General features: G+C 54.1%; 81 protein-coding genes and 1 rRNA gene (1 of these 82 running past the window's edge). 32 read left to right on the top strand and 50 right to left on the bottom strand.

The window, feature by feature from the left end:
* Window positions 1-163: the beginning of an AI-2E family transporter gene (locus JMJ04_RS05680; protein ID WP_201369570.1), read on the bottom strand. It extends 1,151 nt beyond the left edge of the window; the window shows 163 of its 1,314 coding nt (coding positions 1-163); the start codon lies at window positions 161-163; the stop codon falls past the left edge of the window.
* Window positions 164-685: 522 nt separating this feature from the next.
* Between JMJ04_RS05680 and JMJ04_RS05685 the strand changes: the two genes are divergently transcribed.
* On the top strand, window positions 686-997 hold the full coding sequence (locus JMJ04_RS05685; protein ID WP_201369571.1) for a hypothetical protein: 312 nt from the start codon (window positions 686-688) through the stop codon (window positions 995-997).
* A gap of 80 nt (window positions 998-1,077) precedes the next feature.
* On the opposite strand, the gene JMJ04_RS05690 is transcribed toward JMJ04_RS05685, so the two are convergent.
* The 3 genes from JMJ04_RS05690 to JMJ04_RS05700 all read right to left on the bottom strand — a co-directional run bounded on the left by JMJ04_RS05690 (window position 1,078) and on the right by JMJ04_RS05700 (window position 6,622).
* The gene (locus tag JMJ04_RS05690) at window positions 1,078-1,899 is read right to left on the bottom strand and encodes a hypothetical protein (protein ID WP_201369572.1); all 822 of its coding nucleotides are present in this window, start codon (window positions 1,897-1,899) and stop codon (window positions 1,078-1,080) included.
* 279 nt (window positions 1,900-2,178) lie between these two features.
* Window positions 2,179-4,200, bottom strand: coding sequence for an ATP-binding protein (locus JMJ04_RS05695; protein WP_201369573.1), 2,022 nt, complete (start codon window positions 4,198-4,200; stop codon window positions 2,179-2,181).
* A gap of 361 nt (window positions 4,201-4,561) precedes the next feature.
* Complete coding sequence (locus JMJ04_RS05700) at window positions 4,562-6,622, bottom strand: DUF790 family protein (protein WP_201369574.1); 2,061 nt, start codon at window positions 6,620-6,622, stop codon at window positions 4,562-4,564.
* A 269-nt stretch (window positions 6,623-6,891) separates the two neighbouring features.
* Here JMJ04_RS05700 and JMJ04_RS05705 point away from each other — a divergent pair, with 269 nt between their 5' ends.
* Complete coding sequence (locus tag JMJ04_RS05705; protein WP_201369575.1) at window positions 6,892-9,375, top strand: serine/threonine protein kinase; 2,484 nt, start codon at window positions 6,892-6,894, stop codon at window positions 9,373-9,375.
* Window positions 9,376-9,433: 58 nt separating this feature from the next.
* On the opposite strand, the gene JMJ04_RS05710 is transcribed toward JMJ04_RS05705, so the two are convergent.
* From JMJ04_RS05710 to rnc, 5 genes are all read right to left on the bottom strand, one after another.
* Window positions 9,434-10,861 (bottom strand): DEAD/DEAH box helicase, encoded by a 1,428-nt coding sequence (locus tag JMJ04_RS05710; RefSeq protein ID WP_236037928.1) that lies wholly within the window; start codon window positions 10,859-10,861, stop codon window positions 9,434-9,436.
* Between the two features lie 202 nt (window positions 10,862-11,063).
* A complete protein-coding gene (gene meaB / locus JMJ04_RS05715; RefSeq protein ID WP_201369576.1) occupies window positions 11,064-12,017 on the bottom strand; it encodes a methylmalonyl Co-A mutase-associated GTPase MeaB in 954 nt (317 codons plus the stop codon).
* 3 nt (window positions 12,018-12,020) lie between these two features.
* Window positions 12,021-12,443 carry a cobalamin B12-binding domain-containing protein gene (locus JMJ04_RS05720; RefSeq protein ID WP_201369577.1) on the bottom strand — a complete coding sequence of 141 codons (423 nt, stop codon included), beginning with the start codon at window positions 12,441-12,443 and terminating at the stop codon, window positions 12,021-12,023.
* A complete protein-coding gene (locus JMJ04_RS05725; protein WP_201369578.1) occupies window positions 12,436-14,175 on the bottom strand; it encodes an N-6 DNA methylase in 1,740 nt (579 codons plus the stop codon). Before JMJ04_RS05725 ends, JMJ04_RS05720 begins: the two co-directional genes overlap by 8 nt.
* A 69-nt stretch (window positions 14,176-14,244) precedes the next feature.
* Window positions 14,245-15,000, bottom strand: coding sequence for a ribonuclease III (rnc, locus tag JMJ04_RS05730; protein ID WP_201369579.1), 756 nt, complete (start codon window positions 14,998-15,000; stop codon window positions 14,245-14,247).
* A 177-nt stretch (window positions 15,001-15,177) separates the two neighbouring features.
* Here rnc and JMJ04_RS05735 point away from each other — a divergent pair, with 177 nt between their 5' ends.
* Genes JMJ04_RS05735 through JMJ04_RS05745 form a run of 3 tightly spaced genes read left to right on the top strand, consistent with a single transcriptional unit; the run spans window position 15,178 to window position 19,387 of the window.
* Window positions 15,178-17,076 (top strand): copper resistance protein CopC, encoded by a 1,899-nt coding sequence (locus JMJ04_RS05735; protein ID WP_201369580.1) that lies wholly within the window; start codon window positions 15,178-15,180, stop codon window positions 17,074-17,076.
* Window positions 17,077-17,113: 37 nt separating this feature from the next.
* Window positions 17,114-18,196 carry a WD40/YVTN/BNR-like repeat-containing protein gene (locus JMJ04_RS05740; RefSeq protein WP_201369581.1) on the top strand — a complete coding sequence of 361 codons (1,083 nt, stop codon included), beginning with the start codon at window positions 17,114-17,116 and terminating at the stop codon, window positions 18,194-18,196.
* A gap of 18 nt (window positions 18,197-18,214) precedes the next feature.
* Window positions 18,215-19,387: a YncE family protein gene (locus JMJ04_RS05745; protein WP_201369582.1), complete on the top strand. Its 1,173-nt coding sequence runs from the start codon at window positions 18,215-18,217 to the stop codon at window positions 19,385-19,387.
* A gap of 97 nt (window positions 19,388-19,484) precedes the next feature.
* On the opposite strand, the gene JMJ04_RS05750 is transcribed toward JMJ04_RS05745, so the two are convergent.
* From JMJ04_RS05750 to JMJ04_RS05780, 7 genes are all read right to left on the bottom strand, one after another.
* Entirely contained in the window at window positions 19,485-21,206 is a 1,722-nt protein-coding gene (locus tag JMJ04_RS05750; protein ID WP_201369583.1) for a hypothetical protein, read from the bottom strand.
* Between the two features lie 83 nt (window positions 21,207-21,289).
* Window positions 21,290-22,177: an ABC transporter ATP-binding protein gene (locus tag JMJ04_RS05755; protein WP_201369584.1), complete on the bottom strand. Its 888-nt coding sequence runs from the start codon at window positions 22,175-22,177 to the stop codon at window positions 21,290-21,292.
* A 352-nt stretch (window positions 22,178-22,529) separates the two neighbouring features.
* On the bottom strand, window positions 22,530-22,850 hold the full coding sequence (locus JMJ04_RS05760; protein ID WP_201369585.1) for a hypothetical protein: 321 nt from the start codon (window positions 22,848-22,850) through the stop codon (window positions 22,530-22,532).
* A gap of 30 nt (window positions 22,851-22,880) precedes the next feature.
* Entirely contained in the window at window positions 22,881-23,339 is a 459-nt protein-coding gene (locus JMJ04_RS05765; RefSeq protein ID WP_201369586.1) for a hypothetical protein, read from the bottom strand.
* A 224-nt stretch (window positions 23,340-23,563) separates the two neighbouring features.
* The gene (locus JMJ04_RS05770) at window positions 23,564-26,308 is read right to left on the bottom strand and encodes a serine/threonine protein kinase (protein ID WP_201369587.1); all 2,745 of its coding nucleotides are present in this window, start codon (window positions 26,306-26,308) and stop codon (window positions 23,564-23,566) included.
* A 57-nt stretch (window positions 26,309-26,365) separates the two neighbouring features.
* Window positions 26,366-28,795 carry a serine/threonine protein kinase gene (locus JMJ04_RS05775; RefSeq protein WP_201369588.1) on the bottom strand — a complete coding sequence of 810 codons (2,430 nt, stop codon included), beginning with the start codon at window positions 28,793-28,795 and terminating at the stop codon, window positions 26,366-26,368.
* Between the two features lie 464 nt (window positions 28,796-29,259).
* Window positions 29,260-31,935 (bottom strand): DEAD/DEAH box helicase, encoded by a 2,676-nt coding sequence (locus JMJ04_RS05780; protein WP_201369589.1) that lies wholly within the window; start codon window positions 31,933-31,935, stop codon window positions 29,260-29,262.
* A gap of 264 nt (window positions 31,936-32,199) precedes the next feature.
* On the opposite strand from JMJ04_RS05780, the gene JMJ04_RS05785 reads away from it, so the two are divergent.
* From JMJ04_RS05785 to JMJ04_RS05795, 3 genes are all read left to right on the top strand, one after another.
* On the top strand, window positions 32,200-32,340 hold the full coding sequence (locus JMJ04_RS05785) for a hypothetical protein (RefSeq protein ID WP_201369590.1): 141 nt from the start codon (window positions 32,200-32,202) through the stop codon (window positions 32,338-32,340).
* A gap of 417 nt (window positions 32,341-32,757) precedes the next feature.
* Entirely contained in the window at window positions 32,758-34,128 is a 1,371-nt protein-coding gene (locus JMJ04_RS05790; RefSeq protein ID WP_236037929.1) for a glycine--tRNA ligase, read from the top strand.
* A 191-nt stretch (window positions 34,129-34,319) separates the two neighbouring features.
* Complete coding sequence (locus JMJ04_RS05795) at window positions 34,320-35,342, top strand: endonuclease/exonuclease/phosphatase family protein (RefSeq protein WP_201369591.1); 1,023 nt, start codon at window positions 34,320-34,322, stop codon at window positions 35,340-35,342.
* 76 nt (window positions 35,343-35,418) lie between these two features.
* On the opposite strand, the gene dnaJ is transcribed toward JMJ04_RS05795, so the two are convergent.
* The 5 genes from dnaJ to JMJ04_RS05820 all read right to left on the bottom strand — a co-directional run bounded on the left by dnaJ (window position 35,419) and on the right by JMJ04_RS05820 (window position 44,733).
* Window positions 35,419-36,561, bottom strand: a complete 1,143-nt coding sequence (gene dnaJ, locus JMJ04_RS05800) for a molecular chaperone DnaJ (protein ID WP_201369592.1) — start codon at window positions 36,559-36,561, stop codon at window positions 35,419-35,421.
* A 446-nt stretch (window positions 36,562-37,007) separates the two neighbouring features.
* On the bottom strand, window positions 37,008-38,912 hold the full coding sequence (gene dnaK, locus JMJ04_RS05805; RefSeq protein WP_201369593.1) for a molecular chaperone DnaK: 1,905 nt from the start codon (window positions 38,910-38,912) through the stop codon (window positions 37,008-37,010).
* Window positions 38,913-39,021: 109 nt separating this feature from the next.
* Window positions 39,022-40,092, bottom strand: a complete 1,071-nt coding sequence (hrcA, locus tag JMJ04_RS05810; RefSeq protein WP_201369594.1) for a heat-inducible transcriptional repressor HrcA — start codon at window positions 40,090-40,092, stop codon at window positions 39,022-39,024.
* 513 nt (window positions 40,093-40,605) lie between these two features.
* Window positions 40,606-41,868 (bottom strand): AAA family ATPase, encoded by a 1,263-nt coding sequence (locus JMJ04_RS05815; protein WP_236037930.1) that lies wholly within the window; start codon window positions 41,866-41,868, stop codon window positions 40,606-40,608.
* 309 nt (window positions 41,869-42,177) lie between these two features.
* The gene (locus JMJ04_RS05820; RefSeq protein ID WP_201369595.1) at window positions 42,178-44,733 is read right to left on the bottom strand and encodes a tetratricopeptide repeat protein; all 2,556 of its coding nucleotides are present in this window, start codon (window positions 44,731-44,733) and stop codon (window positions 42,178-42,180) included.
* Window positions 44,734-45,040: 307 nt separating this feature from the next.
* Between JMJ04_RS05820 and JMJ04_RS05825 the strand changes: the two genes are divergently transcribed.
* Window positions 45,041-45,571: a DUF2690 domain-containing protein gene (locus tag JMJ04_RS05825; RefSeq protein ID WP_201369596.1), complete on the top strand. Its 531-nt coding sequence runs from the start codon at window positions 45,041-45,043 to the stop codon at window positions 45,569-45,571.
* Window positions 45,572-45,987: 416 nt separating this feature from the next.
* On the opposite strand, the gene JMJ04_RS05830 is transcribed toward JMJ04_RS05825, so the two are convergent.
* Window positions 45,988-48,987 carry a transglycosylase domain-containing protein gene (locus tag JMJ04_RS05830; protein ID WP_201369597.1) on the bottom strand — a complete coding sequence of 1,000 codons (3,000 nt, stop codon included), beginning with the start codon at window positions 48,985-48,987 and terminating at the stop codon, window positions 45,988-45,990.
* Window positions 48,988-49,881: 894 nt separating this feature from the next.
* Here JMJ04_RS05830 and JMJ04_RS05835 point away from each other — a divergent pair.
* From JMJ04_RS05835 to JMJ04_RS05855, 5 genes are all read left to right on the top strand, one after another.
* Complete coding sequence (locus tag JMJ04_RS05835) at window positions 49,882-51,477, top strand: peptidase MA family metallohydrolase (protein ID WP_201369598.1); 1,596 nt, start codon at window positions 49,882-49,884, stop codon at window positions 51,475-51,477.
* Between the two features lie 148 nt (window positions 51,478-51,625).
* Window positions 51,626-52,795 carry a DNA-processing protein DprA gene (gene dprA, locus JMJ04_RS05840; protein WP_201369599.1) on the top strand — a complete coding sequence of 390 codons (1,170 nt, stop codon included), beginning with the start codon at window positions 51,626-51,628 and terminating at the stop codon, window positions 52,793-52,795.
* Between the two features lie 536 nt (window positions 52,796-53,331).
* A complete protein-coding gene (alr, locus tag JMJ04_RS05845) occupies window positions 53,332-55,944 on the top strand; it encodes an alanine racemase (RefSeq protein WP_201369600.1) in 2,613 nt (870 codons plus the stop codon).
* A gap of 172 nt (window positions 55,945-56,116) precedes the next feature.
* Window positions 56,117-57,103 (top strand): diacylglycerol/lipid kinase family protein, encoded by a 987-nt coding sequence (locus tag JMJ04_RS05850; RefSeq protein ID WP_201369601.1) that lies wholly within the window; start codon window positions 56,117-56,119, stop codon window positions 57,101-57,103.
* A gap of 275 nt (window positions 57,104-57,378) precedes the next feature.
* Window positions 57,379-59,226, top strand: a complete 1,848-nt coding sequence (locus tag JMJ04_RS05855; protein WP_201369602.1) for a dynamin family protein — start codon at window positions 57,379-57,381, stop codon at window positions 59,224-59,226.
* A gap of 84 nt (window positions 59,227-59,310) precedes the next feature.
* Here the strand turns inward: JMJ04_RS05855 and JMJ04_RS05860 are convergent, their stop codons facing one another.
* The 10 genes from JMJ04_RS05860 to JMJ04_RS05905 form a co-directional block, all read right to left on the bottom strand.
* Complete coding sequence (locus tag JMJ04_RS05860; RefSeq protein WP_236037931.1) at window positions 59,311-60,843, bottom strand: amino acid permease; 1,533 nt, start codon at window positions 60,841-60,843, stop codon at window positions 59,311-59,313.
* A gap of 285 nt (window positions 60,844-61,128) precedes the next feature.
* Window positions 61,129-61,902, bottom strand: a complete 774-nt coding sequence (locus JMJ04_RS05865; RefSeq protein WP_201369603.1) for an SDR family oxidoreductase — start codon at window positions 61,900-61,902, stop codon at window positions 61,129-61,131.
* Window positions 61,903-62,051: 149 nt separating this feature from the next.
* Window positions 62,052-63,143, bottom strand: a complete 1,092-nt coding sequence (locus tag JMJ04_RS05870; RefSeq protein WP_201369604.1) for a Gfo/Idh/MocA family protein — start codon at window positions 63,141-63,143, stop codon at window positions 62,052-62,054.
* Between the two features lie 106 nt (window positions 63,144-63,249).
* A complete protein-coding gene (locus tag JMJ04_RS05875) occupies window positions 63,250-64,617 on the bottom strand; it encodes a dihydrolipoyl dehydrogenase family protein (RefSeq protein WP_201369605.1) in 1,368 nt (455 codons plus the stop codon).
* Window positions 64,618-64,728: 111 nt separating this feature from the next.
* A complete protein-coding gene (locus JMJ04_RS05880; protein WP_201369606.1) occupies window positions 64,729-66,021 on the bottom strand; it encodes a dihydrolipoamide acetyltransferase family protein in 1,293 nt (430 codons plus the stop codon).
* A gap of 184 nt (window positions 66,022-66,205) precedes the next feature.
* Window positions 66,206-67,183, bottom strand: coding sequence for an alpha-ketoacid dehydrogenase subunit beta (locus JMJ04_RS05885; RefSeq protein ID WP_201369607.1), 978 nt, complete (start codon window positions 67,181-67,183; stop codon window positions 66,206-66,208).
* Window positions 67,184-67,189: 6 nt separating this feature from the next.
* On the bottom strand, window positions 67,190-68,278 hold the full coding sequence (gene pdhA / locus JMJ04_RS05890; RefSeq protein ID WP_201369608.1) for a pyruvate dehydrogenase (acetyl-transferring) E1 component subunit alpha: 1,089 nt from the start codon (window positions 68,276-68,278) through the stop codon (window positions 67,190-67,192).
* 157 nt (window positions 68,279-68,435) lie between these two features.
* Complete coding sequence (leuD, locus tag JMJ04_RS05895; RefSeq protein WP_201369609.1) at window positions 68,436-69,062, bottom strand: 3-isopropylmalate dehydratase small subunit; 627 nt, start codon at window positions 69,060-69,062, stop codon at window positions 68,436-68,438.
* Between the two features lie 17 nt (window positions 69,063-69,079).
* Window positions 69,080-70,489 (bottom strand): 3-isopropylmalate dehydratase large subunit, encoded by a 1,410-nt coding sequence (gene leuC, locus JMJ04_RS05900; RefSeq protein ID WP_236037932.1) that lies wholly within the window; start codon window positions 70,487-70,489, stop codon window positions 69,080-69,082.
* A gap of 266 nt (window positions 70,490-70,755) precedes the next feature.
* Window positions 70,756-71,931 (bottom strand): 2-isopropylmalate synthase, encoded by a 1,176-nt coding sequence (locus JMJ04_RS05905; protein ID WP_201369610.1) that lies wholly within the window; start codon window positions 71,929-71,931, stop codon window positions 70,756-70,758.
* Window positions 71,932-72,429: 498 nt separating this feature from the next.
* Here JMJ04_RS05905 and JMJ04_RS05910 point away from each other — a divergent pair, with 498 nt between their 5' ends.
* Together JMJ04_RS05910 and JMJ04_RS05915 are read left to right on the top strand one after the other, a co-directional pair.
* Complete coding sequence (locus JMJ04_RS05910; protein ID WP_201369611.1) at window positions 72,430-73,452, top strand: Yip1 family protein; 1,023 nt, start codon at window positions 72,430-72,432, stop codon at window positions 73,450-73,452.
* Between the two features lie 163 nt (window positions 73,453-73,615).
* Window positions 73,616-74,404: a Yip1 family protein gene (locus JMJ04_RS05915; protein ID WP_201369612.1), complete on the top strand. Its 789-nt coding sequence runs from the start codon at window positions 73,616-73,618 to the stop codon at window positions 74,402-74,404.
* Window positions 74,405-74,542: 138 nt separating this feature from the next.
* On the opposite strand, the gene JMJ04_RS05920 is transcribed toward JMJ04_RS05915, so the two are convergent.
* From JMJ04_RS05920 to JMJ04_RS05940, 5 genes are all read right to left on the bottom strand, one after another.
* On the bottom strand, window positions 74,543-75,799 hold the full coding sequence (locus JMJ04_RS05920) for an FAD-dependent oxidoreductase (RefSeq protein WP_201369613.1): 1,257 nt from the start codon (window positions 75,797-75,799) through the stop codon (window positions 74,543-74,545).
* A 191-nt stretch (window positions 75,800-75,990) separates the two neighbouring features.
* Window positions 75,991-77,142, bottom strand: coding sequence for an ABC transporter permease (locus JMJ04_RS05925; protein WP_201369614.1), 1,152 nt, complete (start codon window positions 77,140-77,142; stop codon window positions 75,991-75,993).
* Entirely contained in the window at window positions 77,139-77,981 is an 843-nt protein-coding gene (locus tag JMJ04_RS05930; protein ID WP_201369615.1) for an ABC transporter ATP-binding protein, read from the bottom strand. The genes JMJ04_RS05925 and JMJ04_RS05930 overlap by 4 nt, the downstream gene beginning before the upstream one ends.
* A gap of 64 nt (window positions 77,982-78,045) precedes the next feature.
* Complete coding sequence (locus JMJ04_RS05935) at window positions 78,046-78,657, bottom strand: TetR/AcrR family transcriptional regulator (protein ID WP_201369616.1); 612 nt, start codon at window positions 78,655-78,657, stop codon at window positions 78,046-78,048.
* A gap of 357 nt (window positions 78,658-79,014) precedes the next feature.
* A complete protein-coding gene (locus JMJ04_RS05940) occupies window positions 79,015-80,004 on the bottom strand; it encodes an LLM class flavin-dependent oxidoreductase (protein WP_201369617.1) in 990 nt (329 codons plus the stop codon).
* Window positions 80,005-80,232: 228 nt separating this feature from the next.
* On the opposite strand from JMJ04_RS05940, the gene JMJ04_RS05945 reads away from it, so the two are divergent.
* Complete coding sequence (locus JMJ04_RS05945; protein ID WP_201369618.1) at window positions 80,233-80,679, top strand: Lrp/AsnC family transcriptional regulator; 447 nt, start codon at window positions 80,233-80,235, stop codon at window positions 80,677-80,679.
* A gap of 403 nt (window positions 80,680-81,082) precedes the next feature.
* Here the strand turns inward: JMJ04_RS05945 and JMJ04_RS05950 are convergent, their stop codons facing one another.
* Complete coding sequence (locus tag JMJ04_RS05950; RefSeq protein ID WP_201369619.1) at window positions 81,083-81,970, bottom strand: SDR family oxidoreductase; 888 nt, start codon at window positions 81,968-81,970, stop codon at window positions 81,083-81,085.
* 162 nt (window positions 81,971-82,132) lie between these two features.
* On the opposite strand from JMJ04_RS05950, the gene JMJ04_RS05955 reads away from it, so the two are divergent.
* Together JMJ04_RS05955 and JMJ04_RS05960 are read left to right on the top strand one after the other, a co-directional pair.
* On the top strand, window positions 82,133-82,444 hold the full coding sequence (locus JMJ04_RS05955) for a hypothetical protein (protein WP_201369620.1): 312 nt from the start codon (window positions 82,133-82,135) through the stop codon (window positions 82,442-82,444).
* Between the two features lie 199 nt (window positions 82,445-82,643).
* Window positions 82,644-83,693: a M42 family metallopeptidase gene (locus JMJ04_RS05960; RefSeq protein WP_201369621.1), complete on the top strand. Its 1,050-nt coding sequence runs from the start codon at window positions 82,644-82,646 to the stop codon at window positions 83,691-83,693.
* A gap of 424 nt (window positions 83,694-84,117) precedes the next feature.
* On the opposite strand, the gene JMJ04_RS05965 is transcribed toward JMJ04_RS05960, so the two are convergent.
* The 4 genes from JMJ04_RS05965 to JMJ04_RS05980 form a co-directional block, all read right to left on the bottom strand.
* Window positions 84,118-84,351 (bottom strand): helix-turn-helix domain-containing protein, encoded by a 234-nt coding sequence (locus JMJ04_RS05965; RefSeq protein WP_201369622.1) that lies wholly within the window; start codon window positions 84,349-84,351, stop codon window positions 84,118-84,120.
* Between the two features lie 488 nt (window positions 84,352-84,839).
* Window positions 84,840-86,429 carry a peptide ABC transporter substrate-binding protein gene (locus tag JMJ04_RS05970; protein ID WP_201369623.1) on the bottom strand — a complete coding sequence of 530 codons (1,590 nt, stop codon included), beginning with the start codon at window positions 86,427-86,429 and terminating at the stop codon, window positions 84,840-84,842.
* A gap of 357 nt (window positions 86,430-86,786) precedes the next feature.
* Entirely contained in the window at window positions 86,787-87,986 is a 1,200-nt protein-coding gene (locus tag JMJ04_RS05975; RefSeq protein ID WP_201369624.1) for a hypothetical protein, read from the bottom strand.
* Window positions 87,967-88,629 carry a sigma-70 family RNA polymerase sigma factor gene (locus JMJ04_RS05980; protein WP_007911925.1) on the bottom strand — a complete coding sequence of 221 codons (663 nt, stop codon included), beginning with the start codon at window positions 88,627-88,629 and terminating at the stop codon, window positions 87,967-87,969. Before JMJ04_RS05980 ends, JMJ04_RS05975 begins: the two co-directional genes overlap by 20 nt.
* 384 nt (window positions 88,630-89,013) lie before the next feature.
* On the opposite strand from JMJ04_RS05980, the gene JMJ04_RS05985 reads away from it, so the two are divergent.
* On the top strand, window positions 89,014-89,883 hold the full coding sequence (locus tag JMJ04_RS05985) for a DUF1028 domain-containing protein (protein ID WP_201369625.1): 870 nt from the start codon (window positions 89,014-89,016) through the stop codon (window positions 89,881-89,883).
* A 100-nt stretch (window positions 89,884-89,983) separates the two neighbouring features.
* Here the strand turns inward: JMJ04_RS05985 and JMJ04_RS05990 are convergent, their stop codons facing one another.
* On the bottom strand, window positions 89,984-90,532 hold the full coding sequence (locus JMJ04_RS05990) for an RNA 2'-phosphotransferase (RefSeq protein ID WP_201369626.1): 549 nt from the start codon (window positions 90,530-90,532) through the stop codon (window positions 89,984-89,986).
* Between the two features lie 69 nt (window positions 90,533-90,601).
* Here JMJ04_RS05990 and JMJ04_RS05995 point away from each other — a divergent pair, with 69 nt between their 5' ends.
* Window positions 90,602-91,036 carry an NUDIX hydrolase gene (locus JMJ04_RS05995; RefSeq protein WP_201369627.1) on the top strand — a complete coding sequence of 145 codons (435 nt, stop codon included), beginning with the start codon at window positions 90,602-90,604 and terminating at the stop codon, window positions 91,034-91,036.
* 67 nt (window positions 91,037-91,103) lie between these two features.
* Here JMJ04_RS05995 and JMJ04_RS06000 read toward each other — a convergent pair whose 3' ends face one another.
* Complete coding sequence (locus JMJ04_RS06000; RefSeq protein ID WP_201369628.1) at window positions 91,104-92,909, bottom strand: FAD-dependent oxidoreductase; 1,806 nt, start codon at window positions 92,907-92,909, stop codon at window positions 91,104-91,106.
* Window positions 92,910-93,440: 531 nt separating this feature from the next.
* Between JMJ04_RS06000 and hutU the strand changes: the two genes are divergently transcribed.
* A complete protein-coding gene (hutU, locus tag JMJ04_RS06005) occupies window positions 93,441-95,126 on the top strand; it encodes a urocanate hydratase (RefSeq protein WP_201369629.1) in 1,686 nt (561 codons plus the stop codon).
* A gap of 168 nt (window positions 95,127-95,294) precedes the next feature.
* On the opposite strand, the gene JMJ04_RS06010 is transcribed toward hutU, so the two are convergent.
* A complete protein-coding gene (locus tag JMJ04_RS06010) occupies window positions 95,295-96,107 on the bottom strand; it encodes a hypothetical protein (RefSeq protein WP_201369630.1) in 813 nt (270 codons plus the stop codon).
* Window positions 96,108-96,362: 255 nt separating this feature from the next.
* Here JMJ04_RS06010 and JMJ04_RS06015 point away from each other — a divergent pair, with 255 nt between their 5' ends.
* The 3 genes from JMJ04_RS06015 to queG all read left to right on the top strand — a co-directional run bounded on the left by JMJ04_RS06015 (window position 96,363) and on the right by queG (window position 99,872).
* On the top strand, window positions 96,363-97,445 hold the full coding sequence (locus JMJ04_RS06015) for an ABC transporter ATP-binding protein (protein WP_236038128.1): 1,083 nt from the start codon (window positions 96,363-96,365) through the stop codon (window positions 97,443-97,445).
* Window positions 97,438-98,517 carry an ABC transporter permease gene (locus JMJ04_RS06020; protein WP_201369632.1) on the top strand — a complete coding sequence of 360 codons (1,080 nt, stop codon included), beginning with the start codon at window positions 97,438-97,440 and terminating at the stop codon, window positions 98,515-98,517. Before JMJ04_RS06015 ends, JMJ04_RS06020 begins: the two co-directional genes overlap by 8 nt.
* A 104-nt stretch (window positions 98,518-98,621) precedes the next feature.
* Window positions 98,622-99,872: a tRNA epoxyqueuosine(34) reductase QueG gene (gene queG / locus JMJ04_RS06025; RefSeq protein WP_201369633.1), complete on the top strand. Its 1,251-nt coding sequence runs from the start codon at window positions 98,622-98,624 to the stop codon at window positions 99,870-99,872.
* A gap of 309 nt (window positions 99,873-100,181) precedes the next feature.
* On the opposite strand, the gene JMJ04_RS06030 is transcribed toward queG, so the two are convergent.
* Window positions 100,182-103,148 (bottom strand): 23S ribosomal RNA (locus tag JMJ04_RS06030).
* Window positions 103,149-103,745: 597 nt separating this feature from the next.
* On the opposite strand from JMJ04_RS06030, the gene JMJ04_RS06035 reads away from it, so the two are divergent.
* The gene (locus JMJ04_RS06035) at window positions 103,746-104,036 is read left to right on the top strand and encodes a hypothetical protein (protein WP_201369634.1); all 291 of its coding nucleotides are present in this window, start codon (window positions 103,746-103,748) and stop codon (window positions 104,034-104,036) included.
* Window positions 104,037-104,127: 91 nt separating this feature from the next.
* Here JMJ04_RS06035 and JMJ04_RS06040 read toward each other — a convergent pair whose 3' ends face one another.
* Window positions 104,128-104,481, bottom strand: coding sequence for a winged helix-turn-helix transcriptional regulator (locus tag JMJ04_RS06040; RefSeq protein ID WP_201369635.1), 354 nt, complete (start codon window positions 104,479-104,481; stop codon window positions 104,128-104,130).
* Window positions 104,482-104,683: 202 nt separating this feature from the next.
* On the opposite strand from JMJ04_RS06040, the gene JMJ04_RS06045 reads away from it, so the two are divergent.
* Both JMJ04_RS06045 and JMJ04_RS06050 read left to right on the top strand, forming a co-directional pair.
* The gene (locus JMJ04_RS06045) at window positions 104,684-106,042 is read left to right on the top strand and encodes an NYN domain-containing protein (RefSeq protein ID WP_201369636.1); all 1,359 of its coding nucleotides are present in this window, start codon (window positions 104,684-104,686) and stop codon (window positions 106,040-106,042) included.
* A 262-nt stretch (window positions 106,043-106,304) separates the two neighbouring features.
* Window positions 106,305-107,369: a M42 family metallopeptidase gene (locus tag JMJ04_RS06050; protein WP_201369637.1), complete on the top strand. Its 1,065-nt coding sequence runs from the start codon at window positions 106,305-106,307 to the stop codon at window positions 107,367-107,369.
* Between the two features lie 189 nt (window positions 107,370-107,558).
* On the opposite strand, the gene JMJ04_RS06055 is transcribed toward JMJ04_RS06050, so the two are convergent.
* Window positions 107,559-107,975 carry a hypothetical protein gene (locus JMJ04_RS06055; RefSeq protein ID WP_201369638.1) on the bottom strand — a complete coding sequence of 139 codons (417 nt, stop codon included), beginning with the start codon at window positions 107,973-107,975 and terminating at the stop codon, window positions 107,559-107,561.
* 471 nt (window positions 107,976-108,446) lie between these two features.
* On the opposite strand from JMJ04_RS06055, the gene JMJ04_RS06060 reads away from it, so the two are divergent.
* Complete coding sequence (locus JMJ04_RS06060; protein WP_201369639.1) at window positions 108,447-109,178, top strand: MBL fold metallo-hydrolase; 732 nt, start codon at window positions 108,447-108,449, stop codon at window positions 109,176-109,178.
* Window positions 109,179-109,309: 131 nt separating this feature from the next.
* Window positions 109,310-109,663, top strand: a complete 354-nt coding sequence (locus JMJ04_RS06065) for a hypothetical protein (protein ID WP_201369640.1) — start codon at window positions 109,310-109,312, stop codon at window positions 109,661-109,663.
* 80 nt (window positions 109,664-109,743) lie between these two features.
* Here the strand turns inward: JMJ04_RS06065 and JMJ04_RS06070 are convergent, their stop codons facing one another.
* Window positions 109,744-110,850, bottom strand: coding sequence for a hypothetical protein (locus tag JMJ04_RS06070; RefSeq protein WP_201369641.1), 1,107 nt, complete (start codon window positions 110,848-110,850; stop codon window positions 109,744-109,746).
* Between the two features lie 547 nt (window positions 110,851-111,397).
* On the opposite strand from JMJ04_RS06070, the gene JMJ04_RS06075 reads away from it, so the two are divergent.
* Both JMJ04_RS06075 and JMJ04_RS06080 read left to right on the top strand, forming a co-directional pair.
* Complete coding sequence (locus JMJ04_RS06075; protein WP_201369642.1) at window positions 111,398-113,443, top strand: WD40 repeat domain-containing serine/threonine protein kinase; 2,046 nt, start codon at window positions 111,398-111,400, stop codon at window positions 113,441-113,443.
* A gap of 76 nt (window positions 113,444-113,519) precedes the next feature.
* Window positions 113,520-114,701, top strand: a complete 1,182-nt coding sequence (locus JMJ04_RS06080; protein ID WP_201369643.1) for a hypothetical protein — start codon at window positions 113,520-113,522, stop codon at window positions 114,699-114,701.
* An 18-nt stretch (window positions 114,702-114,719) separates the two neighbouring features.
* Here the strand turns inward: JMJ04_RS06080 and JMJ04_RS06085 are convergent, their stop codons facing one another.
* Entirely contained in the window at window positions 114,720-115,109 is a 390-nt protein-coding gene (locus tag JMJ04_RS06085) for a nuclear transport factor 2 family protein (protein ID WP_201369644.1), read from the bottom strand.
* Between the last annotated feature and the right edge of the window lie 234 nt (window positions 115,110-115,343).

The raw sequence follows: 115,343 nt of genomic DNA on the forward strand, positions 1-115,343 counted from the left end.
TTACCAGCGGCGTTAATAAGAAGGCCACTGCCATTGAAAGTAAAAGAATAATAATCGCATCGACAAACTGGCCTAAGAGTGCCCAGGTCGTGCTAAAGATAAGGCCAACGCAGATAATACAGATGAGAATATCACGTGTGCGTTGCCAGTTAATTTGACCCATAGCCTTTTGTCCCCTTTAGTGCATATACATTCTCTATTAGTACGCAGGCACGCAGATGTATTGTGACATGTTTCCTACCAGGCAACAAGAGTTTGCCTATTAAATGCAGAAACAAGCAAAAGTAGCTTCTGTTTTCAGATTACCATGTTCTGGAGACACAGAAAAGAGGGAAGAGAGGCTTTTTTTGTCTCCAGAATGAACAAATAGCCATTCTTTACCGATAAAGGCTAGGGAAAGAGTTCTATATGATTAGACGAAGCGGCATGTATGGCTTAGAATACAGGAGTGTTGTGTAAAATAAAAATAGGAACCATAACAGCACAGCTTGAAACTTTTGGCGCTTCCGTTTCGTCATACCCTTGAAGCAGTCCAGGAGAACCATCCCAAAGCCACAAAGGGATGCGAAGACCTAAAGCACAAAGTTTCAGCCATGTTCAGCTCGCTCATATATATCGGTTATCACAATAACAAGAGTTCGCTGCTGTTTTTCCCACAAAACAGCCTGGAGAAGGGGACGGATTAGTGGACGCAACAACCGCCATCACATCGATGAACGACACGACGCATATGTTGATGACCTGGACGCTTGTTGGGCTACTCTTAGCCTGGATGATCGTTTTTGCCTGCCTGGCTCTTCGTAGAGGTGCAAAGCAGGTCGAACATGCGCCCATGCCTTCAACGACTATAACTCCCACACCAGTCTCCGTTGCACCAAAGAAGTTGCATGTTATAGCGGTCCAACCCGTGACCCCCAGGCCTGCCTACCAGGCCAGGGAGCAGAAAATAGCGCACACGCAAGCGGTGCTTTTTGAGCATACGAGTGCTGTACGCTAAGCGTCCAGGGTTCTCTATCAAGAACAATCGAGAAAAACTGTACAAGGCAGGCTATGGCAGCCTGCCTTTACTTTTACTGGCTATTTGGCTTGTAGGTTTTCATTGGGCCTTTGAGGGCGGAAAGCATCATTCTCGTTAATAAAAATAATCTGCGTATCCTGAATATGGACAATCATATCGGGCTTGCCATCGCCATTCTCGTCCACAAAAGACAATGTGGCAGGGGTAAGATCCTGGTTAGGGCCAATTAAATCAGGGCCAATATAAATCTTTGCCTTCGAACAATCGCCTGCAGGACACTCAATAATCTCTATCTTACGGTTCATATTTAAGGCTATGAAATGACTGGGTTGTGCGCTTGAGTCATTATTATGTCCAACGACATAATCTATCTGAGACGTACGAGGACGTCCATAATGCCAATCATCCTGCGTCACCTGCCACCAGTTGGATAAAAACGTTAAGGCAAACCACCCCAGAACCATAACAACCAGAAGAATACCAATATATACAAGTAAATGAGGGTGCTGCCCTGATAGATGCTTTCCTCGAAGAAGAGGACCTTTCCCTGGTCCCAACACATCCTCTGTATCAACCACGTGCCGACGCCCAGTCGATACCGCTGGCGTACGCCCCTGGGTCACCGCCGTCCGGCGCGGAGGAACCTTGCCAGTTGACGCAAGGCGCACGCTCTGGCTTGAGGCCTGTACATCTGCGGGGGCACGACCAGTCTCCGACTTGACATCGCTATGATAACGGCGCACGCTCTTAGGCATACGACCGGGCAATTCATCATCATACTCATCATCAAAAAAATCGCGGCTTGCTACCTGCTGTTCACGAATATGCTGGGAACCTTTCGCTGACATGCGTCCACCACGCGCTGTGTAACTCTGCTCCACATTGGTACCGTCCTCTCCTAATGCTAGCGAAACGAACTTTTGTTCCAAAGCCTTATGGTCCACATAGTACACTAGAACAAAGGTACTTGTCAACTGACTTTCCTGCCCTTTTTTGCTATTTTCGCTATTTTTATGTTTTTTTTAATAACTTTGCGTTGGCAACGCTTCAGAGAGGGCCCATAGGAAATAGGGTGGTGGCAATGCCTGAGGCATTGCCACCACCCTATTTCCTATACAAGCAAACTATATTGGAGCGAGAAATTCTGAGTAATCCCTGGTCTAGTCGTAACATTGGGCAAGGTAACACGCTAACAGAGGTGGACGAAACTCATAGTGAATAGCATCTCCCATACCATCTTCGGCCAGTAAGCCTGCCTGGAGTGATTCTTCCAGTACATCCAGGATCTCGTCCTCATCATACTCTGCCCCAAGCTGAAGCACCTGTTGCAGGGTAAAAGCACTTCCCAGGCGAGCGCACTTGCGCAAGAGCCGCTGGCTGCATAGGCTCAAGCGACAGAAACGCTGCTCAAGGATCGCTACGATAGAGCGAGGCAAGGTCACCTGGCTGTCTCCTGCGCTTCTCTGTGACAGGTTCCTTGCTTTCCTGCCTAGAGCAGCGGCAAGCTCCCAGGCCAGAAAAGGATTGCCACCCACCTGCTTCTTAATGTCGGCAACCAGCGAGGATGGTACGTGAGCCAGCAGATCTTCAATCTGTCCATCCCCAAGGGCTTGTAATCGCACCAGTTGTACTAGTTGATCGCGACGCAAGTCCGCAATGAGTGTTTGCAATACTTGATTCCGCATTAACTCAGCAGTTAGACAGGTCACCATAACCGCGATAGGACGCTTACACAAACGTCGTACAAGATAACATAACAACTCAATACTTTCACGATCAAACCAGTGAGCATCATCAAACACAATGAGCAAAGGTTTTTGACCACAACTAGCGTCGAGCCATTTCAGCAGGTCCTCACGCAGAGAGAAACACTCCTGCTCATGCAAGAGCGACTCCACGGCGGCCAGGGTTACATACTCCCGTTGCCACCTGGACAACACTTGTGTCTGCGAATTTTTGTTTACTATGTGCGTCTCGCTATGCTGGGGGAGAAGTTCGCTCTCGCGCAAGAGACGAAGCACATCTAGCCAGGCATGATAGGGAGTGGCACATTGCTCCTCCAATACTTTATTCCACAAAACCACCCAACCTAGTTCTTGCGCATACTGGCTCACCTCTTCGGCGAGGTGTGTCTTGCCCATGCCCGCCTCACCCGTTAACAGGAACATATGGGGAGTAAGAGACGGAGCTTGCTGAAGAGAATGGAGCGTACGACACAACTCCTCATACTCCTGCTCACGCCCTACCAGTTCTGGTCTGGATGCACGATCTTTCAGGTTCCACGTCGTCCTGACCAAAGATGGGATCTGAGCAAGAAAAACATCCTCAGACAAGGCATAAGGAGCCGTACCAGAGCGTAGCGATGAGATAGGTTGAGCAAGCGCAGATAAGGGTGAAGAGAACGTGGCTGGGGCCTGCATCTTCTTGCAGACAGAGGCATAGAGTTGCCGCGTCTCGACAAGTGGTTCGGTCCCGTAGAGTTTCGCCAACTTGGTGACCAGGCATTGATAGACATGCGCGGCCTCTGCGGGCCGTTCCAGGCGTACCAGAGCGTGCATAAGACGGCGCACGGCAGCCTCATGGGCAGGGTCGACAGTAATCAAGCGTTCCAAGACCTCGATTTCTTCAGGCCATGCACTCCGTGCCTCGTAGACATCGGCGAGCATGAGCAAAAGACCAATCCATTTGCGCTGCAAAGTGCTACGCCGTGCCTGTGCCCACGAGAGCGTTCGCTCCTCCGCTAAAAATTCACCCTTGTAGAGCTGTGCCGCCTGTAAGAGAAGATGCTCTCTGGACTGAGCGTCCTGAGCTGCGTATGCCAGGCGCAGCCATTCCTCAAACGCATCCGCGTCTACCCACACCTGGCGTTGCTGAGCAAGCATAAAAATATCATGTTCCAGGCGCAACAATTGTGAGTTTGCGGGTCGCTCCAGTTCAGGTTCCAACACCTGGCGCAATCCATGCACGGCGGTATTAAGACGATTAGCAGAGTTACCCACATCCAGTTCAGGCCAGAGCGCCTCCATCAGCTGCTCGCGCCCCATCATACGCGAGGTTTGACTTACCATACAAGCAAAGAGTGAGCGCACGCGTCTCTGTTGCCATCCCATCTCACTGACCGTTTCCCATCCCTGACTACGCCATCTTTCCAGGCAGCATTGCCCAAGCAGATAGATACGCACAAGTGGAACGTTCCTGTTAGCTGCATCCTTCATTACCTCTCACTGCCTTTCCAAACATAGGCACGGGGGAGATAGCGCGCCTATCCCTGCATGCAAAATACAGCACGATACGTCTACAGTACATGACGACCTGTCCTGCTAAAAGCCCAGCCTTTCTTCCGCTGTCAAAGATAAACTCAAGCTTGATATACTCTCGTATGTATCGTATTCAGGGGAGGGCTTTCTCATCTTTAAAAGTATAAATACATCCGAATAAATTCGCAAGGTGAAGTATGGCAGGTGTTTAATCTGCATAGTAAATGATGAAGTACCTATATGCCGCAGAGAAAGTGTTGAGAAGAAAGAATCTGGGACGTTGCTACTAAGCCTCGCCCCACAAATCACTCTGCACAGCTGGAGCCGCGACACGTTTCCGACCAGCCTTCGCCCGAGTGGTATCAGGCTTGCGGCCGCTGCTCGTCTTCTTCCCACTAACAGGCACGCCCTCTGGCTCGGTAAGAGGCATAGCAGGCATCTCTACGTCCTCTCCAGATGCATGATTGGTATCGACCATGGGAGACTCTTCTGACAGGCTCTCAGCAGCCAGTTCGACCTGCGCCTCGAAGATTGAGTCCCGGCGAATATGTATTTCCGGCCAAAGGGCAATGAGGGCTTCTATCGCGCTTTCATCACATGCCTGCAAGGCGGGAGCAAGCTGCCTGACACGCGAGGCAAAGGCGCCAAGCGTGAACGCGTTTTCAGCGCGCAGTGCTGTCAGCATCTCACGTCGCAGTTGCTCTTCCGCTTCGACACTGTAGAGACCCAGGCCTGCGACATAGCGCGTTCGCTCATCAACCACCAGTTGCGCCGCCTGCGCCAGTTCTGAACGACGGTAGCACTTCAGCAGGGCATAACACTCTTGCTCCGGGAGGAAACCGCGCACCTGCACATGCGCACGTATTGACGCACTATCTAGCTGAGCAAGGCGCGAGGCAAAATCATCAAAATGCTGGCGTAACAGGTGTAAGACCTCGCTGGCCGAGAGTTGGCCTCGGTAGTAGACAATGGGGAAGGACGAGGCAATCGGGGCAAAGGCCTCCTTCGCGTCGAGAGGGATGGCCAGGATAAGATCCTTGCGCTGCGTCATTTGCAGCAATTTCTGTATCTTGCGTTCCCGATAAGCCGGGGTCCAGAAACCAAGGATCTCCATATAAATACGCTCGCGACCTCGTGAGAGCGCAAAATCGGGTATAAAAATACTCTGTGCCAGCAGTAACGGCTCTGGCTCGCGTTCCAGGTGCCAGCCATCGGCACCCTGGCTGGCGGCTAAAGCAGTAAAGGCCTCGGCAAAGCCCTGCTCAATACTGCTATCAAAGAGCGCGGTTGTAGGAACATAAGCTGTGTTCTCCTCCGCCACTTCGCTCCTGGCAGGCTGTGGCAACAATTGGAGTAGTTTGGCGTCCATCTGAAACTGGTAGCGGCGCTGCAAGAAATGCACGGTTGCCTCCGCTTCTACCAACGCAGCGGAAAAAGACTGCGAACGCCCTGGTTGCTTTTGATACCCCAGCAACACCCGGCAGAGACGCGCCAGGCGCATCCCATATTGCTGTGGCGCACCGGTCACCTCTTGTGGACCATACAACAAGAGTTCGAGCGTGGTTGGACGCCCTGACAGTTCACCCACAAGGTCGGCCTCATAGGAAAGATCATAGTACACACCAAAGCGCCGCGCGAGAAAGCATAAACGCTTGATCACCGCGCCCAATCCCGGTTCAGTGCTGGGCATGGGAAAAAGCTCAGCGGCAGATAATTCGTCGGATAAAGCCTGGCAGTCGAGTGAAAAATGGACATCGGAGGCGTTAAAAAGCGCAGCCTCAAACGCCCACTGATTATAGATGGCGGCAACCTCAGGCGCTGTAGGAGGTTGTTCGCCAGTGCGTACCAGTACCGCCTCATCCTCGCTATCTAACACCAACAGATAGGCTAGCTGGTCAGGCGTCAAGCGATAGGTGAGAGCAAACGCCTGTAAAGCCTCCTGGCGCTGGTCAGTCGCCAGAAATCCCTGGTAGTGTTCGTTGACATAGTCGAAAAGAGCCAGGCGTAGCCGGGTCGGTGACATTACGTCCTCCAAGGCCTCGCTCGCCTGCATCTCTTGCAGGACCTCGTCCCACTCCCGCGTACGCCATTGATACCAGTTGCTCAAAGTCGCCAGCAAGCAATTGGCCAGGCGATAATCGCCAATGTAGGAGCGGGCCTCGTCTTCAAGGAAAGCACGCTGTGGACGGCCAAGCATACTTTCATAATAGGCCACAAGTTGCTCTATTTCCTGGTACAGGACGCCAGGGCGTAAAAAATACAGAGAGAGTCCGAGATCAGGCGCCTTCCCTGACCTGCCAGCACGCCGATGAACAGTTTTTTTGACATCTTGTAAGCTAAAACGCACGGATATCACCTTCCCAGGAAACCATAAGAGGTATACCTTGCCCCCATTATAGCAAAGATCTAGCACAAAGATCTGGCGCCTTTTTCAGGCTTTCGCACTCTCCTCTATTCTTATCGCGCTTGCACGAAACGGAGCAATAGGAGGCATATCCTATTGCAATTGAACATTTGTATACCCTATGCTATGGTTGGCATTGGGCTATAAAGTTGTTATGCCGATTATTTAGAGCATCTACAACAAAGGCACCGTTTCAGCCACTGGAGGCGGCAATGAGCACAACCCCACGACGCCTGGACAAATATGAGCTACACACTAAAATAGGTCGGGGCAGCATTGGCGAGGTATGGAAAGGACGGGATCTGCAACTCCAGCGCGATGTTGCTATCAAGCTCCTGCATACCGATTTGCAGCAGGCTAATCCTCACTTCTTCAATGACTTCACGACCGCAGGGACAGCCCTGAGTGCGCTTCACCAGGATCATCTCGTGCCTTTACGCGAAGTCAATGTCTATCGCGCCCCCGATGGAAATGAAACCGTTGCCTACATTGTGATGGATTACATTGAGGGACTAACATGTAACGATTACCTGAAAGTCACCTCGCATCGCGGTCAATTTCCCTCGATACATAACATTGTCTATCTCTACTCTTGCCTGGGAGATGCCTTAGATTACACTCACAGCAAAGGGATCATTCACGGAGATATTAAGCCCAAGAATATCCTGCTCCAGGCAAAAAATCGCACCAATTTTGATGCTGGTGAGCCCTTACTCGTCGATACCGGCTTCTGCCCTATGTTGGGTATCACGCCCAACGCCGACATGCCCTTTTATATTTCACCGGAACAGGCAGGTGGTGGCCACCCCAATACACGTAGCGATATTTATGCCCTCGGAGCCCTGCTCTATGAGATCTGCACCGGCATTCCCCCCTTTCGTGGAGAAAGCCCCATCTCAATTATGATGCAGCATGTGAATGCGCTTCCAACGCCGCCCAATTTGATCAATCCGAATATTCCCGCGGCCCTCTCCGAGGTCATCCTACGCGCACTTGCGAAAGACCCTGTTGCCCGCTTTGCCAGCGCCTCGCTCATGGCGACCGCTATTGCAGAGGCCTGCTCCATGCGTCCAAGTCTGAAGTTGCGTGCCATCCAAGCCCTTCCAGAGCCAGGCCATTCGGCCGCGCAAAGAGGGCCAACCATTAACATTCTCGGGGTTCCTCAGCCGTTTTCACCACAAACAGTGCAACCACCACTCAATGCACCTATTTCCCGGCCCTTGCCTGCGCTCCCTCCTGCCTCACAACCTTTGTTGTCAAATTCACGTCCCTTGCCAATTCCTCTCAAGGCCTCACAATCGTTACCAGGCATTGACCAGGCTCGATCGTCAAATTCACGTCCCTTGCCAGATCCTCCTGCGACTTCGCAGTCGCTACCAGGCATTGGCCAGTCACCCATAGCACCGTCACAGCGCTCTTCGGGTCTCCTTTCTGGCTATCAAGTCCGTGATGCACACCATGCCTCACCCCAGCCCACGCCAGTTGTAGGGCCTGTAAGGCCTCCAGAAATGCCAGCACGCGAGCCGCAACAGACAACCCATGTATACTCATCAGTAGCAGCGCCACGATCTGCAATGGCGCCACAAACGCCACCTCTGGCGTTACCTCCGCGCCGCCAGCGCCTTATCGATAAACCCGCGTATATTTTCCTGATCGCAGTCGTGTTGCTACTCATACTCGGGGGTGCATTCCTGGGAACTTTCTGGCGTCAGCCTCATAACACTCAGCCCACAGCAACCATCACAAATACCGCACGCGTCTTCTTCCAGGATGATGCGCTTGGGCATAACGATGTGCTCCACCTACAGATAGACCACATAGACGCTCCCGCTCAGGGCAAGGCCTATTTTGCCTGGCTGGAAACGGAGGCAAAGCCACTGCCCCTGGGCACATTACCGCTCCAGAATAATGCCATCACCTACACCTATCCTGGCAATACGCAACATACAGACCTGCTAAACATCGCGACAGGGGTGCTTATCACGTTAGAGCAAGCGAATACACAGCCCCAGGCTCCTGGCCAGCAACACATCTACCATGGAGTGCTCGACCCCAAAGTCGCAACCGCAGTCAAAAATATTCTCTCCTCGACTCCTGGCCTGGAGAATAACCAGAGCGTTATCGTGACACTCTTTGAAACCATTAAATCGATGAATGATAAAACAGGTAGTATTGTCGATACGCTCCAAAACCATGTGAACGATAAGGCCCTGGCTATGCGTCAGGCCATACGCGTGATCGAGATGCTCGATGGTAGCAACAATGCCCGCCAGTCAGGAGACCTGCCACAAAATCTTCCCTCGCAGCTGAGTATAGCTCGAGGACTGCTCTCCTCACCCAGCCAGAAAGGCTATCTCGATATTCTGAATGAACAGGTGCAACAGGTTAAGCAGGTCGCTGGCAGGAATAAGGATCTTTTACAGCGCGTACAAAACACCGAATATGCCATTCAAGATCTGCGAGACTGGCTCCAAAAAGTACGTGCTAACGACGTTCTTCTATTGAAGGCTGCTGACCTGGCTGATCCAGCGAACCTCAGTATAGCTCTCCAACTCAAACAGGTAGCAGCCGACTCTTACACCGGGCGCACGATTCCTCCGAATCAAAGTCCACTGCCACTACTAGGCTCCGCAGGCGCAAACCAGGCCTATATCGAATGCCAATACATGGCGGCCATTGGCCTCCAAAAGATTTAAATAATGTGTCGCTAAAGAAGGGAGGCGCAGAAGAGTTCATCCTCCTGCGCCTCCCTTCTTAGCGACGCCGCTTCGCCACCGACTCCTCAGTGGTATCGGAGGTGACCAGTTCATAGAGCAGGGCCTGGCCCTCCTTGGGACGAAGTACGCGCCCCAGGCGCTGGATATACTCGCGTTTAGTGCTATTGCCACTCACGATAACCGCTACACGGCAATCTGGCACATCGACGCCCTCGTTTAATACGCGCCCGGTAACCAGTTTTGTATACTGACCAGAGCGAAAACGTTCGAGGATGGTGCGCCGCTCCTCGGCAGGCGTTTTATAGGTGATGCTGGGGATACACAGGCGACGACTGATCTCATCCACGACATAGTTATACTCTGAGAAGAGGATGGCCTGGTCCTGGGCATGCTCGCGCAAGATACGCTCGATTTCAGCGTACTTGGCGGGGGCGTTCATGGCGATATTGCGCGCCTCACGCCAGGCCAGCATGGCTTCGCGCGCCTCTGGATCGCGCGCGCTCATATAGATCACCTTCTGCTGAAAATCCTCGGGCGAGCGAATAATAATGCGCCGTCGCTGCAAAAACGCGCGGTAGATCTGGCGCTGCTCATTGTAGCGCTCAGCATCCTCCTCCGCCAGGGCTATAGGTACGACCACTTCACGATACTGGGCCAGGTAGCGATCCTCAGTTAACTCGGAGGGGGAGCGACGATAGACCTCGGGTCCAATCAGTTCATCAAGCTCTATATGCGCCATGTCGCTACGCTCGGGGGTCGCGCTCAGGCCCAGGCGCAAGGGGGTAAAGGCCGACTCCGCGATCAGGCGATAGGTTGGTGCGGGAAGATGATGGCACTCGTCGAAGACTAGCAAGCCAAACTGGGCCAGCTCGCGTGGATAGAGCGCCGCCGAGTCATAGGTAATCACAGTGATCGGCTTCAGGGTTTTCTCGCCGCCACCAAAGAGACCGATCTCGCTGCTCTCCAGGGAGAGCGCAGTGGCCAGAGCAACGCGCCATTGCTGCAACAGATCAATCGTGGGCACCACAATGAGGGTCCAGAGTCCCAATTCGTGCAGAGCCATGGCGGCGGTAAAGGTCTTGCCAGCCCCGGTCGGCAAAATTACGACGCCCGCACTTCCCACGTCCAACCAGGCCTGTAGAGCCTCCTGCTGGTATGGGCGTGGCGACATCCCCAGACGCGTCGCAAAAGGGAGGGCGGGGCGTTCCTCGAACGCGATCCGGAGGGAAATTTGCTGCTCCTGCAAAGCCGCCTTCACAGCACTAAAATAGTAGGGCTTGGTGCGCCAGAAGGCATGACGCTTATCCTGGGTCAGGGTCTCCGCCACAAAAGGCGAGAGGCGCTTCCCAAACAGCGCCGTAAGCTGTTCTTCGGGAGTCAGCCGACTATATTCTGCGGAAGGCGTGATCACCAGGTCACGCCCCCGCATTTCTAATACCGTTTCGGATGTCGCTTTTTTACTCACGCTTCTCTCGTTTCCGCGCCAACACTTTCTGCTCAGATACAAAATTGCTTTGATCCACTTACCTGTGTCTATTCTTGCGCGCCCTCACACAAACGGAACCGGCCTTTCACCTGAACATAAGCATAAAAAGCAGGCATCACACCTCTTTTCAGCGGGGATGTTGCCTGCTTTAATTATGTTCCGGGCCCCCAATCAGGGAGAATTATGCGCCGTTGAGGCCCACGCGGGCCTCTAACTCGCGTGCGACGGAGTAGGGATCGCGCTCACGCTTCGTGATATCGTCGATCAACTCATGCCATTCTTCCTCGCTGACGGCCTCGCGGAGCGATTTTGTGACAGCCTGGAGAATGAGAGCCTGGAGTTCGCTACGCACCTGGCGCTGGGCACGGCTCTGCATCATTCCGCTTTCCTGGAGGTAGGTGCGATGCTTCTGCGCGGCGTCCGCTAGTTCGGCAATACCCTGCTCTTTTACGGCCGAGGTCTTGATGATGGGGATACGCCACTCCGCCTGCTTGCGATTGGAGTCAAGGCTGAGCAGCATCGCCAGTTCGGCGACCGTCTGGTCGGCACCTGGCTTATCCATCTTACTTACTACGAAAATATCCGCAATCTCTAAGATACCTGCCTTGATGGCCTGGATGTCATCGCCCATACCGGGCGCAACCACCACGAAGACCGTCTGGGCCGTGCGCATAACCTCGACCTCGGCCTGGCCTGTGCCCACGGTCTCAATAATGATCGGGTCATAGCCCGCGGCATCCATGGCACGCACGGCGTCGCGCGTCGAGGCGGAGAGACCGCCCAGGTTCCCTCGACTGGCCATGCTGCGAATGAAGATATTGGGATCGCCTGCCAGCTCCATCATGCGAATGCGATCACCTAAGATAGCCCCACCACTGAAAGGACTGGTCGGATCCACCGCGATCACACCAACCTTGCACTCTCGCCTGCGATACTCACGCACCAGGCGCGCCACCAACGTGCTCTTCCCAGCACCAGGCGAGCCGGTCACGCCAATGATATGCGCGTTGCCAGAGTGGCGATGGAGTTCAGCCAGATACCGAGAAGCTGCTGGGGCCTCGTTTTCAATCAACGTGACCATCCGGGCCAGGGCACGCCGATCTCCTTGTAGTAAGCGTTCAATGATGTTTTGCAAGGCTTATACCTCGGTCAGCAGGCGCTCAGACCGCACATTCTCCCGGACGAACTTGATGATCTCATCGGTCGAGGTCCCCGGTCCGAAACAGCCCTGGATACCCATGGCTTTGATTGCGGGAATGTCTTCATCGGGCAAGATGCCGCCTGCCGCCACCAGCACATCATCAACTTCGTTCTGCTTGAGTAGCTCCATGACTTTGGGAAAGAGGGCCATATGTGCACCGGAGAGAATGCTCATCAAAATCGCGTCCACGTCCTCCTGGACTGCGGCTTCAACGATCATCTCCGGGGTTTGACGAATGCCAGTGTAGATTACTTCCATGCCCGCGTCGCGCAAGGCACGCGCAATCACTTTCGCGCCCCTGTCATGCCCATCCAGGCCAGGTTTGGCAACCAGGACGCGAATTTTACGTGTATCAGCCATAGGTGACTCCTTTGTCGGCGATTCTTCGATCTAAGGGCGAACTGCTTGCTCGCCGTCCCTGGAGAGCTGATTCGTAGAGCGCGCAGATCGCTTGCTCTAGCTCCTCGTACATCTCCTTCTCCTTCAATTCTACTACGGGAGGTTTCGCGCTGCAAGCAGACTGTAGCTCTCTGGCCCGCTGAATGATGAAGCGGCGCTCGGGGCCAGCCAGGGTGGGGACTGGCAGGTGCGCCAGGACATGCTGCTCGATCTGCGGCTGCACCCATTTATACGCAGTATGCAATACATAAGTATAGACACGCAGAAGACGCGAGTTGAGCAGAGCCAGCAGGAAAAACAGCTCGTCTTCCTGCTCCTGGAAGGTGCATAGGTCCTCACGCGTAAGGTTGAGTATATAGAGCGTCTGTAAGACAATATGCCCCTCAAGGTCGAGCGAGGCCTGAAGCTGGCCTGTACTCTTAATGACCAGAATTTTGGGGGCGTGATAACGCGCCAGGGGCTTGTGAATATGCTCGCGTTGCATCCAGCGTATAGCTTGAGGGAAGCGATAGGGGTGAATATCGACGCCTCCCCGTAAGACGGGATACCACTCACCCTCATTTGGGCGCCAGGGTGAGAGGAGCGCGTGATCCTTACTCAGTTCCTCACCGCGCCGAACGGTAACCCAGTGTGAAAGCGGGGCCAGCAAGGACTTCTTACCCGCGTGGCCCTGGCTATGCAGATAGAGGCGTTCAATTAAGGTCCCCTGCATGCGCCCCCATAAGTAGCGTAACTCCGCTTCAGGTTGGCGTGCCAGGACCTCCTGCCTGATCATACTGGTATGCTCGTGTGCCTGTTCGGGCTTCTCGCGCCCTAGAATTGGCGTATGCGGAATCAACGATTCACTGCCGATAGAAATGGGCACCACCGTTCCACTAGGCAGGTGCCAGTGTCCACGTGTCCAGGTAACCTGGTGCGAACGCTTAGGCAGGCGCTTCTGTGCCACAATGACGACCGCGCCCACAAAGGCCGAGAAAACACCGGAAAGATGCCAGAGCTGGTGAATCGTCGTCTCTCGCAACAGTACCTGGCGCTCGCTTGCGGCATTGGTACGCGCGAGCACTGGATCTGGCAGCACCAGGCCAATCCAGCCGCCAGGGCGTACCAGGCGCAACGCCAGGTCGAGAAAGAGCAGGTAGCTATCGCTCTGCCCCTGATGGCCACGCGCCTGGCGATAGGCACTAAGATCCGTATTTTTGGCCGCCAGGTAAGGGGGATTTGCCAGAAAGAGATCAATATCTGCATGACGCTTTTCCGCCAGCGCCTGCCCCCAGGGAAATGTAAGCGCGTCGGCCTGGTGGATATGGAGTGGCAGAGAACTGCGATACTGGGGAGATTGCAGGGTATATGCAGCAAGCGCTTCGCGGAGGTGCATCTCAGCCATGAAACAGGCGACGGGATCGGGATCAAAACCCCAGATATTCTGCTGGACGCGGCTCAACATCTGACGCTGGCTCAAACCGTTGGCCTCCGCCGAGAGGACGAGGCGATGTAAGACAGCCGTCAGGAAGTTGCCGCCACCACAGGCGGGATCGAGGACACGGAGTTGGGTGAGATTGCGCTCAGGCGAGAAACCACAGGCATCGAGAATCTGCTCCACCAGGCGTGGTGGTGTTGAGAAATGTCCCCGCGTCTTCCGCTCAGTCGGAGCGAGACTGGATTCGTACCAGTTGACAAGATCGTGAGCTGCCATCTCTCCCCTTCCAGCTTTCTTTTAAAGAAACAGAAGCATCTATCCATTGGTTACATTGCTTCATGCTTATCAAAGCTGAGGCTGCGATTCATCCCCTACATCAATGATTGAAGCTTTCCCGCGCTGTTTCTGTAGAGTCTCTAGCGCCTCGCGAGCCGCGAGCCGTCCGGCCTCTTTGATACTGGAGGCCTTGCCCAGGCCTAGAAGCGTCTCCTGATCATAGACGCCAACCAGGAAGATACGATCATTATTACGCCCACTCTGCTCCAGGACGCGATAGCGTGGGAGACTTCCGGTGCGCTGCAAGATAATCTTTTGCAAACGCCCTTTAGGATTGGTGTCCGCCTGCACACTGACCTGCTCAACCATAGGCAGAATCGCTCGCGCCACAAAGTCGCGCGCGACCTCTGCCCCCTGATCGATATGGATCGCCCCTACCAGCGCCTCCAACACATCCGCACACAATGAGTCACGCGATCGCTCATTAAAGGTGCGCAGGTTCGCGATATCCACGCGAATAAAAGGGAACAACCCAAGCTGCTGCCCAATAAGCGCAAAGACACGACGGCTTACCACCTCGGACTTGAGGGCCGTCATATCCCCTTCACTCGCGTTTGGGAAGCTGCGATAAATATACTCCACAACATGAGCGCTAATAATCGCATCGCCCAGGAATTCCAGGGTGTCATATGAGTCGCGTAGCGCCGTTTCGCTACAACACGAGTGGTGCGTAATCGCTCGTAGCAGCAGAGAACGGTTGTGAAACGTCACCTGAAGCAGCGCTTCTAATGCGAGCAAATTATCGATATTTTCTATGTCTCCCATAATCCCATTATTATATATCAGTATTCTATAGCACGTCGATGTTACCCATCGTTTATATCATGATATCATATCTACTGCGAGATAGGAGAAGCCTGTTTCACCAACGCTACAAGGTATGCTACACTGTGGTCTGGTAACCCTCCACCGGGACATCACGTACAAAAGGTCGTTATCCGTATGCAAGCACAAAGATTTTTTCGGGCTACACCCCACATACATATATTTCTAACTATAGCTGCGTCTCTCGCCCTGCTCCTGCTGGTGATGACTCCCCTGCCAGGGCAGGCGTCTTCCATCCTCCTGCACTCAGATCCCCCAGCAGATAAGCTCCTGCTCACCGCGCCATCCGAGGTTCATCTCTGGTTTAGCGAGGATCTCAATTCGGCGGCCAGTACAGTTATGGTCCAGAACGCCGAACACAGGCGAGTCGATTTACGCACCTATGCCAGCGGTCATGAGCTTGTCGTCCCATTGCAAAGTCCCCTGCCACCAGGAGTCTACACCGTCTCCTGGCGCACACTGGCAAGCTACGATGGGCAGACGCTGACAGGGGCCTTTAGCTTCGGTGTAACCGTGCCAGATGGAGCCTTACCTCAAGGCGCAAACCTGACGGGAGTAGCTAATGCCTTTGGCGCCACGCCTCTTGCCTCCGGCCAACTCGATCTCGCCAGCGTGCTCTATGGGCTGATGCAAACCATTCTAGCGCTGGGTGCGACCTTCTGGGTTGGGACCTTGTTCTGGCGCGCATTCATTACACGCAAACAGGCGAGCACCGAGCATCAAGCCATACGTGAGCGCGAAGAGCAGATCTTTGAGCAGAAACTGGCGCAGCCGCTCTTGATCCTGCTCCTGTGCGCCAATATTGGCTTGCTGCTCAGCAATAGCCTGGCACTGGCTCAGGGAGAGGGCACGCAGGTTATACCCAGCGCCCTACAACTCCTTACCACGGGAGGATTTGGCACCTACTGGCTTTTGCAGCAGCTTCTGCTCATCGTCGCGCTCCTGTTGCCTGCACAGACTACGCCTGCCACCGATGCGCAATATTCGCGGTCGTCGCTCGTGACATGGGGAAGGCTGGCCCTGGGCTGCGCCCTCCTTCTCCTCTTCGCCCTGAGCGGACATGGCGCATCCACCACTATCAGTGGCTCACCACTCCTGGGTCTGGGTAGCGACTGGCTTCACTGGCTGGGTACCACTATGTGGGTCGGCGGCATGTTCTACGTCGCCTGGGTCTACCTACCCGCCCTACGCGATCAGCTCCCGCTCACTCAGGGCAAGGCTCTGCTGAACACACTAGGTACTTTCTCTCCCCTGGCCCTGACCGGGTTGCTTCTCCTCCTGGTCACAGGACTTTTCAGCTCCAACCTGCACCTGCAATCCTGGGAACAGTTGTTAAGCACCCCTTATGGCCGTACCCTCATTGTGAAATGCCTCCTGCTGGGAATACTGCTCTGCGTGGGAGCCGTACAAGATCTGCTCATTCGCCCGCGCATTAACCGCGACTACAAGAAAATTGAGCGGATCCAGCTTGAGGCTGGCGAGGAGGCAAAAGCACGCTTCGCCGCTGATGTCAGCAAGAAAATCGAGCGCCAGGTCGAACACGCTACGCGCACGCTCCACACACTTCTGCGTTGGGAGGCGCTGCTGGGTGTCACACTCCTGCTCGCAAGCAGCCTCATGAGCGTCTACGCGACTACCACTGCGCCTGCTCAGCCTGCTAGTAGTACAGGCACCGCGACCAAAACAAATAAGCCTTTCCAGGGAAGCATGCGAACCGAGGATCAACAGTTCAACGTTCAACTTACCATCTCACCCAATCGCATTGGCCCTAACACCTTCACTGTCCATGTCCTGGATAAGCTGGGGCAGAACGCGAAAAACATACAGGTTGGGCTGGCTGCGGATATGGTCGAGATGCGCATGGGCGCCACGCTACTCACCTTACAGCCTGACAACAAAGGAAATTTCAGCGGTACCGCCATTCTCCCCATGAGTGGACTGTGGCAGATTGATGTCCACATCCGCACTACGGATACAGCACAACATACCGCCAGTTTCCGCATTCAGACATCTTAAAAATGTTTATGTAGAAAAATATTTTGAGGAGCAGATTATGAGCTGGGGCAACAGGCGTTTTCGACGCTGGCTACCATTGAGCTTATGTATACTTATGGCCCTGGTGCTCGCGAGTTGTAGCGGCACCGGGAATGATACCACAACAAGCAATGCCCAGACCGCCCAAAAGGTCAATGTCTTTGGCACAGCCGCAAACCACCCTCACTCCTTGCTGGCCTTTGCCAACCATACGCTCTTGCTCGCGACCCACTATGGCCTCTTCCGCACCACAGATGATGGCACAAGCTGGAAGATGGTCGCAGGAGGAGCAGGGCAGGCCATGGAGGGCTTAATGAGCTACTCCATGGTGAGCAGCCCCGTAGATCCTCAACGCGTCTATGTCCTGGCTCAGCCCACCGACAAGTCATCGAAGGGCACGCCTGGCCTCTACACCAGTAGCGACCAGGGGCAGACCTGGCAGCTCAGCATCTCTGCCAAAAAGCTTACACCCAGCACGCTTTTCCTGGCCCAGGCTGGCACTACCTCCGCCAACGAGGTCTATGTCTATATCAACACCCTGGGCAGTCATGGGTTACTCGTGAGCCAGGACAGAGGAAAGAACTTTCAGGCCGCTGGCGAGCTTCCCTTTGGTAGCCTGAGCAGTCTGCTCGCCCTCCCAGGCGAGAAACATGTGCTCCTGGCCGGGAGCAGCGATGGCCTGGCGCGCAGCGAGGATGGTGGTCAACACTGGACAAAGCTACAGAACACAGGCGGTGTTTATGAACTGGCCACAGGCGGGAACGACGGCCCTATCTATGCCAGCGGCGATGATGGCGTGTATGCCTCTCAGGATCATGGCAAGACCTTCCAACAGGTCTATTCAGCCGCGGCCATTAACTCACTGAGCGTCTCCTCACAACAACCGCTCACACTTTACGGGAAGACTGGCACGTCTCTCTATCGTAGCAGCGATGGCGGCAAAAGCTGGAGCAAACTACCTCCCCTGCAAGGAAACTACTTCAATGTAGTTGCCCACCCAGGTAACGCAGGAGAGGTCTATATCTCGCTCTCCTACCCGGTTGCCATCTATCGCTTTGACCAGTCCAGCCAACACTGGGCCTCGCTGACACCGAAAAACTAGAAAGGGAGAAGTGACATCATGGTGCACAGTAGACGTCGCTTGCTCTATCCCACCTTACTCTTGACTCTTACTCTGATGGGCCTCCTGCTCATGGGGAGCAGCCCTCGCCTGGCCTATGCCGATGGCGGCGCGCCCAACCTGGCCTACGTGGCAGGCGCCAGTCAGGGCTTGAGCATCATCGACATCGCCACGCAAAAGGTCACAAAAAACGTGGCACTGAAAGGCAACCCGCACACCGTCCTGCTCAGCGTCGATGGCGCGAACCTCTTTGTGACACTACCTCAGAGCAACCAGGTCGCGGTTCTCGATACGCATGATGGACACACGCTCTGTACGGCGAGCGTTCCCGGGCAGCCCACACTTCTAGCCTATGACCTGAATACCAAGCTTATCTACAGTGGCGGCAATGGGACCAGTGGCGTACGTGAGATTGATCCCAAAAACTGCCAGGTCATACACACGCTGGCAACAAATGGTCCCGTCTACGGACTGGCCATGGCCTATGTCTCAGATCCCCAGTCAGATACGGTTGGCAATCAGCTCTGGATCTCTAGCGAGCACGACGTCATCGCCTATGACCTGAAACAGTATAAGCGGATTGCCAGCATTCCCGTTGACGGAGGCCCTCAATATCTCTCTAACCCGCCTGGGACAACGACCTATGTCACTACGCGTGCTGGGGACATTATGACTATTGACCTTGTCTCACACAAGGTCACAAAGATACTCTCTGGTGGTTCTTATGGTCCCATGGACTTTGATGAAACTACAGGAGAGATGTATGTTCCTGACCGGAGTACCAACAGGCTACTAGTGCTCAACCCGGTACATGGAGGCTTCGCCCTGCCCAAAGAGCCTAACCGGGTCATCTCCCTGGAGGATCATCCCCAATCAGTAGCTATTACCAGCGATGGGCAATTTGCTTTTATCGCGCTCGCAAGCGGCAAAGTCGTCATGTACGATGTTCCTGGACGCCAGCTCATCAATACCCTCACCGTAGGCGGAAACCCGCAATTTATCATTACAGGCCTCTATCCACCAGCCCTGACCCAGGCCGCGAACGGATCGCCTGATAGCCTGCTCACAATTGTCAACATCGTCGCCTATGTGCTGATTGTGTGCCTGCTGCTTGGCCTCCTGTTCATCTTCCTGCGCTCACGCAAGAAGGCTGAGCCACACAAGAAGGGCTAAAGATAGCCAATACTGATACAACGGATGTGTAGAGCGCCCTGGTAGCCTGCGGCTACCAGGGCGCTCTACACATCCTACTCAAAGGCACAAAGGCAAGCTAGGCGCGTGTCACAACTGAGAGGATCTCTGGGCTGCGATTCAGCAGGCGAGGAGTTACAAGCGATGTTATACCGATATAGACAAGGACACCGTAAACCAGCGAAAGCGGGGCCGTCAGCGACCAGAGCCAGGTCATACCAAAGAAGAGCGGTGCGCCCAATGCCAGCAGGACCGGCACCATCACCACGACCAGGACCGCGAGCGTCACCAGCGACATCACGGCCCGCATACAACCGGCCTCAGAGCTTGAACCCATCGAGGTCTGGAAGCCACGCTGAATCTGCCGCCACTGCTGAGGGAAGAAGACCGAGGTCAGGTTACCCAGGCCCACGACCACAAAGATAGCAGAGAAGCCACCCGCCAGGACGGGAACGAGCAGATTCAAGCTATGCGAGAGGAACATCGCCACCGGTACCAGGATCACCAATTCCACAATCCCGATCGTGAAGGTGACCAGGTTCTTGCCCCATAGGATATGCCAGGGCTTGATCGGAAAGAGGAAGAGCGTACCCAGGCTCTGGCGCTCAAAGCCCAGGATATTATACGAGAAGCGATAGAGCGAGAGACAGACCATCAATGGCACCAGCAAGAGCGGGGACCAGCTAGAAAAGCTGTTTGTGTGCGTACCACCACCAGATGTAGCATTAAACAGCGTTACAGCGACCACAAAGACGGGCGCAAGCACCGATTGCAGCAAGGCCCCGGTAATCTGCGGATCGCGCCGCATATATTTCAGATCCTTGCCCAGCAGCGAAAGCGCTGGCGTTGGGAAGAGGCGCTCCAGAAGAGCTAGCCTGGCTCTGGATGCCGCTACAGGGGCTGCTGCCGCTGTGGAAGGTACCACCGCCTCACTTGTGGAGCGACGACGCACACGCCTGGCCGAGTTGTCGACCTCGGGACGTACCACCGCCCGCTCTACAACCATTTGCCAGAGGAAGAGAGCCACCACGCCGACCGCCAGCAAGGCCAGCAGCCAGAGCAGCGCCTGGCCCCAGTTCCCCAGCGAGGCCTGCTCAATGGCCCGCGCCGCCATACCGGGCGGGAGCCACTGGAGATAAGGCGAATACGGATGATTGCTCAGATTATTAATGAAGTTTTCGGTAAAGATTCCGCGCGAGACAAACTGGCAAAGATAGCCAGAGAAAGAGATAAGCACGATCAGGAAGACACCCAGGTCACGGAAGCGACGGCTCTGCAAGAAGCTCATCAAGAGCGAGAGGATGAGCTGGCCGATACCAATCACCTGCACATAAAACACCAGTACCGTCACTATACTAAAGAGCACCAGGGGCAGCGAGAAGGCCCAACCTGCAATCAGGCCCGCGAAGACCAGTAACAGGCCCAGCGTCATCGTGTCCAGTAGGGTCGAGAGCACGAGACTAAGCATCTTCTCGCCCCGCGTAAGTGGGAAAAGCGCCAGCTTGGTCAGGTCCAGGCCTTCATTGGTATTAAATTCAAGCAGCGGCAGGACCAGCCAGAGCACATTCAGCGCCGTCAGGAGTAGCAGGGTCGCCTCAAAATTGGCGGGAGCAGGCAGAAAGCGGCCCGCCGCGAAGAAGAGAAAGGCTGCCCAGAAGCCTGCCCAGAGCAGCACCAGGATCAATACAATACGGCTAATGATGCGGCCAACCTTGCCCTTACCGGGACGGGTAAAGGCGCGCAGAAATGTCTTCCAGCGCAGCCAGAGCAGCCAGCGGATTTTATCGCGATGGATAAGCACACCACACTCCTATTACTTCTGATCCGAAACCCTGAGAGCGAAGCGCTAGTCACGAGAGTGACGTTGGGTTTCGGAATAAGGATTCAGTCAAGCCAACTCAGATTATGGTTCTCATTGCGCACACCAATGACGTTGAGGAAGACGTCCTCCAGCGAGGCATCTTTATCATCGCCGCTGGCCCGCTCACGCAGTTCTTGCAGCGTTCCCTCGGCCACAAGCACACCCTGATTGATAATGCCAACGCGCGTACACAAGCGCTCCACCACCTCCATGATATGCGAAGAGAAGAAGATCGTCGTTCCACGCTGGGTCAGTTCATGCAGAATGTCGCGAATCACACGTGAACTCACGGGATCGATCCCCTCAAACGGCTCATCTAGGAATAGCACCTGGGGGCGATGCAAGATGGCTGCGGCCAGCGCGACTTTCTTGCGCATACCTACTGAATAATCAACAATCATCTTATCCGCATCGTTTGCCAGGTCAAGGACACGTAGCAAGTCCTCGGTGCGGCGCGTCACATCGGCATCGGGCACGCCATACATATGGCCTGCAAAGAGAATAAACTCACGCCCCGTCAGGCGCTCATAGAGATTCAGATGCTCAGGAAGTACGCCCATCAGGGCACGAGCGCTGAGTGGATCTTTCCAGACATCCACGCCTCCCACCCAGACCGAGCCAGAGGTTGGGCGCAAGAGTCCCACCATCATTTTGATCGTTGTCGATTTGCCAGCGCCGTTGGGACCCAGAAAGCCAAAGAACTCACCCGGACGTACAGCAAGGTTCAGATGGTTTACAGCGACCTTCTGGCCGAAGGTTTGCAACAGGTCCTGCGTCAGAACCGCGTATTGCTCAGCACTCTGCCCTGTTTGAGTAGATGAATATGCTTGTGGATAAGCCTGAGCTGCAGCTGGTTGAGGAAAAGGTGTATCTTGAGTCTGTGGAGGATTCTGCTCAGGAAAGGTATTCATTCAAAACATCCTTTTTTATTACTACAGTGTCTACCAATGATAGAAGTATAAGCGAGAGCGCCCAATCTCGCACCTATGGCACTCGCCCTGGTTAGGGATGTGGTAGCGGTTGGCAGCCACTACTACATCCCTAACCAGAAATAACTTGCATATGGTGTCAGTAAGATAGACGTAGAAAGGGAGCGAAGATCTAAGGGGCATAATCTCAGCCCCTCGCTAAAAACTCATACATATACCTGTACGCATGGTCAATGCGAAAGTTCCTACCATAACACACAAAAGGTGCCCCATTGGAAAGGGGCACCTTAAGAAAGAGAGGCATGCACATAAGCACATAGATAAATACAGAGCATTACTTTTGGATATGCGAGCAGGTATTGGGCATCATACTCGGCGTACCTGCAAGCGGCTCATTCTGCGATATGGTTCTCTGCGCCACTTGTTGTGGCGAAATAGTACAGGCGCGCTGATGAGGATATACAAGCGTATCAATATTATTAGCTGCGCTACTTACTGGTTGCATGACATGGGAACTGGCAGCAACGGCACTGACAAGTGCCTGGGAACTACAACCAACACTCAGGACCAGAAATGCCAGCGTCACTATGCGTATCTGCCAGGAGTTACAAGAGCGCACAAACACAACGAACGCACTAAGGAATCGTCGTAACATTACTGGATCACCATCAATTTTCTACAATATTTAATTCATCCACTCCCCAGGAGCCTGGCTCACCGTTCCCTTACCGCTCTTCATAGCCTTGCCATCTTCCCCAATCCGCTTAGGAAGATCGGAGAGGTTAACACGATGCCAGAAGGCCGCCGGGAAGAGGCCGATACCAAAAGCCAGCGCCGCGCCAATTTCCAGGCGGTCAACGGGCAGGCCTGGTGGCAGATGGAACGGAACCTGAGAGATAACCCCGACTCGCAAGAGCAGGGCAAAGACAAAAATCGCCAGTTCGAGGACACAGATAGCCCAATAGGAGAACACCTCTCGCTTCGAACGACTTCGATACACGACCGCTAAGATGATATTCAGGATACACAGGAATGCACTGATCCACAGAGCAATGGAGATAACCTTCATCTGGCCATCGCTCACGCCAGCAAGGGCCATCCCCATCACCGAATGCAGAGATGTCTGTACGAACAACGTGTTCAAGCGTTACCTCCAACTGGATCTAGAAACTTCACCAGCGTATAAGCCCCAGGCCCACACGTGGCTTGTACATAAACACCGCCCTATAATTGTAGGGTCCAAGCTCGCTTGGACTCCAAGAGCTGAAGGTGCGGTCCTCGCGAGTGACAAGGCCATGCCAGCATGGCTGGCCCCTACAATTAAGCGTACCATTAATTTGCGAGAGCGCCATTTAAGAGCAAACGGCATTAGTTGCGAGTCAGCGCCAGATTAGAAAAGGCCACCTCAGTATCTTTGAGATACACCAGCATGCCTACCTGCCCCCCCTTTAGCGAGTTATCGCTCTTGTTACCAACCTGCTTGCCATTGACATAGAACGTAAATTTATCGTTCTGCACATCAATCTTGATCACATTTTGCTGGTTGTGGTTGCCTTTATACTCGCCCTTGATATCGCCTTCCCAGAGCGGCTGCTTCCAGGCTGCACCATCATCTGTTCCACGGCTATCGCTATACTTCCAGAACTGGTACTTGCGCCCACCCTTGAAGTTGCGCACATCAAAGAGGTAGAAACTACGCTTACCCTTGCTATCCTTCTGATAGCGCAGAATCATGCCATACTCATTATGAGCGTCAGAATCATTGTCTTTGATCACATTCATTGTGATCGTACTGACAAAGGAATCAGGCAGTGAAAAATCCTGCAAAATGGCAGTACTGACATTATTCGACGTATTCTTGACATGATACGCCCCATCTTTAAAGGTATAGCCAGGGCCAATTGGCCAGCTATGCGTATTACTATCGAGGGGATCCTCGAAATAGATGTTAGCTGCCTGGGCCGTTGCCGTCACACCCGCCTGGGCGGTGCTGGTCGCCTGGGCTTTCAAAAGCATTGTATCATGAGGGTTAGACTGTTGAGGGGTAGTATGCGAATTGACTAGCCAGAAGAGACTACCGCCAAAGATGATCAATGCAGCTGTAACAATCAAGATAGCCGATTTCAGGCGATTGCTCAACTTTTTTTGCTTTAGATTCTCCTCCTCTGCCTTTAGATCATCCTGCATCTCGGCGGGCAGCTGGGGTAGCATACCCGTCACATACTGACCAGGCTTGCCCGCGACTGGAATCTTAAAGACCCGGGCAGGTTGGACCAGGCGCATCATGCTAGTTGTGTTTGAAGCGCCTGGCGTGCTCACCTCGCCAATTGGCGCCAGGAGACCCGTTTTTCCCTGCTCAGGATATTGGGCACCAAAATCAGCAAGCGTGCCAGTCTTGCCCTGACCAGGCTGTGGCCAGTTGGGCGCGAAGCCCTGCTGCTGTCCCCATCCATCCTGCTGAGGCTGCGGCATCACCCCCTGCTGCTCATTATTCATGCCGGTCTGCGCTGGCTCAACAGGCTGCTGAGCAGCGGGTTGCGCCGTCGCGGCATAATTTAATAGGCCCGTAGGCTTGGACCCATAGGAAAAGAGTGATGAAGAAGCGGGTTGTGAGTTCTGCTCCGCCCCTGGTGAGGAAGGCTGCGCCAGGTTGAATGAGGAGCCTCCGGGCTGAGGCGTCGCCTGGGGCTTCTCAGATGAGAACTGGCTTAATAGCCCGCCTGCACGAGGAGTGGACGGTGCGCTTCCTCCAAATGAGGACGGCGCCTGCGGAAAATCCTCCTGCGGGATCGCGGGCGATTGTTCCGGACCCCAGGGTGGCGTGTACTGGTTAGGCGCTTGATTCTGGTTCTGCGCCAGAAATGTATTAGGCATTCCAAAGGAGGCATCGCCAAAATTAGTATTTCCTGAAGAGAGGGCCGGGGCCACGGGCGTCGGACGAACCGGAGCAGCCTGCATCTCTGGAGGAAGGATGCCTGTAAAAGAGGGCATCGTCATACTCGTCCTGGCGATAAAATCATTGCGCACGGGCGGTTGCGCGGGTTGAGATGCCTGGGCGTTAGCGCCAGGGTCTGCCTGGCCTATGGGAGCAGGCATAGGTGGAAAAGGGTGCTGCTGTTCAGAAGGCTTCTGAGGCGAGTTCTCGTCTTGTGAAAAATGATTTTGTTGCCACATAGGATCAAACAGACCTCGCTTGGTAAAAGAAGCATCACCCTGAGCGGCAGGCACTTTAAGAGTCTCGCCAATGGAGACACCAGCCGAGATCAGCGCCTCGCGAAAAGCGCCCGCGATCTCACTGGCATTGGCATAGCGATCCTCAGGCCGTTTCGCCAGGGTGCGCAGTATCACCTGCTCAGCCGCCACCGGAAGATCCGGGCGCAGCAAGCGTGGTGAGGACGGCGGATTATTTAAATGCTGCATGGCCACCTGCATAGGGAGTGCCCCTTTAAAGGGCAGGCTCCCTGTGACCATGTGATAGAGCACGCAGCCAAGCGAGTAAAGATCAGCACGTATATCGACTGGAGTGCCGATGACTTGCTCAGGCGACATATAGTCGGGCGTGCCCAGAGGGGCTCCAGCCCCCGTCAAGCGCACTTGCGCGGATTGCCCATCAGAGAGGATTTTCACCAGGCCAAAGTCGGTCAGGACCAGGCGGCCCTCCTGTGTGAGCATCACATTCGCCGGCTTCAAATCGCGGTGAATGACACCCCTCCCATGGGCGACCTCTAGAGCGGCCGCGAGTTGTTCAAGATAGTTACTGGTTTGTGCCAGGGGCAGGCGTCCCTCGTGCTCAAGTACATCGCGGAGCGTGCCTCCGCTCAAGTAGGGCATAACCAGGTAGGCCAGCCCATCCTGCTCGCCATATTCATGCACAGGCATGATATTTGGATGAACCAGGGAGGCCGCGGCATCCGTCTCGCGCCGGAAGCGCTCCAGGAACGCAGCCTTTTGACCGGGATTGAGCGGCGTAAAAGGGAAGAGCACCTTGACCGCAACCTGGCGGCGTGGGCGAGATTGCTGAGCCAGAAAGACGGCTCCCATCCCACCCTGACCGATAAGCTGCTGCAAGGTGCATGTCCCAAGCGCCTTACCAATCAAATCCTCTGCGTTCATACGACGACCTGCCTCTTACATGTAGATGAATAGGAACGGACCAGTGATGCCCCAAAACTAGTGCGTAGGATTGTTTACCCCGCGCGTTACTAAAAGGTTTCTAAAGGCAACTTCCGAGTTTTTGAGGTTCACAATCATACCCACCATGCCAGTAGCATAGGAGTTATCAGTGGCATCCATTACCTTCTTCCCATTGACCCAGAAGGTAAATTTGTTGCCATCCATCGTCGCGGTGAGCGTGTTCGTCGCGTTCGCGTCCCGCCCAATCTTAAACTCATTCCCAAGATTGACGTTCTTCCCAATCTGCTGCCAGAACTTATTCTTATCGCCCGAGCTATCATCGTATTTCCAGAAGCGGTAGTAGCCACCTTTTTTATTTAAGACCTCGAAGGTGTAAAAGTGGGTAACCTGCTTCTTGTTTTGCATGGACTGCGAGAAGCGGAAGATCAGGCCAAAGGTATTGACCTCTGAGTTATCGTCGCCAGCGATCTGGCGCATTGAGAGTGAATATGTGATAGGGCCATTAAAGGGCGAGGTCTCCAGGAGACTAATACCGCTAGCATCGGTATGGTTCGTGATATGATAAGCCCCATCCTTAAAGGCATACATATCTGCTGGCGTTTCAGGCCAATCATGCGCGTTATGGTCCAGGGGATCTTGAATCAGGATATTGGAATTGGTTGGTGCCCCCGAGGTCTTCTGCGTACTCGTCACACTGCTATTGCTAGTATTGTTCTGTGGAACCTGGCTCGAACGATTATGCATAAACCAGAACATACCGGCCCCAACCAGTAGAATCAGCACAGTCGCCACCGAGATGGAGATGATTTTTACCCCCAACGAGGCTCCCGAGCGCTCAGAAATCTTCTCATCGGCGGGAATCACAGGCAGAATGCCGGTCACGTAGCGACCAGGCTGGCCCGCAACAGGCACCTTCACGACTTTTACCGGCCCGGTGAGCTTGACTGTTTCGTTATTGCCATTGGTAAGCGTCAGCGCGCCCGTGCCCTGCTGCTTGTTGATCGACATCAGCGAGCCAGTGTTTGTGCGCAGAGCGCCTGTGTTCTGTTGGCCCGAAGGCGCGATCAACGTACCCGTGTTACGCTTTACCATACCCGCTGACTCAGGCTGAGGAGCCAGGGGCGTCGAGGGCAACAGAGAAGCGGCGAACTGCGTACTAAAATCCTGCTGCGGCGCCTGTGTCATAGTAGAGAATTGCTCAGGCATCTGCTGCGCCATTTCATTCTTTGGCGTACCATTCACCAGGGGAAATTTTCCCGTACGCGAGAGCAGGCCACCGGCAGGGCGCGAGGCCTCTATCGGCAGAGGAGAGAGCGGATCAGCGGGAGCGACTGCTGGCGCATCGGCAATACCAGGAGCACGTGCCAGCAGGCCACCACCAACGGGACTGACCTGGCCAAGCTTCTTCGAGGGCAGGACGCCGGGTCTAAACTGGCCCCTGGCTGCAGGAGCAGACGGCTCAGCCTGAGGAGCGGGAGCGGTTGGTCCAGGGACTGTCTGGATGCGCGCGCTATGCCGTGCAGGCTCAAGCATGCCTTTGGGAATAAAAATGCGCCCTGTATTGGAGGTAACACCATTCAACAGTGGACTCACACCAAGCTGGACGCCTGAGCTCTGCAAGGCATTACGGAAAGAGATAGCGAAATCGACCGCGGTCGTATAGCGATCAACCGGCTTTTTAGCCAGGGCCTTCAACAAGACCTGGGCCGCGGCCAGGGGCAAGTCTGGACGTAAAGCCTGGGGCGAGGGTGGTGGAACCTGCAACTGCTGGGCGGCAATCTGCATAGGCGTCTCTCCCTGGAAGGGAGTTGTTCCCGTGAGCATCTGAAAGAGAATCACACCCAGAGAGTAGAGATCGGCGCGTTGATCAACATCGCTGCCAATGACCTGTTCGGGCGCCATATAATCGGGCGTGCCAACTGGCACCCCTTCGCCAGTCAGGCGAACCTGGGGGGCATAGCCCTCGCCCACAATCTTCACCAGGCCAAAATCGGTCAATAAGAGACGCCCCTCGGGGGTCAGCAGAATATTGGCTGGCTTAATATCGCGGTGAATAACCCCGTGATCATGCGCGTGATCAAGAGCCGCGGCCAGTTGTTCGAGATAGTGCGTAGCTTTATCAAGCGGCAGGGGTCCAAAGCGCTCCAATTCGTCGCGGAGCGTACCGCCGCTGATGTAGGGCATAACCAGGTAGGCAATCCCATCCTGCTCACCATATTCATGGACAGGCGTAATATTAGGATGATCCAGCGAGGCCGCGGCATCCGTCTCGCGGCGAAAACGCTCCAGGAACGCCGCTAGCTGATTAGGATTCAAGGGCGACATCGGCATCAGCACTTTTACGGCAACCTGGCGGCGCGGGCGTGACTGCTGCGCCTGGTAGACAGCGCCCATGCCTCCCTGACCGATGAGCCTCTGGAGCGTACAGGTCCCCAGCACTCTTCCTATCAAAGCTTCTGCGTTCATTCTAAAACCTACCCCTTTTCCTGCTCACAAATACAATCGCTAGCTAGTCTTCGTCCTTCGATCTATTGCGATCCGCGTGGGCAACGTGATCCATCACACCTGCATCCTCTACCCACCGCATCTTTATCAGCCACTAGAGATATTTGTACCTTTGTACATATTATTCAACTTGGCTGGTTCTGACAACTTCTAGGCCCTGTAGGCATGACCAAAGTAATGTTTCTTTTGGCGCTCAACCGACAAGAAACACTTTACGCTAAAGCTCACTCAAGGATGTATCTCGGTAGCGTATGTTATAACAGCGTTTGTTATGACATCTCAAAGCTCTCCGGTAGCGCGCACTATTATAGTAAACGGGCGAGTAAGCAAAATGGTAGGAAATAGGGAAAAGAGGGCTAGTGACTGAATATGCATGAGGCCCCCTTCACCACAAAATGGCGGAGGGGGCCTCATGCATATTCAGTCTATACTTCTCCGACGAAGGTTTGGGAGTCGTGCAGGCCGGTTGAGTCACGATCCTCTTCCGCGTCGAGCGGAAGCACGCTATCCTCGATCTGCACAGACATCGAGGGTACCATGCGACTCTGTATGATAATGCCACGTAGCAGGGAAGAGGCGGCCTGCGCGAAGAGGGGGCGTAGGGCAGCCAGGCGCTCGCGTTGCTGTTGCAGTTCGGTCAATTGCGCTTGCGTGTGTGAGGCCACATTCCGCTCGTTCATCACGCCATCCGTCATCAGCGGCACCACTTTATCCCAGGCCTCCTTCATGTCGGCCACCTGGCCAACTGCGGCCTGGACTTGCTGGAGCAAGTCAATGGTCTGGTTGAGCAGCATCAGGATATCGCCCTCTGCCAGCTCGATCCGGTTAAGAAGCGCATTCAAGGACATGCCACGTGACCAGGCAAAGGCCACGCCGTGGAACTCTGGCTGGATACTCGGTGAAAAGTTAATCCCGGCCCGCTCCTCGATGCCATGGACATGTTGCAGTACCTGGTAGAGATCGCGCCGCACGCGCGCGAGGCGCGACGCCAGGACATTCCGATTATGCAGGCGCTTATCATTGCTGAAAGTGAACCAGCTACAGATCTCGGCGACCTCGTTGGGCGACATGCCATCGAAGATACCGCGCATTATCATCTCGACCAGCATGATACCAGCGGGATGGAAGATACCGCGCAGAAGGCGCCCCTTCAGCGTCAACTCATCGTTCTGGCCGATATGGCCAAGTGCCCGCAAGGCGAAGATCGTGCCATCCAGTTCGGCGGCGCCCGCCCGGCTGAGTGGGTAGGAGCCGATGCGCTGGCGGCGCTTTTCTAGCGCCTCAAACGCGCCCTCAGAGGCCGCCCCTTTCTTCTTGCCCGACTTGCGCGCCTTCTGATAGCGCTTCTCCAGGCGATGATACTCGTTCAGCTCCCATATGAGGTAGCGCTGGTACTCGCGCAGGCTGGAGGCGCAGATGCGACGCAGATGTTGCACATCTCCTGGCCGCCAGAGGTTGAGCACCGAGTTATAGCGAATGACAAATGAGCTAGTGACGGGTAGCATCTCGCCCGTGATGCGCTGAAATGCATCCTCGAAAGGCTCCCAGGGTGAGTAGGGGATAACTGCCGAGCCGCGCACATCCATGCCGCGACGTCCAGCACGCCCGGTCAACTGACGGTATTCATTGGGCGTGAGCAGGCGCATCTCCTGACCATCGAACTTGCTGAGGCTGCCCACCACAACGGTACGAGCTGGCATGTTCACGCCCAGGGCCAGGGTATCGGTCGCGAAGACGGCTCGCAGGTGTCCCTGGGCAAAGAGCGTCTCCACTAGTACCTTCAGTCCCGGCAGCAGACCGGCATGATGGAAGGCGATTCCACGCGGAAGCATGTTCGTCAGGGAGAGCACCTGTTGCAGGTTGCGATCCTCGGGCGGCAGGCGATCTAACCAGATCCCAATTTCTTCGCGGATAAAGGCCTCTTCCTCGGGGGTCGTAAAGCTATGGAGAGAGGCGCTCGTGGCGGCCTCTTCCACCACACGACGACCAGGCAAGAAGTAGAGACAGGGCAGCATATCGGCGTTGCGAAGCGCGGTCAATGTCTCACCTGGCTCGGGGGCCTTGAAGAACTGGCGCTGACGTGGCCGCACGGGGCGATCTTCCGCCTCACTGCCCTCTTCAGTATTGGGAGCAGCATGCGCCGACGCTGTAGAGGGAGCAGACGAGTGCTGCTGCGCGCGCGAGGTGCTTGGTTTGCCCCGACGCTCGGCTCGGCGTCGCTGCTCGCGGTTGGGCACGCGCCCCTTACGCCGATTCTCCTGCTTATCCCAAAACTCCTCGGTGACGGCCTCCTCGTCAACCTCGCCCTCTTCATCGTCGTCATACACGTAGATACGTCGGCGATTCATCATCTGCGCGATCTTGGCCTCGCCACCGACTCTGGGGAAACGATTGACGCGGTTCCCCTCGGCATCCTGCACCAGGTGAATCTTATCGCCATAGTAATAATAGTGCTCCAGCGGGACTGCGCGCTGCTCGTGAAAGACCAGTGAGATGGGGCGATGCACACGACTGATCCAGCTTGCCAGGTCTTCAGCGTTGCTAACCGTGGCGGAGAGGCCCACCAGTTGCACATGTTTAGGTGAGCAGATGATCGCCTCCTCCCAGACGGGGCCGCGATCAAAGTCACTCAAGTAATGCAGCTCGTCAAAGACCACAAAGCCGACATCACGCAGCTCGCTGGCATCAAGGCGCTCACCGTTGGCGAAGCGCTCGCCTCCATCTTCCAGCAGCATATTGCGATAGACCTCGGTCGTCATAATCACAATCGAGGCATGGCTATGCTCCACAATATCGCCAGTCACCAGGCCAACATTGTCATAGCCGTATAGCTCGCGCATATCACGATACTTCTGGTTCGAGAGGGCCTTAAGAGGGGTTGTATAAATGATACGTTGCCCACGCTTTTGTGCTAACCAGACAGCGAACTCAGCGACCAGGGTCTTACCAGTTCCGGTAGGAGCAGCTACCATAACAGAGCGCCCATCCAGCAGATGAGCCACAGCCTCTAGCTGAAAATCATCGATGGGAAAGGGATAGCGAGCAGCAAAATCTTCGATTGCGGCCTGGTTCACACGCCCGGCCTCCACGTATTCGTCCATGCGCCTTTTTCTTTACAGTTTCAAACGTTCGCAATATTGATCTCCATTGTAACATGCAGCGGGGGTCTGAACAAGCAGGACGATTGTCGAGGCAAGCTGGGCAAATATCCCACGAATGTGTAGGACAAACACCCAGCATGGTTATCACCTTATGGAAGCGCCCATCGTATTGTGTATAGTAAGAGTTTTCTTGCCAGGTGGCTGGTGGTTTCGACGCAGAGATATTATTCGCTACACAGCAGACAAGTATGTAGGAGGTACAGCATGGAGAAACGCGAGTCAAAAGGCCCAGTAGGCAAAACCCTGGCTGTAGTCTATGGCGCGGTCGCGGCCTTCACAGCCATCTCGATCATTGTCCCCATCTGGATGGAGAAACTAGAGCAGCGCGCTAGTCGCAAGAGGTAGATATAAGTAGTGTGTGATGCAGCAACTGCCGGGCTGAAGCCCGGCAGTTGCTGCATCACACACTACTTATTCCATAACCAAAGGTGGGAGAGGGATTGAATCTTGGAGCCTGGGTGTTTATACTATAGGAAGACAATAAGAGAAATATGCGCCAGCGTTGATAAAGAAGAGTAACCTGCGCGAGATACCAGCGAGCCGACGGAGGGTGCGAGGTCGGCAATCAACAGCAGGTGAAGGGCGCTTTGGAGCTGGCTTTGGATTCCATAAAGAGTGGCTTCACTGATTTGTGGTGAAGAAGCAGGGTGGAACCGCGCATGTCGCCAGAGCGTTGTAGTGGCCCCAGGCCCACACTGGCAACATTCGTCCCTGGGCGGAGAGAAGACGCCTGGGGATTTTTTATGTGGAGGTTCACCACTCATGACACAAATCGAAGAGATGCAAGAAGAGGTTCAGGGAACACCCCTGGTTCCCATCGACAAGATCGTCTCCCTGAGCAAACGGCGCGGGTTTGTCTATCCCAACTCCGAAATCTATGGCGGTGTCGCGGGCTTCTATGACTTTGGTCCCCTCGGTGTCGAGCTGCGCAACAATATCCGCCGCTTCTGGTGGTGGTCCATGGTGCAGATGCACGACAACGTCGTGGGTATCGAGGGCGCGAACATCACCCATCCACGCGTCTGGGAGGCCAGTGGACATGTCGAGAACTTCGTCGATATCCTGGTCGATTGTAAGAAGTGTAAGCGCCGCTTCCGCATCGACCACCTGGACCCCAAAAATGTTGAGCAGAACAAGTGCCCGGCCTGTGGCGGTGAATTCACCGAGCCACGTCGGTTTAACCTGCTTATGGAGACCTACCTGGGCGTGGTTGAGGGCGACCGCATGAAGACCTACCTGCGCGGTGAGGCCTGCCAGAACATCTACTTGGACTATGATAACGTTGTGAAGTCCTCGCGTGTACAGATTCCCTTCGGTATCTGTCAGATTGGTAAGGCCTATCGTAACGAGGTCACGCCGGGCAACTTCCTCTTCCGCCAGCGCGAGTTCGAGCAGTGGGACCTGCAATTCTTCGTGCATCCCAGCGAGATGGACAAGTGGTTTGATTACTGGAAGGAGTATCGCTTCAAGTGGTACCAGACCATCATCAACCACAAGGATCGCCTGCGCTTCCATGAGCATGGCAAGGACGAACTGGCACACTACGCAAAGAAGGCGTATGACATCGAGTACCGCACGATTCTGGGCTGGCAGGAGTGGGAAGGCATCCACTGGCGCCAGGATTGGGACCTCTCGCGCCACAGCCAGTATAGCGGCCAGGACCTGAGCTACACCGATCTCAACACCAAGGAACGTTATATTCCCTGGATCGTCGAGACCTCGGGCGGCGTGGATCGCACCTTCCTCAATCTGCTGCTCGACGCCTACGAGGAGCAGCCAGATCCCATGGGCAAGGGCAATGATCGCACAGTGCTGCACCTGCACCCCTGGCTGGCCCCGGTCAAGTGCGCGGTTCTTCCTTTGCAGAAAAATAAGGAAGAGCTGGTTGGCGTTGCCAAGGATATCCATAAGAACCTGCAACGCTTCATGGTCACCCAGTACGACGATATCCAGAATATTGGACGTCGCTATCGCCGCCAGGATGAGATTGGTACGCCTTACTGCGTCACCATCGACTTCCAGACCCTGGACGACCAGACTGTCACACTGCGCGAGCGCGACAGCATGGAGCAGATCCGTATTCCGATCGCGGAACTGACCATGTACCTGCTCGACCGCGTCACCTGGAAGTAAGAAATCCGAAAAAGAGATGCGAGGTTCAGGGCAGCCGATGGCTGCCCTGAACCTCGCATCTCTTTTTCGGATTGAAGGACTAATAGTAGGTGGGCGTAGCTTTGGCCGGGATTACTTCGTTTTAATTGATGTATATGCCATGATGACTCATACTGCTAAGAAGATGAAGAAAGCTAGAGATAGATAAGAATATGACTCGTATTGTTTCGTTTAATATCCTGGCTGGCGGCTATAATGTGCGTGAGCAGGGCAGCAAGCGCACGCGAGAAATTTGTAGTATTCTGCAATCTGTTAAGCCAGATATTGTTGGCGTGGTAGAGGCGACGCATCCGCAGATCCAGGAGCAACCACGCGTCATTGATGAAATTGCCAGAGAGATGGGAATGCAGTTGGTTATGGGCGGAGAACCAGCCTATCCTGGCGACTACCAGCTCGCCCTCCTGACACGCCTGCCCATCCTTGAGACAAAAATTCACCCACGTCCAGGGATTTTGAATAAGCCCCTGCTGGAGGTCAGCGTTGAGGAGGAGAGTGGGGAGCGCCTGACGGTCTTTGTGACGCACCTATGGGCCTCATTCTTCAAGGGCCGGGGAGGTGGCGCGCTCAGGAAGCGCGAGGTGCGCGAGATTCTGCGCATCCTGGCTCCCATCCAAGAGGAAGGCAGACCCCATATCTTGATGGGTGACTTCAACTCCCTGGCACCCGGCGACACCTTTCAGGCTAGCGAACTGCTCCGCGCCCTCGTCTCCTTAGAACAGGAGAAACGGGGCAAGCATAAGTTCAAGAACTACGCGGACGGTGTACCCACGCTAAACTATGTTGTGCCACCGCCCCTCCGCTTCCTGATCCCCGTGCTGCGTATTATTCCGCGCAGCCAGGTGCTAAGCGGGCTGTTTAACCTGGCGGCCTCGCTCTACGCACCACGCGCGAGTATCGGCCTCCTGCTTTCAGCAGGCTATGTCGATTGCTTCCGCAAGAAGGCCCCGCGCGATCCCGGCTTTACCTGCCCGGCCATAGCGCCAGCCGGGCGCATTGACTACATCTTCGCCGCCCCTGAACTGGCCCAACGCTTAGAGCAGTGTCAGCCCATCCTGATGGGCAATGGAGTCCTCGGTAGCGCCGCCAGCGACCACCTGGCGATGACGGCCAGCTTTACCGCCAAACCGGCCATAACTCCGAAAGCGCCCAGCGTTGAAGAATCTATTGTAGGCTAAAGAAGCAGCAAAAAAGAGAGGCTCCGTAGCCGCGTACGCAAGTAGCGGGCTACGGAGCCTCTCTTTTTGTTCTAGCCTATTGGAAGACGTCTTTGGTTTTCTCGAAGAGGTCGCGGAAGATGTTCTTGCCGTTCTGCTCATTCTGCTCGCGCTCGATGCGGGCAAACTCTTCCAGCAGGGTTTTCTGCTCGGGCGTCAGGTTGGTAGGCGTCACGACCTTGACGATGACATGCTCGTCGCCACGGGCGCTGCTGTGGACCACGGGAATGCCCATGCCCTTGAGGCGGAAGGAGCGATTGCTCTGTGTGCCAGCGGGAATCTTGAGCATCGTGGTCTTCCCATCAACGGTGGGAACCTCGACCTCGTCGCCAAGTGCGGCCTGTGTGAAGCTAATGGGCAGTTCATAGAGCACGTCGTTGCCCTGGCGCTTGAAGAAGGGGTGTGGTTTAACAGTCAGGACGACATACAGGTTACCAGGCGTCCCTCCACGGGAGCTAACCTCGCCCTCGCCCGTCACGCGTACGTTGATGCCGTCATCGACGCCAGCGGGAATGTTGACCACGACACGGCGGTTATTGCGCACACGGCCCTGGCCACGGCACTTCTCACAGGGAGTAGTAATGACGCGACCCTCGCCACGACAGCGCTCACACATCATGACATTGACAAACTGGCCAAAGATCGACTGCTGCACGCGGCGGATCTCGCCCGTCCCCTGACAGGCGGAACAGCGCGAGGTAGAGGTGCCAGGCTGGGCGCCGTTACCGTGACAGTTGCCACAGGTCTCCCAACGGGGCAGCTCGATTTCTTTCTGACAGCCAAATACCGCCTCTTCAAAGGTAATAGTTAATTCATAGCGGATGTCCGCGCCACGTTGCGTACCCGTACGGCGGGTTGTTCCCCCTGTAGACCCAGCGAAGAAGGTTTCGAAGAGATCATTAATGCTACCGAAGCCTTCAAATCCATTGAATCCGGCACCTGCGGCATTGGCACCAACACCAGCATGGCCGTAACGATCATAGGCGGCACGCTTCTGTGAATCGCTCAAGACCTCGTAGGCCTCGTTGATCTCGATAAAACGGGCTTCCGCTCCCTGCTCTTTATTAGCGTCGGGGTGATACTGTTTAGCGAGGCGGCGGAAGGCTTTTTTGACCTCGTCATCCGTCGCTGTGCGGGCCACCCCTAGAACTTCATAATAATCTCGTTTATTTGCGGCCATCTACCGGTCCTTTATCGTCAGAAACAGGGCGCGTTCTTTTCCGCGCTACTGGGTAACATCTATCAATAGAAGAAAGGCAAGTCAAGAAGAGATTGTACCAATTAACAAGCTTACACCATAGCCAGGAGATACGCAATGCTTGTAGTACCGGACAGGGTTTTGAAAAGGAATGCCTTTCCCTGCTTCTCGGCTTGCAAGCTCGCCTGTGGGTAGGAGGGATGGGCGTATGGGGCGGGCAAACGTCCGCCCCATACGCCCATCCCTCCTACCTCTGAGCGTCTGCAACGCTGGCTGCTCACACGTTTGTTACATCTCACTATATGTATCGGTTAATGGGAAAGAAACTCAATGCAATTCCTAAGTTTGTAGCGTTGTGTGGGATGTAGTGGTGGGCTGGAAGGGAAAAGGGCAAGGGTACTACCACGTGTAGTACCCTTGCACCATTATTACATTTCCTTGTATTCGCCCTCAATGGTGTCGTCACCAGTGTTACCACCCTGTGACGCGCCTGGGTCAGCGGTTGCACCAGGACCTGCGCCAGCCTCGGCACCAGTGCGGTAGATCGACTCACTAATCTTGTAGAAGGACTGCTCAAGGGCCTCGCGCGCGGACTTCATGCGCTCGACGTCGTCGGTCGCCAGAGCGGCACGCACATCAGCGATCTTGGTCTCCAGCTCGCTCTTCTGCTCACCAGAGATGCGGTCGCCAAGCTCGGAGAGAGCCTTCTCGGAGCGATAGGCCGCGCTATCGGCCTGGTTGCGCTCCTCAACCTCTTCCTTGCGGCGCTTGTCCTCGGCAGCATGAGCCTCAGCATCGTGAACCATGTTGTTGATTTGTTCCTTGCTCAGGCCGCTGGAGGGGTGAATGGTGATCTTCTGCTCACGATTGGTACCCTTATCGCGCGCGGACACGTTCACGATACCATTGGCATCGATATCGAAGGTGACCTCGATCTGTGGCACACCGCGAGGAGCGGGTGGAATACCATCCAGGATGAAACTACCAAGCGAGCGGTTATCCTTGGCGAACTCACGCTCACCCTGCAAGACGTTGACTTCTACGCTAGGCTGGTTGTCGCTAGCGGTGGAGAAGATCTGGCTCTTCTGCGTTGGGATAGTGGTGTTGCGCTCGATCAGGCGGGTGAAGACGCCACCATAAGTCTCGATACCCAAAGAGAGCGGCGTGACGTCGAGCAGGAGTACATCCTTCACGTCGCCGGTCAGCACACCAGCCTGAATGGCGGCGCCAATGGCCACGACCTCGTCGGGGTTCACACCACGATTAGGCTCACGGTCGAAGATACGGCGGACCATGGTCTGTACGGCGGGCATACGGGTCTGACCGCCAACCAGAACGACCTCGTTGACATCACCAGGGCGCATTCCAGCATCGGAGAGTGACTGCATCACCGGCTTGCGGGACTTCTCGACCAGGTCCTCGGTCAACTGCTCCAGTTTGGAGCGGGAGAGGGTCATGGTCAGGTGCTTTGGTCCGCTGGCGTCTGCGGTAATGAAGGGCAGGTTCACTTCTGTCTGCATCGAGCTGGAAAGCTCTTTCTTGGCTTTCTCAGCGGCCTCTTTCAGGCGCTGGAGGGCCATGCGGTCCTGGCGCAGATCGATGCCCTGCTCCTTGCGGAACTCGTCGGCTAGCCAGTTGATGACGCGCTGGTCGAAGTCGTCACCACCCAGATGTGTATCACCATTGGTGCTCTTGACCTCGAAGACACCATCGCCCAGTTCCAGGATAGAGATATCGAAGGTACCGCCACCCAGGTCATAGACCGCGATGCGCTCATCTTTCTTCTTATCGAGACCATAGGACAGCGATGCAGCGGTTGGCTCGTTGATGATACGCAGGACCTCTAGGCCAGCGATGCGGCCGGAGTCGCGTGTCGCCTGGCGCTGAGCGTCGTTAAAGTAGGCGGGGACGGTGATGACAGCCTGAGTCACGCGCTCGCCCAGGTAGGCCTCGGCGTCGGTCTTCAACTTCTGTAGAATCATGGCCGAGATTTCTGGGGGGCTGTACTGTTTGCCCTGAACCTCAACCCAGGCGTCGCCATTGCTGGCGCGCACGACCTTGAAGGGCACAATGCGCTTGTCGCGGTCGACTTCGGGATCTTCAAATTTGCGACCCATGAAGCGCTTGATGGAATACACCGTATTCTCGGGGTTGGTAATGGCCTGGCGCTTAGCAACCTCGCCAACAAGACGCTCACCATTTTTATTGATAGCGACAATCGAAGGAGTGGTGCGAGCGCCCTCAGCATTAGGAATAACGACAGGCTCGCCGCCTTCCATAACAGCAACACAAGAATTGGTGGTTCCCAGATCGATACCGATTACCTTTGGCACAGTTGCCTCCTAAAAAAAAGAATCAAATCTATAAGCATTTGAATTTCTGCGAAACAGAAATCCCTGGTTGACGTTTTGTTGATGTTTAACAGCTTTTACAGCTTTTTAATTAGCTGCCGCCGCTGCCGCCGTAAAGTTCGGAGAGTAGCTCGTTCATGACGTTTGCCATATAGCGAACAACGGCTATGGCGCGATCATACTGCATGCGTGTCGGACCGATCACGCCCAGCAGGCCACCAACGCCACCCTCCTGACCATAGCGCGCGATTACCAGGCTCACATCCTTCATCTCCTCCCACTCATTCTCGCCCCCAATAATCACCTGCACACCATCGGATGGTTGATCTCGCAGGTGCGAGGCAAGCGCGGGAAGGAGGCGATTCTGTTCAAGCACCTCAAGTACATTACGCACACGCTCGTTGCGAGCGGTTTCAGGACCGAGACGGCTATACTCTGGCTGCTCCAGAATATTGATCACGCCCTCGCGGTAGAACACATCGCCAAAGAGATCGCCATGCTGCTGCAAGATGCGACTAATGGTATGTGCGACAAGCTGTTCAACTGGAGATAAATCAACCTGTGAAGCGATCACATCGATCTCAGTGGCGGTTCTCTCCGCGAACAGCGAGTTCAGACGCGCCGACAGTGCACTAAGCTCATCCTGTCGAATAGGCCGATCCAGCAGCAGACGTTGCTGCTTCACCGAGCCATCGGTGAGCACCAGCACCAAATGGGCAGACAACTCAGTCACCGCCAGGATCTCAAAGTGCTTCAGACAGCCCTCGTTGGAGCGAGGAGGTGTCATGATCGCAGCGCTGTGTAGCAGGCGAGCCATAACCGAAGCCGTGAGGCGAACCCACTGATCCAGCTGGTCCTGCACCTGGTAAAATTGGTGACGAATAAGACGCTGCTCATCGAGTGACAGTGCTGACTCTCGCATGAGATGCTCAACAAAATAGCGATAGCCCAGGTCTGTTGGCATACGTCCAGCAGAGGTATGGGGCTGAAAGATGAGGTTCGACTCCTCCAGGCCAGCCAGTTCATGGCGAACGGTGGCGGAGCTATATTTCAGACCATACTTGCGCACAAGAGTCTCAGACGCAACAGGGGTCGCGGTATGGATATATTCTTCAACCAGAACCCGCAGGATCTGTTGCTTACGTTGACTCAATGGTGTCATCAAGACTGCCCTCGATTGTTGACGCACCAATCTGCAATATCACACACCCGTGACATGTACGATGATACAATGCTTGTCAACTCTGATTGCTAGCAGTCTCGACTTGAGACTGCAAATAAAGAATAGCACTCGACCGGGGGCATTGTCAAGAGGTGCGATGCTTTTGGTCATGAAACATGCTCAGGGGCCACGCTGGGGCGCCTGTGTGCTAGCTGCACGACGCTGCTGAAGCACGCGTCTACATATGCAGGGACGGGCCGCTGCTCTGCTCTCATATGTGTCGAGTGGAGCGTGCTGGACGCTGTGCTGCTACAGCGCTTTACCTTATTTTTAAAAGAGCGTTATTGCGATACATCATGTGATGTATGCATTTGAGCTTTTTTTGGCTTGCGCCGAACTGCCATACATGGCGTTCGGACGTGCTAAAGCCCCCATTCGGGGACAGGCTGGTCCCTACCGAATCGGGAGCCGTTTTGCGTGAGAGGTTTCTCTCTAAGCGCAAAAACTAGTGTTTTACGGGTTACGGTTGAGTTGGTTGGGATCGGGATTTCCGCTTTTGGGAGTTAGCAATGTATAAGAATGAGGGGTGAGATTGTGAGCGATCCTGGTTTGGGATTCGAGGATGGTAGTGTCAGGGGTTTGAGCGGAATTGGAAGAGTCGTCGGGAGAGGATTCAGTGGCATTAGAGGATTCGGGGATAAGGGTATCTTCAGAGTCGGGGGAGGGGAGAATGTGAGCGATCTCGAATTTGGGTTGGCAGGGATGCTGGGCCAGGAGTTCGGGAACGAGAGGTTTGATGAAGGGATGGAGGGTGTAGTGGCCGTGGGAGACGGTGGTGAGCAAGTTAGCTTTGACCATTTTGCTGAGGAGCTGGCGCACGCAGGCGTAGTCGAGGCTAAGCGCGGCTGTGACCTGGGCAGGGGAGAGGGGTTGGTCGCAGGTGTGGATGAGGTGGAGGATGGCGAGGCGTTCGGGAGTGAGCGCTTTATGAGCGCTAAGTGTGCTCAGGGCGAGGCTCTCTGCGAGGGAGGCGTGGCGAAAATGAATGTGAGAGGTTGGACAATGGAGGGTGAGCGAGAAGGGAGCGAGCGAAGATCCAAGGACATCAAGATGATAGTAGTTGGAGACAGGAAGGCGTTTGAGATGGAGGTGATGATCGACAGAGGCGGTCAGAGATGAGGAGCGCTTGCAGGTGTGGAGAACGAGAATACTGATATTATATTGTTCTGCGAGGCGGCGCAGGAGGGCGAGCAATTCGCGATCATTGCCCTTGAAGAGGGAGCGCAGCGAGGCCAGATTATCAATCACGAGGAGGCGCGTATCGGGAGAATTGGTAAGCCAACTTTGAAGTTCATGCAGGCCCTCGGTGGGCGTGAGAGGGGTCCAGGTGTTGGTAAGGAAGAGGTTGTTAGGTGGGGGAGTGCCGGGCTGGGCCGCGAGCAGGCGCGAACGGAACTCGTGAAGGCGGAGCAGGGAGTGATCGAGGCCCAGGTAGAAGGCGCGACCACGAGCGGATGTGAAGGGTTGGGAGTCATCGGGACTATCGTCGGCAAAGGAACACATGCCCTGTGCGACATTGAGCATGAGTTGGAGGGCGAAGGAGGTTTTGCCGGAACGTGATTCGCCGCTGAGGAGCGTCAGGCCAGTGGGAAGCAGGTTCTGAATGGGCCAGATGTTTGTGATGGGCGAGTTTGGAATGAGGTCATTCAGGCCGGTGAAGGGCATAAAGGGGCGAGCAAAGAGGTTAGCGTAGGCCTGCTGATCGAATTTTGTCATGTAAGCCTCCATAAGAAAAGTAGAGGGACGTTTTCGAGAGGTATACATATGAAAGGTGCAGAATACGCGATATATTATGCGATATACATTTATAGTATGCCCAAGAGGCGGCGATTTTGTCAAGTAAAAGAGGAAATATTGAATAAATTGAGTGAGAGGTGAAGAGGAAGGGTGACGGGGACGAGAGGCAAGGTAGATGCTTGTAAATCCCCATTCGGGACGCAGCCGCACAACCTACCTTGCCTCTCGTGCACGGGCGTGCTGCTGTGTGGGTGTGGCTACGTGTTGGGCCACACGTAGGCGTCCGATTTATGGCTGTATTTTTGAGATCCAGTGTGCAACGATAGTGCTTTGTATATCTTCGAGGTGCTCGAAGAGAAGTTGGCTTTCGCGTGCATAGGCAATTGCCTGTTCTTTATTGCCCATCTTTGCTGTTACCTGTGCTAGGCCAAAGAGGGCTTGTGCAAGTAACAATTGTGCTCCGAGATTGCGAGCTTCTTGTAGCATTGTTTGATAAGCATCTCTGGCGGCGTCAAGCTTGCGTTGCGCTAAATACAGTCGTCCCCACTCTCCCCATGTTTCACAAATAAGCCAGCGATGGCCAATCTCCTGGGCGATCTGCAAGTTTTCTTGCAGGTATGCTTCTGCTGAATGATAGTGTTTGAGTATGCCTTCTAACATGCCCAAATTTTGTAGTACAGAGCTAATACGAAATTGGTTTTGAATGCTTCGCGCAATGGCTAAACTCTCTTTTGAGAGTTCTACTGCTTTATAATATTGCTTTTGATGAAAGGCAAGCATTCCCTGATTCATAAGGAGAGCACTTTGCCTTTGACGGTCATTGATTCGATACGCAATTTCTAAGCCTTCACTATAGAAAATATCTGCTTGTTGATACTTTCCTTTTCTTGCGGCTTTAACCCCTAAGTTTTGGAGTAAGATCGCTGCAAGTGGGTAATTTTTCACCTGTTGTGCAATTTTCAATCCCTGCTGATAAAATTCTTCAGCTTGCGAGCTTTTGCCTTGGCTGTCCGCTATTTCTCCTAAGTACCAGAAAACAAGATCTTCATAAGACTTATCATTCTGTTCCCTTACAATTTTCATACCTTTTAAAACATAGGCCTCTGCATCAGAATATTTTCCTTGCTCAATAAACACGCCTCCAATATAGACATAAAAGCGTCCGACTAATTCTTGCTGCTCTCCCTGTTGAGCCAGAGTCAGCCCCTGCTGATAGGCGTATTCAGCTTCTTGAAAGTTGCAAATACGTTCTGCGATCTTTCCCAGGTAGAGCCAGATTCGCGCACCCTGGTCATCATCATTCAGTGCTTGGGCAACAGTTTGTGCTCGCGTGAGCAAGTGATGGGAGAGTGGATAGGGGCTTCGTGTCTCTAAAAATGGTGCGAATGCCAGTACGCCTTGAAGAAAGAGAGTATACATTCCCTGATCAAAAGCGATTTCCAGCGCTATCACGATATTTTGCATGTCGTTTTGCAAAATCAAGTTGTCATACTGATGATCCTGAACCAGCTTAATAAAAAAAGCCACCATACGTGCTGGAATATTCGTGTCTGTGCGATGCAAGGCTGCATAATCGGCAATAACCTGGTGTATTAGATAACGGTTGGATGCTGAGCTTTCAACCAAGCCACTATCAACAAGTTGGTCTAACGTTTCGTTAGTTATGCCACAAATAGTAGTCGCAGCTTCTTCAGAGAAACTGTAGGGTTTAGGAGGAAATATTGATAAGGCGTATAAAGCCTGTCTAGCCTGTTCCGGTAATGAGCTAAGACTTATATCAATGGCAAGCTGTAATGAGTACGGGGTACCCACTGGGAGACTTGAGGACTGCTGCCATATCAGGTGGGGATCAGTAATATTTAATCTTTCTTTGGCATGTAGACGTAGACGCTCTATTGCGCTATGTAAGCGCCGTGGCTGCCCACTATAAGCTTGCAGATAGAGATAATGCCCAATCAAGGTAAGCGCAAGTGGAAGGCCCCCGACAACTTGGATCAGTTCCTGAACATCTTGTACATTATGAGGTGCTATTTCTGGCACCAACTGTTCGAGGAGTTTATGACTGTCTTCATCTGTTAACTCTTGCAAACGCACTACATTATTATATGCAAATGAAACCCCCAAAGCTGGAAAGCGAGTGGTAAGTATGTGCACACAATTGCGTCCCCCAAGGCGAAACATACTGGCATCCGTTAGTTCCCAGGCATCATCTATAATAATGAGCATACGACGCGTACCAATGTAATCATGCAAATATTTTGCCCAGGCATCTGGAGTAGTAAGCTTACCTGTTTCTAGCTCATTGAGACCTAAGACTCTTCCCCATCTACTCATGAGTTCAAGAACTCGTGGATGGCGTCCCAGTCCGACCCAAAGGATACCATCCTTAAAATGACGTTGAATGTGGGGATGTTGCGCCAGAGTTGTTACCAGGGCAGTCTTACCAACTCCTGGAAGCCCGGTGATGGAATAAGCCGTACCACCATTACATGTCCGACCAGTAAGCTCGGCAATAAGCTCCTGGCGGCCAACGAGGGTCTGCTTTTTGTCAAAAGCAAAAGGAAGCGCAGGGTCACAGAAATATGTAGTGTTATGAGCGACCTCTTCAAAGCTTTCATCTTGCTCGACTTCATTGTATGAGGTGAAACCTAATTGTTCGGAATTCTTATTAAAGAGCGTGCATAATTTAAAACGAAATCGGGGGCCAGGTAAAGTTCCCTGCTTTTCCCAGCGATTGACGGTGACGACAGTAACTTCTAAACGGTCCGCAAGTTCTTGTTGCGTCCAACGACGTCTTAGCCTCTCTTCCCGTAGCTTAAGATTAGGTTCCGGCTTTCGAGACATGCTCATCTTTGATTTTCCCTGTTGTTCGCGTAAGGCATATTAAATGCTTTAAATACAGAAAATGATTATACGAGCAATATATTAAAAAGTCAATATTTTTGATAATAAAAATGATATCCTCTGCTATATTTTAATTTAACTCATGCATGCTACGCTCCTCAATAGTAAGAATTGAGCACAAGCTTCGATATTTACATAGCATGTGCTTATTTGTATACCGTGGGTCAAGCCAGAAAAAGCAACACTTTCTAATTCGCTCTGCTTAAGATAGTTACCTGTGTATCTTTTCCAGAAAGGAAGCCCTTCCATGAAACACACTATTGGCCGTTTAGTTCTTCGTGGTTTGCTGCTTGCCATCCTTGGGTTGTTTTATTCAGGTATTTCAAGTGTACCTGCTAGCGCCCATTCTCTTTCTGGTCCAGCTGTTGCTTCTCATGCAAAAGTTATACCACAGGCTACTCCCGCTCCCTGTACAAATAGTGGCTGCTATGGCCTTGATCCTTATAAGACAGCCTGTGGAAAAGCAAGTTCCTACAATACCATATACACCGTCTCAGCACCAGTTCCAGCAAATTATACTTTATACAAAGCAACAATCTATAATAAGTATTCTACCTGGTGTCGTGCCAATTGGGCCGAAATTGTAGTGACTTCCTCAGATTATTCGTTTGCATCAATCTCGATCAGCGCCTCGGGTGAGAGAAAGTGTTTTCCAACTGGCTGCACCTCAGTCTATCTTGGTTCTTACTATCCAGCATGGACTGATATGGTTGATAGTGCGCTTACAACTAGCGCCTGTGCCGATGAGCCAGGAGGTGGCGTCACGTGTGTTGATTAATAATGTTTTATACTTCGTTTACTGAAACCTATCTCACAAACGTAATAACCTCCTAACTCTAATACATCACCAAGAATAAAAATACAAATTGATATTTACCATAGTAACTCTCAGCCAGTCTATTGCTATCCAGATGACTGCCATAGCTTTACCACGTTGAATTCAGGTGTGAAAACATGGACAAATATGGCACTGGCTTCCCAGGTTTTTGCCTATGCGGAGATTGTTGTTCTAAGCCCCACAGATAATCTCTATCATAGTGCCACGGTTGCTGCGTAACGTTTTCCAGGAAGACAAGAAGAAAGCAGGCTGGATAAAACCAGCCTGCTTTCTTCTTACTTATGGCATCAGAGTCGGAGTTGGTATCACATCCGGCGAGGAGGGAGGAGCCGCCGTAGGTGACGTCGGCTCCACATTTATCCACGACGCTTCTTGCCGCCGCCGCCGCCATTGCCTCCATTAGGGTTCCCGGTCACAGTCGTCTTACCCGGAATGGTAGGCGCTTGCCCATCGATGACCCAGTCACAGATACCACTCCCTGCCAGCCCATCCTGAGCGGAAAGGTTACAGGTATAGGTCACGCCGCCAGGCTTAGAGAAGGTAGTAGGACTATTCATTCCATCCGAGGCAGGATTAAAGCGCGCAACAGGACAGGAGACTTTCACCCCCATAGCTGTATTAATGTCAGCACAAGGTCGTCCAGAAACGAACTCCATCACTGCATGCCAGATTGGCGCGGCACCCGTGATACCGACCACACCCGGTTTCATAACTTCACCATTGGCATTACCAGCCCAGACTCCTACTGTGGCTCTGGGGGTATAGCCTATCGTCCAGTTATCCTGGAAGGAGTCAGTAGTACCTGTTTTAGCACCAACCTGATAGGTATTACAGCTAATATATGTTTTCGGGGTGGAAATGCAGCTTGGATCCCAGTCATTAAAGGCGAGATCATGATCGCCAGGAAACTCTGGCTGGCGCGAAGGCTCATCAGCCAGAACTGAAGTCAGTAGGTAGTTTACCTGGCTAGAGAAGACCCGCGTTCCTTTGACCTTGGTTGGATCGAGATGGAAGAGATGGTTACCATAACTATCCCAGACGTCCAGGATATTCTGGTAAGGTACGTGTACCCCATCATTAGCAAAGGTCTGGTAGGCACTGGTCATTTCCAGTGGCGAAACATCGACTGTACCAAGTACAGGCGTAAGGTGGAAACAATCCATACCGCTAGTACATTTGTTTGCCTTTATGGCTTCATCCAGAGAGGTGATACCCATCAAGCGGGCGTTGTTGAAGACGTTATCGGTGCCGGCAAAGGTCATGGCCTTCACAGCTGGGATGTTGTAAGAGTTTGCTAATGCCGCACGAATAGTCGATTGTGGGCCCGAATACCCATTAGGCTTGCCGCCATAGTCATTGGGCGTATAAGTTTGAGCGTTTGGACCTTCTCCATCCTGGACACCAGCAGGGCTTCCGTTAGGAAAGTAAGTACGAATGTCTGGCAGAACAATACCAGGATTCCAACCCATCTGGAAGGCAGTGCCATATACGAAAGGCTTAAAAGTTGAGCCAGGTCCACGACCACTAGTAGCTACATTTACTCTACCAGCAACACGTTTATCGTTCGTTTTGTAGTAGTCAACGCTACCGCTCATACCCAGGACCTCTCCAGTTTTCGAGTTAATGACTACTACAGCCGCATCATTAACATTGAGGTCCCGATTCAGTACAGCATATTGACCAGCAAAGGAACCAAACTTCTGGTATGTTGGCTTTGTAATAAAGTACTTTGAAGTATTCTCGATATAGGTCTGGATGTTCATATCAAGTGTAGTCTTGATATTAAAACCACCTGAGAGGAAGGCTTGTACACCTAGTTGAGGATCACCATTACCAAGCATCTGCTCCATCTGTATAGTGACCCAATCAGTAAAGTGAGGGGCCTTCTTGATAGTGCTATAGGGCTTGAACTGCCAGGATTCCGTCAGTTTCTCGGCCTGCTGGATCATATCGTCATCTATGGGTTTGCCATCGAGAAGCTTGCCATCTGCCTGCATATTTTGCAACACAAGCTTCTGGCGATCAAGCGCAGCCTGGCGCGTGGTATCACTGATGCTTGGGTCGTAAATAGTCGGGTTGTTGGGGATGCCTGCCAATAGCGAGGCACGAGCCAGGGCGACAATCGGATTATGCTTGCCCGTCTTGGGATCGATATCCAGCTTTGTAATCGCAGGCTTACAGACAAAGCTCTTGTCACAATCAGGCTGTAAACCAAACAGGTCGCGTGCCGCAGATTCGACGCCAAGATCCTGAGTACCATAGGGAACGCTATTGAAGTACATCTCCAGGATCTTCCACTTGGGATACTGCTGCGTCATACCCAGGGCCAGGGTGGCCTCAACGAGTTTACGCGTATAGGTAGCATCGGCATTATGCGATAGATTTTTAATTACCTGCTGGGTAATAGTACTACCACCACCGTTATGAGAAATACCCGCACGCAAGATGCCCTGCGGATCGATACCAGCGTTATCCCAGAAGGTGCGATCCTCAATAGACGTTTGTGCATCCTTTAAGACATCGGGAATATCTTTATATGAGATAGGCGTGGAGCGGCCAGCACTTCCTTCGCCCTGGTCATAGCGCTCATTGATCAGTTGGCCGTTGCGGTCATAAATACGCGTCGTCTGGGCACTGGACTTGTTGGCGATGCTGGCGACCTGGGTGGACTCCTGCTGGTAGTAGTTATAGGCAAAGGCACCACCAGTCGCAGAGGCAATCACGGCGATGACCGCGAAGATGATGGCCGCGATGCCGAGGATCTTGCCTATGCCAAATTGTTGGCTCTGCCAGCGGTCGCGGCGGCGGCGCATCTTGTAGGCCACGCGTGTGCTCAGCGAGCGCTTCCAGGGCGTGGCCTCCTCCAGGCGTGGTTGTTCCACAGGAACTGGCATGGCCTGGGGACGAGACCCATGGTAGCGCTCCATATAGGGCGCGGGCTGTCCGTAGCCGTTGCGTCCTATAGCTGCCATCTTGCCGGAGACCTGGCGCATAAAGTTCATGGCGTTGGACATCCAACCTTGTTGCTGAGGCTGGGTCGGCATTGGGTGCTGCTGAGGCTGAGCAGGCATCATCTGACGCTGCTGGGGCATCTGCGGTTGCGGTGCCTGCTGCGTCCTCCCGGGAAGGAACTGGGAGGAGGGATTGCGCCCATTTGTAGGCGAGAATTGCGTCGGTTGAGCGGGCTGAGGTGGCATTTGTCTGCCCACGGGAGCGCCCGCAGGCAACGCTGGCGACTGTTGCTCGACAGGAGACTGCTGTTGACGATAGCCACTTAACAGGCCCCCCGTTTTCTTGGGCAAGCCATCGCGCGACGCATCGGTCGGCATACCTGGCTGATTCCAGTTATTACTCATAGGTCCCCTTTCTCAGTCAGCAGCGCTTTGTTGCGAATGGCGCATACGGCATAAGCTAGATCTTTTGGCGTTTTTGTTAGATAGGATTGGTAAAGGCTACACATTTCTCCACCTTCACATGGTATGTATGTGCTGCGACTGTCTGTCTGCTTCATGCATTTTCATAGCGGTTAAAGAAAAAAACGTCATCAACAAAGAGATTGCAGGAGAACCCACGATTTCCACTTCCAACCACTGCAATATCCCGCATAGGTTAACATAAACATCCACATATCCGCCAATTATCTACAAGAACGAATCAGCGCACGCAAGTTAACGCTCTAGCCCACTCGGATACATGTAAAAGCAGCATTTCAAACATTGATCATGCTTAATATGATATATCGAAACTCGCATATCAAGGTGTATCGCAGGAGGATGGTACTAATCATGTGGGTGTCAGCAAGCCAAATACCTGTATTGTCTTCTATACATCAAAGTGGTAGAACGGTACTAAATGGCTACATTCCTAGCGCGTCTCCACCAGCTAAACCACTTGTAGCTGGCATTGTCGCGAAAGATGCCCGCGGCCCATGCTGGAGGTGTCTGCCATCACCCAGTAAGCACGCCCATGCATGGGGACGGATTTAGTGATTCTAAAGGGCGCGCCTACCTTTTGCACCTGCATGGGCGTGGGGATTGTGCAATCACTCTTCACTGTATGCGTATGGAGTCCATGCTGGCATGGACTCTACACATTTTTTGTGGTAGGTGGTGGGAGGGGCATCAAATGATACATCTTGGAATAGCAAGAAAAGGGGAGAGAGTATACAGCAGTAGGGAGAATCGGGTACAATGCGGAATGATATATTTCCATTGTTGAGTCTATAGATCTTGAGAGGAGCCAGCAGGTTTATGCATCCTACGCCTCGTATGCATATATATAAGAACCGCTATGCTTTCGCTAAATTTTTTCTCTCTCTCGCCCTGAGCTTTACTTTATTATTAAGTATAACTTCGCTTATGCTGGCCAAGAGTGGGGTGGCACGAGATGCCATCACCATCACCTCTCAGACACAGCAGGTCCATTTCCCTGATAGCATCGATTTCTCGCTCACAGCAAATGACGCGGGTGGCAAGATTACGCAGGCCGTCCTCTATATCCAGGCTCCCTATCTTAATGGAGACGAGGTTCACGTAGTTACAGCCGCAAATCCTGGCACGAGTGTCCATCTTGCCTGGCATGAAGATATGCAAAAAGCAGATGACTTCTTCTCTCCGGGCACACCCATCTCCTATCACTGGGAGATAGAGGACAACGCGGGCGCCGACCATACCGGTACTACACAGAAATTTGACGTCAACGACCAGCGTTTCGCCTGGCAGGAGACCGATGTCCAGCAGTTCCAGATCAAGTATTATAATAGCGATAACGCTGAGGTTCAGTCGTTGCGCGCTGGCGTGGATAAAGCCGTCAAACGTCTGACTAGCAATCTAGGAGGCGCACCGACCAAACCAATCACGCTCTGGATATACAAAGATACAAATGCATTTAAGAGCGCGCTCCCACCCGATACCGAAGAATGGGTGGGAGGCATAGCCTTCCCTGATATTCGCCAGGGGATGTTCGTCGTCGAAGACGCTCAGGATAACACGCTTATCCGCGATATGCCACATGAGATGTCGCACCTGGTATTGCATGAGCTGACTGATGGTGGCGTCGTCGATATTCCGCGCTGGCTCGACGAGGGGCTCGCGGTCTATAACCAGGAGTATCACGAGGGCGAGTTGTCCTACCAGCTACGCCAGGGCCTTAAAAACCACCAGATTCTACGACTGAACGAGATCGAGGACCGCTTTCCCTCCGATAGCAATCAGGCTTACCTGGCCTATGCTCAGAGCTGGGACCTGGTCACCTATATGTACAACACCTTTGGTCAGGCAAAAATGCATACGCTTATCAAAGATATGGGCAATAGTAGCTATCCGAACTTTGATGAGGACTTGAAGGCGAGCCTGGGCATGGATGAGGCCCATCTCGAAAATGCCTGGCGTCTCTCTCAACATCAATCGTCCATCCTCACTCCAGACCAGGAGAAACAAGATCCACAACCAACCAAGCAGCAGGTCATTCCTGCCGCCAGCAACAACCCGGTGCCCTATAGCACACTGCTCCTGGTCCTGGGCATATTCCTCCTGGCTTCGCCTGGCTTCGCCTTCGCAGGTTACTTCATCTACCGCAGGCAGGTACGCATCCAGCAGGAGCGAAAGCTGGCCATCGCCCAGGCACAACGTATTCTCGACGAGGCCCACTGGGGACCGGGACCACAATCGTTCACGCCCATCGATCCCTACGCCCACTATACCAATCCTGGGCGTTATACACAGCCAGGCTCCCCGCTCTCTACGCCACCCGCCCAACCAGGCAACACGGTAGCACCATTCCCACCTCCAGGATTGCCACATCCTGGAGCAGGCGAACAGTTTGGTTCCTTTTTAGAGGAGGAGTGACACAGCGCACATTCTTTCTGGGAAGTAGCCGCGTACGCAAGTAGCGGGCCCGCTACTTGCGTACGCGGCTACTTCCCAGGCGAGAAGCCACGCAAAAACGTACATACCGGTTTAGTCGCTTTAGAATAACAGGAAGCAGAGGAAGAAGATGGAAGTGCATGAAGAAGCCCCACAGACAGCCAAACAGTATTCTAAACATTATTACCCCTCTGAGACACTCCCGCTCCAACAATTGATGCACTGGATTGCCTTTAGCCGCGTGATGGGTATTGGCGCGGTCCGCTTTCGCCTCCTTGAAGACTATTTTCAGGGCGATATGCAGGCTGCATGGCAGGCAGGACTCGAGGAGCTATGCAGCGCAGGGCTGGATGAGAAAACCGCGGAGAAGTTTCTGCACCAGCGAACCAACATCGTGCCAGAGCAGGAATTGGAGCGCCTGGAGAAACGCCGCATGCGCGTAATCACCTGGAGAGATGATGAGTATCCGCCGCTCCTGAGTAAATTTGAGTATGCCCCTCCTGTGCTCTATATCTATGGGCACTTGAACGAGGATGATCAGGAGTACGCCCTCGGTATCGTGGGCACGAGGCGCATGACCAGCTATGGCAGACAGGTCACAGAGAAATTGACCACTGAGCTCACTGGAGGGCGCGTCACCATTGTGAGCGGGCTGGCCCTGGGCGTGGATACCGTCGCCCATACCACGGCTCTTGACACTGGAGGAAGGACCATCGCTGTGCTTGCCAGTGGCCTGGACACCATCTACCCGCCAAGCAATCGCGCCCTGGCCAAGCGCATTGTTGAATCGGGGCAGGGCGCGCTAATCAGTGCCTTCCCGCTTGGAGTGCGCCCGGATGCCGGGAACTTTCCAGCGCGTAACCACCTCATCGCGGGTCTCTCCCTGGGCGTCCTGGTCACAGAAGCTCCGGCGCGAAGTGGGGCATTGATCACAGCTAGCTCGGCGCTGCAACAGGGGCGCGAGGTCTTTGGCGTGCCACATAGCATCTTCTCTCCCGGTGGCGAGGGCGTCAACAAGCTTATTCAGGATGGCGCACACCTGGTCACACGCGTCGAAGACATCATTGAGCGCCTCAATATCTACATGCTTCCCCAGCATATCGAGGCCAAGAGAGAGCTACCCGCCAACGCCGAGGAAGAGAGCCTGCTCGCGCTCCTCAACCATGAATCCAAACATATCGACGAAATCACCCGCGAATCGGGGCTGCCTGCGTCGAGCGTTACTGCGACGCTGACAATGCTCCAATTAAAAGGTATGGTAAAGGATATGGGTGCCATGCATTATATTAAGGAGATGTAGCGGACTAGTGTTGGTTCCCACCCCCATGCAGGTGCAAAAGGTAGTGCTTGTAAACCGCGCACCTACCTTTTGCACCTGCCGGGTGTGGGGCATACCAGGAAGAGGTAGTCACCCAGCCGAAGGGGTCCTGGTAGGTTGTGCCCCTGTGCCCCCGAATGTGGGTTTAGAAGCACTCCCAAGGCTCCTCCGGCATGGATGGCGGACCTCGCGTAACCCAATCCTACAGAAGCGTAGACTCCTTCACTTGACGCCAATGAAACACGGCTGCGCCCACAGGCCATAAATGGCGTTTGGACGCGATAAATCGCGTCCCTACCAACAACTCGGTCGTTTCTCACAAGTCTGTTCGGACAACTTGACAAAATTTGCCAGCAAAGTCATAAATGGGGCATCTATGTTAAAAAATAGCAGGCAGGGGAATTGGTAGAATAAAATAGGAGCAGGGCGAGGATGTAAAAAAGGGGGCAGGGACGTTCCCCTTTGCACTGTTTCCACCAGTCTCGGTAAATAATAGATAATAGCAACGGAGGGTAGATGTGATACAGCTGGCATATTTATTGGCCGCCACGCAAGGCAGACTTCAGAGTCCGGAGAAGCAGACGCGTTTTCAGGGCTTTAGTCATGATACTCGACAGATCCTGCCTGGGGAGATGTTTGTCGCGGTACGTGGAGAGCGTGGGAATGGTCATGACTATCTCTTTGATGCTATCGAGCGAGGGGCGACTGGCCTATTGGTGGAGGCACGCCACATCGAAAGTATGCCAGAGGCAGAGCAGGAGCGGCTCAAACAGATCACGACCGTCATGGTTGAGGATACACGCCAGGCGCTACGGGCTTATGCCAGCGAGATTTTACAACGCTGGCAGCCAACCATTATCGCGGTCGCGGGCGGCGTAGGCAAAACAAGCACGAAGGAGGCCATCGCCAGCGTGCTCTCGCGTAACTATGCCACCTTTCGCAGTTGGAAGAACTATAATGACCTGCTAGGCATTCCCCTCTCGCTGGGGCGGCTGGAGCCACAACATGAGTACGCGGTCCTGGAGTTAGGCTGCGATCACCCCGGCGAGCTCCGTGAGCTATGCCAGATGGTAAAACCCCATATCGGCATCCTTACCAATGTCGCTCCCGTCCAGCTCCAATACTTTGGCTCACTTGAACACCTGGCGAAAGAGCTCAGCGAGCTGCTCTATAGCTTGCCAGCCGAGGGTTGCTTCTGGCTCAATGACGCGGATGAGAGATTGGCCAAGATTGTAGAACGCTACCAGCAGCAACGCGCTTCATCCGCGCCAGACATTCGTCCACTCGGAATACGCGAGATCGATGAGACACAAATCCGAGTCGGCTGGGAAGGTCTCTCATTTCCCCTGGAGCAAGAGGGTGAGGCGGGAACGCTTACCCTGGCCTCGTGCCTGCTGGGACGTCAGCATATCGGCACCATGCTCGCGGCCTATAGAATTGGGCGCGCATGTGGCATGAGCGCGGAGGAGGTCAGTGAGGCTCTGGAGCAGCTCAGCCCCATTGAGGGCAGGCTCAATCCGCTTCCAGGCGTCTATGAGTCCAGGCTCCTGGATGACACACATAATGCCTCACCAGGTTCCGTCCTGGCGGGACTCGATGCCCTCGACGAGTTGACCAACGAAGGCGGCAAACGCGTCGCCATCCTGGGCGAGATGCTTAATCTCGGTTACTACCAGGATGACTGGTATGAGCAGATAGGCGAGCAGGCCGCCAGCAAGGTCGATTATCTTATCCTGCGCGGCGAGCGAACCGCTCTGATCGCAGAGGGCGCCAGGCAGGCCGGGCTGACGAGCGAGCAGATAGAGCTGGTCTCCACTCACGAGGACGCCGCGCAATTGGCAAGCAAATATCTGGAGCGCGAGGGCGAGGCCGGACGCAACGTCGTCCTGCTCAAGGGATCAGAGGCCACGCGTATGGAGCGCGTCACCGAGATGCTGATGGCCCATCCCGAGGAGGCGCAGGAGAAATTAGTGCGCCAGACACCCGGTTGGAAGCAAATCCTGGTCTTACAGACGGAGCGCCCGACCTGGGTGGAGATCGACCTGAGCGCCATTGGCAATAATGTGCGCAAAATACGCGAGATCGTGGGGCCAGGGGTCCAGATCCTGATCAGCTTAAAGGCTGATGCGTACGGGCATGGCGCGCTCAAGGTGGCGCGCACCGTCCTACACAACGGCGCGAGCATGCTCGGGGTCGCCACGCTTAGCGAGGCCGCCGCCCTGCGTGAGGCTGGCATTGACGCGCCCATCCTGATCTTCGGCTACGTTCCCTACTGGCAGATGCGCGAGGCCGTGCGCCTGGACGTCACGATCACCCTCTATAGCAGCGAATCGGCCCAGGCCCTCGCCCGCGCGGCCCAGGCGCTACGCCAGTCTGTACGTGTCCATATAAAGGTCGATACTGGAATGGGTAGGCTTGGCATCCGTAGCGAGCAGGCAGAAGAGATTCTAGCCCTCGTACGCGAAGCACGTGAGCTGGAGGGGCTGGAGGTGGAGGGCATCTATACCCATTTTGCCAGCGCGGATGCCGATGATAAGACATACGCCCACACCCAGCTCGCGCGCTTCCAGCACATTCTAGAATTGCTTGAGCGGGTGGAAATATGCCCCCCAGTGGTACACGCGGCCAATAGCGCGGCAACGCTCAGCCTTCCCGAGGCGCACTTTACGATGGTACGCCCCGGCATCGCGATTTATGGCCTGGACCCCTCGGAAGAGGTCAGGGTACCAGATGGCTTTAAAGCGGCTCTCTCCTTTAAGACACAGATCGCACAGGTGAAGATGATTCCCGCGGGCGAATGCATCAGTTATGGCTGCACCTATGTGACGGAGCGCCCCACACGTATTGCGGTCCTGCCGGTAGGCTATGCAGACGGTTTCCGCAGAGCGCCACGCAATTGGGAGAGCGTGCTAGTTCATGGGCAGGAGGCCCCCCTCATCGGGCGCGTATGCATGGATCAATGCATGATTGATGTCAGCGCCATTCCCCAGGTGCGTATGGGAGACGAAGTCGTGCTTATTGGTCGGCAGGGCAAGGCGGAGCTAACCGCCGAAGAGATTGCCAGAAGGCTCGGCACAATCAACTACGAGGTCGTCGCCGAGATCCTGGCCCGCGTCCCCCGCGTGAATTAGGATATGATGGAAAAGCGGAGCCGAGCAGCGAGCTGCTCGGCTCCGCTTTTCCATCATATGATACTGGTTATGCAAAACTAGAGGGCAAACAGGAACGTATTATCTACAAGGATTATCTTCAATGAAATACTTATGATAAAGAAGCTTTGCCATGACGCAAGGAAAGACATATATGCAACAACCACTACAATCAGCCTCCTCTAAGAAGAAATTTCAACCCACAAGCGCGGTCTTGATCGCTAATCCCACCTCGGGCAGCTATGTCAACAATAAAAAACAGGTAGATGAGACGGTACAGTTTCTCCAGACACAGGGCTGGGACGCTCATCTGCGACTCACTCAGCAACAGGGAGATGCGGGGCGCTTTGCCCATGAGGCGGTTAAGCAGAACATCGATGTAGTGGTCGCGATTGGCGGCGATGGCACGATCAATGAGGTCATTCAAGAGCTGGCGGGTAGCGAGACCGCACTCGGCATCTTACCAAACGGAACGGTCAACGTCTGGGCGCGCGAGGTGGGTATTCCACTGGAGAACGGCGCGGCGCGCGAGATCCTGCTCCAGGGGCAGCGGCGGCGCATCGACCTGGGAAAAGTCAATGAGCGTTACTTCCTATTGATGGCAGGCATTGGCCTGGATGCCGAGGTCACCCACGAGGTAGAACAGAGGCCAGCCAAGAAACTGGGTGTGTTGGGCTACGTCCTGGTTGGCCTCTGGAAGACCCTGACCTTCAAAGGCTTTCGCGTCTCTCTTCACATTGACGGGAAAGAATTAATTAAGACACATGCTACACAGATCGTGATTGGCAACACCCAGCTCTACGGCGGGGCCATCAAGTACACCTGGCAGGCCAAGTGTAACGATGGGCTATTAGATGTCTGCATAGCGCGCAGTCAGAGCCTCATTAATACAGTTTTAATGGGCATAGACGTCCTTTTGCATCGACGCCAGAGGCGGCAATGGGTACGCTATGAGACATGCCAAGAGGTAGAGATTCGTACCAGGCATGCCATTGCCATCCAGGTCGATGGTGATCCCTTGGGCTTCACCAGCGAACGCGGCGCGCCGCCTACAATCTTTAAAATTGCGCCCCAGGCCCTAAACGTGATTGTACCTGAAGAAGTGCCCGCCTGCCTCTTTATTGATGAAGTCACTGAGTAAATTTGCAGGGTCCAATAGCTGGTAATGGCAAGCGGCGCGCCGCCCATGCAGGTGGACGAAGGTAGGTGCTTCTAAACCCCCATTCGGGGGCGCAGGGGCACAACCTACCTTCGTCCACCTGCCGGGCGGCTGCGTTTAGAGAGGAAGGGAAGAGTCCATGCAAGCATGGTCCCTACAGGTTTTATAGTCTCTCCGATTGTTTTATAGTCTTCCCTATAATGTACTCAGGAGCTATAGGCTAACCAACTCCTTGTAGGCGAGAGGATGGATGATAGATGGCAAAGGCAGCATTACACGAGCGGCAACAGGAATTATTACAGGCGGAGCGTCGCCTGGCGAGCGAGCTGCAAGAGTGCCTGAGCGGCTTCGCTGGAGCCGATGTGCAGACAGAAACGCTGCGCCAGGTCACGGCAACGCTGGAGAATCTGTTCCTGCTAGTCATTGTGGGCGAGTTCAACGCCGGAAAATCGGCGCTCATCAATGCACTCTTGCGCAGGGAGGTCATGGAAGAGGGCGTGCTTCCAACGACACACCAGATCGCAATTCTGCGCTATGATGAGCAGCACACAGTTCATGAACGTGAGAATCGCATCCTGGAGGTCAGCTATCCAGCCGACTTTCTCCAGAATATCAGCATCGTCGATACCCCTGGAGTCAATGCCGTGCTGCGCGAGCACGAACAGCTTACCGAAGACTTCATCCCGCGTAGCGACCTGATCATGTTTATTACCTCCGTCGACCGGCCCTTTACGCAGAGCGAAAAACTCTTCCTTGAGCGCATTCGCGCCTGGGGGAAGAAGGTCATCATTGTCTTAAATAAAATCGACCTCCTGCGCCACAAGGCAGACCTGGCCAAGCTGCTGCACTTCATTCATGACAACTGCAAACATCTACTGGGCTTTCAGCCAGAGGTCTTTCCTGTCTCGGCCCTCAAGGCCCGCCAGGCGCAGGAGGCAGCGGGAGAGCAGGCGATTGCTCTATGGGAAGAGAGCCGCTTCGGCAAGCTAGAAGAGTATATGTTCCAGACCCTGGACGCCGATGAGCGCATTCGCCTCAAGTTCCTCAGCCCTTTAGGCGTCATGCAGCGCATCCTGGGGCAGACCCAAAGCGCGGTAGAGAAGCGCAGCAAGCTCCTCGCGGAGGATGCGCGCACCGTCCACACCATTGAGGAACAACTCGAACTCTACCGAGAAGATATGGAGAGCAACTTCACACATCGCCTGGGCGAAATCGAGAACATTGTCCTGGATATGCATGTGCGCGGGAATAACTTCTTCGATGACACCATCCGCCTGGGACGCATCTTTGACCTGATCAAGAGTGACCGCATTCGCCAGGAGTTTGAGCATGAAGTCATCGGCGATAGCGCCACGCGCATCGATGCCGCGGTGCAGGAGTTGATCGACTGGATGGTCGAACAGGAACATAAACTCTGGCAGAACGTCATGGATTACCTTGAGCGCAGGCGACAAATGAGCGTGCGCAGCGACGAAGACATGATAGGTTCGGTCAGCCGCCAATTTGATTATAACCGCCGCGCCTTGCTACAAGCCGTGGCACGCCAGGCACATGGCGTCGTCCAGACCTATAACCGTCAGGCAGAGGCAGAAGAGCTCTCGCAAGATCTACGGTATGCCGTAACCCAGGCAGCCATAGCGGGCGCGGGCGGCATCGGCCTGGGCGCGGCCATCGTGGCCTTTGTCGGCACAGCGGCGGCGGATGTCAGCGGCATCCTGGCGGGCGCGGTCCTGCTCAGCCTGGGACTCTACATCATCCCGGCACGGCGCAAGAAGGCCAAGCGTGACTTTGATCTCAAGATCGAGGCCCTGCGCAAGCGCCTGCATGGCGTGATGCAGGAACAGTTTCAACGCGAACTGCGCGGCTCCATGCAGCGCGTTCGTGAATCCATCGCTCCCTACACGCGCTTTGTGCGCACCGAACAGAAGCGCGTCGAGATGTCACAGGCCCGCCTCAATGAGATAGGCCAGGGCATTGCTGACCTGCGCACAGATATAGAGGGACCCAACGCCGCTAAGGAGATGCCAGAACAGGTAGAACAAGAAGAGGATATGGCCTATCACCACGCGGTAGCCGAGCCACGCCAGCATTACCAGGGTTTGTAAATAATAGGTGGGAAATGATGTTGTGGCCGCGACTGGCGTATGCCAGTCGCGGCCACAACATCATTTCCCACTACCTTGAGTTCTCTAATCGCTTCCTACAGTCTCTTTCTCACTGATAACCTCCTCGCGTGCTACTCTAGCCAGGCGGCTATGGTGTACACCATAGAGGAAGTAGACGGCGATGCCCAACACCAGCCAGATCACAAAGCGGATCCAGGTAATCAATGGCAGATAGAGCATCAGAGCGAGACAGGCCAGCATAGCGAGGATAGGGACCACGGGGACTCCAGGCGTACGGAAGGAGCGCTTCATATCAGGCTGCGTTCTGCGCAGGATCAAGACACCAGCGGAGACCAGGATAAAGGCCAGAAGGGTACCAATATTGACCAGTTCAGCCAGGTCGCTGATGGGTGTAAAGGCCGCGATGAAAGCCACAATCACGCCGGTCAGAATACTGATGCGATAGGGGGTACCAAAACTCGGATGCACCCGCGCGAACCAGGGCGGGAGAAGGTGGTCACGACTCATGGCAAAGAAGACGCGGCTCTGCCCCATCATAAGTATAAGAATAACTGCCGTTAAGCCGCATATAGCGCCAACTGAGACCAGGCCCGCAGCCCAGGGCTTACCAATGACCTCGAAGGCGGTCGCCATGGGGGCAGCGGTATTCAACTGCTTGAGTGTTTTGTAAGAGACGACGCCCGTCAGGATGAGCGAGACTACAATATAGAGCACGGTACAGACAACCAGCGAACCGAGGATACCGATGGGCATATCACGCTGAGGCTTCTTCGTCTCTTCAGCCGTTGTTGCCACGATGTCAAAGCCAATATAGGCGAAGAAGACGATAGCCGCGCCTGTCACCAGGCCACCCAGGCCATACGCCTGGGGTGGGAAACCCAGAATCAGTTGGAGAAAGGGCGACGCCAGCCCCCCTTTGCCAGCAATGCTTTGCGCAGGTGGGACGAATGGGATCCAATTGGAGGGATGCACAAAGAAGATACCGAAGACGATAAAGAAGATGACCACACATAGTTTGATAATGGTCACGACCAGGTTAAAGCGCGAACTGGTGCGCACGCCAATCACCAGCACACAGGTCAGGATCAGAGCAATTGCAGCCGCGGGGAGATTGAGATGCAGACCCGGCAACATGGGAATAAGCGCGGCCTTCCCTGTCAAGGTAGCGGGAACCATGATCCCCAGGCTCCTGAGAATGGTCGTGAAGTATTCAGACCAGCCGACAGAGACGGTAGAAGCCCCAACCAGAAACTCGAGAATCAGGTCCCAACCAATAATCCAGGCAATAAACTCGCCCAGGGCAGCATACGAGTAGGTATAGGCACTCCCCGCAACCGGAACAGAGCTGGCGAACTCCGCGTAACAGAGAGCGGCCAGGCCACAGGCCACGCCCGCGATCATAAAGGATATGGCGATACCCGGACCAGCATAATTCGCGGCGGCGGTGCCAGTCAGGACAAAGATGCCCGTGCCAATGATGACGCCAATGCCGAAGACGATGAGGTCAATCGGGCCGAGCGTCTTACGCAGACTATGTTCTGGCTCTTCGGTGTCGCGTATGGACTGCTCCACAGACTTGGTACGAAAGATATTCATGCGCGAAAACAACCTCCCATCCAATTTTGCATGCGAGTAGATACGTGTCCCCTCCAATTCCATCATACTCATACGACATAGTACTAATGCTCTGTTCAATTTTGTTTGAAGGGGATTCATACCGCCTGCGGCGGGAGGGGGGAAGGGGCGTGCAGAGGGGCTGACGCCCCTCTGCACGCCCCTCTTTTCCTTTTCAGGGGGAAACAAGAATGTCGGTTGCAAACACGTGCGTTTGCAACCGACATTCTTGTTTCCCCTACCTCTAAGCGCCACAGGCGCGAGGAGTTAGACCCACTGGTGCAGCAGGTCCTCCAGCGAGCCTCCAATCACGACGGTATGGCCGGTGGGAAGCGAGGCATCCACTGCACTGGCGGCGATGATCTCCCCCATCTCTTCAGCGGTAGGGAGCGCGCCAATCGAGTTGCGGCGGCCATCGGCCAGGCCAGGCGCGGCGCGCTCAAGAAGCTTGGGCGTGATCGTGCCTTCAATCAGGTCACCTGTGACGACCACCAGGCGTATTCCACGAGCAGTCAGTTCCGCCAGGCGCGCGCGTAGCTCCTGCTCACCAGCATATTTGGAGGCGGCAACGGACTCATAGTTAGGAATCTGTTTTACGCGACCATACAGGTGCGCCCAGTGGCTAGTGACAAAAACGACAGCGCCCCCACGCGTCATATAGGGGAGCGCACCTTCAAGCAGAGCCACCTGGGCGTCGCGGTTGATGACCATGGGATAATCTGGATTTGTGGTCAGGAGATCACGCTCCATGCCGCCAGAAGCATTGAGGACCAGCAGGTCAAGCGAGCCAAAGTGTTCTCCCAATGTGCTAAAGAGCCGGGCCAGGTCCTCGGCATGTGTGATATCACAGCTAAGCGCCTCGGCCTGCACTCCAAGCCCACGAGCGCTTGCCGCGACCTCTTCGGCACGCGCGGACTTATTGCGATAATTGAAGAGCACATTATAGCCGCGCGCGGCCAGGGCCAGGGTAGCAGCGGCTCCAATACCACGTGAGCCACCAGTGATCAAGGCGGTACGAGAGATAGATGGTTCGCTTTGCATGCAGTGGTTTTCCTTTATTTTCTTTTGCAACTTGTTGCGTGACACCTCGCGCCTGCGGCGCTCGCAATTTTTGTAAATTTGTAAATGGATGTAGTGTTGCCTGGCGACCTTCGGTCGCCAGGCAACACTACATCCATTTACAAAAACAATCAGGCGTCGAGGGCGACTTCGCGGCCTTGCTGGGCGGAGGTATAGCAGGCATCAATGACGCGTGCACGGCGCAGGCCTTCGCTGCCATTGTGCAGTGACCAGTTGCCACTATTGATATTCTCGATAAACTGGCGCGCCACGGCCTGGTGATACTCGCCACGCGAGACCCTGGGATTGATAGTGGCGGGAGCGCCAGCCACATCGGTGTAGATGCGTAGAGTATCTTCGGTTGAGTAGTTCTGGACCTTGATCTCAGCGCCGCCCTCGGTACCATAAAGAATAATACCATAGTCATCGCCAAAGCTGCTATGCGTAGCCCAGCTAGCCTCTAGAGTGAGCGTAGCCCCGGTTGAGAGACGCATAAATGCCGTCGCCAGGTCCTCAACATTATAGTTATTCGATTTTTCGTGCTTGCCTGCATTCAGATTAAAACCCACACCTTTTGATCCAAGTTCGCTATAAGTGGTCGCAGAAAGCGTCTTGATCTCAGGCTCGTCGAGCAGATAGAGCGCCATGTCCAGCATATGCACGCCCAGGTCGATGAGAGGGCCGCCACCAGACTTCTCCTTATTGACGAACCAGGAACCAACTCCTGGAATACCTCGGCGGCGCATCCAGTACGCCTTAGCATAATAAATCTTACCCAGTTTCCCTTCATCGATATAGCGCTTGAGGACATGCACATCGCCGCGCTCACGATGATTAAAGACGACCTGTAAGACGCGGTTGGCCTTTGTGGCCGCCTCAACCATGGCCTCGGCATCCTTGAGTGTGTGCGCCAGGGGTTTCTCACAGAGAACATGTAGCCCCCGTTCCAGGGCCGCAAGCGCGATTGGCGCATGCAGAAAATTCGGCACACCGATACTGACCGCGTCGAGATCATCGCGTTCAAGCAATTCTTCATAGAAGCGATAGAGATGAGGAACCTGGTAGTTCTTGCCGAGTAGCTCAAGGCGGTCCTCCTCCAGACCTGCCAGGGCCACGACCTCTACCTGGGGCAGATTGCTATAAGCCCGCAGAATTGTCTCACCACCAAAACCTAAACCAATAACGCCTACTCGTACCTTATTTACTGGTTGCAGATCGACCATTAGAAATAGCCACCTCTCCTGATTGGTGTATACAAATGAAAAATAGAAAAACTTCTATTAAGCGATTATTATATGAGCCAGGAGGGTGCGAGAGCAAATTGTAGGGTCAGGCGTTTTTGTTTAGCATATGAATGGCGTGTCTCAGCGCCCCCTCTGCGCTTTCCAGCAATGTCTCGCTCAGGCCGGGATGCGCATAGAGAATTTCGCTGAGATCGGTGAGGGTTGCTCCCATCTCTAGTGCAAGGGCTACCTGGCCAATGAGATCGCCAGCCCTCGTCCCCACCAGCGTTGCGCCAAGCAATACCTCGTCATCGGCGCTGGCGATCACAAAGGCGGCTCCATTGTCGGCGTTAAGCGTCAAGGCACGTCCATTCGCCGCGAGAGGAAAGCGGGCGCTCTTGACCTTGTAACCCGCCTGCGTCGCCTCTTCAAGCGTATAGCCAACGGAGGCAAATTCAGGCTGGGTATGGACCACGCGCGGAATGGCCAGGGGCGCGAACTGCACTCGCTGGCCAGAGAGCACCTCGGCGGCGACCTTCCCCTGCTTCATAGCCACACTGGCAAGCGGGCTGGCGCCCGTACAATCGCCCACGGCATAGATGCGCTCGGTGCTGGTCTTGAGCATAGAATCTACAGCGATGCCTCCGTATTCATTGAGACGCACTCCCGCCGCCTCCAGGTGGAGATCCTGCACACGTGGAGCAACGCCAGCCGAGAGTACCAGCGGACGCTCAGTAATGGTTGTTGGGTCAACGCGACTCTTGACCTGAATGCCTTGCTTGCGCAGTCCCGCCTGGAGCAGGCGCAACAGCGCAGGCTCGGCGGAGGCAAGCAACTGCTCCCCTGGAGTATAGAGCGTCACATGTGTTCCCAGGCGTGCAAAGACCGTCGCCAGTTCGAGCGCGATATAGTCATCACCTGAGATAGCCAGACGCTCAGGTAGTTGGGGAAGAGCCAGCGCCTGCTCAGGCGACAAAATTTCGCGCCCATCATACTCCAGCCCTGCGACTGTCACTGGCACAGCCCCGGTCGCGATGATGCAGTGGTCAAATTTGAAGCGGTGTGAGCCATGGACGCCCTCCACGCGCACCTCGCGCTCATTGATAAACCAGCCAGTGCCGGTCACCATTTCCACGCGATTGCCCGTGAGGAGCTGGCGCACGCCGTTAGAGAGCCGCGCCACTACACCCTCCTTCCAGCCCTGCATCGTAGACCAGTCAAAGGTCGTTGTCTCAACGTGTATGCCAAAGGGAGCCAGCTCGCTGACCTGAGACTGGCTATAGCGCTCGCTGGCCGAGAGCAGAGCTTTAAGGGGAATACAGCCGCGATTGAGGCAGGTGCCTCCCGCGGCGCCTGGATCTATCAGCGTCACATGACGACCACATTGGGCGGCGCGAATAGCGGCCACGTAGCCGCCGGGACCCGCGCCCAACACCAGGACGTCGACAGCGGTGGTTACATCACCTACAACCATACAGAGACCTCTTTCTAAGCTAGAGAAGCACGCACCAAATATGTAAAGGACCCGCTGCTAACCCCCATTCGGGGGCAAGCGCACGCGCCTACATATGAGGGGCAGGGGCGCCTATGCCATGTCCAGCATGATTTGTTGTGGCTGCTCAATCAGGGCCTTTAAGCGGCCCAGGAAGCGGCCAGCCTGCGCGCCATCGATCAAGCGGTGATCAAAAGAGAGCGCCAGCGGCATGGTTGGACGCGCCTGAACCTGTCCGTCCACCAGCACCAGCTTCTCCTGAATACGCCCCACGGCGAGAATGGCGGCCTCAGGATAGTTGATAATAGGTGTGCCGCTACTACCGCCAAACCCACCGACATTATTCAAGGTAAAGGTGCTGCCAGAGAGTTCTGGTAGAGACAGTTTGCGCTGCTTCGCTCCCTCGACCAGGTGCTCCAGGCACTGCGCGATCTCTAGTAACGTCAGGTGGTCGGCATCGCGCAAGACAGGGACCAGCAAGCCCTCGGGCGAGTCGGTCGCGATGCCTATATGATAAACACGCTTGTAGACGATCTCGCGACTCTTCTCATCCAGGCTGGCATTAAAGATAGGAAACTCTTTCAGCACAGGGATCAGGAGCTTGACGAGGAGGGGCATATAGGTAAAACGCGCACCGCGCTGCTCCGCCGCAGGCTTGAGCGTCGAGCGCAGGGTCACCAGCGCGCTACAATCGACCTCGTCAAAGGCGGTCGCATGCGGAATTGTGCGCCAGGAGAGCTCCATACGCTCGGCGATGCGTTTGCGCAGGCCCGTCAGTGGCTGGCGCTCCTCCGCCGCTTCGCTGCCAGACACGATATGGACAGTCCCATTGCGGGAACTATTCGTGGCGGGGCGCGGGGCGGCCTCGGACCTGGTCTCCGGCTGTTGTCGTGGCTGCTTAAGAAAGGTCTCTAGATCCTGCATCGTCACGCGGCCATGCGAGGCCGAAGCCGGGACTTGTGCCAGGTCGATGTTCAGCTCAAAGGCGCGTTTGCGCACCGCGGGCGCGGCGAGCACGCGCAGCCTGCCAGATTGAGGCGAGATATCGTGCGGCGCCTCTCGCTCTCGAACAGCGGTGGATGTTCCGCGCACGGGCTGCGTGGCCTGAGCGGTCTTGCTCTGAGAGGAGGTAGCGACAGAGGATGCAGGTGACGAAGGTTCAAAGGAGACCAGGCGCGCCCCTACCTTCGCGACCTCGCCCGCGGGCACGTAGATCTCCGCAACCTTGCCCGCCACGGGAGCGGGAATCTCCATCACGGCCTTGTCGCTCTCCACCTGCACCATTGGCTGGTCTAACTTGACTGTCTCACCAGGCTGTACCAGCCAGCGCACAACCTCGGCCTCCTCCATCCCCTCTCCCAGGTCGGGTAAACGAAATTCTTCCATCGGTTCTCTCCGATTATTTTCTCTTTTCCCTGCTCGACGCCTGCGGCGTCGAGCAGGGAGGAATAAAAAGTGTTTTTTCGGGGCACCCCGAGCCCCGGCAGGAGGGAGGCCCTCCTGCACCTCCCTTTTATCAGATTAAGGGGAGGAATTTGTGGGAATCCTCCTGCGCCTCCACTTTCAGGCTTTATGGTTCGAGCACCCGTTTGAGGGCATCAAAGACGCGGGCGGGAGTGGGGAGATAGTAATCCTCCTGGCCGGGCACAGGGAAGGGTGTATCATAGCCAGTCACGCGCTCGACAGGCTTGAGCAGGGAGTAGAGACATGAATCATTAATGATAGAGACAACCTCGGCACCGACTCCGCCAGCGCGCGGCGCCTCGTGTACCACTACGGCGCGCCCCGTTTTCTCGACAGACGAGACGATGGTTTCTTCATCAAGCGGCCAGATGGTACGGAGATCGATAATCTCGACGCTAGCACCTAGTTCTGCCTGTGCACGCCTGGCGGCCTCTTGCGCCACGGGAACCATCGCGCCATAGGCGATCAGGCTAATATCCTGGCCCTCCTGCACCACACCAGCTTTACCCAGTGGGATGGTATAGTGTTCCTCAGGCGTCTCCTGGCGGAATGAGCGGTAGAGCTTGATGTTCTCCAGAAAGAGCACTGGATCGGGATCGGCCACGGCAGAGGCCAACAGGCCTTTCGCGTCATAGGGATTGGATGGGAGCACGACTTTGATGCCCGGCGTCTGCATAAAAATCCCTTCCAGGCTGTCGGAATGCAGTTCCGGGGTGCGCACGCCTCCACCATAGGGGGCGCGCACTACCAGGGGGCAGGTGTAGACGCCAGCCGAGCGAAAACGTATGCGCGCAGCCTGGGTGACAAGCTGGCTCATACAGAGATAGAGGAAACCGGCAAACTGGATTTCGGCAATCGGGCGCATCCCATACACCGCCATACCAACCGAGCTACCGATAATAGCCGACTCCGCGAGCGGTGTATCAAAGACGCGCTGCTCACCAAAGCGCCGCTGTAGGCCCTCGGTAACCCGGAAGACGCCCCCATTGGCACCAATATCCTGTCCCAACAACACAATCTGCCTATCCCGCTCTAGCTCCAGGGCCAGGGCACTATTCAAGGCCTCAATCATCGTCATCTGCATCGTGGCTTACTCCCTTCCATCCTGGCGCTGGCGCATATAGTGGAGAAGATCCTCGCGCTGGGCCTGCAAGCGTGGTGAAAGCCCCTCACCCATCCAGTCAAAAAAGGCCTCCGGCGCATTGGGCGGCATCGCCAGCGCCTCACTCGCTGCCTGGTTGATCTCATCCTCAAGCTCACGCTGCATCTCCTGGTCCTGGGCCTCGGTCAGTATCTCTTGTGAGAAGAGCAGGCGACGCAGGCGTGTGATGGGATCTTTCCCCTGCCAGGAGGCAACTTCTTGGGCGTCACGATAGCGCGTGGGATCATCGGCGGTCGTATGCGCACCGATGCGATAGGTCAGTGTCTCAATCAGTGTAGGGCCAGCCCCCGAGCGCGCTCGCTCAACGGCCTGCCGCATCACATCATAGACAGCAAGGATATCATTGCCATCCACCAGATGAGAAGGAATGCCGAAGCCGAGACCACGCGCGGCAAAGGAGGGCGCGGCAGACTGACGATGGCGCGGCACGCTGATCGCCCAGCCATTGTTCTGCACTACCAGTACCACGGGTGCCTGAAAGACGCCCGCGAAGTTCAGCGCCTCGTTAAAATCGCCTTCAGAGGTCGCACCGTCGCCACAGACACCTACCGCGACTGCCGGGTCGCCCGACAGCTTCGCGCCCATAGCCAGCCCTACAGCATGCAGCATCTGCGTTCCAATGACGATCTGGATGGGGAGGCAGTGGGTCTCCCTGGGATAGCTCGGCGTAAAGCCACGGAAAGAGTAAATCAGGGTGGTGAGCGGCACACCTTTGACGATGTGCGAGGCAATCTCGCGGTAGGAGGTCGCGAGCCAATCCTGGGGCTGGAGCGGCACAGCCAGGCCCACAGCCGTTGCCTCCTGACCCAGTAGCGAACCGAATGTGGTAGCGCGCCCCTGGCGTTGGAGCGCGATTATCTTATTTGAGAAGATACGTGCCTGGCTCATCGCACGGTAAAAGCCCAGGAGGGTCTCCGAGGGCGAGGGTCCCAGGTCAGGCATAGGTCCAACAAGCTGGCCCTCCTCATTGAGGAGTTGATAGGGGACCAGGGAAGTATCTATCTGTTGCGTCGTCACGAGCGACTCCTTCTAGTGAAATAAGGGTGTGTAGGGTCTATGCTTGCATGGACTCCAAGCGCAGCGATCTTGCCTGCGCCAGGGTATCGACCATTGGGCAGGAGAGTCCATGCAAGGCATGGACCCTACACAGTTGAGGTGCACGTCGTGTTAGTAATCAAGAGGCGGGCGCGGCGAAGAGCCAGGGGGCCTCCTCGCGCCTACGCTGTTCATAGTCCGAGATATCTGTGGTATGCGAAAGCGTCCAGCCAATATTGTCGAGGCCATTGAGCAGAGCATGTTTCTTAAAGGTATCGATCTCAAAGCGCAGGATGCCGCCATCAGGCTTCGTCACGGTCTGTGCCGCCAGGTCAACCTGCAAGGTATAGCCTTCCTGGGCCTCGACCTCGTCAAAAAGCTGGCGCACCGTGGCCTCATCTAGCGTGATGGGTAACATGCCATTGTTGAAGCAGTTGTTATAGAAAATATCGGCGAAGCTATGCGCGATCAGGCAACGAAAACCATACTCCAGAATGGCCCAGGGAGCGTGCTCACGCGAAGAGCCACAGCCGAAATTATCGTCACTCAGCAGGATACTGGCCCCTTGATAGCGAGGCTGATTGAGCACAAATTCAGGGTTGGGTGTCTTATCATCGCCCTGGTAGCGCCAGTTGGCGAAGAGCGCGGACGCGAAGCCACTACGGCGAATGGTCTTGAGAAAGCGCGCTGGCGTAATCTCATCGGTATTGACATTGGTGCGGTCCAGGGGGGCAACCAGACCCGTCAATGTGGTAAATGGTTCCATAGAATGTATCTCTCCTCTTAGTCCAGGGTTCGAATGTCGACAAAGTGGCCGGCGCAAGCAGCAGCTGCCGCCATGGCAGGACTGACCAGGTGCGTGCGTCCGCCGCGTCCCTGGCGACCCTCAAAGTTACGATTGGAGGTGCTGGCACAGCGCTCACCAGCGGAGAGGCGGTCGCCGTTCATGGCGATACACATGCTACACCCAGCCTCACGCCACTCAAAACCAGCCTCACGGAAGATATCGGCAAGCCCCTCCTCTTCGGCCTGGCGGCGCACCTGCATAGATCCTGGTACGACCATGGCGCGCACCGTGGAAGCGACGTGCCTCCCCTTGATATACTGCGCAGCCAGGCGCAAGTCCTCCAGGCGCGAGTTGGTACAGGAACCGATGAACACGGTATTGAGCTGGATATCCTCGATCCGCTGACCGGGCTGAAGATCCATATACGCCAGTGCACGCTCCATCGCCTGGCGCTTCACGGGATCTTGCTCCTGGGCTGGATCGGGCACCACGCCGCTCACATCGGCGACCATGCCTGGATTTGTGCCCCAGGTGACCTGGGGGGCCAGGCCCTCCACATGCACCTCGTACACGGCATCAAACGTCGCGCCGGGATCCGAGGGCAACAGCTTCCAGGTCGCAACCGCCTGCTCAAAGAGCTCACCCTGGGGAGCATAGGGGCGTCCCGTGATATAGGCAAAGGTGGTCTCGTCGGGAGCGACCATACCCGCGCGCGCACCGGCCTCAATCGCCAGGTTACATAGCGTCATGCGTCCCTCCATCGAGAGAGCGCGCACGGTCGAACCACTAAACTCGATTACATGCCCGGTACCCACGCCAGTCCCTAGTTGGCCAATGACGTAGAGCGCCACATCCTTCGCCGTCACACCTGGCGAGAGGTGGCCCTCAATGCGAATATTCATGGTCTTCGGCCTGTTCTGCAAGAGACACTGCGTCGCCAGCACATGCTCGACCTCGCTGGTGCCAATTCCAATGGCGAAGACGCCGAGCGCGCCGTGCGTCGAGGTATGCGAATCACCACAGACCAGGGTCATTCCAGGTAGCGTCAAGCCCAATTCGGGGCCAATGATATGTACGATTCCCTGGTGCGCGTCCTGCATATCAAAGAGTGTCAGGCCAAAGTCGCGCGCGTTCTGCTCCAGAGTGGTGATACAGAGCGCGCTCTCGTTATCGACGACATCGAGCATGCGGCGTCCAGTCACCGTGGGAACGTTATGATCAAGCACGGCCACGGTGGCATCCGGGCGACGCACAGTACGGCCAGTTGTACGCAGGCCAGCAAAGGCCTGGGGCGAGGTCGCTTCGTGGACGAGGTGGCGATCAATATAGAGCAGCGTCGACTCGCCCGACACGGCGCGAACCACGTGGGCATCCCAGATCTTATCGAACATTGTCTTTGGCATCATCACATCTCTCCATTGGTGATCGTATAAGATCTTATTCCGAAACCCATCCCCATTCGGGGACAAGCCTTCACTTGCGTGTCTAGCGCTTTGCGCTCAGGGTTTTCGGATAAGTAGTAAGTAGTTTAGAGCAAGAGGTGGCGAAGTAAATTGTAGGGTCCAAGCTGGCCGAGACTCCTCGCGCTGAGAGTGCGGAGAGTGCTAAGCTCGCCGGGACAAGGCCATGCTTGCATGGCCCCTACAATTACCATATATACAGCGACAGGCGCTCAGGCGATATTGGTTCGTCCTTGAGCTGTTTCGGCAATATAACGCATATCCAGTTCTTCGAGCGTCTTCTTTTTACCCAGCAAGAGCTTCGCCATCTGGAAGGCCTGATCCAGCTGCTCTCTCTCCAGGTCATAGCCAAGATCATGCATCTGTGCAGCAAGCGCGGCTCTGCCTGAGAGCTTGCCAACGAAGATGCGGCGATCAGCGGCGGAGAGGCCAATAGACTCGGGCGTCATAATCTCATAGGTGCGCGCATCTTTTAGCACACCGTCCTGGTGAATACCACCGCCATGAGCGAAGGCGTTCTTGCCCACAATGCTCTTCGTCCATTGAGGCTCCATGCCAGAATAGTGCGCGATCAGGCGGCTAGTCGAGGTAATCTTCGTCGTATCCACATGCACATCCAGGCCCAGTGCGGCGGAACGCGTGCGCACCGCCATGATCACCTCTTCGGTCGCGGCATTACCAGCCCGCTCACCCAGGCCATTGAAGCTTGTATCAACGCGCTCAGCACCGTTACGCAGGCCCTCCAGCGCGTTGGCAACGGCCAGCCCTAAGTCATCATGACAATGAGCAGAGATACGGCACTGGGGGAATTCGCGCTTAACATCGGCGACGAGCTTGCCAAACTCCCAGGGCAGGGCAATGCCCACCGTATCGCAAAGGGTCACAAAGCGCACACCCTCTTTGATGATAACCTCACAGACCTCAAGGATAAAGTCGTATTCGGTACGTGTTGTATCTTCGAGGGCGAAATCTACATTTTCGGTATACTGGCGGGCATGGGCCACGGCGACACGCGCCATCTCCAGGACCTCGGCCCGCGTCTTGCCCATTTTGATCTCGCGATGCAGGGGAGAGACGCCAATAAAGGGTTGGATCGCGGGGCGCGCGGCAATCTTGACCGCATTCCAGGCAGTATCGATATCGGATATCTGCGCGCGCGCAATGGCACAGACATCCGCGTTCTCGACCTTAGAGGCAATCATGCGGACCGCCTCAAATTCACCGGGGGAAGAGACAGGGAAACCACAATCAAGGGTATCAAAGCCCATGTCGGCCAGAGCTTGCGCAATTGCAAGCTTCTCTTCAGGAAAGTAATTGACGCCTGGTGTTTGTTCACCATCGCGAAGTGTTGTTTCGTAAAACTTGATAACGCGTGGTTCTATAGCCATACCAAGTCACTCCTTTGTGCTGAGAGACGAACCATCAAACCAGAGCGGTACGCATAACAAGCTTGTAGATAAATATGCGGTAGGACAGCAGGTGAGAGGCACCTCTAGACGCTGTCCATCATTCTCACAAAACCGGTCTCTTGACTCCTACTTTCATTGTGACATAGACGCTAAGCATGAGGCGGAATGCGGGGATTGCCAGCAGGTGCAATGCATTGATAGTTATCGACCTTGACACCAGAATGCAGAACACGTGGCAGCCGTGGCTAGAAACCCCATCGTTTCGCCACACCACAACAACACTGAGAAACGTATTGAAACTTTTCTCCCGCCATTATACGCAAGAAAATCATTAAACTGCAAGCAGAAGCCTCAGGCCGCAAAGTGTTACCTATTTCGCCCTTTGACATTACACCTCGATGTACGTATTATCAACTAGCATACAAGTATATCGATCTAAAGGCACGTAGCGCTTTTTGGCAAGGAGAATCAATTCATATGTCGCATGAGCCAGAAGAGGGGAAGACACCAGATCATCCCCAGGAATCCTCGCCCAGGGAGTCAGAATATAGAGAATTTGGCGGGCAGAATATAAATGGAGCACCAGAACAGCCAGCTTATACCCAGCCAAGCGCTTACACGCAGCCGATACCTCCGTATCCTCCTCAGGGTGGCTATCCTCAACCTATATTTCCTTATCAGCAAGGCTATCCTCAGCCGATACCTCCGCATCCTTATTTGGGCGCTTATCCTCAGCCCGTGTATCCTTATCCTCCTCAGAGAGCAGATGCTAGATACTATCCGGAACCACCACCCACGCCACTTACGCTCAAAGAGGGATTGCGCCAACTGCCTCGCCAATGGTGGAAGGTTGTGAGCAAGCCATCCATACGCTCCTTTGCTGAGGAAAAAGGGAAGGCCAGTTGGAGCGTGATATTGATTCTATTGCTTATCTATGCCATCGTTCAGAGCGCCACTCTCATTCTTGAACCCTATATTCCTGGCACTTCCACAAACATTAGTAACACTCTCAATCAGAATCTGAGCCAGAGCACCTATTCAAGCACAAATGTATTCAACTCTGCTGATTTTACGCGCGCCATACTCCTGATAGAAGGACTCTTTGGTATCATCCTTTTCCCCCTCTCGTATCTCTTCGGTGAGGGCATCTACTTCTTGATCGCCAAACTCTTCAAGGGGAGAGGCAGCTATCTACAGCAAGTGTATGCAGACATGCTCTACATCATCCCCACCACTGTAGGCCTCTCTATTCTTTCATTGGTGCCTTTCCTTGGCGGAATACTACAACTAATCCTGAGCATGTTCATAGGTGTCTACTTCTATGTTCTGCGCATCTTTGCGACCCAGGCTGTGCATAGGCTGAGCATTGGGCGCGCGCTGGCAGTCGTCTTCATCCCCCTGGGCCTGGCATTCCTCTTGAGCTTTCTCATGATCATCATCTTTTTCTTTGTAATCATCGGCTTCATAGCATTTTTCATGCATTTACATAGTGCGCCCTAACCAGATACGATAGCAACCAGTAACACCGAGAGAGGATGAAGTGGCAGCGGGTGCAGGCACGCTGCCACTTCATCCTCTCTCGAATGTGCCTCTCACTACTGGCAAAGGGAGGTGAGAGTGAGTACAATAGGATGGATACATTTTCGTGCGAGGAGTTTCTGTTATGTCACAAGATCCCAGGACGGATTATCCCAGCTATGGAGGCCCAGGCCAGCGCCCCCCGCAGTATAATCCCTATCCACAGTCTGGTGGTCCCCAGGGCGGCTACAACTATGGACCGCAGGGCGATGGCTCCCAGATGCTAGAGGAGCCAGGCTCACTGAAAGATGACCTCTTACGCCTCCCCAAGGTGTACTGGCGCGTCTTAACGCGTCCAGGCACACAGACCCTTGCGCAGGAGGCAACACGGGGTCAGTGGGACCTCGTCTGGGTCCAATTGCTCATTTATGCTATTGTTACCGGTATTATCTACTATATTAATCTGCTCCTCTCGGGCGGGCTGCCAAGCCTCAACGCCCAGGGGACCGGCACCATCTCACTCCCCTCGACCGCGCAACATGTGCTTGAGGTCGCGGCCTCCCTTGCTATTATCGCCTTTATTCCTTTAGCTTTTTTCATCTGGCAGAGCGTCGTCTTGATCTGTGCCAGAATGTTTGGGGGCCAGGGTCACTTTGTGCAACAAAGCCATGCCTTTCTGCTCTTCTGGGTCCCCCTTGGTATCATCAGCGGCCTATTAGGCCTCGTACTCTCTTTCCTTGATACAGTACCGTTTCTCATCATCGCGGCCATCTTCGCCTGCTATCAGCTCGTGCTGGGCTTTTTCGCGCTGAAGGCCGTACACCGTCTCAACACAGGGAGGGCAATAGGCGCTATTCTGGCCCCTTCATTTATCCTCCTCCTCTTCGCGGCATGTGCCCTGGGCGCCCTGGGAGCACTCAGCAGCCTGGCGTAGGGGGATAGACAGACAGAAGCGACGGCATGCGCTATGAACGTGGCGTAGGGGGGACGACGCTACTAAAGTACGCGTCTACATATGAGGGTACCAGGCAGGCATCTTGCCCTATCATATATAGACGCGCACTTCACGTGCCTACTTTTGGTTAACATGCACGGGCCAGAGGCCCAGGCCCATCAGGCGGGGGAGCAGGCCGCTCAGGACGGGAAACCTGCCCATTAGACGCAGGGGCAGGGGAAGCGTAAAGGGGTGATCTTGATCTTGTGCCAGCGCTAGCGCGAAGACTCGGTTCTGTAAAAAGGTTTGTACAAGCTGAATAAACCTGGTAGGAATTTCACGTCTCCTCTGTACGGCGGCGAGATGCTTGAGCGGTAGCTGTCCACATTGCAGATCAGGCGCCAGGATATTGGCGGTCGCGACCGCATCCTGGATCGCATAGTTAATGCCCACGCCGCCTACTGGGGACATGACATGCGCGGCATCGCCAATCAAGAGCAGGCCTGGGCGATACCATTGGGGGAGGCGGCTCGCCTCGACCGAGAGAACAGAAACTTGCTTCCAATCGCGTAGCTCCTGGGCGCGTTCAGCAAGCTCGGGCAGTGTCTCGGCCACCACGGCCCGCAAATGCTCAAGGCCCGCCGCGCGCACCTGCTGATACTGCCCCTTGGGAATAACATAGCCAACTTGCCAGTAATCGAAACGGTTTAAGAGCACCAGGATGGCACGCACCCCAAAACGGGCGAGGGTCTCGCTGCTATCCCCCGATTGGCGCGAGAGACGGAACCAGAGAATATCCATCGGTGGCGAGGCCTTGATAGGCTCCATACCCGCTAGTTTGCGCATACGCGAGAAGCGACCATCCGCCCCTATCGTGAGGGGGGCGCGCACCTCGTGCCAGCCATCCTTCCCCCGATAACGCACTCCACGGACCACACCATCTTCCTCGATTAAGCTATCCACCTGGGCATTAAACACAAGCTGAAAACAGGGATAGCGGCTCGCCTCGCGTGTAATAAAATTGAGGAAGTCGACCTGGGGTAAGAGCGCCACAAAGGGATATTTCGCTGTTTTTGCCAGGTGAGCAAAATTCGCGAGATGCACCTCTCCCTGTGAGGTCTGAAAGACCATCTCACGCATCTCAGTGTGCTGTAGCTGGAGAAAATCCTCGGCCAGGCCAAGCTCATCGAGAATCGTCATGACCGAGGGGTGAATCGTATCGCCGCGAAACTCGCGATCAAAATCGGCATGCGCCTCCAGGAGTATAACCGGAATGTCCTGCCGCGCCAGCAGCAGAGCCAGCATCACCCCGGCTGGTCCACCACCGACAATGCAGCACGAGGTCTCGACGCTATCAAGAATTTCATGGACGGTAGAAATGGTCTGATTCTGCATATACTCTTCTCCTGTCCCCATAATCGATAAATTGTAGGGTCCATGCTGGCATGGACTTCTTGACTGGGAGACAAGTCCATGCCAGCATGGACCCTACAACCTCAATCTATTTGCCATGCACACATGACTAAGGCCTATACTCCAGGATACACACTACAAAAGAGCAGCCAGAAACAACAGGGCAAACACTCCTAAGCCGCCTCGCGACGCATGGTAAGTGCGCTTAATCCCACCATGAGCAAGGCGAAGACCAGCAGCGCTCCAAGCTGCTGCCAGATCTGCGTGAATCCCATCCCCTTCAACATGACCGAGCGCAGGGCATCGTTGGCATACGTGAGCGGCAGGAGATAGGTGAAGGGTTGCAGCAGCGCAGGCAACTGCTTGATGGGCCAGAAAATGCCCGAGAGAAAAATCTGGACGCCCAGAATCAAAGGGATAAATTGCACGACCTGGAACTCGTTACGGGCGAAGGTCGAGAGAAAGATGCCCAGGTTGACGCTGCCAATAGTCAATAAGAGCGAGACAAGAAAGACCAGCGCCAGGTTGCCGCTATAATGCACCCGCAGGACAAAGACGACAAAGAGGAGAATCACCAGGGCCTGCACCAGGGCAAAGAGCGTAAAACCACATATGTACCCGGTTACCAGCTCCGCGCGCTTCAAGGGCGAGACCAGGACGCGCTCGATCGTCCCCTGCGAGCGCTCACGCAAAAACGATACCGAGGTCAAGAGAAAGACAAAGAAGAAGGAGAAGATTCCAATAAAGACTGGAGCCAGCGCATCCGTCGAGGTATAGTCAGAGCTACCATACAGGTAACGCGGCTCCGCAAGCGTGAATGGAAGCTGTTTAAGATCTGGCAATTGCCCCTGCACACCAGAAGCAGGGCGCGAGAGCGTCAGCAGGATGCCAACCTGGCGTGCGATGCCTTCCGCCTGCTGGCGCATCACACTCGCCACATTAGGATCAGAGCCTTCCAGTACGACCTGCACACTCGGCTTCTGACCACGCGTGAACTGGTCCATAAAGTCGGAGGGAAAGACTAACGCGGCATCGGCATCGCCATTCTTCAATATACTGTCGACCTGATTGGCAGCAATGGAGCGCGTCTTGAGCTTATCTCCCCCTGGAAGCGCCTGGTCAATCAAGGTGTTAATGCGCTCACTACCCACCCCTTCAGGGCGTACCAGGGCCAGAGTATACACCGTCGTCGTGTTGGAGAGTACCAGGTAGAGCAACGTCATCAGCACAATGGGAATCACAAAGATCAACGCGAGCGTGCGTCTATCGCGAATAATCTGGCGCATAATGCGCTGAGAGAGAGAGAAGATACGCGCCAAACTCATGATTGAACCTCCTGTTCATCCTGGGCAGACGTAGTATTTGTATACACTTGTCCCTGCTCTGCAGCACCAGAGGGCATATTTTGATGCGCAAAGAAGAGAAAGGCCTCTTCCATCGAATTCTTCCCCGAGCGCTCCAGGAGTTCGGTGGGAGCTCCTTGTGCCAGAAGCTCACCGGAGCGTAACAATCCAAGACGCGTGCAACGGCTAGCCTCATCGAGATGGTGAGTCGATATAATAATCGTCACCCCCTCGCGATTGAGCTGCGCAAAATACTGCCAGAAAGAGTGGCGCAGTTCAGGATCTACGCCTACGGTTGGCTCATCCAGCAGAATGACCTGGGGACGGTGCACCAGGGCACAGGCGAGTGAGAGTCGCTGCTTCATACCGCCGCTAAAATGAGCCACCAGGCTTGAAGCGCGTTCGGCCAGTTCCACACGCTCAAGCTCCTCATCGATACGCCTGCGGCGCTTCTCCCCGCGCAAACCATAAATACTCGCGAAAAACTCCAGATTCTCACGCGCGGTCAGGTCATTATAGAGCGCGCTGGCCTGCGTCATATATCCGATGGCAGGGGCCACCTCGACGGAGGGCACGCGCTTTCCCAGAATAGAAATAGTTCCTCGTGTGGGTCGCGATAAACCCACCAGCAAACGGATAAGCGTCGTCTTCCCAGAACCATTGGGGCCAATAAAGCCATATGTCTCGCCCGCGTTGATCATCAGCGAAAGGTCTTTTAGCGCATAGAGCGAACCAAAGCGCTTTGCTACATGCTCAAGCACAATTACAGGCTCGCCCACTCGTGACTGTTGCTCCATTGCTGCATCCCCAGCCTTACTCATGAAGAGCCGCCTTTCTTATTGATTGATCAGACAATTAATAGCAGAGCAAAAAAGAGCTTGAGACTCAATCTGGTAAGAGTCCTTGAAGAAAAATATCAGCGATAGTGTTTGCAACTTGCTCCTGACTATAAGCAAGCGCTTGTGAATCGAGAAAGATCTGGCGTCGTAAGACAAAGCCAATCACGCTCCCCATCAGTGTTTGTGCAGCCAGGCGACTATCCTCTACACGACGCAGCTTCCCCTGCTCCATTTGCTGGTCAAGGTACGCTGCGAGCATATTTACGGCTCGCTGAAGCACACTGGGAGCCACGGGTAAGATGCTGGGATTATGCATCAACTCTGGCAAAATGACGCGAATAATCTGCACAAATTGCTCACCTTCAACAATCTTGAGCACCCGCAACACAAGCGAAGGCAAGAACTGGGCTGGCGGCAACTCCATCACCTGCGCAGGAAGCGAACGCAGCAGGCTCAGAGGAGAGCGCTCCTCAAGTACCGCCTGCAACAGGGCCTCCTTACTCTCAAAGTAATGATAAATCAGGCCTGGAGTCACATCAGCCTCATGCGCAATATCCTTATTTGTTGCACGTGAAAAGCCCTTGCGCGCAAAGACGCGTATTGCCGCATCCAACAACTGTTCGCGCCGATCCTCAACGACCTTCGGGGTCCTGGCCATACATCTTCGCTCCAAATTATTAACTAATCGATTAATTAATAGCATACACTAATACAGCATCAAAATCAAGCCAAACCTGAGGTAGGCCCAGAATATGTGGAAAAATTCGTAACTATTCACTGGAATCGATTTTGGCAAGACATGTTCCATTTCTCGTCGTTGTTTGAGATAGCGTTTGATTGTTGCCACCGACACGGCCAAGGTCGTGGCAACCTTGACCGTGTCGATGGCACGCAGCACTCGTTGTCGTACATCCTGTGAGTATGGCTTCATGCCCACAGTGTATCACCCATTAACCTTTGAGTAGTGCTTCTCCTGAGAGCTCCCGTTCTCATTGAGCTTAGTGGAATGCCCAGCTTACAGTCGTCCGATAAGGTGAGTGAGGCGAGGGAGATGAGTGGGGTTGGAGCTTTGGAGAGGCATGATGAGCAGCTCGTCGAGGCCAAAGGAGAGCAATTCAGCGAGGCGGGCGGCAATCGTCGTCTCATTGCCGGAAATGACAAGGGTGTCGATGAGATCATCAGACCAGGAGCCATCGGAGAAAACGGGAAAGCCAGCGGTGGCGAACATGGTGGCATATTCGGGCTGGCTTCCATAAAAACGGCCATGATCAAATTGGGCGCGAAAGGTGTCCCGGACAGACTGAGCGTCAGAGTCAAGGGCAACGAAGACTTGAGCGACCAGGGGAGGCGTGGGGCGCCCAGCGAGCTGCGCACCTGCTCGCATGGCTGGAAGGGCAGTGTGCAGCAAATACTGCGGTGGGCAGACCCAGGCAATCGCACCATCAGCAAGCTCGCCAGCAAGGGCGAAGGCTTTCTCACGCAAGGCAGAGATAAAGATCGGCACCTGGGCGCTTTCCGGGAGCGTTGCCTGAGTGTTGTAGAAAGAGCCTTGATACTCAACGTGGCCGGTCCAGAGAGCGGCCCGTAAAATCGTCAGATATTCGCGCAGATGAGCAAGGGGCCTGGACTGGCTATGTCCGTAGCTCGACTCGATGGGTTGGCGATTGCCCGGGCCGATGCCCAGACGCAAACGGTTTGGCGCCAGGCTGGCCAGGACAAGAGCCTGCTGAGCCAGGGCAACGGGATGGTGCGCGTAGATTGGCATGATGGCTGTACCCAGACGGATGGTGGTTGCGTGGGTGGCTGCAGCGGCAAGCACGGTGAGCGAGTTCCAGAGTGGCGTACCCTGGGTGCGCCAAATCTGACGCACTCCGGCGGCTTCAGCAGCCACGATCGTTGCTATGGCTTCAGCGGGAGGCGTCTGATAGGTCAAGAGGCCAAGGCGCTCGCGGAGCGCACGAGGCGTCGAATCTGAATGAGTTTGAGATACGGTTGGGATATGCATAGGATGCCTTTCGTTGTTTGCTGTGATAAGATCTTCTTCCGAACCCTCCCCATTCGGGGACACGGCAACGCCACTGGCGTGTCTAGCGCTTCCCCCATTCGGGAACAAGCGCGCTCAGGGTTTTCGGAGAAGTAGTAAAGCAAGTATAGCTTGTGGTGAGGAAAAATCTGGCATATAATCACTGGTATTTGCAGGGTTCGAGCGGAGAAACAAAGGGAAAAATGAACGATGCCGAAAGAATCGAGGGGTGAGTTGGATCAGATTGACCAAGAGATTTTGCGTCTCCTGGAAAAGGAGGCGCGTTTGTCCTTTGCGGCTATTGGTCGCGAGGTGCATTTGTCGCTATCAGCGGTTGCCGAGCGAGTGCGTAAGCTCGAAGATACAGGGGTGGTGACTGGATATCATGCGGCTGTAGATGTGACTAAACTAGGACTTGGCATACAGGCCATCTTGCGCATCGCTGCTGATAAAGAGCATTGCCAGCAAGTTGCAGCGTTAGCGGAACGGACGCCAGAAGTACGTGAGGGCTATCAGATTACGGGGGAGGATTCGTACCTGCTCATCATAGCGGTGAGATCTGTGGAGCATTTGGGGCAAATAGTCAACACTTTTGGGGATTTGGGGGAAGTCAGCACATCGGTGATCTTAGGACATGTGGGTGCCAAAGCACAATAAGGGAGTAGCTTGCCCTACCTCTTCCGTCGCTTGCCACTCGTTTTTTTCGCTCTACCTGGCTCATCAGCCCCTACATATAATAGAAGGTTCTCCTTTGGCTTTCATTTGCTCTTTCTCATGGCTCTCTTCTCGGAAGCGGGAGAGTCGTACCGAAACCTGAAAACGCTCGGCATCGGAAAGGAGAGCGTGACACTCTATCCAACGATGGAGTGCCACGTTCAGAAACAGCTTAGAACTTGGGACTTTTCCCTCTTTTGTCGTCTTCGATACGAAACCAGCAAGAGCTACCGGAAGGAGAATATTGTGAAAATGGCTCTTCTCATGCTCTCTGTCTCGCTCTTCTTCACGGGAAGCATTTCACTATATTAGGTAAGAAGACACGTCGCCTCTTCGCATGAGAGATTTATGATGGCATCGACTCGCCGCGGAACGCGGCGGCATTGCGGCGTGCAAACTCGGCGAACGTCGTGGGGTGAACTCCAAAGATCTCATGTGTCCCCAGGTCCACCCTCGATTCGCCGCATCTGCGGCGCTCGCTCCATAATTCGACGAACCCGTTGGCACGCTCTGGGGAAGCCCCTGCCGCCAACACTGCTCGCCGATATTCCTCCAGCAAGATGTTGACATACGTAACTGTTCTGTCGGTCATCTCTGAGATGCGCTCAGCGATTTCTGCCATCGTCAGCGCTTCAGGACCTGTTATCTCGTAGCTCTTGCCCTCATGCCCTTCACTATGGAGCAGGGCAAAGACCATTTTGGCGATATCCTCAATATCCACGGGCGAGAGCCTGGCATTCTCCATAGGGAAGGCGAGCGTATTGGCGGTGAGATTCATCGCTGGCGCTCCCGGGAAGTAAAATTGCATGAATTGGCAGGGACGCAGGTGCGTCCAAGCGAGTCCTGACCTTTCAAGGTACTGCTCGATTCCTTCGTGCTGCCGCCCAGTGCGGAAATGCTGCGCGTTGAACCCAATGCTCGATTCCTTCCCGGAGAGTTTGACGATGTGGCGAACCCCTGCTTTTCTGGCGGCATCGATGAACGTGCATTGCGTTTCGAGCATCCGCTCAGCGGCGGAAGAGATCATCAACACACGGTCCACGCCCTCCAATGCGACTCCCAAGGTTGAGGGTTCAAGCATATTCCCTTCTACCACCTCTACCGTGGGAAACTCCTCGAATGCACGCGCCTTCGCGCTGTTCCTGACAAGCGCCCGAACTGGCGCATGCTGCCGCGCGAACTCACGGATGACCAGAGATCCGCTTACCCCGGTCGCTCCTGTCACGAGAATCATGGAAATCTCCTTTCACTCTCCTCACATAGATAACATACAGTGCTGTGTTATGTTAGCGCATAGCTCAAAGGGTAATGATGCTTACAAGCTCGCAGCCCCTCTTCTGATAGACAAAGCCGTTGTGTTGCGCTATACTCTCTAGGCGAGTAAAAACTCGCTCTCATGGAGAATACACGAGTAAAAAATCGTATTATCAAGGATCCATCGGAGTCAAGCGCATCACTTCCCCTTTCTCACTGGCTCAATCAAATCATTGATGGACTGGTGACGTTTCATCTTGCTCACCCAGCTTTTCTGCCTCTTTTCTCAAGAGATTATCTGCTTTCACAGTTTTCCTCTCTTGCTCATGCTTTACAGCAAGAAGTGCAAACCTGCTTTGCGTTCGGTTTTCAGAGAGGTGCTCCCCACCTCTCTTCGACGCAGCGAATCCTGAGCGCCACGATCAGTGTCCAGCTCTTCAAACACCCCGAATGACTGGACACCGCGTAGCGTACTACGTAGTAGTGCAGGATATGCAGGCAAGATCATGCCAGTCTTGCTTGCATATGGGCTGGACAAACTTTCGCTGGTGTTGTAAACCTATGGAAGAGGAGTATGACTTTGAAGAGGCCATACACCGCGCCTGTGTCCTGTACAGAGACACATCAAGTTACAAAGCAAGAGGAGAGTAAGAATGGCACTCAATATTGAATTGCTGAAAAAAATTGCGGAAACACCTGGTATTTCAGGACGTGAAGACCAGGTGCGCGCCCTGATCCTGGAAGAACTGCGTACACTTACCGACGAAGTCAGCGTTGATCGCATGGGCAACATCATCGCCTTGAAGCGAGGCAAAAGTGAGCGTCGTGTCATGCTGGCTGCACATATGGATGAAATTGGCTTCATCGTCAAGCATATTGATAATCAGGGATTCATCCGTATTCAGCCGGTGGGTGGTTTTGATGCCCGCGTGCTCTTTGCTCAGCGTGTCCTGGTCCACGGCTTTGCGGGCCAGACCTTACGGGGAGTCCTGATGCCAGCGAGCAAGCCTATTCACCTGTTAGGCAATGAGAAACCCGCGGCGGCAAAAATCGATGATCTCTTTATTGATCTCGGCTTGTCAAGCGAACAGGTGCGTGCAAAAGTAGAAGTGGGCGATATGATCACGATGGATCGCACGCTGGAAGTCGTTGGCGATATGATCGTCAGCAAGTCACTGGATGACCGCGCCAGCCTCTTTGTGATGCTCGAAGCCTTGCGCGCTCTGCGGAACCATGAGGTGACTATTTATGCCGTCGCCACGGTCCAGGAAGAGGTGGGTCTACGTGGTGCAACCACTGCCGCCTATCAGGTTCAACCGGATGTGAGCGTAGCGCTGGATATTACCCTGGCGGGGGATATCCCTGGTGGCGCAGATCAGGATGCGGTCACACGACTGGGCGAGGGCACCGCCATCAAAGTCTTCGACTCGTCGCATATCTCCAACCATAAGCTGGTGCGGCACTTCCGCAATTTGGCGAAGCAGCACAACATTTCCCATCAGCTTGAGGTACTGCCACGGGGCGGGACAGATGCGGGAGCGATGCAGCGAACACGCGAAGGCTCACCCACGATCACGCTCTCGACGCCTACCCGCTACGTCCATACGGTCAACGAAATGATCCACCAGGCCGATCTGGAAGCGAGTATTACCTTGCTGGCCCGTTATCTGGAAGATGCCCACAACGGCGACTATTCGCTCTAGAGGCATAGAACGCATCGCCCCTCTCACTCTCCATATGAAGAGTGAGAGGGGTGGCATGTGTCCAGCAGAACCGTTTTTCGGGTCTTGGTCTGGAACATGACAATCTTCGCCTTTTGCGATAGCCTCTTTTCATACAAAGAGAAGTGCGGATTGAGCGAGCAGAAGCTCGCTCAATCCGCACTTCTCTTTGTATTAGTGAGCGCCGTAGGCGCGAAAAGTCACATGCAACGAGAAAAGGAAGATATCTCATTCCTGGCGCGGGGGCAAAAGCGATAGCCCCTGCGCGGAAGAGCAAAAGAAGAATATATTATACCCAGGGCATCTAGAGAAGAAGAAAACAGATGCCCTTCTGTGCGTTTCTCAGATTAGAGTCGAGACCTATATTCACACATATACACACAGGAATGTATGCACAGGGTGACGATTAAGAAACTAGTTCAAGCGCTGGAACACCCAGGACGCGAGCTAGCATACGCAAATGGTATGGCTGAGCCTCAACACGCCCTGTCTCCAAAGAAGTAATAGTATCTCGACGAAGACCACTGAGATTAGCTAATTGGCTCAGGCTTATTCCCTGGCGTTGACGTAGAATACGTAGATTGGTCAAACCACGGGTCAAACCACGAGCCTTCAAACTTTTGTCCTTAGCAGTTTTCATTGGCCTCTCCTTTGAGGTGGGAAGTAGCTCCGCTGCCGTCATTGCCAACGAAGCGTCCTCAACGTGTTTTTTTACACGCATCAGACGGATCCTCCAACTGATAAATAGCATACCAGATGAAACACAGCATTGTCTAGAGGAACGCTCTGACAATCCATAATCTCAACCTAGTACACAAAACAACCATTTCCATCAACACCGTTTGCTTTCTCTCAGCCATCTACAATACGGATGAGAGCGTAAAAAAGTTGCAGTGCTTAATGTTCCAGAATGGGCCAGTGGAGATTATGATATACCATTACTGTGCATTTCTATGAGAAGCATTTCTTCGCGGAGTTCCATACCCTATAGGGAACACAGCTAAGGCCGATTTTGTTCCTGCTGTTTTCCCTATCTCTACTATATATATCGCATAAGAAGACAAAATGAAACGCTTTTATCTACCAATTTTCGCTCTGACACAAAAATCACTATTTAAATCCTCCTCACTAGGAACTCAACCACCAGTCAGCGATATTCCAGGTATTCAAGGAGGGATTGGCGTCCGGAAAGATATTATGCAGGTGGGCATCAACGGTCAGCAGATTCAGCTCACAGTAAAGCGGCAGCATATAGACCTGGGCATTCAGGCGCGCGAGAAAACGCTGGTAAGCCTCATGGCGCGCGGAGAATGCGACCAGTGAGCGGCCTTGCTCCAAAGCCTGGTCAAGCTGGGCATCGCGCACGCGTCCATAGTTACTCCCGCCTGGTTGCTGCTCACCTGGCACCTGGGAGGAGTGAAAGACGTTGTAGGCCTCGTCAGGCTCTGGGCCATTAAAATAGGTGAACAGCGCCAGGTCAAATTTGCCCGTCGCTAGCACGCCTCCCCTGGTAGAGAGTCCAAAGAAACTGTTCAGATCATAGGTTATGATCGTCAATTGAATGCCAATTGCACGCAGGTCGCGCTCAAGTGCTTGTGCCACAGCCAGGCGCACTGGATCCTGCGATGTTGTCACCAGGCGTAACATAAACGGCTGTGAGTTTTTCTCTAAGATACCTGTGCGGTTGGTTTTCCAACCTGCCTGGGCCAGCAAACGGCGCGCCAGCGCGGGATTATATTTCGCGGTCGGAAGCGCCGCATCATAGTACAACGAGGGGGATGGCTCAACCTGGTTGACGCGTCGCTGACAACCAGAATCCTTCAGGACGTCGTGTAGCAAACCACAGACATCGATTGCCGCTTGTAGTGCCTGGCGCACGCGCAGGTCTTGCAGGAGTGGATGATCAAGATTCAGATCCAGGTGGGCATATGAGGCGGTCGGAACACTCACCTGGTGCACCCGTCCCGGCAAGCCACGCAGAAGTGGAAGATCTGGCTCTTGATAGCCTTGCGCGATTGTGACCGTGCCCTGGCGGACGGCCTGAGACAGAGTCTGCACGGAGGAATACACCTGGTAAGTGATACCAGCCAGGTAGGGACCATGAAAAAGCGTTGAGTGATAGGCCTGATTAGGCGTCAGCACATAGCGTTTTCCTGGCTCGAAGCGCTCGACTTGATAAGGACCACTCGTCACCTGTGGGGCTTGATAAATGGAGACGATGTTCTGCAAATCAATTGGGCGAAGGTGTCCCCAGACATGTTCAGGCGCGGCAAGCGGGAGATAAAAGAGATAGGGGCCAAAGGGGCGCTTCATATGTAGCACCACAGTCAAAGCATCAGGCGTTTCAATGGAGTCGATCTGATCATAGCCTGATCGAAGGATCGCCCCCGTCTGAGGGTCCTGGTTTAAGCGCCACCAGAAGCGAAAATCAGCGGCCTGTATAGGCTGATTATCCGACCAGTGAAGGTCGGAGCGCAGGTGCATAGTAATCGTCTTGCCATCATCGGTCACCCCACCGTTCTCAGGCAGGGGCACCTCGGTCAGTTCATCGGCGTGAACCTGGAAGTGGTTATCAAAAACCACAGGCTGGCCCCAGAGCGCGCTATCGAGCGCCAGGTCAGCTGAAGTGCTGGCAAAGAGTGGATTGGGAGCGGAAGGCAGTGCCAGGTCGCCAAGCGTCAGCTGCCCGGAAACCTGCCTACCAGGATAGGGCGTCATGTTATACGTCCCCAGCAATGGAGAGTTTATCGTTGCCGGAGGAGCAGCTGTATTCAAACATCCTGAGAATATCAGCGGCAAACAAGCAGGTAGTAAAAAGAAAAAGAGGCGCCTCCTGGTTCTCTCCAGAATGGCGCCTCTTTTTTTTCGTATGTCTGCCACCTGCGGCGGCAGGGGAATGAGACGCAGACGGGCTGACACCTCACTGCACTCCCCACCTTCATTCTTCCATTGGACGCAGACGGGCTGACGCCTCACTGCACTCCCCACCTTCATTCTTCCATTGGACGCAGACGGGCTGACGCCCCTCTGCACTCCCCACCTTCACTCTTCAACAGATCAAAAATTTATAGCATATCAGGGCGAGTTATCGACGCCACGTTGATCTTTCGTTGGTGTAGATCCATCAGGCGGAAGCACCAGGAGCGAAGGACCATCGGGATTATCTTTATCCACGAGCAGCGTTCGCACCATCCAGGCAGGATATTCTGTACTTTGCTGGAAACTATTCACATGCCCCATGGTCTGGAAGACGCGCTGTACATTAAACTGGTTTAACTGTGTAGCAATCTGGCTAAGTACATCTTGCGTGACTCCATCGTGTTGATCGCCCTGAATCCAAAAGATCACACCATTGCGTTCATAGATCAACTCAATCTGACCATCATGAACCCACTCATGGGTACTATTATCCAGATTATACACCCAGTTGCCATCAACAGTAATAGCCGCCTGACCATCGGGACCAATCCGTAATTCATGCGCCGAACCAAGCGAAACGTTTTGAATAACCTTGACTCGTGGCTTCAATTCCCAGATGGTAATTTTTCCCGAACCATGCGGTTTCAAACCAGGTGCTGAATAATGGCTCACTAACTGCAGGACGGGGCCATCCGTCCAGAACACACCCTGGTTCTGGATCAGGTAGGCCTCCTCCATCGTATAGTTCTCGGGCAGGTAACTCGGCCAGTAGAGGGGGAATTGCAGGCGTGAAACGGTTTCCAGAAAGCTAATCTGCTTTGGTTCATTCTCAATATTTGCCCGCAACGGCTGAGGAGAGGTCGTTGCTGCATCCAACTCTTTGGGAAGCAAGCGCGTCTGTACCACGCCTGCATGCGGTCCCGCAACGAGATAGATGACTCCGGAGGCAAAGGCGTTGCCTGTGGCCATCATTGTAGCCAGCATAAATAAAAAGCAAGAAGAAGCCACAACAGCCAGAGGACGCTGTACCGGAGCCATTTGAGATACCCACTGCCAAAGCGAGAAGCGAAAAAGGTGGCGATGCAGGCGTAGGCGACGAAACACACGAGCGTATGTCCGCTGCTCTAGTCCTTGAGTAGCGGGCTGGAAACGACTATTCTCCGCGTCTAGCAGCGTTTGCACAAAGTAGGGAGGCAGCTCCTCATCCGCAGGTGAGAAGAGCCCCTGTAACTCATGGGCAAAGTCTAGATCTTCTTTCGAAAAGTCATCTGGTAGCCGTCCCTCTTTCTCCAGATAGAGTGCAGAGGGATCTTTATCTGGCTCCTGCAAGCGTCGATCAAATTCGCTCATACTCATGGGCGTGCTCCTTGAGCGTTTCTCGTAAGCTCTTTCGCGCCCGCCACAAACGGGTATCTACAGCGTGACGGGTCAGCCCAGTCTTCTTCGCCAGCTCTTCGGTGCTAGCAAACTTAAAATAGCGTTGGTAAATAAGGTAACGATCGAGCTCAGGCAGCGTCGCCAGGGCAAGACGCAGTTCCTCGCGTCTCTCACTTTGCTCTAACAGGTTCTCCATACTGGTCTCTGGATGAGGAGGAAGCGCTACACGCGCATCTGTCTCGCCCCAACCAGAAAATTTACGACTTCCACTACCATCTGAGGAATTCCACTGACGTGTTTCATCAGCGGATTGCAGGGTATGGGTTTGCCTACGACACAGCTGGCGCCTGCGATCCAAAGCAATATACTTCGCCCGCATGGTCAACCAGGTGCGCAATGTCCCTCGACTGGCGTCAAAGGTATCGATTTCCTGCCAGACAGCTACGAAAAGGTCGTTGACGCACTCCTCAGCGTCTTGAGCTACCCCAATGCCATCGAGGACGACACGGATAAAATAAAATACTTCACGAGAGTAGCGGGTGATGAGGGTTTCCAACGCTTCTGGATCACGCTCATGCAACCGTCGGGCCAGGTCATCATCAGACCAATCATGTCGCACCATCTTTGCTCCTTGCAGACCTGTGTATTCTCGCTCCTTGCAGGTAAACAAAAAACAAGCCTGCCAACAATATCCAAGGAGTGAAATACACTGATCAATGGTACAAGCCCTTTCACTGTAATAAGATATACGCTTCCTGGGAGAAGCTTCTCTCATAGTTTTGGGGCTTTTTACAATTTTGCGCAAAAGAGCGATAATTGTCAAGATGTTTTCTGATGAGATTGGCAGTTAAGCAGGTGTAAATAAACAATCTGTAAGGCATAGCCACTCAGACGCACGCACATGACTATCAGGCTAACCAAGGCTAAAGCAAGCGGACATATAGGCAGAACAGGATGGGCATGCTATAATGACCGCACTAATCCACGTTTCTGATGGAGGCAGCACATGACCTACTCGATAGTCGCAAGAGATCCAGAGCGCGGTGAGCTCGGCATAGCCGTACAATCCAAATTTCTCTCGGTAGGGGCGGTCGTCCCCTGGGCCAAAGCCGGCGTTGGCGCCATCGCTACCCAGGCCCTGGCGAACACCAGTTATGGAATCCAGGGACTCAAACACCTGGCGGCGGGGCGCTCCGCCCAGGAAACCCTGGAGCAACTCCTGGCAGGCGATGAAGGGCGAGCGGATCGCCAGGTTGGTATTATTGGCATGGCGGGCCAGCCAGTAAGCTTTACAGGTGAACGCTGCTTTCACTGGGCGGGTGGGCTCACAGGCGAGCATTATGCCTGCCAGGGAAATATTCTGGTCAGTGGAGACACCGTCGAGGCCATGGCACGAACCTTTGAGGAGACGGGCGGACTTCTCTGTGACCGTCTGCTGGCAGCCCTGGCTGCGGGCCAGGCCGCAGGTGGCGATGGTCGCGGACAGCAATCAGCGGCCCTACTTGTGGTAAAAGAGGGTGCGGGCTATGGTGGTTATACTGACCGCTTCATTGACCTGCGCGTCGATGACCATCCAACCCCTATCGATGAACTCAAACGCATTCTTGAACTTCACAAACTCTATCTCTTCCGCCCTGATCCCGCCGACATCCTGACTATCGATGCCTCCCTGGCTCAGGAATTGCAAAAGCTCCTCACCATCACAGGCGATTATCAGAGCTCTATCACCAGTCGCTATGATGAAACTACACGCGAAGCCTTCCGCGCCTTTAGCGGCCGCGAGAACCTGGAGGAACGCTGGTTTGAAGACGCCCGCATCGACCGCGTCGTCCTCGCGTTTCTGCGCCAAAAAGTAGCAGACCACAAAGCGCACTAAACTCAGTTGTTTTGATAGATAGTGTGATGCATATGGAGAGCCTGCGGCTCTCCATATGCATCACACTATCTATCAAAACGAGCGCCGCAAGCGCGAGGTGTTAACCAAACTGGATGTAATCCGAGGGTATTGGCTCAGCAAGCCAGACCATATCGTTACCCAGATAGAAACGGACGCCATTGGCCTCGGCCTTGCGCGCATGGACCTTGAGAATGATTGGATGATTTGTGCGCCTGCGCGCGACGACCAGTGCCGTCTCTTCATCGGCAGAGAGGTGTACATACTGGCGCTTCATGGGACTCAGCCCCCTGCCTTCAATCAGATTGGCTGCCTGGGGCGTGGTGCCATGATAGAGGATCTCTGGAGGTGTTGCTGGCTGCTTCTCGACTTTTGTAGGTACTGAATGACCATAGTAGGCGCGAATCTTGCCATTGTGCACCTCAAAGCGCTGCTTCTCAGACTGCTCCAGTACCGCCAGCAGATCGGCCTCCTTCAGCGTGGCCCAGTAGCTCCGTTGCTGACGCAGAGCGGCCAGCAGATCTTTAAGCGAGACCCATCCCTCCGCATCAAGAGTTAGCCCGTGGCTCTGTGGATCATGGCGCAAGACATACGCCATTGTCTTGCTCAGTTGTACGAGGTGTTTTTCCATCTTTACCTCTCATCAATAGAAATAATAAAAGCAATATATTTTTTCTCATTGTAAATAGGAAGAAAGCTTATGTCTACAGTTCACACGACGTTGCCCGTGGCCGTTCATCTCTTTCTCGTTCAGGAGCAATCTATACTCCTTTTAAGGCGTTATAACACAGGCTACGAGGATGGCAACTATAGTGTTATCGCAGGTCACCTCGATGGCGGAGAAGAGGTCAAGCAAGCCATGATCCGCGAGGCATATGAAGAGGCGAACATTGAGATCAGCCCTGCGAATTTGCAGGTCGTCGGCATCATGCATCGCCGAGCCGAAGACGAGCGTATTGACTTCTTCCTGGCGGCACAGCGCTGGCGCGGAGAGCTACGTAACAACGAACCACATAAATGCGATGAATTAGCCTGGTATCCGCTTACTAGCTTGCCAGAAAACGTCATTCCCTATGTGCGCCAGGCGTTAGAAAATTATCGCGCGGGGCGCTGGTTCGATAGCTTTGGTTGGTAACTGACAAAAAGAGTGGGTGACTGGTTCTATATGTAGAACCAGTCACCCACTCTTTGACTTCGTATTATTATACGTTGAGCATAGGAATCTTCGAGACACTCCAGCGGCTGTTGGGGCTGGATACCTCGAACTGGACCATGCTGATGGCGTCTGTCGGACAGCGCACGACGCAGAGACCACAACGGATGCACTTCTCCTCGTCGATAATCATGTCCGCGCCACCCTCCCAGGTGTTTGTGCCCTGGTGCATAGGATCACCCTTCACTACGCGTGAGAGGCCCTCCATGCTGATGCAGTCATAAGGGCAGATGTCAACACAGCCAGAACAGAGAATACAGATCGAGGGGTCGATCATAATATTCAACTGACACTGGAGGCAGCGGCGCGCCTGTACAACGGCTTCCTGTGGAGAGTAGCCAGTCTCGGTCTCGCGTGTATGGCTATAGCGCTCGGACAGCGGCAGGGATGGAATCAACTGGTGAGGAATCGACTCATAGTTGTCGACCATACCACGGCGATAGTCAGGAAGCTCAATCTCTTCCGCGGGCTCCGCGGGAAGATCCTGGCCGCCCAGGTAGCGATTGATCGCACCAGCGGCATCGCGACCATCACCCACGGCCGAGATCAGGTTACGCGCGCCCTGAGTATAGTCACCACCGGCGAAGAGGCCAGGGTGGCTCGTCATCCAGGTTTCAACGTCGATCAGCGGTACCCCCCACTTGTTGACCTCCAGGCCAAGCTCCTCGGCCTGCAGCCAGGTCGTATCGCTATACTGACCAAAGCAAGGGATAACACTATCAACCTCGATCTCAAACTCAGTGCCGGGGACGGGAATCGGACGACGGCGACCGCTGGCATCGGGATCACCCAACTTATTGCGCACGAAGCGTACGCCGCTTGCATGCACGCCATCCTTCGAGAGCACCTCGGTCTGTGAGACGAGGTACTGGAACTCCACGCCCTCGAACTTGGCCTCGTCGACTTCGTACTCGTCGGCAGGCTGCTCCTCTTCAGAGCGGCGATACATGACATACACCTTCTCCGCACCAAAGCGGATCGCGGTACGACAGCAGTCCATCGCGGTAAAGCCCGCGCCGATGATCGCTACGCGTTTCCCAATGAAGGCAGGCTCACCGAAGTTGGTTTTATCAAGGAGGCGGATACCATCCTCGACGCCATAGAGATCGGCGCCTTTGACCACCTTATTATCGGGGCCAGTCATCGGATTTGGAATGTAGCAGCCCGCGCCAATGTAGACGGCGTCATACTCCTTGAGGAGATCTGTAAGCTGCACGTCGCGACCGACACGTGTATTGTATTTGACCTCCACACCCAGATCGGCCATGTATTCATCGCACTCTTCGCGCGTGACATCGCGTGGCAGACGCCAGACGGGAATACCGTTGATCATCACGCCACCAGCGACAGGGTACTGCTCATACATAGTCACAGGATACCCCAGCTCACGCAGATCGCGTGCGCAGGCCAGGCCAGCCGAGCCACCACCAATGACCGCAACCTTTTTATCCTTCGTAACCGGAGGACGCTCAGCATGGTGGCGATACTCGCGATGGTCGGCAGAGGCGCGCTTCAGCCAGCAGATGGAGATCGGCTTGCCATCAACCTTATTACGGCGACAGACAGGCTCACACGGGCGCGCACAGGTACGACCCAGCACGCCTGGCACAATGTTGGCTTTGCGGTTGAGCAGATACGCCTCGTCGAAACGGGCTTGGGAAATGAGACCGATGTAGGTAGCCACGTCGGTGTGTGCCGGACAGCCCACCTGACAAGGGATATTGGTTTGATACCAGTCTGGTGTTGTGGTTACCGATTGGTATCGAGGTGACAATTCGCTATCGGGATCAAGCATTTTAAGGTCCTTTCCTGAGCATCCCACAGACCAGCCCAATCCACACATATGGTGACTGGCGCAGGGAGCAGGGGAGACAGTATCGGCTTACGCCACGACGGGCGGCCCTTCAAATCTTCATAATAAGCGCTAAACTTACTTCTTCTCCGAAAACCCTGAGCGCGCTTGTCCCCGAATGGGGGAAGCGCTAGCACGCAAGTGAAGGCTTGTCCCCGAATGGGGATGGGTTTCGGAATAAGATTTTTGAATCGTAGATAAGATGTGTAAATATGCACTGGCACCGGGCAGGCGCCCACAGCCTTCTATGATTGCAACTTCATGTACGTAATAAGCGCACAGAAAGGATACTTTTCTTCGTAAGATTATAGCATAAGGTAACAATTGCGAACAAGCAGAAGCGAGCAGTGCCAAGACGCGCCATGCCTCATAGTCACATCGCCAGGTGCCTGCTTGCATTTGACCTCGCTACTCTCTATTTGGTATATACTCAGTACAGATTCACTAACCCGAATAAGGAAAGGAACGATACACATGCCAGATACAAACCCGGCAAAGAAGCCAGGTCTCGCGGGTCCCCGACCAGTGCGCGCACCACGAGGAACGAACCTCTCGTGCAAAGGTTGGCAGCAAGAGGCCGCAATGCGCATGTTAATGAATAACCTGGATCCCGAGGTTGCCGAGCGCCCAGATGACCTGGTCGTCTATGGTGGCTCGGGGCGCGCCGCACGCTCCTGGGCAGCCTTTGACGCGATTGTTCGCGCGCTGCGCGAACTGGAGAATGACGAGACGCTCCTCGTACAATCAGGCAAGCCCGTTGGTATATTTCGCACACATGCAGACGCTCCCCGCGTCCTGATCGCCAACTCAAATCTCGTGCCGCACTGGGGCAACTGGGATGAGTTTCGCCGCCTGGAGGCGTTGGGGCTAACCATGTATGGCCAGATGACAGCTGGATCCTGGATCTATATTGGCTCACAGGGCATTGTCCAGGGCACCTATGAAACCTTTGCCGAGGCGGCACGCCAGCACTTTGGCGGGACCCTCAAAGGCAAATTTATCCTCACCGCTGGTCTGGGCGGGATGGGAGGTGCTCAACCCCTGGCCGTCACAATGAACGAGGGCGTCTGCCTCGCGGTCGAGCCTGATGTCACCCGCATCCAGCGTCGCCTGGACACTCGCTATTGCGACGAGATCGCCAGCACGCTTGATGAGGCCCTTGACCAGGTGCGTGAGGCCTGTAGCCAGGGCCAGCCCCTCTCAATTGGCTTGCTAGGCAACGCGGCCGAGATCTATCCCGAACTGGTACGCCGTGGCATCATTCCCGATATGGTTACCGACCAGACCTCGGCCCATGATGCCCTCAATGGCTATATACCAGCCGGGCTTAGTATGGAGGAGGCCGCCGAACTACGCGCACGCGATCCCCAGGAGTATATCAAGCGCTCAATGAACTCTATGGTTCTGCATGTTCAGGCCATGCTGGAGATGCAGCGCCAGGGAGCGGTTGTCTTCGATTATGGCAATAACCTGCGTGGGCAGGCCCTGGCGGCAGGGGAGCAACACGCCCTCGACTTCCCAGGCTTCGTTCCGGCCTACATCCGTCCCCTCTTCTGCGAGGGCAAGGGGCCCTTCCGCTGGGTAGCCCTCTCAGGCGATCCAGAGGATATCTATCGCACCGATGAGGCCCTGCTCAACCTCTTCCCAGAAAACGAGTCCCTGAAACGCTGGATCACCCTGGCTCAGCAGAAAATCCAATTCCAGGGTCTGCCCGCGCGCATCTGCTGGCTTGGTTATGGTGAACGCGACAAAGCCGGGCTACTCTTCAATGACCTGGTTGCCAAAGGTATTGTGAGGGCTCCTATCGTTATCGGGCGCGACCACCTGGATAGCGGTTCGGTGGCGTCACCCTATCGTGAGACCGAGTCTATGAAGGATGGTAGCGATGCCATCGCCGACTGGCCCCTGCTCAACGCCCTGGTCAATACTGCCTCTGGCGCGACCTGGGTCTCATTGCATCATGGGGGCGGGGTCGGCATTGGCTACTCGATGCATGCTGGACAGGTCATCGTCGCCGATGGAACACCAGAGGCCGCGCAGCGCCTGAGTCGCGTCCTGACTAATGATCCTGGCATGGGCGTTATTCGCCATGTGGACGCGGGCTACGATGAGGCCATCGACTGCGCCCAGGAAAAGGGTGTCAAAATTCCCATGCTCTAAGATCTTATTCCGAAACCCAACCCCCATTCGGGGGCGCGCGCCACTCACGCGCCTAGCGCTTCCCCCATTCGGGGACAAGCGCGCTCAGGGTTTTCGGAGAAGAAGTAAGCAAGTTGTATCGCGAAATAAACAAGAGGCGCGTTGAGCAGTTTCTCAACGCGCCTTTCCTCATTGCCTATTATAAGCCCGCTGGACTTCTTCAATTTTCCACTCATTATCCGCCTCCCGTTTTACAGTCACCACGTCGCGATTAATCCCCTGGGAGTCATGAACAAGATCTAAATTTACGCGAATCGGTGAGTTATTTTCATCAGCGACTCCATGGGTACACTTTACCACCCGATCCTGCGCCAGCAATACAATAAAGCGCGTGCGCGGCAATCTCGACTGTAAACCGGGTCCAAACTGCTCATATGCCTGGGGATATTGCTCATGCACGAGACTGTCACAAAAGGTGTCAAGCGTCTTCATCGCTGTAGGGCGATTTAAGTACGAGATTCCCTGCAACAGAACGATGGGTAACGCAATCAGGAGGAGTACTAGCGTTCCCACTACCAACCAGAAGCGCGCAGGCTTGTGTGCCCAAAAGCTCTGGGGTGGCGAAGGCTCCGCCAGAGGTGGTGGATAATGATAGCTGGCATACTCGTGTTCAAATGATGGATGTAGTTCATCAATCAGAGGTGGTGGATAGCTATACTCCTGTGAGGATGGGGGGGCGGCCGATTCTGAAGAACGGGGAAGCTCATCGTACGCGTGGAGCGTTTCATAGGCAGGCCCCTCATAAATCTTGTCTGCCTTGGTATCTGCCAGGACAACATCGCCTTCAGGCGGGGAGGCTGATGAGCTTGATATAATTGGCTCCTGTTTCTCAACAGTGGGTGGCTCCTGCGCCTCATCCTCATGCATCGGAGGATGTGTGTGTCTGGGCAACGGCACCGTTGACTTATCAGGAAGATGGCTCCTAGGATCTTGATCTTGCATGTTAGACTCCTTGCATGGTTTGCTGGAAGCAGCATGAGAGACCTTATACATGGAAATTCTTCAACATTTCTAGTGTACGAGATAAAACCAAAGGACTTGCCACCAGCCACAAAAGCATGCATACTGTCAGCGGCAAGGGATGACGCCTGAAACCTGTGTAAACTCGTTTCAAGTTGAGGCAATGGAGCATATTCATCTTCGAGCAAGAAAGTGGGATATGAAAAGAAGCTTTTTCTCCAGAGGGAGCAACCGGTGATGTATATTTCTCCTTCTTATGACAAAAATATTGTGATTAGCACCAATCGACTCACCAAGGCTTTTGGAAATCTGGTGGCGGTCAATGATCTACACCTACAAGTCATGCGCGGAGATGTATTTGGCTTCCTGGGTCCCAATGGCTCAGGAAAGACCACAACCATTCGTATGCTGTTGGGCCTGATTCGCCCAACAGCCGGCAGGGCGATCATTTTTGGGATGGATAACGCGCACCAACTGCCCCATATTCTGCAACGTGTAGGGGCGATTGTAGAGACGCCAGTATTCTACCCTTATCTCTCTGGACTCGATAACTTGCGCGTTGTAGCGGCAACCTCGGGCATGATGTCCGGGAAATCCAATGATCGCCGCCTGGCCGAGGTGCTTGAAATAGTTGAGTTGCGCTCCTACCAGAAGTTAAACTTCCGCCAGTATTCGCTTGGCATGAAACAGCGCCTGGGCATCGCCGCTTCGCTCCTGACCGATCCAGAGCTAGTCCTACTCGACGAACCAACCAACGGCCTGGATCCAACCGGTATGATTGAGATTCGCAAGTTAATCAAGCGCCTCTCAGAGTTAGGTAAGACCATTTTCCTCTCCAGCCATCTGCTCCACGAGGTCCAACAGGTCTGTAACCGCGTTGCGATCATGCAAAAAGGGAACTTACTCAAGCAGGGTGAAGTCGCCACTCTGCTCCAGACAAGCGAGATGATTGAAGTTCGACTAAATACGCCACAAGAAAGCGAGCGCGCCCTCGCTATCATACAGCAGCACCAGGAACACGCATCCACCTGGCTGCACGGAGTAAAGCTGGAGAACAAGCGGGACATGCAGCCAGTACTCCTCATCGAGGCGCCCATCACCCACTCATCCGAGGTCAATGCCCTGCTTGCGCACAATGACATCTTTGCCGCAGAGATCCGCCCACGCGAGGGGAACCTGGAGGATGTCTTCCTCGAAGTTACCACGGGTGGAGCAGGCAGCCATACTGGCATGGAGGCACTGGCAGAGCATCTTGCGCACGCAGATGTCACCATACACGAAGGTAACCAGGTCCTGGAAGGGGAGGAAAAACATGGATAGCCAGGCCCAGCATGAACATCAAGCCAGCATTGCGACTTCCTCGCAGACCCCACCACGGCGTGACACTGTTGTCATGGGACGTCAAGACTACCTGAGTGTGATTATACGTCTGACCGGCGTAGAACTCTACAAGCTCCGCCGGCGTGGAATGTCTAAAGTGCTCCTCATTGTAGGCATGCTTTTGATGGTACTCTCTTTCGTGGGTATCGCCTTACCTGCACTCTTTCTGGCTGGCACCCCAGCGCGCAACTGGCTTCCCCCTCACTGCACAACTCACGGGCAACTCAAGCCACCATATTGTCTCGACCACCCGGCAAACACGCAGGATCTAGCACGCGCCGAGGCTCAGAAGCAAGCACAATTGCAACAATATAACGGTGTGTTGGGTCTGCCTGATGCGATAAACACCATCACGCAACTTATACAATTTGGTGGGCTTATCCTCATCGTCATACTCGCTGGTACAATTGTGGGTGGCGAGTATAACGTGGGCACGATACGCCTGATTTATACACGTGGTCCGACACGCGCCCAATTTTTGTGCGCCAAGGTAGGAGCGATCCTTTTCTCAAGCATACTAGGTTTTCTCTTGCTCTTTCTGGCGGGCCTGATCAGTAGTACCATCCTGAATCTTGTCATTGGAAACGCCACAAACCTGGACTTTGTGGATGCGACCTGGGCCTGGCACTTCCTGCTCTATCTCCTGGCTCAGATCCTAAATCTTTTCTGGTATGGTATACTCGCCCTGACCCTGGCAACTATAGGGCGCAACTCGGCAGCTGGAGTCTCAGGAGCCCTTGTCTGGTGGGTGCTGGAGAATATTCTAAAAGGAACACTCCTGTTAAGCGCCCCCCTTTTCCAGAATATTATTGGCGACATTCTCCGCCAGCTTCCCGATCTCTTTATCAGCAATAACCTGGAGGCTTTGATACTAAATCAGGCGGCATACGTGTTTAGCTTGCAGACCGCCCAATTGAGCAATCTCCATGCCCTCCTCGTTATCGCCACCTACCTGATACTTTTCCTGGGCATCTCCTGGTGGTTTAATCGACAACGTGAGATTACGAACTAGAGAGTCATACCGCCTACGGCGGTATGGGGATAGGACGCAGAGGGGCTGACGCCTCTCTGCACTCCCCACTTTTTCCTTTTATAGAGCGCTAGAGTGATGGTAGCATGTTAGACACACAAGTTGTAAAAGAATACGCCTACGAGCTGGGCTTTGACACCGTCCGCATCACCACGGCAGAAGCCTTTACCGAGGCCAAAGGGATTATTAGAGAGCGCATCAGCCGGGGCTTGATGGATGGATTGCCCTGGTATACCAGCGAGCGCGCAGATGTCTCGTGCCACCCGAATGCGCTTCTTCCCGAGGCCCAATCGATAATTTCCCTGGGTATGACCTACCTGACAGCGCAGCCAGGAAACGAAGAGGGAGAGGGACCACGTGGGCGTATCGCGCGATACGCCTGGGGCGATGACTATCACGACATCATTAAGTCAAAGCTACAGCGGTTTGCCGAGTGGCTGAGGGATTATACGCGCAGCGAGTTGGGGAGCGAGGCCGAAGCTCGGCTCTTCGTCGACACGGGTCGCATGGTAGATCGCGCTGTGGCCCAACGCGCAGGACTGGGCTGGTATGGAAAAAACACCAATATTCTGACGCATGGCTGGGGATCATGGCTCTTTCTGGCCGAGATCGTAACGAATGTTCCTCTCGAGCCGGATGAACCACTCAAAGCCAATTGTGGACATTGTGAGATATGCCTGCATGCCTGCCCGACAGGAGCGCTCACCAACCCCTATGAACTTGATAATCGGCTCTGTATCTCTTTCTTGACCATCGAGTTGCGCGGTAGCATTCCTCTTGAACTCCGCCCATTGATAGGAAACTATATCTTCGGCTGCGACATCTGTCAGGAGGTCTGTCCCGTCAACAAGGTCGCGGAACGTCGCCTGGGTCTACGCGATCAGCAAGGACGACCTCAATTTGTGGCCCTGGAGGCCGTCAATCGCCGCAGCACAGAGCGCCAGGCAACCTTCCAGCCTCACCAGGAATTTCTGAAACGACCAGCCGTGGGCAGTGAACCGGAACTTATACCACTTCTAGCCCTAAGTGAAGAGGAGTTCCGTGAACGCTTCCGGCGTAGTCCCATTAAGCGTACCAAGCGTCAGGGGTTGCTGCGCAACGTCTGTGTCGCCCTGGGCAATAGTGGCAATCAAGGAGCTGTGCCCGCCCTTATCGGCGCATTGCACGACCAGGAGGCGTTGGTCCGTGGGCACGCGGCATGGGCCCTGGGCAGGCTCCAGGGACAGGAGGCATACCAGGCGCTACAGGCAGCCTTAATGAGTGAAGAGGATACCGAAGTTCAGCAAGAGATTCACTGCGCGCTTGCCATGTTTACAGAAGAGGAGGCGAATAATTAATTGTGTTGTTGTGTGCTACTTACGTACGCTCCCCAGCAGAGTGCGAATACCCTGCGTAGGCGCGTACGTAAGTAGCACACTTCACCTTGCCAAAAACAAAAAGGCCGTAGTTATGTACTTCCCATAACAACGGCTATTTGTCTGTACACATCACACTAAAGAATTCATAGTTACCTCAATTTTGCTGAGCCACGCTGGCCTGCTCACGCTCCCCGTGCCGCGATGTCCTCTCGCTCGTGCTCAGGTCCGATCTCAGACCGCTCTCACTCACACCACAAGGGCTCACCACATACGCGAAGAAACAGAATGGGAAACAAGCCGTACGATCATTAGTACTGCTCCGCTCCACCTGTTACCAGGCGTCCACGCGCAGCCTATCCACCAGGTCTTCTTCCTGGGATCTTGACTCTTCTTGAGAGTGGGAAAAGTTATCTTCGGGTCGGCTTCGCGCTTAGATGCTTTCAGCGCTTATCCCTTCTTGACGTAGCTACCCAGCTCTGGAGGAGGCCCCCAACTGGCGCACTAGCGGTCAAGCCATCTCGGTCCTCTCGTACTGAAGATGACTCCCCTCACTTTTCCGACGCCCACGACGGATAGAGACCGAACTGTCTCGCGACGTTCTGAACCCAGCTCGCGTGCCGCTTTCATGGGCGAACAGCCCAACCCTTGGGACCTACTCCAGCCCCAGGATGCGACGAGCCGACATCGAGGTGCCAAACCTTGCCGTCGATGTGAACTCTTGGGCAAGATAAGCCTGTTATCCCCGGGGTAGCTTTTATCCGTTGAGCCACACTCCTTCCACACGGGAATGTGGGATCACTAAGCCCGACTTTCGTCCCTGCTCGGCCTGTACGCCTTACAGTCAAGCTCCCTTGTGCCTTTACACTCTACAGAGGGTGATGTCCATCCACCCTGAGGGAACCTTTGGGCGCCTCCGTTACTCTTTGGGAGGCGACCGCCCCAGTCAAACTACCCATCTGGCCCTGTTCACGTCCCGGATCACGGTGACGTGTGAGACACAAACCATGGTGAGAGTGGTATTTCACTGCTGCCTCCCTCACCCCCACAAGGATGAGTTCTCCGGCTCCCACCTATGCTACGCACACCATACTTCGTTTCCAGGCCAAACTGTAGTAAAGCTCCACGGGGTCTTTTTGTCCTGTCGTGGGTAACCCGTATCTTCACGGGTACTTCAATTTCGCCGAGTCCTCTGTCGAGACAGCGCTCAAGTCGTTACTCCTTTCGTGCGGGTCGGAACTTACCCGACAAGGAATTTCGCTACCTTAGGACCGTTATAGTTACGGCCGCCGTTCACCGGGGCTTAGATTCGTGGCTACGCACACCACTCCTCGTAACCTTCCGGCACTGGGCAGGAGTCAGCCCCTATACTTCCGCTTTCGCGTTCGCAGAGACCTGTGTTTTTGGTAAACAGTCGCTTGAGCCGATTTCTTGCAACCTTCTCACCATGTGTGCAAGCACACACAGCTACGCAGGCACCCCTTCTTCCAAAGGTACGGGGTTAATTTGCCGAGTTCCTTAACAGAGGGTCGCTCGATCACCTGGGGAGATTTCCCCCTGCCTACCAGTGTCGGTTTGCGGTACGGGCGGAACAGTTTCTGGCGAGAGGCTTTTCTTGACGGCCTGGGGACCAATGACTTCCGCACCCTCGCGGGCGCTCGGCCTCAGTGTCACGCATAATGTGTCCGGGATTTTCCTCGGTCACGCGCTTCAACAGAGGCACCGATCCTGTCCATTCGATCGGCTCACCTTCCCTACCGCGTCCCCCCATTGCTCATAACGAAATGTTCCGGTGCAGGATTCTCTGACCTGCTTTCCATCGCCTACGGCATGACGCCCTCGGCTTAGGGCCCGACTCACCCTGGGACGATTGACGTTGCCCAGGAACCCTCAGGCATTCGGTGTGTCTGGTTCTCGCAGACATTGCGCTACTCATTCCGGCATTCTCACTTCTCTTACCTCCACCAGTCCTTGCGGTCTGGCTTCTCAGGCGTCGAGAACGCTCCCCTACCAATATAGGTAGTCCTATATTCCACGGCTTCGGTACGATGCTTTAGCCTCGATACGTTGTCGGTGCCATTGCACTCGACCAGTGAGCTATTACGCACTCTTTAAATGGTGGCTGCTTCTAAGCCAACATCCTGGCTGTTTGGGCGCATTGACCCCCTTTGACACTGAGCATCGATTTGGAGACCTTAGCCGATGGTCTGGGCTGTTTCCCTTTTGACGACGAAGCTTAGCCCCCGCCGTCTCACTCGCGATAAACACGTAGTGGCATTCGGAGTTTGAGTAGGGTTGGTAACCCGCACAGGGCCCCTAGCCTATCCAGTGCTCTACCTCCACCACGCTCTTGGTCGCGGCTGTACCTCAATACATTTCGGGGAGAACCAGCTATCTCCGTGTTCGATTAGCATTTCACCCCTACCCACAAGTCATCCCCCAGTTTTGCAACACTGGTGGGTTCGAGCCTCGACGGACTGTTACATCCGCTTCACTCTGCTCATGGGTAGCTCACACGGTTTCGGGTCGCATCGCCGCTACATACCCGCCTGTTTGAGACTCGGTTGCCCTCTGGCTCCCCAGCTTTAGCGCTGGTTAACCTGCAACGTGCGATGCACTCGCCGGATCATTCTACAAAAGGCACGCCATCAGCCCTTGGTGCCTCGTGGCACAGTGGCCTCTGACTGCTTGTGAGTACGTGGTTTCAGGGACTCTTTCATCCCCCTCTCGGGGTACTTTTCACCTTTCCCTCACGGTACTTGTTCGCTATCGGTCGCTGAAGTTCTTTAGCCTTGGAGGGTGGTCCCCCCAGCTTCCCACAAGATTGCACGTGTCTCGTGGTACTCAGGATGCCAACCACGCTCATGTCCTCGTCCTCTACGGGACTCTCACCCCCTCTGGTGGCACCTTCCAATGCCTTCGAGTAAGCACATGATCGCTACTGTTGGTCCTACAACCCCGCCTATTCACGAAGAATAGATGGTTTGGGCTCGTCCCGGTTCGCTCGCCACTACTACGGGAATCTCGGTTGATTTCTCTTCCGCAGGCTACTGAGATGTTTCAGTTCACCCACGATCCTCCATATCGCCTATGTGTTCAGCGATAGGTCTCCAGACATGACTCTGGAGGGGTTGCCCCATTCGGACTCTCAGGGCTCATCGCTTGGATGCAGCTCCCCCTGAATGTTTCGCCGGTCTCCGCGTCCTTCATCGGTCTTCAGCGCCAAGGCATCCACCTCGTACTCTGTTTCGCTTGTTCTGCCTTGTCTGCTTCTTCTTGTGTTAACCCTTGTTGTATGGGATCTCGGTCTTCGTTCTTCACTGTCACGAGCTTCGAATGACTCACGTCACGGTTGAGCATTTGCATGCCAACGTGCTCGCTCAGCAAAATTGAAGTAACTATGTATTCTTTAGTTGTTAAGTGTACAATCTTGTTTTCACCTCGCTTCGCGCGGTGCCTGCATAATATGCCACATCCATGGAAACTTGTCAACACTTTTTCGCGGCAATTTTTTGCAAGCTGGAAAAATTGCTCCTTCCGAGGGATCTAGAGGCAGATCTCCATCCTCTGTCCTAACTTATGCTAAGGTACTTCAGTAAACTATCCAGCATCAGCAGGCTCTACAAGGGGAAGGACAATAAAGATAGAAATAAATGCATTTATCGTTGTCTTTTTACATAAAACCATAAAACGGTGAACTTGACGTGCCATGTACGTAATGATAAAATATTCGGAGTGTGGTATCGAGTAGGAATACTGTCAAATCACCAAGCGAAAAGCAACGGTGCTTTGCGGTTCGACAAAGCAGTCTACAGACTTTCACGAAACAGTCTCCGACTATTTAGGGAGGTTTCAATGCCGGCCACAATCAGTTATGCGAACATTTTGCATGCTGTCGGTCAGGTTCTGGATCAGATCGGCGCGAAGAGCATCGCAATCCATGAAGAAGAGGATGGCCTTGTTGTAGAAGGATTTAATAGCGACGGCCAGCTTCTAGTACAAATGCATTATGATATCGCGAGTTTGTATGAACTACTAAAAGCGCAAGCAGGACAGCCAGCTGCGGCAAACACCCCAGTTGATGATGGTGTGCTCCATCGCTTCCTGGCGCAGTATGATCGAGAATTGGTAGGGTCCGTTCTATAACGCTACTCATTAAGTATGGCATTTGCATCAAGGAACCGGGGTGTTCTCGGTTCCTCTCTCATTTTAAGCAGGGAAACGGGTGGAAAGTGTATTATCCTCTTTCAGAGGCAGGTTTATCCTGGCACAACCAGCGTTTTCCGTAACTACGCATACAATCAATAACGGAAACAAGATCCTGCCCTTTCTCAGTTAGAGAGTATTCCACACGAGGGGGAACTTCGGCATAGGTTTGTCGTATGACGATCCCCTCCTCTTCTAACGAGCGCAGCCGTTCAGAAAGCGTTTTGGGGCTAATGCCACAAAGGGATCGCTCCAGTTGATGAAAACGCTTCAGGCCAGAGGCCAGATCGCGTATGATTAGCAAGGTCCATTTACCGCTAATAATCGCAGCGGTACGGGCCACTGGGCAAACGGCATCATCAAGGTGGTTTTTTGTTAGCTCCATGACTTTATACTCTTTGTAAACAGTCCTTTCTTAACTTAAGAAATATACCATAGGATGGTACGCTAAGTAAAGCGTAGGCCTCTCGACTTTACTAATAAAGTATGATATGCTCATAGTATTAGGGTTACTGTAAGGTTATCCGAGCACCTGAACAATCATAAATCTTGGCCTGCGCGGTTTCTCCCAACGAGAGGAGAAGGTTGTGCCCGAAGATATTGCTTTATTCATTGACTTTGAGAACATACGTTACAGTATGCTAAATATTCAACGACGAGAACCCGATCCACAAGAGTTGATCGCGGTGGCTCGTCGCTATGGAACAGTAATGGTTGCTCGCGCTTATGCGGATTGGTCACGTCAACCCGAGCCCTTCAAAGGTAGCTTGACGGCTGCAATGATTGATCGTGTTGATTGCCCAGCCAAACAACGTGACCGCATACGCATGGGGACAATCCACTATGCCTCCAATACTCCAACCGGCCCCCTTGGTGCGCAGAGCTATGTCGCAGAACAGAATACAGGCTCTTTCCCGCGCCCATGGCCTAGTGGAATGTCAGCCAGTTCAGGTTCGCTTCCAGCCATTCAGCCACAACAAGGGCTAAACCAGGGATGGCCAGACGAGACAGACGATGCGCTTTCTCCAGCCAGAGATGAGATGGAGGAGGAGAACTTCGACGAAGAACGCATCCCCGATGATGATTATTCAACGGATTATCAGAATCGCGAGGCGTTCCGCTCCTCATCCTATCAACAACGCTCATATGATCAGACACCTCAACCAGCCGGGACGTCTCTGGCCCCAAGCAACACAGGTCCCTTAGGATATTCCACTATTCATACCGGAAACACTGGTCATATGCCCGCCGTGAACTCCGGAAACAGCACGATTGTGCAAAGTACTGTGGTACAGAGCACCGTCGATCTGAACATGCTGATGGATATTATTGAGACCGTCTTTGATCGACCTACCATTTCAACCTTTGTTTTAATGACAGGCGATAAAGATTTCACGCGTATCAGTGCTCGCCTAAAGCTACGTTTGAACAAAAATGTTATTGTTGTCGGTATTCCAGGAACCGTCAGCCGAGATCTAATAAGCAGCGCAAACCAGTTTGTTCCCCTGGTGCCAGGAGGACTCACATCCAATGGCGTGTCAGGTAATACTGGCTCATTACCCATTCCCAGTGCTCCATATTCAAGCGGTAATACAGGATCTATGCCCGCCGTAAACTATCCTGGAAACGCCCAGTATCCTCAGGCACCCTATGGCGCTCCCACTATGGATGTGCTTGATCCTTTGTTCATCCAGTTCCTCGATTATATCGACCGCAACTGGTCATGGCGTACAATTATTGGCGTCTCTAACTTCATTGGTGATCCAGTCAACCCAAAGAATCGTTTCCGTGGCCGCTTAACACGCGAGTCAGCACGCGAACTGCTCAATACATGTATTCAGCAAAATATTCTTCTGGTACAGACCGATCCCACTGGAGCCGAGGACCTGCGCCTGAATCGCTCACATCCAGGTGTGGACGAAGTTTTAAAACAGTTCGTTCGTTAACTACTGGCAGAACAAACATTTTTGTACATCTCTAAGCGACCCTGGAGGTTTGACTTCCCTGGCTCTGGCAGAAAAGAGTACCTCAGAGCTACAGAAGCCAACTCAGGGTCGCTCGTTCTTGTTTATCACTAAGACAATGTGTCTACTCAGGACTTCTCGCCACGCAGCCAGTCGCAGCGCTTCGGCAGCCAGCTAGGAATCAAAGCATTTGAGTGGTCACCATTGGAGATTATTTCTTTTCAATACACAACTTGGAGGTTTTATGGACGAGTCACGTGTTGCATTTCTCCGTCGCCTGGTCGCTAGCCCCAGCCCTTCTGGCTTTGAGCGCCCGGCTCAGCAGGTCGTACGCGAGGAGATACAGCAGTATACCGATGAAGTACATACAGATGTACATGGCAATGTGATCGCGGCCCTCAATGCCTCGGCTGAGCCACGCGTCATGCTAGAAGCCCACTGCGACGAACTCGGCTTCCTCATCCGCCACATCGATGAGCAAGGTTATCTCTATTTCGCCCCCATTGGCGGGTTTGACGCCTCTACCCTACCAGGGAACCGCGTCAACATCCACACGCCCAAGGGTATCGTCTCTGGTGTTGTTGGTCGCAAACCCGTTCACAGCCTCTCGGCTGAGGAGCGCGAGAAGGCTCCTAAGCTCTGGGACCTCTGGATCGATATCGGTGCTTCCAGTAAGGAAGAGGCGCTTGAACGCGTGAAAGTTGGCTCTGTTGGCACACGTGCCGCGGAACTAGAGACACTGCATAAGGACATCATCATCTCGCGGGCGCTCGACGATAAGTCCGGCGTCTTCGCAGTGGTAGAGGCGATGCGCCGTATCCATGCCAAACGCGAGCAGTTGAAGGCAGGCGTATTCTTTGTCTCGGCTGTACAGGAAGAGATCGGCCTGCGCGGCGCGCGTACCAGTGCCTATAGCGTCAACCCACAGATCGCCATCGCAGTCGATGTGGCCCCAACCTCAGATATTCCCGGCGCTCCAAAAAATCGTATGGGCGATCTGAAGATGAATGCTGGTCCCATCCTGACTATCGGCGCACATATTAATCTTCCCGTCTATGAGCGCCTTGTCAAAGCCGCGGAAGAGGCAGGCATCAGCTACCAGGTTGAGGCCTCGGCCGCCGGTACAGGCACAGACACCGATGCGATCCAGGTCGCACGCGGCCCCATCGCGACAGGTCTGCTCAGCATCCCTTGCCGTTACCTGCACACTGGCTCAGAGATGGTTTCGCTCAAAGATGTTGACGACGTCGCAGAGCTTATCGCGCGCTTCGTCCTGGCCCTCGACGCAGATACCAATCTGATCCCTTAATCTACTTATGACCTAATCAGACAAAAAGAACGCCTTCTCTCATTTGAAAGAGAGAAGGCGTTCTTTTTGTCTTTCACTACGATCTTATTCCAAAACCCAACGTCACTTGCGTGACTAGCGCTTCGCCCCCATTCGGGGATAAACGCTCAGGGTTTTCGGATAGGAAGACATGCATAGGCCATTGACTGCTTACTGTTGCATAGGTGGCATAGGCTCGGGATAATCAGCAAGCGGCTCCTCGTACTGTTCAGCAGTAGGGCGCTGGTACTGATCTACGCGCGCATCCTGAGTAGGATCTGCGTTAACCGTCTGTGATGGCTGCGCTTGATACCCCTGGCGATATGGCTGATAATAAGAGGTCGCCTGGTCTGGATTCTGATAGGGCTGATAATATGGATTCTGGTAATCCTGTGGATTTGGCGGCACTTGATTCTGCATAGGTGGACGGTAAGAGTTACGACCTGCATTCGCGTTTTGAGTGACGAACGTAGCGATGAGGGCCACAACCACCATGACCAGCAGCGTTAAGAAGAAAACATTAAAAGAGTGCATCGATACTAAAAAGATAAAAGGAATGACAAAAGGAAAGAAGAAGCGCCTACGCATACGGGGAGGTCGCCTGTAATTGTTGTTATACCACATACTCTATTCTCCAGTGGAACAAGCAGCAAAGGCGACAGCCACTACCTGATCGTCTAGCTACTCTTCTTCTATACGTTTCTCCTAAGATCTTATTCCGAAACCCATCCCCATTCGGGGACCACCTAACCCCCATTCGGGGCAAGCGGTGGCATGGCAAGCACGCTCTGGTTTTTTGGATCAGAAGTATACTACTCTCTTCTACGAAGAACGCACTCTCAGGGTTATGCTCAGCAGAGGGGATATTACGAACTGCTATATTTTCCCTGTCCAGGTAAAGCATAGCAAGAGAAGGACCCCCTGTCAAGGCAAATTTTGCCTACTTTCCTTGACAAAACCAGGGAGGTCACTTAGAGTAAATATGTGTGCATATATAGAAGAGTTTATTTTATCGCATCAGCGATCAAGGCACATCGCTAGAAGTAGAGAAATAATTTAATGAAGATCAAGGCACATGGAAAATATCTGGTACAGCTGACCAAGCTTGGTATCTTTAACTGCTATTTTGTTCTCGAAGAGGATGGCCTCACTCTCATCGACACCATGAATGCTGGCTCGGGGCAGCAGATCATTGGCGCGGCACGCCAGTTGGGTAGGAATATTACGCGTATCCTACTCACGCACGCCCATGGAGATCATGCTGGTTCGCTTGATGAGCTTCATGCAGCGCTTCCCCAGGCAAAGGTTATGCTGCTTGAGCGTGAGGCACGTTTGCTGGCTGGCAACAAAGAACTGGAGGCACATGAGGCCCAGGTTCCTCTCAAGGGAGGTTATCCAATGGTCACGACAAAGCCCACGCAGCTTCTGCACGAGGGCGAGCATGTTGGCTCGTTGCGTGTGCTCGCGACACCAGGCCATACACCAGGGCACGCCTCGTTTCTCGACGAACGCGATCAGACATTAATCGTAGGCGATGCTTTTCAAACCCTGGGTGGAATAGCGGTCGCGGGAACCATGCGTCTGCTCTTCCCCCTACCCGCGCTGGCAACCTGGCATAAGCTCTCGGCGCTGGAGAGCGCACGCAAGCTGCGCTTCCAGGAACCCTCGCGCCTGGCAACTGGTCACGGACCAGTCCTGGAGAAACCACTGCGCGCGATGGATGGCGCGATTGTGAGCCTGGCGCAAGAAGTCGAGAAAGAGGCGCTTCGCACCTCATTGAGCAAGGCCTAGCCTGCAAAACCTAAACTTTTCTCAAGCTCATACGTAAAGACTGGTAGCCAGGATTCTCAGGATTCGACAAGATTCGACAAGATTCTAAAGTATGCATCACCCTATGCTCGACGCGAAAGGAAAAGCGCAGAATGTCACAACAGATGTATCCACAAGATGATGAATATCGCGGCTACCAGTCTAACGCCTATACAGAGCGACCAGAAGGTCAGCCACAGAGTAGCCAGACCTATCAGCCACCCAGCTATGACATGAATGCCCAAAAGATTGGACAGGTCAACTTTAGCAACAGAGGTATCTCCTCGGGACAACGCCTGGCCCTGGGCATTGTCTCGGTCGTCATGTTTGTGCCTATCAGTGCCATTTTTCTGAGCATCGGAGATAGCACTAACGCTATCTCCATCATAGCCAGACTGATCGGTTTTGGTATTGTTTCACTCGCCATCATCATTATCAATGTGGCTATTAACTGGCATCGGTCCTGATCAGCCATATGATGGAGCAAATAAAAAAAGAGAGCTAAGAGCAGTTTTCGCTCTTAGCTCTCTTTTTTTATTGATGTGTCCTAAAGCTGCCACACCTTGGCATTGCTAAAGTTGGCCTCAGTAATTAAGGCATCATTGTCAACCGCAATTCCCACCTGGCCATGAGAGTAGGTGCTATCCGTAGCCTGCCCAATCTGCTGACCATCGGCGAAGAACTTAAATGAGTTCCCCTGTGCTGTTACACCCAGGCGGATAGGCTTACTAATGCTAAAGTTATTCACGTCGCCGGTGATAATCTTTTTCGTGTGGGATGCTGTACTATAGCTATAGAAGCCAAATGAGCCATCATAGAAGACCAGGAAGAGGTAGTAGTTCTGCTGATCTTCGTCCCCACGGAAGACGAGACCGCCTGCATTACCAATGAAGTTCTGCATCGTTGCTTCAAAGGAAAAGTCGGTATAGTCTGTGCTCTTAGCGGAACAGGTCACAAACGTACTGGACTTCGTTTCTGAGGCATGATACATATTATTGCTGAACGAGCAATATTTATCAGACATCCAACCATGCGCAGGATTGTTACCGCTCAACGAATCATTGAGTATCAGCTTGCTACTAAAAGGGAAGTGCGACGCCATATAGGTCGCAGTCGCCTGGACATTCGCTGTGGCTTTGGCATCTTGCGCCTGGGCCGTGGCCGTGGCATGCGCATTGCCCTGAGATGTATTGTACGCCGATGCGCTAAAGATACCAATACCAGCCAGCACAACAACGACCGCCAGTATGATCAGGGCGATTTTCCCGCCCGATGATTTCTTTTGCGGTGGTGGTACAAAGCCTTGTTGTGGATAGCCTTGATTCACAGGAGGGTAACCAGGATAGCTCGGTCCTGGCTGCACCGGAGGCGCCTGGTATCCCTGGGCTGACGGCGAGACATAGGTAGGATCATTATAGCCTGCACCACTTATCCCAGGCTGCGAAGGATACGCGGGCGAACTGTTCGGATTTGGAACAGGGGGATAGGATGGCGTCGAAGGCGCGTATGGATTGTAAGGCTGCTGCGATTGATAGGGATCAGATGGCCCCGGAGGAGGTGGCGGCGGCGCACCATAATTTGTGGGACTATACGGTGTATTGGGAGGTGGCGTTCCACCCGGGTTGTTACCTGGTGCGTTGGGATCGTAAGCCATAAACTGGATTCTCCTTTTGAAAGTTGAACGACAAGCGATGAAAATAGCTTGATAAAAACAGAAATATGAAAAAGAGGTCACAATACAATCTTGCGAATAGATCTATTCAATCAATTACCTATTATAAAACAAAAGTCCAGCCACCATGGGATTTCTCTTCCAATAGTAAGGTATAACCGCACGCTATGCTATAAACTAGCTCACAAAAAACCCTCGTCATATGTGGTAAACGTTGGAGAACTTCATTTCTAGAGACTCAGACGACCTCCTCGATCTATATAAAGAGAATATCTGCATAAATACCAAAGCGGGTGAGACTATTTACTAGAGACGTAGGAACGGCAGGTTATGCTCTTTACATAGAAGGTAGAGCCTATTATAATCGTAAACGTACTTACACATGGGCACACGTAAAGATACCAATAACTAATTCACCAGATAACGCCGCCAGATCGCATGCAGTGGGAAGTGGATGGGTGTAGATAACGCGAGTAGAGGAGGGAGAGGGCTCCCGCAAAACATGCAGAAGGGAAAAGACGTATTTATTATGGCTGAAGGCAACTCTCGTGTAGGCCAGCGTATAGGCGATTACCGGCTCACACGGTTAATGGGCGAAGGAGGCTTCGCTCAGGTCTACCGTGGAGAACATATACAGACCCAGGAACTCGTCGCAATTAAACTGCTTCACACACTACCTGGACAACTTGATGAAGCTCAAATTCGCAAATTCTATAAAGAAAGCCGTATTGTTACCAGCCTGCGCCATCCTCATATCGTCAAGGTCCAACGTTTCGGCGTAGATGAAAGAACACCCTATCTCATTATGGAGTTTCTGCCCTATGGTACATTACGCAGACGCCATCCAGAAGGCAGTATCCTTAAACCAACCCTGATCTACTCCTATCTGGAAAAGATTGCCGATGCCCTCGACTATGCCCATAGCCAGGGTATTGTCCATCGCGACGTCAAACCAGAGAATATCTTACTCAATCGCAGAGGTGAGCTGATCCTCAGTGATTTTGGCATTGCCTTTATCAGCCACCATAACGCCGAGATCAGCCAGTTGAGTATGCCCGGATTGGCAGGTACCTATTTCTATATGGCACCTGAACAATGGATGGAGAAACCAACCTACGCCAGTGACCAGTACTCACTCGCGCTCACCGTCTATGAATGGCTATGCGGCGAGCGCCCCTACCGTGGAAACCCTGGCTCGCTCCTCCTCCAGCACCTCAATGTCATTCCCCCCTCTCCAAGGGCACGCAATCCTATGATTAGCACGGCCGTAGAAGAGGTCATTATGAAGGGACTCGCGAAAGATCCCAACCAACGCTACGCGACGGTGCAGGAGTTCGCGCGCGCCTTTGGAGAGGCCGCCGGTCTGAATATAACGACGCCCGCAAGCGTCCATCATACCTCTCTTATCAATCGCCAACACCAGGAAGAGGTCGCGTCCCATGAGACCCAGAGACTGAGTCTGCCACCGTCCAAACAGCCTCTCTCTGACCTGGCACGCTCAACCAAAGACTTTGAGCACATCAAAAAGCGTGTGGCACAGAACACAAAAGCCCAGCTAGCCAATCTCACCCGGCGCAATGTGCTGCTCGGCCTGGCGGGCGTCGCCTTTGTCGCAAGCGCGGGCAGTATTTTCTTCTTTAGCCAGCATACCACGCCTCCCCCAGCCCAATCGAAGACGCCTACCAATACTCCCGGATACGTTTTGCGCACATTCGCGCTGGACGCGACTGCGCTGGACCTAAGCTGGTCCCCTAAAGGGACCTATCTCGCCTCCGGCTGCGCCAATGGCACAGTTAATGTCTGGGAGGCACAGACAGGCAAGCGTATCACAAGCTACCACCAACATACACGGAGAGTAAACGCGGTCGCCTGGTCACCTGATGAACGCTTCCTGGCCTCCGCCAGCGACGACAGTACCATTCATGTCTGGAATCCCTTGAGTGGTAAACTTACACAGAAGTATACTGGGCATAGTGAAGCCGTCAGCGTGCTCTCGTGGTCGCCTGATGGACAGACACTGGCCTCGGGCAGTGCAGATACCACCATCCAGCTCTGGGAACCAATCAGTGGCAACCTCCTCGAACGTTATGAGGGACATACTCATGGTATCTCCGCCCTGGCATGGTCACCTCAAGGCGCACAAATTGCCTCCTCCGCCCTGAACGAGAATAACGTTGTCATCTGGGAAGTGACAAGCAAGCAGATAGTCGTCAGTCACCAGCATAGCGACTCAGTGCTTGCCCTGAGCTGGTCCCCTCATGGAAATTACCTGGCGTCCGGTGGCAAAGATAGCCAGGTACATGTCTGGAGCATTGCCAGCGGTGAGAAAGCCAGGGTCTATACTGGACATAGAGGCAATGTCTATGCCATAGCCTGGTCATCGACGGAGACCGCCATCGCCTCGGGAGGCGATGATCGCACGATCCAGATCTGGCCGCCCTTCGAGGGCGATAGGCTCTATACCAATATTTTGCAGACAACCACATATGGCCTGGCCTGGTCGCCCACAAGCGGAACCACAATCGCGTCCGGTGGCGATGATAAACAGGTGAAGATCTGGCGCGCCATAGAGTAAACGCAACAAATTACGAGGGCAAGCCGTTTAGCATAGAGAGAATATAGTAGAGCGCGAACAAGGCAGCGGAGGAATCATGTATAGAGAGGTCCGAGAGAATCGGCGTAGACATACTAACTCACATAGACAGCCCTTCGCCGGATTCGCGCTCAGCCTGTTTCTCCTCCTGCTCCTTGCCAGTTGTGGAAGCGCCCAGGCAACGACAACTACGACGGGGACACAGCACATCGTTAAGAGCAATGTGCCAGCAACCACAAAAATGATCGCCCTGGGCGCACAGCCTTGCCCCACAACCGCTGCCTCAACGGATTACTGGAGCGCCGTCGTTGGTATTCAACGTGAACAGAACAGTATAGAGAAGGTCTCATGCGGCCACCTGGAGGGGAACGATACGCTGCAAGCCCTGGTCGAGGTCGACTACAATGGCGCGAGTGGGGGCGTCAAAGATATTTATGTGTATGACCAGGTCACAGGTCCGGCCCCCACGAAGATTCTGGAACTCAAAGACCTCTACCAGGGCGACGCCCGCATCAGTGGCTATAATACCGTTATCACCCGCGAGGTAGACTGGAACTCCAGCGTCAATAAGGGTCAGTCTGCGGATTCGGTCCAGCGGGACCTGTATCGCGAGTTCAAATGGGCGCCGGGCGCGAATGGCATGTTGCCCGTCGCGTTTCGTGGCTTCTATCCTGACCTGACACGCTACCAGGCAGAAACTGATCAACAGCAGGTGAGTAAAAGCCATGAGCAGTGGAAGCTGGATCCGCGCCAGGTTGCGCAACACATGGCCAGCAACCTGTTGAAATGGTCGGGAGCAAGCCAGGCCCGCATCCTGAAGCAACAAGGGGTAGATGCCACAGTAAGCCTGAAGAACGCGGGACAGGATGGCGGTACGATTACTGTCACCTTGAGCCGCCTGGAGGGCCGATCTGATGGCATCTGGCTCGTAACCCAGGTCGACAGCGATGCCCTACTCATAACCCAACCCACACCCCTTGACCACCTCGCGCGCAACTTTACGCTCACAGGCAAGGGTCCAACCGGTGTCAGCGGCCAGGTAAAGGTCTTCGATCACCTGTACAACGAAATTGGGAGTGCCAGCACCACGAGCGCCGGAAATGATGCCACAACCTTTCACACCCCCGTTAGCTATACGCCTACCTTCGATAAAGGGAGCGAAGAGGGCATCCTCGCCCTCTTCGCGCAAAAAGGTAACGCTATCCAGGGGGCAGTTATGTTTAAAGCCTTGCTTGGCTAGCCTGCGTTCACACTACACCTACTCGACAAACCAGGTTCTCGTAATCAGACCGTCTGTGACCTCATACATGACAATGGAGCGGACAGAGGGGCCATCCACCAGGCCTTCTACCTCCTCCTCATCAATGATGAGATTCTCCGAGGTAATACGCCTGGTTATATGTGCATGCAAATGTGGACACTCGGTAAAGAGCTTGGCATAGGAGAGGCGCAACGCCCCCAGGCCCTCGTCAAGTATCTGTCCACCAGGATGCAAAGCTACCGTTACAGTAGGACTGTAACATGCCAGGAAAGCCTCTAGATCATGGGCATTATACGCCTGTAACTGGCGATCAACGACATCCTGCGCCGTCATCGTCTCTAGATCTAAATCTAAATCTAGATCTACAATCATACCTTGTTGCTTCATAATAAAAAACCTCAATTGAATAAAATAATACCATCCTCCTATGCTATTACATTTTGCCGACGCACGCAACTTTTACCACCAATTATGTCCATTGGCAGGGTTAAATCGAGATAGTTTCTAAACAATATTTGCTCAAACCTGCCAGTAGCTGGCAAATTCCTGTTTTTTATAGAAAAAGCCTCCCCTTCCGCCGTTACTTTATAGTAACCATAAATATGTATACAAACTATATAT

This window comes from Ktedonobacter robiniae (assembly GCF_016587375.1).
GTDB classification, from domain to species: Bacteria; Chloroflexota; Ktedonobacteria; order Ktedonobacterales; family Ktedonobacteraceae; genus Ktedonobacter; species Ktedonobacter robiniae.

Coding starts and splice junctions, on each gene's coding strand:
- JMJ04_RS05705 (WP_201369575.1), top strand. CDS start 6,892: ATGAGCACAACCCCACGACGCCTGGACAAATATGAGCTACACACTAAA.
- JMJ04_RS05720 (WP_201369577.1), bottom strand. CDS start 12,443: ATGGCTGATACACGTAAAATTCGCGTCCTGGTTGCCAAACCTGGCCTG.
- JMJ04_RS05725 (WP_201369578.1), bottom strand. CDS start 14,175: ATGGCAGCTCACGATCTTGTCAACTGGTACGAATCCAGTCTCGCTCCG.
- rnc (WP_201369579.1), bottom strand. CDS start 15,000: ATGGGAGACATAGAAAATATCGATAATTTGCTCGCATTAGAAGCGCTG.
- JMJ04_RS05735 (WP_201369580.1), top strand. CDS start 15,178: ATGCAAGCACAAAGATTTTTTCGGGCTACACCCCACATACATATATTT.
- JMJ04_RS05740 (WP_201369581.1), top strand. CDS start 17,114: ATGAGCTGGGGCAACAGGCGTTTTCGACGCTGGCTACCATTGAGCTTA.
- JMJ04_RS05745 (WP_201369582.1), top strand. CDS start 18,215: ATGGTGCACAGTAGACGTCGCTTGCTCTATCCCACCTTACTCTTGACT.
- JMJ04_RS05755 (WP_201369584.1), bottom strand. CDS start 22,177: ATGAATACCTTTCCTGAGCAGAATCCTCCACAGACTCAAGATACACCT.
- JMJ04_RS05760 (WP_201369585.1), bottom strand. CDS start 22,850: ATGTTACGACGATTCCTTAGTGCGTTCGTTGTGTTTGTGCGCTCTTGT.
- JMJ04_RS05770 (WP_201369587.1), bottom strand. CDS start 26,308: ATGAACGCAGAGGATTTGATTGGTAAGGCGCTTGGGACATGCACCTTG.
- JMJ04_RS05775 (WP_201369588.1), bottom strand. CDS start 28,795: ATGAACGCAGAAGCTTTGATAGGAAGAGTGCTGGGGACCTGTACGCTC.
- JMJ04_RS05780 (WP_201369589.1), bottom strand. CDS start 31,935: ATGGACGAATACGTGGAGGCCGGGCGTGTGAACCAGGCCGCAATCGAA.
- JMJ04_RS05785 (WP_201369590.1), top strand. CDS start 32,200: ATGGAGAAACGCGAGTCAAAAGGCCCAGTAGGCAAAACCCTGGCTGTA.
- JMJ04_RS05790 (WP_236037929.1), top strand. CDS start 32,758: ATGACACAAATCGAAGAGATGCAAGAAGAGGTTCAGGGAACACCCCTG.
- JMJ04_RS05795 (WP_201369591.1), top strand. CDS start 34,320: ATGACTCGTATTGTTTCGTTTAATATCCTGGCTGGCGGCTATAATGTG.
- dnaJ (WP_201369592.1), bottom strand. CDS start 36,561: ATGGCCGCAAATAAACGAGATTATTATGAAGTTCTAGGGGTGGCCCGC.
- hrcA (WP_201369594.1), bottom strand. CDS start 40,092: ATGACACCATTGAGTCAACGTAAGCAACAGATCCTGCGGGTTCTGGTT.
- JMJ04_RS05815 (WP_236037930.1), bottom strand. CDS start 41,868: ATGACAAAATTCGATCAGCAGGCCTACGCTAACCTCTTTGCTCGCCCC.
- JMJ04_RS05820 (WP_201369595.1), bottom strand. CDS start 44,733: ATGTCTCGAAAGCCGGAACCTAATCTTAAGCTACGGGAAGAGAGGCTA.
- JMJ04_RS05825 (WP_201369596.1), top strand. CDS start 45,041: ATGAAACACACTATTGGCCGTTTAGTTCTTCGTGGTTTGCTGCTTGCC.
- JMJ04_RS05830 (WP_201369597.1), bottom strand. CDS start 48,987: ATGAGTAATAACTGGAATCAGCCAGGTATGCCGACCGATGCGTCGCGC.
- JMJ04_RS05835 (WP_201369598.1), top strand. CDS start 49,882: ATGCATCCTACGCCTCGTATGCATATATATAAGAACCGCTATGCTTTC.
- dprA (WP_201369599.1), top strand. CDS start 51,626: ATGGAAGTGCATGAAGAAGCCCCACAGACAGCCAAACAGTATTCTAAA.
- JMJ04_RS05850 (WP_201369601.1), top strand. CDS start 56,117: ATGCAACAACCACTACAATCAGCCTCCTCTAAGAAGAAATTTCAACCC.
- JMJ04_RS05855 (WP_201369602.1), top strand. CDS start 57,379: ATGGCAAAGGCAGCATTACACGAGCGGCAACAGGAATTATTACAGGCG.
- JMJ04_RS05860 (WP_236037931.1), bottom strand. CDS start 60,843: ATGAATATCTTTCGTACCAAGTCTGTGGAGCAGTCCATACGCGACACC.
- JMJ04_RS05865 (WP_201369603.1), bottom strand. CDS start 61,902: ATGCAAAGCGAACCATCTATCTCTCGTACCGCCTTGATCACTGGTGGC.
- JMJ04_RS05870 (WP_201369604.1), bottom strand. CDS start 63,143: ATGGTCGATCTGCAACCAGTAAATAAGGTACGAGTAGGCGTTATTGGT.
- JMJ04_RS05875 (WP_201369605.1), bottom strand. CDS start 64,617: ATGGTTGTAGGTGATGTAACCACCGCTGTCGACGTCCTGGTGTTGGGC.
- JMJ04_RS05880 (WP_201369606.1), bottom strand. CDS start 66,021: ATGGAAGAATTTCGTTTACCCGACCTGGGAGAGGGGATGGAGGAGGCC.
- JMJ04_RS05885 (WP_201369607.1), bottom strand. CDS start 67,183: ATGCAGATGACGATGATTGAGGCCTTGAATAGTGCCCTGGCCCTGGAG.
- leuD (WP_201369609.1), bottom strand. CDS start 69,062: ATGGAACCATTTACCACATTGACGGGTCTGGTTGCCCCCCTGGACCGC.
- leuC (WP_236037932.1), bottom strand. CDS start 70,489: ATGATGCCAAAGACAATGTTCGATAAGATCTGGGATGCCCACGTGGTT.
- JMJ04_RS05905 (WP_201369610.1), bottom strand. CDS start 71,931: ATGGCTATAGAACCACGCGTTATCAAGTTTTACGAAACAACACTTCGC.
- JMJ04_RS05910 (WP_201369611.1), top strand. CDS start 72,430: ATGTCGCATGAGCCAGAAGAGGGGAAGACACCAGATCATCCCCAGGAA.
- JMJ04_RS05915 (WP_201369612.1), top strand. CDS start 73,616: ATGTCACAAGATCCCAGGACGGATTATCCCAGCTATGGAGGCCCAGGC.
- JMJ04_RS05920 (WP_201369613.1), bottom strand. CDS start 75,799: ATGCAGAATCAGACCATTTCTACCGTCCATGAAATTCTTGATAGCGTC.
- JMJ04_RS05925 (WP_201369614.1), bottom strand. CDS start 77,142: ATGAGTTTGGCGCGTATCTTCTCTCTCTCTCAGCGCATTATGCGCCAG.
- JMJ04_RS05930 (WP_201369615.1), bottom strand. CDS start 77,981: ATGAGTAAGGCTGGGGATGCAGCAATGGAGCAACAGTCACGAGTGGGC.
- JMJ04_RS05935 (WP_201369616.1), bottom strand. CDS start 78,657: ATGGCCAGGACCCCGAAGGTCGTTGAGGATCGGCGCGAACAGTTGTTG.
- JMJ04_RS05940 (WP_201369617.1), bottom strand. CDS start 80,004: ATGCATATCCCAACCGTATCTCAAACTCATTCAGATTCGACGCCTCGT.
- JMJ04_RS05945 (WP_201369618.1), top strand. CDS start 80,233: ATGCCGAAAGAATCGAGGGGTGAGTTGGATCAGATTGACCAAGAGATT.
- JMJ04_RS05950 (WP_201369619.1), bottom strand. CDS start 81,970: ATGATTCTCGTGACAGGAGCGACCGGGGTAAGCGGATCTCTGGTCATC.
- JMJ04_RS05955 (WP_201369620.1), top strand. CDS start 82,133: ATGGAGAATACACGAGTAAAAAATCGTATTATCAAGGATCCATCGGAG.
- JMJ04_RS05960 (WP_201369621.1), top strand. CDS start 82,644: ATGGCACTCAATATTGAATTGCTGAAAAAAATTGCGGAAACACCTGGT.
- JMJ04_RS05965 (WP_201369622.1), bottom strand. CDS start 84,351: ATGAAAACTGCTAAGGACAAAAGTTTGAAGGCTCGTGGTTTGACCCGT.
- JMJ04_RS05970 (WP_201369623.1), bottom strand. CDS start 86,429: ATGACGCCCTATCCTGGTAGGCAGGTTTCCGGGCAGCTGACGCTTGGC.
- JMJ04_RS05975 (WP_201369624.1), bottom strand. CDS start 87,986: ATGAGTATGAGCGAATTTGATCGACGCTTGCAGGAGCCAGATAAAGAT.
- JMJ04_RS05980 (WP_007911925.1), bottom strand. CDS start 88,629: ATGGTGCGACATGATTGGTCTGATGATGACCTGGCCCGACGGTTGCAT.
- JMJ04_RS05985 (WP_201369625.1), top strand. CDS start 89,014: ATGACCTACTCGATAGTCGCAAGAGATCCAGAGCGCGGTGAGCTCGGC.
- JMJ04_RS05990 (WP_201369626.1), bottom strand. CDS start 90,532: ATGGAAAAACACCTCGTACAACTGAGCAAGACAATGGCGTATGTCTTG.
- JMJ04_RS05995 (WP_201369627.1), top strand. CDS start 90,602: ATGTCTACAGTTCACACGACGTTGCCCGTGGCCGTTCATCTCTTTCTC.
- JMJ04_RS06000 (WP_201369628.1), bottom strand. CDS start 92,909: ATGCTTGATCCCGATAGCGAATTGTCACCTCGATACCAATCGGTAACC.
- hutU (WP_201369629.1), top strand. CDS start 93,441: ATGCCAGATACAAACCCGGCAAAGAAGCCAGGTCTCGCGGGTCCCCGA.
- JMJ04_RS06010 (WP_201369630.1), bottom strand. CDS start 96,107: ATGCAAGATCAAGATCCTAGGAGCCATCTTCCTGATAAGTCAACGGTG.
- JMJ04_RS06015 (WP_236038128.1), top strand. CDS start 96,363: ATGTATATTTCTCCTTCTTATGACAAAAATATTGTGATTAGCACCAAT.
- JMJ04_RS06020 (WP_201369632.1), top strand. CDS start 97,438: ATGGATAGCCAGGCCCAGCATGAACATCAAGCCAGCATTGCGACTTCC.
- queG (WP_201369633.1), top strand. CDS start 98,622: ATGTTAGACACACAAGTTGTAAAAGAATACGCCTACGAGCTGGGCTTT.
- JMJ04_RS06035 (WP_201369634.1), top strand. CDS start 103,746: ATGCCGGCCACAATCAGTTATGCGAACATTTTGCATGCTGTCGGTCAG.
- JMJ04_RS06040 (WP_201369635.1), bottom strand. CDS start 104,481: ATGGAGCTAACAAAAAACCACCTTGATGATGCCGTTTGCCCAGTGGCC.
- JMJ04_RS06050 (WP_201369637.1), top strand. CDS start 106,305: ATGGACGAGTCACGTGTTGCATTTCTCCGTCGCCTGGTCGCTAGCCCC.
- JMJ04_RS06055 (WP_201369638.1), bottom strand. CDS start 107,975: ATGCGTAGGCGCTTCTTCTTTCCTTTTGTCATTCCTTTTATCTTTTTA.
- JMJ04_RS06060 (WP_201369639.1), top strand. CDS start 108,447: ATGAAGATCAAGGCACATGGAAAATATCTGGTACAGCTGACCAAGCTT.
- JMJ04_RS06065 (WP_201369640.1), top strand. CDS start 109,310: ATGTCACAACAGATGTATCCACAAGATGATGAATATCGCGGCTACCAG.
- JMJ04_RS06070 (WP_201369641.1), bottom strand. CDS start 110,850: ATGGCTTACGATCCCAACGCACCAGGTAACAACCCGGGTGGAACGCCA.
- JMJ04_RS06075 (WP_201369642.1), top strand. CDS start 111,398: ATGGCTGAAGGCAACTCTCGTGTAGGCCAGCGTATAGGCGATTACCGG.
- JMJ04_RS06080 (WP_201369643.1), top strand. CDS start 113,520: ATGTATAGAGAGGTCCGAGAGAATCGGCGTAGACATACTAACTCACAT.
- JMJ04_RS06085 (WP_201369644.1), bottom strand. CDS start 115,109: ATGAAGCAACAAGGTATGATTGTAGATCTAGATTTAGATTTAGATCTA.